This window comes from Gilliamella sp. B3127 (genome assembly GCF_026536935.1).
Lineage (GTDB): Bacteria > Pseudomonadota > Gammaproteobacteria > Enterobacterales > Orbaceae > Gilliamella > Gilliamella apicola_E.
On the sequence record NZ_JAFNNI010000001.1, the window covers coordinates 115,343 to 230,685 of the forward strand.

102 protein-coding genes, 1 tRNA gene, 1 other RNA gene and 1 riboswitch (2 of these 105 running past the window's edge) are annotated in these 115,343 nt (G+C 35.3%); of the genes, 62 read left to right on the forward strand and 42 right to left on the reverse strand.

From position 1 onward, the window contains the following. The 9 genes from J3U00_RS00505 to J3U00_RS00545 all read left to right on the forward strand — a co-directional run. Window positions 1–1,428, forward strand: the 3' portion of a protein-coding gene (locus J3U00_RS00505) for a mannitol dehydrogenase family protein (protein ID WP_267330073.1). Its footprint begins 54 nt before the window's first position; the window shows 1,428 of its 1,482 coding nt (coding positions 55–1,482); the start codon falls outside the window, past its left edge; it ends in the stop codon at window positions 1,426–1,428. A gap of 138 nt (window positions 1,429–1,566) precedes the next feature. Continuing rightward, entirely contained in the window at window positions 1,567–2,250 is a 684-nt protein-coding gene (locus J3U00_RS00510) for a GntR family transcriptional regulator (RefSeq protein ID WP_267330074.1), read from the forward strand. A 328-nt stretch (window positions 2,251–2,578) separates the two neighbouring features. Then, window positions 2,579–4,267, forward strand: a complete 1,689-nt coding sequence (locus tag J3U00_RS00515; RefSeq protein ID WP_267331193.1) for a ShlB/FhaC/HecB family hemolysin secretion/activation protein — start codon at window positions 2,579–2,581, stop codon at window positions 4,265–4,267. 737 nt (window positions 4,268–5,004) lie between these two features. Further along, window positions 5,005–8,172: a filamentous hemagglutinin N-terminal domain-containing protein gene (locus J3U00_RS00520; RefSeq protein WP_267331194.1), complete on the forward strand. Its 3,168-nt coding sequence runs from the start codon at window positions 5,005–5,007 to the stop codon at window positions 8,170–8,172. Between the two features lie 318 nt (window positions 8,173–8,490). Then, on the forward strand, window positions 8,491–8,769 hold the full coding sequence (gene yccX / locus J3U00_RS00525; RefSeq protein ID WP_267331195.1) for an acylphosphatase: 279 nt from the start codon (window positions 8,491–8,493) through the stop codon (window positions 8,767–8,769). Between the two features lie 101 nt (window positions 8,770–8,870). Continuing rightward, window positions 8,871–9,437, forward strand: a complete 567-nt coding sequence (gene lptC, locus J3U00_RS00530) for an LPS export ABC transporter periplasmic protein LptC (protein WP_065562282.1) — start codon at window positions 8,871–8,873, stop codon at window positions 9,435–9,437. Between the two features lie 3 nt (window positions 9,438–9,440). Further along, complete coding sequence (gene lptA, locus J3U00_RS00535; protein ID WP_065562281.1) at window positions 9,441–9,995, forward strand: lipopolysaccharide transport periplasmic protein LptA; 555 nt, start codon at window positions 9,441–9,443, stop codon at window positions 9,993–9,995. 1 nt (window position 9,996) lies between these two features. Further along, window positions 9,997–10,722: an LPS export ABC transporter ATP-binding protein gene (lptB, locus tag J3U00_RS00540; protein WP_065562280.1), complete on the forward strand. Its 726-nt coding sequence runs from the start codon at window positions 9,997–9,999 to the stop codon at window positions 10,720–10,722. 6 nt (window positions 10,723–10,728) lie between these two features. Further along, window positions 10,729–12,144, forward strand: coding sequence for an RNA polymerase factor sigma-54 (locus tag J3U00_RS00545; protein ID WP_416379872.1), 1,416 nt, complete (start codon window positions 10,729–10,731; stop codon window positions 12,142–12,144). A 215-nt stretch (window positions 12,145–12,359) separates the two neighbouring features. Here the strand turns inward: J3U00_RS00545 and leuD are convergent, their stop codons facing one another. The 4 genes from leuD to leuA form a co-directional block, all read right to left on the reverse strand. Continuing rightward, window positions 12,360–12,962, reverse strand: coding sequence for a 3-isopropylmalate dehydratase small subunit (gene leuD / locus J3U00_RS00550; protein ID WP_065562279.1), 603 nt, complete (start codon window positions 12,960–12,962; stop codon window positions 12,360–12,362). An 11-nt stretch (window positions 12,963–12,973) separates the two neighbouring features. Next, entirely contained in the window at window positions 12,974–14,383 is a 1,410-nt protein-coding gene (gene leuC, locus J3U00_RS00555) for a 3-isopropylmalate dehydratase large subunit (protein WP_267331197.1), read from the reverse strand. Between the two features lie 64 nt (window positions 14,384–14,447). Beyond that, complete coding sequence (leuB, locus tag J3U00_RS00560) at window positions 14,448–15,527, reverse strand: 3-isopropylmalate dehydrogenase (protein WP_267331198.1); 1,080 nt, start codon at window positions 15,525–15,527, stop codon at window positions 14,448–14,450. A 61-nt stretch (window positions 15,528–15,588) separates the two neighbouring features. After that, the gene (leuA, locus tag J3U00_RS00565; RefSeq protein ID WP_267331199.1) at window positions 15,589–17,136 is read right to left on the reverse strand and encodes a 2-isopropylmalate synthase; all 1,548 of its coding nucleotides are present in this window, start codon (window positions 17,134–17,136) and stop codon (window positions 15,589–15,591) included. 580 nt (window positions 17,137–17,716) lie between these two features. On the opposite strand from leuA, the gene nfsB reads away from it, so the two are divergent. Next, the gene (nfsB, locus tag J3U00_RS00570) at window positions 17,717–18,361 is read left to right on the forward strand and encodes an oxygen-insensitive NAD(P)H nitroreductase (RefSeq protein ID WP_065562275.1); all 645 of its coding nucleotides are present in this window, start codon (window positions 17,717–17,719) and stop codon (window positions 18,359–18,361) included. Between the two features lie 53 nt (window positions 18,362–18,414). Here nfsB and J3U00_RS00575 read toward each other — a convergent pair whose 3' ends face one another. Next, window positions 18,415–19,266, reverse strand: coding sequence for a hypothetical protein (locus tag J3U00_RS00575; protein WP_267331200.1), 852 nt, complete (start codon window positions 19,264–19,266; stop codon window positions 18,415–18,417). A gap of 225 nt (window positions 19,267–19,491) precedes the next feature. Between J3U00_RS00575 and ettA the strand changes: the two genes are divergently transcribed. Further along, window positions 19,492–21,159: an energy-dependent translational throttle protein EttA gene (ettA, locus tag J3U00_RS00580; RefSeq protein WP_065734240.1), complete on the forward strand. Its 1,668-nt coding sequence runs from the start codon at window positions 19,492–19,494 to the stop codon at window positions 21,157–21,159. Window positions 21,160–21,220: 61 nt separating this feature from the next. Here ettA and J3U00_RS00585 read toward each other — a convergent pair whose 3' ends face one another. Genes J3U00_RS00585 through J3U00_RS00595 form a run of 3 tightly spaced genes read right to left on the reverse strand, consistent with a single transcriptional unit; the run spans window position 21,221 to window position 24,785 of the window. Then, the gene (locus tag J3U00_RS00585; RefSeq protein WP_267331201.1) at window positions 21,221–22,852 is read right to left on the reverse strand and encodes a DUF2813 domain-containing protein; all 1,632 of its coding nucleotides are present in this window, start codon (window positions 22,850–22,852) and stop codon (window positions 21,221–21,223) included. Window positions 22,853–22,867: 15 nt separating this feature from the next. After that, window positions 22,868–23,671 carry a lipopolysaccharide core heptose(I) kinase RfaP gene (gene rfaP / locus J3U00_RS00590; protein WP_267331202.1) on the reverse strand — a complete coding sequence of 268 codons (804 nt, stop codon included), beginning with the start codon at window positions 23,669–23,671 and terminating at the stop codon, window positions 22,868–22,870. After that, window positions 23,664–24,785, reverse strand: coding sequence for a glycosyltransferase family 4 protein (locus J3U00_RS00595; protein ID WP_267331203.1), 1,122 nt, complete (start codon window positions 24,783–24,785; stop codon window positions 23,664–23,666). The genes rfaP and J3U00_RS00595 overlap by 8 nt, the downstream gene beginning before the upstream one ends. 388 nt (window positions 24,786–25,173) lie before the next feature. On the opposite strand from J3U00_RS00595, the gene J3U00_RS00600 reads away from it, so the two are divergent. Beyond that, the gene (locus tag J3U00_RS00600; protein WP_267330084.1) at window positions 25,174–26,112 is read left to right on the forward strand and encodes a DMT family transporter; all 939 of its coding nucleotides are present in this window, start codon (window positions 25,174–25,176) and stop codon (window positions 26,110–26,112) included. Window positions 26,113–26,303: 191 nt separating this feature from the next. Here J3U00_RS00600 and J3U00_RS00605 read toward each other — a convergent pair whose 3' ends face one another. Together J3U00_RS00605 and J3U00_RS00610 are read right to left on the reverse strand one after the other, a co-directional pair. After that, entirely contained in the window at window positions 26,304–27,230 is a 927-nt protein-coding gene (locus J3U00_RS00605) for a TIGR01212 family radical SAM protein (RefSeq protein ID WP_065562268.1), read from the reverse strand. A gap of 233 nt (window positions 27,231–27,463) precedes the next feature. Continuing rightward, a complete protein-coding gene (locus J3U00_RS00610; protein ID WP_267331204.1) occupies window positions 27,464–27,871 on the reverse strand; it encodes a hypothetical protein in 408 nt (135 codons plus the stop codon). Between the two features lie 291 nt (window positions 27,872–28,162). Between J3U00_RS00610 and glyA the strand changes: the two genes are divergently transcribed. Further along, window positions 28,163–29,419 (forward strand): serine hydroxymethyltransferase, encoded by a 1,257-nt coding sequence (gene glyA / locus J3U00_RS00615; RefSeq protein ID WP_267331205.1) that lies wholly within the window; start codon window positions 28,163–28,165, stop codon window positions 29,417–29,419. A 41-nt stretch (window positions 29,420–29,460) separates the two neighbouring features. Here the strand turns inward: glyA and J3U00_RS00620 are convergent, their stop codons facing one another. Next, window positions 29,461–31,617, reverse strand: a complete 2,157-nt coding sequence (locus tag J3U00_RS00620) for a phage holin family protein (RefSeq protein WP_267331206.1) — start codon at window positions 31,615–31,617, stop codon at window positions 29,461–29,463. Between the two features lie 183 nt (window positions 31,618–31,800). On the opposite strand from J3U00_RS00620, the gene J3U00_RS00625 reads away from it, so the two are divergent. Next, a complete protein-coding gene (locus tag J3U00_RS00625) occupies window positions 31,801–33,699 on the forward strand; it encodes an ABC transporter ATP-binding protein (RefSeq protein WP_267331207.1) in 1,899 nt (632 codons plus the stop codon). Between the two features lie 21 nt (window positions 33,700–33,720). Here the strand turns inward: J3U00_RS00625 and J3U00_RS00630 are convergent, their stop codons facing one another. Continuing rightward, entirely contained in the window at window positions 33,721–34,884 is a 1,164-nt protein-coding gene (locus tag J3U00_RS00630) for a sugar transporter (protein WP_220225079.1), read from the reverse strand. A 170-nt stretch (window positions 34,885–35,054) separates the two neighbouring features. On the opposite strand from J3U00_RS00630, the gene J3U00_RS00635 reads away from it, so the two are divergent. Then, on the forward strand, window positions 35,055–35,408 hold the full coding sequence (locus J3U00_RS00635; RefSeq protein WP_267331208.1) for a DMT family protein: 354 nt from the start codon (window positions 35,055–35,057) through the stop codon (window positions 35,406–35,408). 62 nt (window positions 35,409–35,470) lie between these two features. Here the strand turns inward: J3U00_RS00635 and apbC are convergent, their stop codons facing one another. Continuing rightward, window positions 35,471–36,538, reverse strand: coding sequence for an iron-sulfur cluster carrier protein ApbC (gene apbC, locus J3U00_RS00640; RefSeq protein WP_220225078.1), 1,068 nt, complete (start codon window positions 36,536–36,538; stop codon window positions 35,471–35,473). 244 nt (window positions 36,539–36,782) lie between these two features. Between apbC and metG the strand changes: the two genes are divergently transcribed. Both metG and J3U00_RS00650 read left to right on the forward strand, forming a co-directional pair. Next, a complete protein-coding gene (gene metG / locus J3U00_RS00645) occupies window positions 36,783–38,804 on the forward strand; it encodes a methionine--tRNA ligase (RefSeq protein WP_220225077.1) in 2,022 nt (673 codons plus the stop codon). Window positions 38,805–39,780: 976 nt separating this feature from the next. After that, entirely contained in the window at window positions 39,781–41,049 is a 1,269-nt protein-coding gene (locus tag J3U00_RS00650) for a hypothetical protein (protein ID WP_267331209.1), read from the forward strand. A gap of 145 nt (window positions 41,050–41,194) precedes the next feature. Here the strand turns inward: J3U00_RS00650 and J3U00_RS00655 are convergent, their stop codons facing one another. After that, on the reverse strand, window positions 41,195–42,010 hold the full coding sequence (locus tag J3U00_RS00655; protein ID WP_267331210.1) for an SDR family NAD(P)-dependent oxidoreductase: 816 nt from the start codon (window positions 42,008–42,010) through the stop codon (window positions 41,195–41,197). A 215-nt stretch (window positions 42,011–42,225) separates the two neighbouring features. Between J3U00_RS00655 and J3U00_RS00660 the strand changes: the two genes are divergently transcribed. Then, entirely contained in the window at window positions 42,226–43,116 is an 891-nt protein-coding gene (locus tag J3U00_RS00660) for a LysR family transcriptional regulator (protein WP_267331211.1), read from the forward strand. 62 nt (window positions 43,117–43,178) lie between these two features. Here J3U00_RS00660 and tolC read toward each other — a convergent pair whose 3' ends face one another. Continuing rightward, on the reverse strand, window positions 43,179–44,525 hold the full coding sequence (gene tolC / locus J3U00_RS00665; RefSeq protein WP_267331212.1) for an outer membrane channel protein TolC: 1,347 nt from the start codon (window positions 44,523–44,525) through the stop codon (window positions 43,179–43,181). Window positions 44,526–44,663: 138 nt separating this feature from the next. On the opposite strand from tolC, the gene nudF reads away from it, so the two are divergent. Together nudF and cpdA are read left to right on the forward strand one after the other, a co-directional pair. Then, window positions 44,664–45,287 (forward strand): ADP-ribose diphosphatase, encoded by a 624-nt coding sequence (gene nudF / locus J3U00_RS00670; protein ID WP_267331213.1) that lies wholly within the window; start codon window positions 44,664–44,666, stop codon window positions 45,285–45,287. 162 nt (window positions 45,288–45,449) lie between these two features. Further along, window positions 45,450–46,280, forward strand: coding sequence for a 3',5'-cyclic-AMP phosphodiesterase (gene cpdA, locus J3U00_RS00675; RefSeq protein ID WP_267331214.1), 831 nt, complete (start codon window positions 45,450–45,452; stop codon window positions 46,278–46,280). A gap of 49 nt (window positions 46,281–46,329) precedes the next feature. Here cpdA and cls read toward each other — a convergent pair whose 3' ends face one another. The 5 genes from cls to fldA all read right to left on the reverse strand — a co-directional run bounded on the left by cls (window position 46,330) and on the right by fldA (window position 49,934). Next, window positions 46,330–47,793, reverse strand: coding sequence for a cardiolipin synthase (gene cls / locus J3U00_RS00680; protein ID WP_267331215.1), 1,464 nt, complete (start codon window positions 47,791–47,793; stop codon window positions 46,330–46,332). Window positions 47,794–47,798: 5 nt separating this feature from the next. Further along, complete coding sequence (gene yciA / locus J3U00_RS00685) at window positions 47,799–48,251, reverse strand: acyl-CoA thioester hydrolase YciA (RefSeq protein WP_065562254.1); 453 nt, start codon at window positions 48,249–48,251, stop codon at window positions 47,799–47,801. A 27-nt stretch (window positions 48,252–48,278) separates the two neighbouring features. Further along, window positions 48,279–48,821: an inner membrane-spanning protein YciB gene (locus J3U00_RS00690; protein ID WP_065562253.1), complete on the reverse strand. Its 543-nt coding sequence runs from the start codon at window positions 48,819–48,821 to the stop codon at window positions 48,279–48,281. A 64-nt stretch (window positions 48,822–48,885) separates the two neighbouring features. Continuing rightward, window positions 48,886–49,344, reverse strand: a complete 459-nt coding sequence (gene fur, locus J3U00_RS00695) for a ferric iron uptake transcriptional regulator (protein ID WP_065562252.1) — start codon at window positions 49,342–49,344, stop codon at window positions 48,886–48,888. 77 nt (window positions 49,345–49,421) lie between these two features. After that, the gene (fldA, locus tag J3U00_RS00700) at window positions 49,422–49,934 is read right to left on the reverse strand and encodes a flavodoxin FldA (protein WP_065562251.1); all 513 of its coding nucleotides are present in this window, start codon (window positions 49,932–49,934) and stop codon (window positions 49,422–49,424) included. A gap of 173 nt (window positions 49,935–50,107) precedes the next feature. On the opposite strand from fldA, the gene sucC reads away from it, so the two are divergent. The 11 genes from sucC (at window position 50,108) to hslU (ending at window position 59,911) form a co-directional block, all read left to right on the forward strand. Beyond that, the gene (sucC, locus tag J3U00_RS00705; RefSeq protein WP_065562250.1) at window positions 50,108–51,274 is read left to right on the forward strand and encodes an ADP-forming succinate--CoA ligase subunit beta; all 1,167 of its coding nucleotides are present in this window, start codon (window positions 50,108–50,110) and stop codon (window positions 51,272–51,274) included. Window positions 51,275–51,298: 24 nt separating this feature from the next. Next, complete coding sequence (gene sucD, locus J3U00_RS00710; protein ID WP_267331216.1) at window positions 51,299–52,165, forward strand: succinate--CoA ligase subunit alpha; 867 nt, start codon at window positions 51,299–51,301, stop codon at window positions 52,163–52,165. Window positions 52,166–52,266: 101 nt separating this feature from the next. After that, window positions 52,267–53,838, forward strand: coding sequence for a cytochrome ubiquinol oxidase subunit I (locus tag J3U00_RS00715; protein WP_220225069.1), 1,572 nt, complete (start codon window positions 52,267–52,269; stop codon window positions 53,836–53,838). A 19-nt stretch (window positions 53,839–53,857) separates the two neighbouring features. Continuing rightward, complete coding sequence (gene cydB, locus J3U00_RS00720; RefSeq protein ID WP_065562247.1) at window positions 53,858–54,994, forward strand: cytochrome d ubiquinol oxidase subunit II; 1,137 nt, start codon at window positions 53,858–53,860, stop codon at window positions 54,992–54,994. Window positions 54,995–55,003: 9 nt separating this feature from the next. Further along, entirely contained in the window at window positions 55,004–55,108 is a 105-nt protein-coding gene (cydX, locus tag J3U00_RS00725; protein WP_065562246.1) for a cytochrome bd-I oxidase subunit CydX, read from the forward strand. Window positions 55,109–55,274: 166 nt separating this feature from the next. Further along, window positions 55,275–55,670 (forward strand): tol-pal system-associated acyl-CoA thioesterase, encoded by a 396-nt coding sequence (gene ybgC / locus J3U00_RS00730; protein ID WP_220225068.1) that lies wholly within the window; start codon window positions 55,275–55,277, stop codon window positions 55,668–55,670. Then, window positions 55,671–56,351 (forward strand): protein TolQ, encoded by a 681-nt coding sequence (gene tolQ / locus J3U00_RS00735; protein WP_065734266.1) that lies wholly within the window; start codon window positions 55,671–55,673, stop codon window positions 56,349–56,351. A gap of 2 nt (window positions 56,352–56,353) precedes the next feature. Further along, window positions 56,354–56,773, forward strand: a complete 420-nt coding sequence (gene tolR / locus J3U00_RS00740) for a colicin uptake protein TolR (RefSeq protein ID WP_086364301.1) — start codon at window positions 56,354–56,356, stop codon at window positions 56,771–56,773. A gap of 17 nt (window positions 56,774–56,790) precedes the next feature. Then, window positions 56,791–57,861: a cell envelope integrity protein TolA gene (gene tolA, locus J3U00_RS00745; RefSeq protein ID WP_416380182.1), complete on the forward strand. Its 1,071-nt coding sequence runs from the start codon at window positions 56,791–56,793 to the stop codon at window positions 57,859–57,861. A gap of 165 nt (window positions 57,862–58,026) precedes the next feature. Then, window positions 58,027–58,554, forward strand: a complete 528-nt coding sequence (gene hslV, locus J3U00_RS00750) for an ATP-dependent protease subunit HslV (RefSeq protein ID WP_065562241.1) — start codon at window positions 58,027–58,029, stop codon at window positions 58,552–58,554. A 28-nt stretch (window positions 58,555–58,582) separates the two neighbouring features. Next, the gene (gene hslU, locus J3U00_RS00755) at window positions 58,583–59,911 is read left to right on the forward strand and encodes an HslU--HslV peptidase ATPase subunit (RefSeq protein WP_065734269.1); all 1,329 of its coding nucleotides are present in this window, start codon (window positions 58,583–58,585) and stop codon (window positions 59,909–59,911) included. Between the two features lie 81 nt (window positions 59,912–59,992). Here the strand turns inward: hslU and asmA are convergent, their stop codons facing one another. From asmA to mltA, 3 genes are all read right to left on the reverse strand, one after another. Continuing rightward, complete coding sequence (gene asmA / locus J3U00_RS00760) at window positions 59,993–61,867, reverse strand: outer membrane assembly protein AsmA (RefSeq protein WP_220225066.1); 1,875 nt, start codon at window positions 61,865–61,867, stop codon at window positions 59,993–59,995. A gap of 32 nt (window positions 61,868–61,899) precedes the next feature. Beyond that, window positions 61,900–62,481 (reverse strand): dCTP deaminase, encoded by a 582-nt coding sequence (gene dcd / locus J3U00_RS00765; protein WP_065562238.1) that lies wholly within the window; start codon window positions 62,479–62,481, stop codon window positions 61,900–61,902. Between the two features lie 69 nt (window positions 62,482–62,550). Beyond that, complete coding sequence (mltA, locus tag J3U00_RS00770) at window positions 62,551–63,624, reverse strand: murein transglycosylase A (RefSeq protein ID WP_065734271.1); 1,074 nt, start codon at window positions 63,622–63,624, stop codon at window positions 62,551–62,553. A 198-nt stretch (window positions 63,625–63,822) separates the two neighbouring features. On the opposite strand from mltA, the gene cycA reads away from it, so the two are divergent. Then, a complete protein-coding gene (gene cycA, locus J3U00_RS00775; protein ID WP_267331218.1) occupies window positions 63,823–65,196 on the forward strand; it encodes a D-serine/D-alanine/glycine transporter in 1,374 nt (457 codons plus the stop codon). A gap of 54 nt (window positions 65,197–65,250) precedes the next feature. Here the strand turns inward: cycA and J3U00_RS00780 are convergent, their stop codons facing one another. After that, window positions 65,251–66,267 (reverse strand): TerC/Alx family metal homeostasis membrane protein, encoded by a 1,017-nt coding sequence (locus J3U00_RS00780; protein WP_267331219.1) that lies wholly within the window; start codon window positions 66,265–66,267, stop codon window positions 65,251–65,253. Window positions 66,268–66,439: 172 nt separating this feature from the next. On the opposite strand from J3U00_RS00780, the gene dacB reads away from it, so the two are divergent. Beyond that, complete coding sequence (dacB, locus tag J3U00_RS00785) at window positions 66,440–67,873, forward strand: serine-type D-Ala-D-Ala carboxypeptidase (protein ID WP_267331220.1); 1,434 nt, start codon at window positions 66,440–66,442, stop codon at window positions 67,871–67,873. Between the two features lie 65 nt (window positions 67,874–67,938). Here dacB and J3U00_RS00790 read toward each other — a convergent pair whose 3' ends face one another. Beyond that, window positions 67,939–69,774, reverse strand: a complete 1,836-nt coding sequence (locus J3U00_RS00790) for an ABC transporter ATP-binding protein (protein WP_267331221.1) — start codon at window positions 69,772–69,774, stop codon at window positions 67,939–67,941. 245 nt (window positions 69,775–70,019) lie between these two features. Beyond that, window positions 70,020–70,709, reverse strand: coding sequence for a LexA family transcriptional regulator (locus tag J3U00_RS00795; RefSeq protein WP_065562232.1), 690 nt, complete (start codon window positions 70,707–70,709; stop codon window positions 70,020–70,022). Between the two features lie 625 nt (window positions 70,710–71,334). On the opposite strand from J3U00_RS00795, the gene tatA reads away from it, so the two are divergent. Both tatA and J3U00_RS00805 read left to right on the forward strand, forming a co-directional pair. Continuing rightward, complete coding sequence (gene tatA / locus J3U00_RS00800; protein WP_141673909.1) at window positions 71,335–71,505, forward strand: Sec-independent protein translocase subunit TatA; 171 nt, start codon at window positions 71,335–71,337, stop codon at window positions 71,503–71,505. Between the two features lie 14 nt (window positions 71,506–71,519). Next, window positions 71,520–72,704 carry an FAD-dependent monooxygenase gene (locus tag J3U00_RS00805; RefSeq protein WP_267331222.1) on the forward strand — a complete coding sequence of 395 codons (1,185 nt, stop codon included), beginning with the start codon at window positions 71,520–71,522 and terminating at the stop codon, window positions 72,702–72,704. 45 nt (window positions 72,705–72,749) lie between these two features. Here the strand turns inward: J3U00_RS00805 and J3U00_RS00810 are convergent, their stop codons facing one another. From J3U00_RS00810 to raiA, 5 genes are all read right to left on the reverse strand, one after another. After that, entirely contained in the window at window positions 72,750–73,790 is a 1,041-nt protein-coding gene (locus J3U00_RS00810; RefSeq protein WP_267331223.1) for an NADH:flavin oxidoreductase/NADH oxidase, read from the reverse strand. Window positions 73,791–73,926: 136 nt separating this feature from the next. After that, complete coding sequence (locus J3U00_RS00815) at window positions 73,927–75,111, reverse strand: MFS transporter (RefSeq protein ID WP_267331224.1); 1,185 nt, start codon at window positions 75,109–75,111, stop codon at window positions 73,927–73,929. 74 nt (window positions 75,112–75,185) lie between these two features. Beyond that, entirely contained in the window at window positions 75,186–76,220 is a 1,035-nt protein-coding gene (gene mutY, locus J3U00_RS00820; RefSeq protein WP_065562228.1) for an A/G-specific adenine glycosylase, read from the reverse strand. Next, complete coding sequence (gene pheA, locus J3U00_RS00825; protein ID WP_267331225.1) at window positions 76,220–77,371, reverse strand: bifunctional chorismate mutase/prephenate dehydratase; 1,152 nt, start codon at window positions 77,369–77,371, stop codon at window positions 76,220–76,222. The genes mutY and pheA overlap by 1 nt, the downstream gene beginning before the upstream one ends. A 94-nt stretch (window positions 77,372–77,465) precedes the next feature. Continuing rightward, window positions 77,466–77,795 carry a ribosome-associated translation inhibitor RaiA gene (gene raiA, locus J3U00_RS00830; protein WP_065562226.1) on the reverse strand — a complete coding sequence of 110 codons (330 nt, stop codon included), beginning with the start codon at window positions 77,793–77,795 and terminating at the stop codon, window positions 77,466–77,468. 246 nt (window positions 77,796–78,041) lie between these two features. Here raiA and trmJ point away from each other — a divergent pair, with 246 nt between their 5' ends. Continuing rightward, entirely contained in the window at window positions 78,042–78,779 is a 738-nt protein-coding gene (gene trmJ, locus J3U00_RS00835; protein WP_081303351.1) for a tRNA (cytosine(32)/uridine(32)-2'-O)-methyltransferase TrmJ, read from the forward strand. Window positions 78,780–78,826: 47 nt separating this feature from the next. Here trmJ and cysS read toward each other — a convergent pair whose 3' ends face one another. Next, window positions 78,827–80,218, reverse strand: coding sequence for a cysteine--tRNA ligase (gene cysS / locus J3U00_RS00840; RefSeq protein WP_065734280.1), 1,392 nt, complete (start codon window positions 80,216–80,218; stop codon window positions 78,827–78,829). A gap of 111 nt (window positions 80,219–80,329) precedes the next feature. On the opposite strand from cysS, the gene J3U00_RS00845 reads away from it, so the two are divergent. After that, window positions 80,330–80,686 (forward strand): hypothetical protein, encoded by a 357-nt coding sequence (locus tag J3U00_RS00845; protein WP_267331226.1) that lies wholly within the window; start codon window positions 80,330–80,332, stop codon window positions 80,684–80,686. Between the two features lie 68 nt (window positions 80,687–80,754). Here J3U00_RS00845 and J3U00_RS00850 read toward each other — a convergent pair whose 3' ends face one another. The 4 genes from J3U00_RS00850 to mog all read right to left on the reverse strand — a co-directional run bounded on the left by J3U00_RS00850 (window position 80,755) and on the right by mog (window position 84,228). After that, window positions 80,755–80,997 carry a GlsB/YeaQ/YmgE family stress response membrane protein gene (locus tag J3U00_RS00850; RefSeq protein ID WP_065562224.1) on the reverse strand — a complete coding sequence of 81 codons (243 nt, stop codon included), beginning with the start codon at window positions 80,995–80,997 and terminating at the stop codon, window positions 80,755–80,757. A 301-nt stretch (window positions 80,998–81,298) separates the two neighbouring features. Beyond that, a complete protein-coding gene (gene lysC, locus J3U00_RS00855) occupies window positions 81,299–82,660 on the reverse strand; it encodes a lysine-sensitive aspartokinase 3 (RefSeq protein ID WP_220225055.1) in 1,362 nt (453 codons plus the stop codon). A gap of 74 nt (window positions 82,661–82,734) precedes the next feature. Then, window positions 82,735–82,909: riboswitch (Lysine riboswitch) on the reverse strand. Window positions 82,910–83,006: 97 nt separating this feature from the next. Continuing rightward, the gene (argR, locus tag J3U00_RS00860; protein ID WP_065734283.1) at window positions 83,007–83,465 is read right to left on the reverse strand and encodes a transcriptional regulator ArgR; all 459 of its coding nucleotides are present in this window, start codon (window positions 83,463–83,465) and stop codon (window positions 83,007–83,009) included. A 184-nt stretch (window positions 83,466–83,649) separates the two neighbouring features. Continuing rightward, window positions 83,650–84,228 carry a molybdopterin adenylyltransferase gene (gene mog, locus J3U00_RS00865; RefSeq protein WP_267331227.1) on the reverse strand — a complete coding sequence of 193 codons (579 nt, stop codon included), beginning with the start codon at window positions 84,226–84,228 and terminating at the stop codon, window positions 83,650–83,652. A gap of 111 nt (window positions 84,229–84,339) precedes the next feature. Here mog and J3U00_RS00870 point away from each other — a divergent pair, with 111 nt between their 5' ends. Both J3U00_RS00870 and J3U00_RS00875 read left to right on the forward strand, forming a co-directional pair. After that, window positions 84,340–85,278 carry an ABC transporter ATP-binding protein gene (locus tag J3U00_RS00870; protein WP_065734285.1) on the forward strand — a complete coding sequence of 313 codons (939 nt, stop codon included), beginning with the start codon at window positions 84,340–84,342 and terminating at the stop codon, window positions 85,276–85,278. Next, entirely contained in the window at window positions 85,271–86,041 is a 771-nt protein-coding gene (locus J3U00_RS00875) for an ABC transporter permease (protein ID WP_267331228.1), read from the forward strand. The genes J3U00_RS00870 and J3U00_RS00875 overlap by 8 nt, the downstream gene beginning before the upstream one ends. 46 nt (window positions 86,042–86,087) lie before the next feature. Here the strand turns inward: J3U00_RS00875 and J3U00_RS00880 are convergent, their stop codons facing one another. The 3 genes from J3U00_RS00880 to accB all read right to left on the reverse strand — a co-directional run bounded on the left by J3U00_RS00880 (window position 86,088) and on the right by accB (window position 88,634). Continuing rightward, window positions 86,088–86,726 (reverse strand): bifunctional 4-hydroxy-2-oxoglutarate aldolase/2-dehydro-3-deoxy-phosphogluconate aldolase, encoded by a 639-nt coding sequence (locus J3U00_RS00880; RefSeq protein ID WP_065562218.1) that lies wholly within the window; start codon window positions 86,724–86,726, stop codon window positions 86,088–86,090. Between the two features lie 65 nt (window positions 86,727–86,791). Then, a complete protein-coding gene (accC, locus tag J3U00_RS00885; RefSeq protein ID WP_065562217.1) occupies window positions 86,792–88,138 on the reverse strand; it encodes an acetyl-CoA carboxylase biotin carboxylase subunit in 1,347 nt (448 codons plus the stop codon). 40 nt (window positions 88,139–88,178) lie between these two features. After that, a complete protein-coding gene (gene accB / locus J3U00_RS00890) occupies window positions 88,179–88,634 on the reverse strand; it encodes an acetyl-CoA carboxylase biotin carboxyl carrier protein (RefSeq protein ID WP_065562216.1) in 456 nt (151 codons plus the stop codon). A gap of 368 nt (window positions 88,635–89,002) precedes the next feature. On the opposite strand from accB, the gene J3U00_RS00895 reads away from it, so the two are divergent. The 6 genes from J3U00_RS00895 (at window position 89,003) to J3U00_RS00920 (ending at window position 95,188) form a co-directional block, all read left to right on the forward strand. Further along, on the forward strand, window positions 89,003–90,046 hold the full coding sequence (locus J3U00_RS00895; RefSeq protein WP_065562215.1) for a rod shape-determining protein: 1,044 nt from the start codon (window positions 89,003–89,005) through the stop codon (window positions 90,044–90,046). Window positions 90,047–90,155: 109 nt separating this feature from the next. Then, a complete protein-coding gene (mreC, locus tag J3U00_RS00900; protein ID WP_065562214.1) occupies window positions 90,156–90,995 on the forward strand; it encodes a rod shape-determining protein MreC in 840 nt (279 codons plus the stop codon). Continuing rightward, entirely contained in the window at window positions 90,985–91,476 is a 492-nt protein-coding gene (gene mreD, locus J3U00_RS00905) for a rod shape-determining protein MreD (protein WP_220225053.1), read from the forward strand. Before mreC ends, mreD begins: the two co-directional genes overlap by 11 nt. Before the next feature lie 12 nt (window positions 91,477–91,488). After that, window positions 91,489–92,964: a ribonuclease G gene (gene rng, locus J3U00_RS00910; protein WP_065562212.1), complete on the forward strand. Its 1,476-nt coding sequence runs from the start codon at window positions 91,489–91,491 to the stop codon at window positions 92,962–92,964. Window positions 92,965–93,013: 49 nt separating this feature from the next. Next, window positions 93,014–94,471, forward strand: coding sequence for a metalloprotease TldD (gene tldD / locus J3U00_RS00915; RefSeq protein WP_267331229.1), 1,458 nt, complete (start codon window positions 93,014–93,016; stop codon window positions 94,469–94,471). A 30-nt stretch (window positions 94,472–94,501) separates the two neighbouring features. Then, window positions 94,502–95,188 (forward strand): DedA family protein, encoded by a 687-nt coding sequence (locus J3U00_RS00920; RefSeq protein ID WP_220225051.1) that lies wholly within the window; start codon window positions 94,502–94,504, stop codon window positions 95,186–95,188. 2 nt (window positions 95,189–95,190) lie between these two features. On the opposite strand, the gene rnpB is transcribed toward J3U00_RS00920, so the two are convergent. The 3 genes from rnpB to J3U00_RS00935 all read right to left on the reverse strand — a co-directional run bounded on the left by rnpB (window position 95,191) and on the right by J3U00_RS00935 (window position 96,611). Further along, an RNA gene (gene rnpB / locus J3U00_RS00925) (RNase P RNA component class A) lies at window positions 95,191–95,579 on the reverse strand. 178 nt (window positions 95,580–95,757) lie between these two features. Then, complete coding sequence (gene bamE / locus J3U00_RS00930; protein WP_065562209.1) at window positions 95,758–96,120, reverse strand: outer membrane protein assembly factor BamE domain-containing protein; 363 nt, start codon at window positions 96,118–96,120, stop codon at window positions 95,758–95,760. A gap of 209 nt (window positions 96,121–96,329) precedes the next feature. Then, window positions 96,330–96,611, reverse strand: a complete 282-nt coding sequence (locus J3U00_RS00935; protein ID WP_065562208.1) for a helix-turn-helix domain-containing protein — start codon at window positions 96,609–96,611, stop codon at window positions 96,330–96,332. Window positions 96,612–96,789: 178 nt separating this feature from the next. Here J3U00_RS00935 and J3U00_RS00940 point away from each other — a divergent pair, with 178 nt between their 5' ends. The 17 genes from J3U00_RS00940 to pnp form a co-directional block, all read left to right on the forward strand. Next, on the forward strand, window positions 96,790–97,146 hold the full coding sequence (locus J3U00_RS00940; protein WP_065562207.1) for a DNA-binding protein: 357 nt from the start codon (window positions 96,790–96,792) through the stop codon (window positions 97,144–97,146). A gap of 64 nt (window positions 97,147–97,210) precedes the next feature. Beyond that, entirely contained in the window at window positions 97,211–97,747 is a 537-nt protein-coding gene (proQ, locus tag J3U00_RS00945; RefSeq protein WP_220225050.1) for an RNA chaperone ProQ, read from the forward strand. Window positions 97,748–97,756: 9 nt separating this feature from the next. Then, the gene (gene prc / locus J3U00_RS00950) at window positions 97,757–99,829 is read left to right on the forward strand and encodes a carboxy terminal-processing peptidase (RefSeq protein WP_267331230.1); all 2,073 of its coding nucleotides are present in this window, start codon (window positions 97,757–97,759) and stop codon (window positions 99,827–99,829) included. A gap of 29 nt (window positions 99,830–99,858) precedes the next feature. Next, window positions 99,859–99,948, forward strand: a complete 90-nt coding sequence (locus J3U00_RS00955; protein WP_141673908.1) for a YnhF family membrane protein — start codon at window positions 99,859–99,861, stop codon at window positions 99,946–99,948. A gap of 68 nt (window positions 99,949–100,016) precedes the next feature. After that, window positions 100,017–100,104, forward strand: a tRNA-Ser gene (locus J3U00_RS00960). A gap of 125 nt (window positions 100,105–100,229) precedes the next feature. Next, on the forward strand, window positions 100,230–101,123 hold the full coding sequence (gene prmB, locus J3U00_RS00965) for a 50S ribosomal protein L3 N(5)-glutamine methyltransferase (RefSeq protein ID WP_267331231.1): 894 nt from the start codon (window positions 100,230–100,232) through the stop codon (window positions 101,121–101,123). A 31-nt stretch (window positions 101,124–101,154) separates the two neighbouring features. Continuing rightward, window positions 101,155–102,222 (forward strand): chorismate synthase, encoded by a 1,068-nt coding sequence (gene aroC, locus J3U00_RS00970; RefSeq protein ID WP_267331232.1) that lies wholly within the window; start codon window positions 101,155–101,157, stop codon window positions 102,220–102,222. 2 nt (window positions 102,223–102,224) lie between these two features. After that, entirely contained in the window at window positions 102,225–102,980 is a 756-nt protein-coding gene (locus tag J3U00_RS00975; protein ID WP_220217878.1) for a TSUP family transporter, read from the forward strand. Window positions 102,981–103,268: 288 nt separating this feature from the next. Beyond that, complete coding sequence (cas1f, locus tag J3U00_RS00980) at window positions 103,269–104,222, forward strand: type I-F CRISPR-associated endonuclease Cas1f (protein WP_267331233.1); 954 nt, start codon at window positions 103,269–103,271, stop codon at window positions 104,220–104,222. Beyond that, the gene (gene cas3f / locus J3U00_RS00985) at window positions 104,219–107,581 is read left to right on the forward strand and encodes a type I-F CRISPR-associated helicase Cas3f (protein WP_267331234.1); all 3,363 of its coding nucleotides are present in this window, start codon (window positions 104,219–104,221) and stop codon (window positions 107,579–107,581) included. Before cas1f ends, cas3f begins: the two co-directional genes overlap by 4 nt. Window positions 107,582–107,667: 86 nt before the next feature. Then, entirely contained in the window at window positions 107,668–109,047 is a 1,380-nt protein-coding gene (gene csy1 / locus J3U00_RS00990; RefSeq protein WP_267331235.1) for a type I-F CRISPR-associated protein Csy1, read from the forward strand. Further along, the gene (csy2, locus tag J3U00_RS00995) at window positions 109,047–109,970 is read left to right on the forward strand and encodes a type I-F CRISPR-associated protein Csy2 (protein WP_267331236.1); all 924 of its coding nucleotides are present in this window, start codon (window positions 109,047–109,049) and stop codon (window positions 109,968–109,970) included. The genes csy1 and csy2 overlap by 1 nt, the downstream gene beginning before the upstream one ends. A 30-nt stretch (window positions 109,971–110,000) precedes the next feature. Continuing rightward, window positions 110,001–111,005, forward strand: a complete 1,005-nt coding sequence (csy3, locus tag J3U00_RS01000; RefSeq protein ID WP_267331237.1) for a type I-F CRISPR-associated protein Csy3 — start codon at window positions 110,001–110,003, stop codon at window positions 111,003–111,005. Between the two features lie 5 nt (window positions 111,006–111,010). Further along, window positions 111,011–111,574 (forward strand): type I-F CRISPR-associated endoribonuclease Cas6/Csy4, encoded by a 564-nt coding sequence (gene cas6f, locus J3U00_RS01005; RefSeq protein ID WP_267331238.1) that lies wholly within the window; start codon window positions 111,011–111,013, stop codon window positions 111,572–111,574. 699 nt (window positions 111,575–112,273) lie between these two features. Then, window positions 112,274–113,197 (forward strand): LysR family transcriptional regulator, encoded by a 924-nt coding sequence (locus J3U00_RS01010; RefSeq protein ID WP_065562201.1) that lies wholly within the window; start codon window positions 112,274–112,276, stop codon window positions 113,195–113,197. A gap of 146 nt (window positions 113,198–113,343) precedes the next feature. Further along, window positions 113,344–113,613 carry a 30S ribosomal protein S15 gene (gene rpsO / locus J3U00_RS01015; protein WP_065562200.1) on the forward strand — a complete coding sequence of 90 codons (270 nt, stop codon included), beginning with the start codon at window positions 113,344–113,346 and terminating at the stop codon, window positions 113,611–113,613. A gap of 317 nt (window positions 113,614–113,930) precedes the next feature. After that, window positions 113,931–115,343, forward strand: partial view of a polyribonucleotide nucleotidyltransferase gene (gene pnp / locus J3U00_RS01020; RefSeq protein WP_267331239.1) — the 5' portion only. The gene runs 702 nt beyond the window's last position; only the first 1,413 of its 2,115 coding nucleotides appear in the window; its start codon is at window positions 113,931–113,933; its stop codon lies off the right edge, out of view.

Genomic DNA, 115,343 nt, shown 5'->3' on the forward strand with positions numbered 1-115,343 from the left:
ACTTATGATAGAAACAAAATTAAAACCAAAATTGTTCATCTTGGTTTTGGGGCATTTCATCGTGCTCATCAAGCTATCTATGCAGATATATTGGCTACGCAATATGATAGCGATTGGGGATACTGTGAAGTTAACTTGATTGGTGGTGAAGCACAAATTCAAGATTTAAAACAACAAGATTGCTTATTTAGTGTGTGTGAAATGTCTTATGATAATTGGAATACTCGTGTTGTAGGTATTGCAAAAGAAGCATTACATGCAGATGTTGATGGAATTGAGAAAGTCTTAGATGTGATGACTCGTCCAGAAATTGCAATTGTGTCAATCACTGTAACCGAAAAAGGTTATTGCTATCTACCATCAACATCATCAATTGATACTAATAATCCATTAATTATTCATGATGTAACTAATCCACATACACCTAAATCTGTTCCAGGTGTCATTGTGGAAGCTTTACGTTTACGTAAAGAGCAAGGATTAAAACCTTTTACAGTTATGTCTTGTGACAATATGCCTGAAAATGGACATGTTACTCGTAATGTTGTTTTAGCCTTGGCTAAGCAGCGCGATGAAAGTTTAGCGCAATGGATTGAGGATAATGTTACTTTCCCATCAACAATGGTTGATCGAATTGTACCTGCGGCAACGCCAGAAACGATGGCTAAAATAAAAAAACAACTTGGTGGTATTGATGATCCGGCAGGTATCGCTGGTGAACCATTTAGACAATGGGTGATTGAAGATAATTTCGTGGCTGGTCGTCCAGAGTGGCAAAAAGCAGGGGCAGAATTAGTTAATGATGTATTGCCTTATGAAGAGATGAAATTACGCATGTTAAATGGTAGTCATTCATTTTTCGCTTATTTAGGTTATTTAGCTGGTTATATGCATATTGATGAATGTATGCAAGATCCTAATTATGTTAAAGCAGCTAGGCATTTAATGTTAAATGAGCAAGCAACTACATTACGGGTAAAAAATGTTGATTTGTCAGCTTATGCTGATTCATTACTAGATCGATATCGCAACACCGGTTTAAAACATCGTACATGGCAAATCGCAATGGATGGAACATTAAAGCTTCCACAACGTATGCTTGATTCTGTTAGATATCATTTAGCTAATGGTACACCATTTGATTGTTTAGCTTTAGGTGTTGCAGCTTGGATGCGTTATGTTAGTGGTGTGGATGATAGTGGTAACGTTATTGAAGTTTGCGATCCAGCAGCCGAGAAATTAAAAGAGTTGGTTTTAAATAGTTCAGATAATCAAGATCGAGTTAATGCACTGTTATCTTTAAAACATGTTTTTGGAGAGGATCTACCCCAAAATCCATTGTTTATTGAACAGGTAACTAAAGCTTATCTTTCTTTAAGAGACATAGGAGCAAAAGAGACCGTTAAACAAATAACTCAAAATTTTTAATTCCACTAACAATAATTAATAAGCCAAGTGCAATCATCTTTAGATGATTGCACTTTTATTATTAAATAAAAAACTTTTCTTATATTCAAAAATCCCCTATATTCTCTTTTATTGTAATTTGTTTTTTGAAAGTGATATATGTTCAAATCGGAAGCGTTAACTACCTCAGAACCTGTTAATCAACAAATATATCGCCAATTAAGAAAGGCAATCATCACTTGCCGAGTATTACCAGGTGTTTTATTGTCTGAAAAAGATATTTCGGGTCAGTTTAATGTTTCACGCCAACCCGTTCGTGAAGCTTTTATTAAACTAGCAGAAGCTGGATTGGTCCAAATTCTTCCACAACGTGGAACTTTTGTAACGAAAATATCAGTTAAAAAAGTAATTGATGGTCAATTTATTCGTGATGCAGTTGAGTGTGCAATTATTAAACGTGCTGCACAAGAAATTAATGATTCAGATCTTTTATTACTTGAAAAAAATCTAAAAGAACAAATTGACGCCAACAAGTGTAAAGACATTAGTTATTTTCTTGAAAAAGATGATGAATTTCATCAGATTATAATGAATGTTATTGATTGCCCCATGGCATGGGAAACCGTCGAAAATATCAAAGCAATGATGGACAGGGTAAGATACCTTACTTTAGAAGATATATCCCCACCAGAAGACCTAGTTAAACAGCATGGAAAAATCGTTATTGCGCTAAAAAATCATGATCCTGAAATGGCTGCACTTGCACTTCATGAGCATTTATCAACTATATTAAAAACGATAAAAATAGTATCACAACAGCATAATGAATGGTTTGTTGATTAATTTTTTTAATTTCAAAGGCGGTAAACTTTATATATTTTCATTATCATTTTTTCTAAAAAAATAAATAAAATTTAATTTTTTTCATGGTGTGCTAATTTAAGAAACATTTATCAATGTTTTTATATATCTAAATATCGCCAATTGCCTCAAAAAAAGAAAAGTTATTAACCTTTTTTTATTTAACTTTTCTTATTGATTAATTGATGTTTTTAAACTTTATTTTTTATGAATCATAATTCTTGATTAATTCTTTTTATAGACTAAATCATGTAATCGTTTTAACATATGACAGCACAAAAGCATAAATATTATAATGTTGGTAAAGAAAATGATGAATGTCAGGAAGTTATCAGTTATTGTAGTAGGCTTTATTCTTTCTGGTTATGTTGGGGCGGATTCTCAAGTAACCAATCAAAAAGTTAGTGACAAACAGCTAATTTATCAACAGGAACGGCAAAAAGCAGCGGAAGAAGCGCTATCCCCCAAAACGCCTGATGTTAATTTATTATCCCCATTAAAGAAAATTAATAATATTGATTTTCCAGAAGAAAAATTATGTTTCCCTATTTCCCATGTTAAGTTATTAGAAAAAGAAACTTTACCATTTTATGTTCCATTAAGTCCTTTAACAAAACAAGCCGAAGGGCGTTGTTTAGGTAGTCAAGGTCTGAATTTATTGATGACCGAATTGCAAAACCAACTTATTAATTATGGTTTTATTACTACTCGTGTGGTTGCTCCACAACAAGATTTATCACAGGGGACTTTCACTCTATTAATCTTAAAGGGTTCCGTAAAAAGTATACACTATTCAGAAGGTAGTGATACCTATGCAAATTTGTATACCAGTATCCCTTTAAGAAGTGGTGAATTACTTAATTTACGGGCACTTGAACAAGGTTTAGAGAATTTACAAAGAATTCCTACTGTAGATGCTAAAATTGAGTTAATCCCTGGTGCTCAAGAAGGTGAAACCGAGATTGTTATAAAACGTAATCAATCAAAGTTTTGGCGCGTAGGGATGTCTGTAGATAACTCAGGCACTAAAGATACAGGGCGTTATTTAGGCGGATTAACTTTCTATTTAGATAATCCTCTTGGATTTAGCGACTCATTTTATGTTTCTGGCGACCATGATCTTGAAAATAAAGACAAATATGGCAACCGAGATTATTATTTTTCTTATTCCGTTCCTTATGGATATTGGATGTTTGATGCTTTAATTTATGGCAATACTTATCACCAAAATATTCCAGGTATTGTAGATTATCAATACAAAGGTCGAAGTAAAAATTATAATTTTAAAATCAGCAGGGTATTGCACCGTAGTTCAACACAAAAAACAACATTAAGTTATGGTATTAATTTAAGACAATCTCACAACTTTATGAATGACCTTGAACTTGAAAATCAGCGCCGCAAAACAACTAATTGGAAATTAGGGTTACAACATCGTCATTATATTAACGATATGACTTTAGATGTTGATGTATGGTATCAAAAAGGAGTACGTTGGTTCGGTGCAGAAAAAGCTCGAGAAGAAGAAATAAACATAGCTAGTGCGTTGACTAATATTTTCAAGTTTGATGTTTCATTTTATGCTCCATTCACTCTAGGTAATCAGAATTTTGCTTATAGTTTTGATTATAATGGTCAAATGACAAGAGGTAATAAATTAACTCCTCCAGATCGATTTTCGATCGGAAGTCGTTGGACTGTTAGAGGATTTGATGGTGAGCAAATGTTGACGGCTGATAATGGCTGGTATCTGCGTAATGATTTGATTTGGCAAATGCCTATAAGGCAACAATTATACTTTGGCTTAGATGCTGGGCAAGTTAGTGGGCGAAATTCAGAACGGTTGAGCGGTAAACGACTTGTTGGTTCGGCACTAGGTATAAGAGGTCAACAATTTAATGTCTATTATGATGTATTTGCTGGAGTACCTTTGCACAAACCGGATAATTTTAAAACAAATCATTTAACAGTTGCCTTTTATTTAAATTGGACTTACTAGTATTTTTTGTCTTTTTTGGTCATAAACTAAGAATTAGTTAGAAAACAAATAAAAACTATGTATATAAATAATGAAAAAATCTTTTATCTTATGTTATATTGAGTATTATTATAATGTATGCAATAGCTTTTTAGGCTTTTGTCAAAAGAAACAATACTATTTATCAAGAATTAATTGAATTTTTAATTATCAAATTGTAGTAAAAAGTTTTAGTAATTTTTAATATTTATTAATGTCAGTAACGTAATACAACTAAGTAATATGGTTTTATGGTATGAGTAATATTAAAAAGGAGACTTTTTATTGATCACATTTAATTTGTCTTCAATAAATGGCGACTAAGTTTTAATTTGCCTATTTGGATGCTAAATATCCTTTCCCCTTTTTAAATAAAGTAAATAACAATTGATGCTTTAGTTTTTCTTTGAATATCTTATAGATAATTTAAATAACTCTTTCATAACAATAAATTGGATTTAATGGTAATTAGGAAAAAGGATTATATTTTATAGTTAAAGTTAAGTTTGTAGTAAAAGTAGTTCTCTAAAAATATAGTTTTATTTATTGGTTATAAAAGATAAATAAATCATATTGTTATAAGTTGTAAGTAACTAATTAATTATTTGCAATTTATTTTGTGGTAAATATTAATCGTTGTAAATAAATCGTTTTTATTGGAAATAATAACTTTTTGTTTAGACATTTGAATAACAAAATAAGATGAAAGGCGAAATACTATGAATAAAAATTTTTATCGAATTGTTTTTAATCAAGCTCGTGGATTATTTATTGTGGTGTCTGAAATTGTTAAATCACATCAAGCTATTTCGGGTAAGAGTCAAAGAAAAAAAGATACGAATGCTCAAGCGGATATTATAGGTAAGAAAAAAGCAGTTTTAAAACCTATAGTTTTCTTATCTTATGTTGTTTTAGGTATGGTAAGTGTTGTTAGTAATAGTTATGCAGGTGGTGTCGTTGTAGATCCTAATGCAGGAAAAAATCAAAGGCCAAATGTTCAAGAATTAAATAATGGTACGACACAAGTTGATATCGTATCTCCAACTAAAGGTGGTATATCACATAACAAATTTACACAATTTGATGTATCAAAAGATGGTTTGATTCTTAATAACTCACTCACAGATACAAATACCGAGTTAGCAGGAAATATTAATGGGAATAAACGATTAAGAAATAATGCAAGAGTCATTTTAAATGAAGTAAATTCTAATAATCCAAGTCAACTACTTGGTTCTATTGAAGTAGCAGGGCAAAAAGCTCAAGTGGTTATTGCTAATGCTGCGGGTATTACTTGTAATGGTTGCGGTTTTATTAATGCTGATCGTACAACATTAACTACAGGTAAGCCGATCATGGAAGATGGAGAATTAAAAGGTTACGATGTTCGACAAGGTAAAATTGAAATCCAAGGTGATGGTTTACGTAGTGGCGGTCAAAATTATACTGATTTAATTTCGCGTTCAGTTTCAATTAATGCAAAGTTATGGGCAGATAATGAAGTCAATATTGTAACAGGCAAAAATAAAGTCAGTGCTGATTTAAGTAAGGTTGAAAGACAAGGTGCGGATTCTAATTCAGATAAACCTGAATTTGCGCTTGATGTTTCCGCATTAGGTGGAATGTATGCCGGTAAAATTACTATGGTAGGTACAGAAAATGGTGTAGGTGTACGTAATCAAGGTAAAATATATACCAACGCTGGTTCTATCAATATTACTACTGATGGTAAAGTTGTTAATGAAAATATAATAGATGCTGTTGGTGATGTAAGTTTGAGAAGTAAAGGCAATGCTATCGAAAATAATGGAAAAATAAAAAGTTTAAATAAGAATATATCATTAGCTAGTTATCACGAAATCAAAAATAATGGCACATTACAGGCAAGAGAAAATGTTAATTTTTCATCAGGGAGTTGGACTGGTAATAATGGCGTAATTACTGCAGGTAAAACGGTAACAGCTCAAGGTAATGAATTTAATAATGGTTTTGGGGCAACAATTGACGCTCAAGATGTCGATGTTACAAGTTATGTAACTAAAAATACTGGTGATATGAAAGTAAAAAATAGAATTGATATTAAGTCTGAACTTACCCAAAATCAAGGTAATATGTCAGCTGATAATGAAGTTCATATTGCTAGTAAAGAAATTATAAACGATTACGGTGGTTCTATTTCAGCCAAACACATACTTTTACAAGGTGATAAATTATTTAACAGAAGTAAAGCTCATGCTTCAGAAGACCTTACTGTTCACGTGTTAGATGTTACCAATTCAGGAGAACTTTCGAGCAACAAGCAAGTATCAGTAGTAAGTAATATTTTTGAAACCAATAATTCAGCTGGTCTTGTTAAGGGTGAGAATGTTCAATTTAAAGCTGATAAACTGGTTAATAAAGGCGTGATATACTCAAATAATAATTTGAATATTTTGACTCATGAATTTGGAAACCAAAAAGATATAATTGCTGGCAATCAATTAAACATAAAATCTGAATCATTAATAAATGATTGGTACGGAAATATAGTTGCAAACAATGCTGATATTAATGCAATTAAATTAATTAATTATGGAAAAATTGAGCCAATTGAAAATCTGGAATTAGAAGTCGATTACCTTGAAAATATTGGAAAATTACAAGCAAAACAAGACTTAAAAGGCTATGTATTAACACTACACAATAGAGATGGAGCTACTATAGAAGGTAGAAATATTAATTTAGAAGGTGATACTTTAGATAATAAAGGTCAAATGCGTGCAGAAAATGTATTGGATCTTGCGTTTAAAAAAATTGATAACTACGCTAAAATTTTTGCAAAAAATCAAGTTAACTTGAATACGGAATATTTAAATAATGATCATGGTTCATCAATTGAATCCTACCATATTGTTAAAATTCAAGCACATGATTTCCAAAATCGTTCACAAATAAAATCAGCTGATCTTATTGAAATTAAAGCCAAGAAAGAGTTTAACAATAGACGTTACACTACTGAAGATGGCACTAAAGTGATTGGTACACTCAATAGTGGTGATATCAAAATTAATACTGAAAGTGGTGTCAATACTGGTGAAATAATAGCGTCTAAAAAAGCTATCATTTTTGGAGATAGTTTCAAAAATGATTGGTATGGAGTAATTAAAGGTGGTGATATTACGATAAGTGGTAATAAATTCGATAATTATGGTAGTGCACGAGCAGAACATAATTTCTATATTAATTCAACTGATGTTATGAATGCTTCAAATTTATTATCTAGAGAATACCTTACAATTAACGCTACCTATTTCACAAACAACTCAACAGGTATTTTAAAATCCGATAAGCAAATTGATTTGAGAGGTGATAATATCCTGAATAATGGTTTGATAGATACTATCAAGGCTGTTATTAATGCAAAAAACTTCAAAAATGATTGGCTTGGCGTAATTAAGGGTGCTGATATTTCCATAGCAGGTGATAAATTTGAAAATTATGGTAATGCAAATGCTCTTCATAATTTCGATATTAGTTCAACCGATGTTGAGAATCATAACAAATTATATTCAGCTAACTATCTAAGATTTGATTCAAACAATGTCAAAAATTACAGATCAGGTGAATTAAACTCGAATTGGCAAATTGATATAAAGGGTAATCAAATACACAATGAAGGATCAATTTTAGCTAATCACGCTATTAATATTAATGGTAAAAACATCAAAAATGATGGCAAATTGAAATCAAACATACATATTAGATTATCAGGTGATAAATTTGAAAATTCAAGTCAGGGTAGTATGATTACAGAAACAATACATGGCAATATGGTTGACTTTATCAATAAAGGCTATATGCAAGGCGATTTTGTTGATAACAATCAAAATACAATAATTGAAAATTAATCATTTTAATTGAATTTCAAAAACATTACTTAAATAAAATAAGATCCTAGTTTATTTATCCTGTTTTAAGGCAAAATAATCTAGGATCTTTTTTATGTGTTTTATGCAACCTTACTTTTACTTAATTAGTATTGATGGTTGAAAATTAAATAAACTAGAAGCCATATTATCAATTTCATTCAAAAGAAAATCAGCCTGATAGATTACTAATGTTTTAAATAATTTAATAAATTTTAACCAAAATATTAATATTAGTGTTTAATTAAAACGATAACTGATTTAGGCTAATAGGTAAACTTGAATTATTTAGGTTATATGATGATAAAACAAATTAAAATACAGGTTAGTGGAAGAGTTCAAGGTGTTGGATTTCGATTTTTTACTTATCAGCAAGCAAAAAAACTTAATTTATTAGGTTACGTTAAAAATTTAGATAATGGTAATGTTGAAATTATCGCACTTGGCGAGAGTAAACAGATAGATTCACTAGTTAATTGGCTTAATTCTGGAGGACCAACTTTAGCAAAAATTTCAAATATTAAAATTATTCAAATGGTACCCCAAAATGATTTAACTTCTTTTAATGTTAGATATTAATTTACTAAAAAATAAAGTAAAATAAGGCAATTTTTGGGTGATTTGTAATAAAGGTCTACTTTTATTAGTGATTAACTTTATTTACATAATTAACGTAAACTATGAATAAAAAAAATTTAATCTGTATCCTACTCCTTATTCTGATAATTGGTATTTATTCTGTTTACCAAACAGAAGATAGTGTTTCGGTCGCACCATCAAACGCAAATTCGCCTGATACACCCATTTATCAAAGTGATGAGATGATAACCAATGTCTATGATTTATCAGGCACTATGGTATATAAAATTGCTTCAAGCAAAGTAAAACATTTTGATAGCAATGAAAATACAGATTTTGATTTACCTAATGTCACGCTTTACGATCAGGAACATGCCGCGACTTGGCATATTCAAGCAAAACGTGCAACATTGACTAATGATAAATTAATCTACCTTTATCAAGATGTACAATTAACAAATTTATCACCTGATTCACAATTACAGCAAGTATTGACAGATAACGCAGTGGTCGATTTAAAAACACAACTTGTCACATCAAATGATCCTGTAAAAATAAAAGGGATTGGCTTTTTATCGACGGGGACAGGGTTAGTCGGCGATTTAAGAGAAAAGACGGCAAATATACTTGAGAATATAAAAACCTATTATAATACTGAGGCACAATAAAAAATGAGATTGAGAAAACAAGCAATTTATCCATTATTTTTTATGTTATATGTATCATTTGCTTGTTTTGCAGATGAGCCTAATTTTGAAGCGTCTTCCCCCCAAAAAGATCAAAAGATGGTTGTTAATGATAAACCTATTACAATTGATGCAGATAACCAACAAATTGATATTGAAAAAAATATTATTACCTTTAGTGGTAATGTACAGATTGTTCAGGAAGGTCTCACCATTTGGGCTGATAAGGTTGTTATAACCGATATGCAAGACTCTACCAAACAAAAAATTACTGGATATGGTAACCCTGTAAGATATAAGCAAATTATGCCTAAAAATAATAAAGTTGTAACAGGTCATTCATCACAAGTTATTTATGATGTGAAAGAAAGTAATATTGTACTGCAAGGTGATGCGGAGCTTATTCAGCAAGATAACCGTATAAAAAGTCCGATCATTACTTATGATGTCAAAAAACAACGAATACTTGCGCAGCCGGGTAATTCAGGACGGGTGAAATCTACTATCATCCCAAGTCAAGTTAAAGAGATGAATAAATAAAATGTCAATTTTAAAAGCTGAAAACCTCGCAAAAGTTTATAAAAAACGACGTGTTGTTGAAGATGTAAGTCTCACCGTCAATTCTGGTGAAATTGTTGGTTTACTTGGTCCTAACGGTGCGGGTAAAACTACTACTTTTTATATGGTAGTTGGCATTGTGACTTTAAATGCAGGAAGAATCTATCTTGATGATCATGATATCAGTATTTTACCATTACATGAGCGTGCTCAAAAAGGTATTGGTTATCTACCTCAAGAAGCCTCAATATTTAGAAAATTATCTGTTATAGACAATATTATGGCTATCTTAGAAACACGCCAAGATATTGACAAAAATGAAAAATTAAATCGAGCAGAAGAGTTACTTGAAGAATTTCATATCACACATATTCGAGACAATATAGGCCAATCTTTATCAGGCGGTGAAAGACGAAGAGTTGAAATTGCTCGAGCTTTAGCTGCTAATCCAAAATTTATTTTACTTGATGAACCATTCGCTGGGGTTGATCCGATTTCTGTTATTGATATCAAAAATATCATTAAACATCTACGAGATCGTGGGTTAGGAGTATTAATTACGGATCATAATGTCCGCGAAACGCTTGATGTTTGTGAACGTGCCTATATAGTAAATAAGGGACATTTAATTGCTGAAGGTACGCCAGATAGCATATTAAATAATGAATATGTAAAACGTGTTTACTTAGGACATGAATTCAGATTATAGATTATGATGAAACAAGGGTTACAACTGAAGGTATCGCAACAGTTGTCAATGACGCCACAATTGCAACTAGCGATTCGAATGTTGCAATTGTCTACATTAGAATTACGACAAGAAATTCAAACCGCACTTGAAAACAATCCACTATTAGAGGTTGCTGATCAATACGATGAGATCAATGTTGAAGAGCATGAGCCTAGCGAAAATATTGATACTCGTGAAGCACTCGATAGTCAAGAAATCCCAGAAGATATTCCTTTAGATGCAACTTTAGATGATATCTATACTGCAGGCACACCATCAGGAACCTATTCTGATTATCGTAATGATGAGTTACCTATCTATCAAGGTGAAACACACGAAACCTTGCATGATTATTTAAATTGGCAATTAGATTTAACACCTTTTAGTGAGGTAGATCGTGCAATTGCGCTATCCATTATTGAAGCAATAGACGAAAGAGGTTACCTGACTGTTTCAACTGAAGAAATTTTAGAGGAACAAGGTAATAATGAAATTGAGCTCGACGAGGTTGAAGCAGTATTAAAGCGAATTTGGCATTTTGATCCCATCGGGGTTGGAGCAAGAACATTACAAGAATGTTTATCTATTCAAATCCAACATGTAACACCACCGGCGTTAGTAAAAGAGATCATCAATGACTATTTAGATTTATTAGCAAGTCATGATTACCGGACACTGAAAAAACGATTAAATGCTTCTGATGAGCAACTAAAAGAAACTATTAACTTTATTCAACATTTACAGCCTTATCCGGGGGATTCTGTTAATACCACGCCACCTGATTATGTTATTCCGGACGTTGTAGTGAAAAAAATTGATGGTAAATGGATAGCAGAATTAAATAATGATACTGTTCCAACGCTACGTATTAATCAACACTATGCTGCGATGGAAAAAGTCAGCAATGAACATGACAGCCAATATATTCGCTCACATTTACAAGACGCTAATTGGTTTATAAAAAGTGTCGAGAATCGTAACGAGACGTTATTAAAAGTTAGTCAATTTATTGTTGAGCATCAACAAGACTTTTTTGAAAATGGCGCTGAATATATGAAGCCAATGATTTTATCTGATGTTGCTGAAGCTATAGATATGCATGAATCGACTATTTCACGAGTGACAACGCAAAAATATTTACAATGCCCAACCGGTATTTTTGAGTTAAAATTCTTTTTCTCAAGTCATGTTAACACTCAATCCGGTGGGGAAGCCTCTTCCACAGCAATTCGGGCATTAATTAAAAAATATATTTCAGATGAAGATTCTAAAAAACCTCTGAGTGATAGTAAATTAGTCTCACTCCTTGAAAATCAAGGTATCATAATTGCTCGCCGTACAGTGGCCAAATATCGTGAAGCGTTATCAATACCTCCATCAAGCCATAGAAAACAACTTTAACTTAATTCTTAATATTTAGTCATCACACCTTAAGTGATAACTTAACCGATAAGCAATAAACCATTTATCTAATTGAATTGATTAATATAAAACTCAGTGATTACAAGTATAGCTTTGGTTAGTTATTTATATGAAGTGTAGTTGAAAGTTTATTTAAGAAGTAGTGAGATATCATCGCTTAAACAACAATAAGCGATGATATTTTCATAAAGATTTTAAGCTAAAAATGTTGGAATCTTATGTTCAAAGGCACTGATTGCATCTTCATGTTGAAGTGTTAAACCGATATTATCTAGTCCATTTAACAAACAATGGCGTTTAAAAGCATCAATTTTAAAAGGATATTGTTTATCTCCAGCAATGACAACTTCGTTAACCAAATCAATAGTAAACTCAATTCCTTCGTTGGCTTCTACAATCTTGAAAAGCTCATCAACATCTTCTTCAGGTAGATTCACTAACAATAGTTGATTATTGAACGAGTTATTATAAAAAATATCGGCAAAACTCGATCCTATAATAGTTTTAAAACCATAATCTGTTAATGCCCATGGAGCGTGTTCACGAGAAGATCCACAGCCAAAGTTTTCACGAGCTAATAAAATACTCGCACCCTTGTAACGAGGTTTATTTAACACAAATTCAGGGTTTGGTTGTTTACCGGCATCATCTAAAAATCGCCATTCATGAAATGCATGTTGTCCAAATCCTGTACGAGTAACTTTCTGTAAGAATTGTTTAGGAATAATGGCATCAGTATCCACATTTGCAGCATCTAAAGGAACGACTAATCCAGTATGTTTTGTAAATTTCGCCATGACAAGTCTCCTTAAAATGGTTTGCGAATATCAGTAAAATGACCAGTAATGGCAGCAGCAGCAGCCATTGCAGGGCTAACTAAATGTGTTCTGGCATCACGTCCTTGTCGTCCTTCGAAATTACGATTACTGGTTGATGCACAGCGATCGCCAGGAGCTAACTTATCATCATTCATCGCTAAACACATTGAACATCCTGGTAAACGCCATTCAAAACCTGCATCGATGAAAATTTTGTCTAATCCTTCAGCTTCCGCTTGTTCACGTACAGGCCCAGAACCTGGAACAACCAAAGCTTGAACTCCATCAGCTACTTTACGTCCTTTGGCGACTTCTGCCGCAGCACGAAGATCTTCGATACGAGAATTCGTGCAAGAGCCAATAAACACTTTATTGATCTTAATATCAGACATCTTAGTACCGGCAGTTAAACCCATATAAGCTAACGCACGTTCAGCAGACTGTTTTTCAATCGGATCAGAAAAATCTTGTGGATTTGGAACTTGCTTATCAATAGCAGTGACTTGACCAGGGTTAGTTCCCCAAGTTACTTGTGGAGCAATATCTTTAGCTTCCAAAGTTACAATCGTATCGAAATGTGCACCTTCATCTGTTTTTAAGGTTTTCCAATAAGCGACTGCTTGCTCAAAATCTGTCCCTTTAGGCGAAAATTGTCGACCTTTCAAATATTCAAACGTGGTTTCATCCGGTGCAACTAGTCCAGCTTTGGCACCCATTTCAATCGCCATGTTACATAATGTCATTCGACCTTCCATTGACAAAGATGTAATTGCTTCCCCGCAAAATTCAACTACATGGCCAGTACCACCAGCGCTCGTTGTTTTGCCAATGATGGCTAAAATAATATCTTTAGCAGTTATGCCACTGGCTACTTTGCCTTTTACTTCAATTTTCATGGTTTTAGCCCGACCTTGTTTTAAGGTTTGGGTAGCTAAAACATGTTCAACTTCTGATGTCCCAATACCAAAAGCTAATGCACCAAAAGCACCATGCGTTGCAGTATGTGAGTCACCACACACAATGGTCATACCAGGCAATGTCATGCCTTGTTCAGGTCCAACAACATGAACGATACCTCGTAATGGACTTTGTAAACCATATAAAGATACGCCAAATTCTTCAGCATTCTTTGCTAATTCAGTTAATTGGATTCTAGCCATCTCGCTACAAGCACTTAACTCATTGCTTTTTGTTGAAGTATTGTGATCCATCGTAGCAAATGTTTTATGAGGTTGGCGGACTTTACGATTCATCGCTCGTAAGCCATCAAAGGCTTGAGGAGAGGTTACTTCATGAACCAAATGGCGATCGATATACAAAATAGGGGTCTCATTCGGTGCTTCATAGACAACATGTGCATCATATAATTTTTGATACAATGTTTTTGGTTTTGTAGACATTGCTTATATTCCTTTAATATTCTTTAAAAGGGTTAATATGATAGCTTAACCCTTAGTCTAAAAATTAAATTAAACGACAAATGGTATCACCCATTTCATCGGTTGAAACATAACTACCACCACGAGCAAGATCGATAGTGCGGGTCCCTTGTTCTAAAGCTTTATTAACTGCATTTTCAATAGCTTTGGCGATATCATCACGTTTTAAACTATAACGCACTAATAATGCTAAAGATAAAATTTGTGCAGCTGGATTAGCAATATTTTTACCAGCAATATCTGGTGCGCTACCGCCAGCTGGTTCATATAATCCAAATCCATCTTCATTCAAGCTAGCCGATGGTAACATTCCCATTGAACCGGTAATCATAGCGCACTCATCAGATAGAATATCACCAAATAAATTAGAACATAATACTACATCAAATTGAGAAGGATCTTTAACAAGTTGCATGGTTGCATTATCGATATACATATGTTCAAGTGCGACATCTGGATATTGTTTAGCGACTTCGTTTACAACTTCACGCCACAATATTGATGTTTGTAATACATTAGCTTTATCAACAGAAGTGACTTTTTTACGACGAATTTTTGCAGCTTCAAATGCCATTTTAGCTATACGCTCAATTTCAAAACGGTGATAAACTTCAGTATCAAAAGCACGTTCTTGAGGGCCAGAACCTTCACGACCTTTAGGTAAACCAAAATAGATACCACCAGTTAGCTCACGCATACATAAAATATCAAAACCACGCTTAGCAATATCTTCACGTAAAGGACATAATTCTTCTAAACCTTGATATAAACTAGCAGGACGCATATTCGCAAATAATTTAAAATGTTTTCGTAATGGTAATAAAGCTCCGCGTTCAGGTTGTTGATCTGGCGGTAAGTTTGTCCATTTTGGACCACCAACTGAGCCAAACAAAATAGCATCGGCTTTTTCACAACCTTCTAGTGTTTCTTTAGGTAATGGACAACCATGAATATCAATTGCTGCACCACCGACATCATATTCACTAGTCGTAATTGCAAGGTTATATTTTTGACGAATGACTTCAAGCACTTTATAAGCCTGTTTCATCACTTCTGGACCAATACCGTCGCCAGGTAATACTGCAATATGGTAATTTTGAGACATATCTATTCCTTATAATTAATTTAAGCATTTCGTCAATAAATAACGAAATCGCATCTAATTTTTAATCGTGGTGCAATTTTTGTTTTTGCTCAGCAACTTGATTAGCTCTATAAACATTATTTAAAACATTAATTAATGCTAATGCGGATGAATGAACAATATCAGTCGCAAGCCCAACGCCGTGGAATTTGCGTCCTTTATATTCGGCAACGATATCAACTTGACCTAAGGCATTTTCACCTTGACCTTTAGAAGCTAATTGATATTTTACAATGGTAATTGGTTCACCGGTAATACGATTTATTGCTTGATAAACTGCATCAACTGGACCATTACCCGTTGCCGCATCTGAATATTTTTGATCGCCAATAATCAAACTTACTGACGCAGTTGAAACGACAGTAGAGCCTGATTGAACATTAAAATAATCTAAAACATAATGCTCTTGATCATCTTTAAGTTGATTAATAAATATCAAAGCTTCTAAATCATAATCAAAAACTTGGCCTTTTTTATCAGCAAGCTCTAAAAAAGCTTCATAAACTTGATCTAAATTATAATCGTTATCGTGGTAACCCAATTCTTCTAGGCGATGTTTAACAGCTGCTCGACCAGAGCGTGAAGTTAAATTTAATTGGATTTGATTTAAACCGATCGACTCTGGTGTCATGATTTCATAAGTTTCACGGTTTTTTAATACACCATCTTGATGTATTCCTGAAGAGTGGGCAAAAGCATTGCTACCAATAACCGCCTTGTTAGACGGTATTGGTGTATTAGTAATTTGGCTTACAATTTGGCTGGTACGGTAGATTTCTTGATGATTGATATTAGTGTGAACGTTTAAGATATTTTGACGAACTTTGATCGCCATAATCACTTCTTCTAAAGCAGTATTACCGGCTCGTTCACCTAAACCATTCATCGCGCCTTCAATCTGCCGAGCACCTTCCTGAATCGCGCTAATCGAGTTAGCCACCGACATGCCCAAGTCATCATGACAATGAACAGAGATAATCGCTTTATCAATGTTCGGGACACATTCAAATAAGGTACGAATAATGCCACCAAATTGATAAGGGACAGTATAACCGACAGTATCCGGAATATTGATCGTTGTTGCCCCTGCTTGAATTGCTGCTTCAACAATCCGACATAAGTTATCAATTGGGGTACGGCCTGCATCTTCACAAGAAAACTCCACATCATCTGTATAATTACGTGCACGTTTAACACAGTGCACCGCTCGTTCAACGACATCTTCAAATGTCATTTTTAATTTATCTTTAACATGTAAGGTTGATGTTGCCATAAAGGTATGAATACGAAATTGATCGGCTACTTTTAGCGCTTCAGCGGCAACATCAATATCTTTGTCAATACAACGAGACAACGCACATACACGACTATTCTTAATGGTTTTAGCGATAGTTTGTACTGATTCAAAATCACCAGGCGATGAGATAGGAAAACCAACTTCCATCACATCAACCCGCATTCTTTCTAATGCTAAAGCTATTTGTAATTTTTCTTTAACACTTAAACTTGCTTGTAACGCTTGCTCACCATCACGTAATGTTGTGTCAAAAATAATAATCTGATCGCTCATTGTTATTTCCTTTATATTTTGGTGCTATCTCGGTATTTCAAGTTAAGAAAACAAAAAACCCGCACTTTAGCGCGGGTTCTTGTTAATTTGTCGAGTTAAGTATTAAATCACTTTTACTCCACACACAAGCTATCCGCGCAAACTGATGCGAGGAGGAGGCTGAGTAGGAGGCTAGTAAATTTAATCATTAACTTCTCAATTGTTATATTACTTATTAAATATTATTGCATTTTTTATCAAAAATCTTCACGCATGTCAAGAAAGATGTTTAAATTTTACCCTTTTACTTGATAAAACATTAGTTAAAATTTGTCTAACTATTAAGCTTTTATTTTGATTTATTGATGATGCATAATAAAGAACGTCAAGAATTGAATTGAAAAATAGTTTAATAGTATGCAAAATGGTAGGAGTTTAAGGGCATAAGCGATAAGGTGCCTGATAAGTACTTTTCAATAGATTCAAAATAATCATTTCAAAAATAAGAATGTTCATTATTTATGTATCATTTTTTGCTCTAAAAAATAGTTTTACACAAGTAACGCTATTTCAGAATTAATTATCAATTATTGGAGCCATTATGAATATTGTCGAAATTTCACAAAAACGTTATACCACCAAACATTATGACAAAACGAAAAAGATTCCCCAAGATAAGATTGAACAGTTATTAACTGTTTTAAGAAACAGTCCGTCATCGGTCAACTCTCAACCGTGGCATTTTTATGTTATTGATAATGAAGCGGCTAAAAATAAAATTTTGCCGGCAATAGCTGATTTTAATCAACCACGTGTCACCGGCTCATCACATACTATTGTTTTTTGTATTAAAACTCCGTTGGATGAAGCCCATTTAGTTAATCTCCTTAATCAAGAAGAGAAAGACGGTCGTTTGCCTTCGGCGGAATTAAAGGCGTCTCAAGATCAGGGACGACGTTATTTTGTAAATTTAAATAGCAAAACACCTGAATCACAACAGTGCTGGGAAGGTAAACAAGCCTATATTGCATTAGGGCAATTGCTTTTTGCTGCTGCGGCAATTGGTGTTGATTCTACCGCAATAGAGGGTTACGATTCTGCTAAAATGGATGAAATTTTAGATCTTAAAAGCAAAGGATTGAAAAGCATTGTGGTTGCAACGTTAGGTTATCGTGCTCAAGATGATGGTAATGCGCATCGTCCAAAATCACGTTTGCCGAAAGATCAAATCTTCACCTTTTTATAATCTGATTAACATCCCACCTCGTATTAGGTGGGATGAGTAAAAAAGGTATGTTTTTATTTCACTGAATAATTTTTATAGTGTTTCAGTTTCTCTTCCAGCGCTTGTTGTTGTTCTAAACTAAACTCGTTATAAAAAAAGTAATACCCCGAACTCTCTTGTATGAAAAACACATAACCTTCTGATGTTTTATCTATTTTATGAAATTCAGCATAGTTAATATTAAAAGATCCAACTGTTTTTTTGTAATTGAATGTTAGATGATCATCATAAAAAATACAGGTCATACTGCCAAAGCGTTCATTCAATGTTAAAACCTGCTTTTTTGATTGTTTTTTAAAATTAGCCAAAAATAAGGTAAGTAATAAAATAGGCAGTATGAAAATTAGTACTGATAAAGTAGGATTTTTTGGAAATAGCAACAAACTCAGAAATAAAAGGATAGTAGATAAAATAAACATCCTTTTTCTTGAATTTCGAAATTGATAACAAATAAAAGCATATACTTTTTGATAGTCAAATTGATAATTTACCGTTGCTATTTCGGGTTGTTGGTTTTTGTTTAAATAAGGAGCCAGATAATCTTTTAGCAGCAGTAACTCATCCGGTTGAAAAAGATCATAACGAACAAATTCAAAAATAATCTTATTACTAAAAAAAAATAATCCAGTTGTGGTTTCTTTTATTTGATACAAATCAGAGTAATAGAAAGTATTGACTTCGTTTTTATCTCTATTTAGCTGTACTATTTTTTCATTATCGAAGGTGAAGGTAAAATTACGCATATTATCAGCAATCGAATCATCTAATTGTTCTGCAAAATCATTATCTAAACAATCTAGCAGTGCGTAATAAGTATCGACTAAATATTGTCGATCAATGTGGCAATTAACGGTGATATTACTCATCCTTGCTCCTAAAATGGTCTTTATCACTAATACTGTCAATTTAATTGATTATATATAAAACTGAGTAAATTGTATGTAAAAAACAAAACCGACAGTGAATAAATCTAATCAATTCGACAAATAACCCTAGACCCCATTGACAGAATCGTTACAATATACGGCATGACTTTTATAGCAAGTAAAATTAACTTGGCTATGATTAATTTAACAAACGGATGATGTTTTATGGCGCAATATGTTTATACCATGAATCGTGTTGGGAAGATTGTTCCTCCTAAACGTTATATTTTAAAAGATATCTCATTAAGTTTTTTCCCCGGTGCCAAAATTGGTGTTCTTGGCTTAAATGGGGCAGGTAAATCGACATTACTACGAATTATGGCAGGAGTGGATACCGAAATTGAAGGTGAAGCTCGTCCACAGCCGGACATAAAAATAGGTTATTTACCGCAAGAACCTAAACTTGATCCTAAACAAACTGTACGTGAAGCAATTGAACAAGCCGTTGGTGATGCCAAAAAAGCATTGGCTCGTTTAGATGAAGTGTATGCGGCTTATGCTGATCCAGATGCTGATTTTGACAAATTAGCCAAAGAACAAGCTGAACTTGAAGCAATTATACAATCGCAAGATGCGCATAATTTAGATAACCAACTAGAGCGAGCAGCTGACGCCTTGCGTCTACCGGATTGGGATGCAAAAATCGAAAATTTATCCGGTGGTGAACGCCGTCGAGTAGCGATTTGTCAGTTATTGCTGGAAAAACCAGACATGTTATTAATTGACGAACCGACTAACCATTTAGATGCTGAATCTGTCGCATGGTTAGAACGCTTTTTACATGACTATGAAGGCACTGTGGTCGCCGTAACCCATGACCGTTATTTCTTAGACAATGTTGCTGGTTGGATTTTAGAGCTAGACCGTGGTGAAGGTATTCCATGGGAAGGTAATTATTCATCTTGGCTTGAACAGAAAGATCAGCGATTAGCGCAAGAAGCGGCAACCGAATCAGCTCGCCGTAAATCGATTGAAAAAGAGCTTGAATGGGTGCGTCAAAATCCAAAAGGTCGCCAAGCAAAAAGCAAGGCTCGTTTAGCGCGTTTTGAAGAATTAAATAACAATGATTACCAAAAACGTAATGAAACTAACGAACTCTTTATTCCGCCTGGGCAACGTTTAGGTGATAAAGTTATTGAAGTCGCTAATTTAACTAAATCATATGGCGATCGAGTATTAATCGATAATCTTTCTTTTAGTATTCCTAAAGGGGCGATTGTTGGGATCATTGGTCCAAATGGAGCGGGTAAATCGACGCTATTTAGAATGCTATCAGGTAAAGAACAACCAGATTCAGGAACTATCACATTAGGTGATACCGTACAACTTGCCTCTGTCGATCAATTCCGTGACAGTATGGATGATAATAAGACTGTTTGGGATGAAATTTCAAATGGGCAAGACATTATGCGTATTGGTAACTTCGAAATCCCAAGCCGTGCTTATGTTGGTCGCTTTAATTTTAAAGGCGTGGATCAACAAAAACGAGTTGGTGAATTGTCTGGTGGTGAACGTGGTCGGGTGCATTTAGCTAAATTACTTCAAGTTGGTGGTAATGTACTATTACTCGATGAGCCAACCAATGACCTTGATGTCGAAACTTTACGTGCGCTGGAAAATGCGTTATTAGAGTTTCCGGGCTGTGCATTAGTCATTTCGCATGACCGTTGGTTCTTAGACCGCATTGCAACCCATATTCTCGATTACCAAGACGAAGGGCATGTAGAGTTCTTTGAAGGTAACTTTACCGAATATGAAGAGTGGAAAAAACGCACTTTAGGCGCGGAGGCACTTGAACCTAAACGAGCCAAATATAAACGAATTACAAAATAACTTCATAAATTATTCCGCCGAAAGTTATCGGCGGATTTATCAATCTCTAATCAATAAAAATTTAAAGCAAGGATTTAGATGTCTTAACCAACTTAGCAAAAGTATCGGTTAACAATCTTGGAATTGCTGTAATGCCTCGAGCTTTAGCATCATCACAAACCGCAATAGCCAAATCCGGTTTTGAGCTTTTGTGGATCGCCTTTTGAATAATTTTGGGTACCGACATATCAATATGAGCAACGGTATTATAAGCAGCTAATTTATAGACATGACTAAAACCATGCTTGAATAAAAAGTTTTCAATATCACGCGCGGGTAATACAGTAATATAATCGTTTAGATTTTCACCTGGAGCACATTGTGATTGCACGGTTTCGGCATATTTTTTTCCAGCCATATCGCCATCAGTAATCACGTACCAACGAATGCCCATTTTATTTGCATAATGGATTAATGGTTTTAAACCACATTGCGCAAATTCTAACAATTGAATTCCTTCCGAACTTAAGTGATAACCACTTTGTTCTGCGAGCTCTCTTAATAACCACACTTCAGTTTCACCCTCAACCAGTAACCAACAACGGGCAAATAGGGCTGTAGGGCGTCGATAAAGGACATGGAACAAAATGCGTCGACTATCGGCAACACTCAATGAATGAGGTGAAATGTACTTAGTGACAATTTGATCTGGAAGTCGGATTAATCGATAAATACTCTCCAAAGGAAATAACGACACCAAATCACTTGAATTAGAGGTAATAATTTTTTGAGCGGGTAAATTTTTCAATAATCGAAAGCCAACCGATAAAATAATTGGGTGTAGCTGACTTTCTGGCTCTTCCAAAATTAAAATAGGCACAGAGCTGTGTGATAGTGGATTATCACCCTTAGCATTAACAATAGAACCAAATATACCTAAAAGGGCAGTACGTAAATAATCATTATCCAAATCATCCAAAATATTATTGATGCGCTCAAGAGAATTCCAATCTTCTACTTTTGGACTATTTTTCTGCGCCATTTTTTTATAATTAGAACGTTGTTGATAATCAACAAAATAGTATTCTAATAATGAACGAGCAGCTTGTAATCCTCGATTAAGTTCAGCTTGGCTCAATTGCTCTGAATGGGCTTTTAACTGTTCGGAAAGCTGGTCAATAAAGTGTTGTGATAAAGGTTGATTAGTAACAGGTAAATCTTTAGCATTAATCGAATTTTTAAGCGGCATCACTGGATTCAAATTAATTAAAATAGCAATTAATAACTTAGAATCATCTAATTTTAACAACTGTCCGTGCTCATTTAACAAATGATGCTCAGTGATAATACTATCACCACTTTTTTGAGCACTCATTTGGTAAGTAATTCGATATAAATTATCTAACTGCGAGCTATAGCTAATGGCTTGCAAAGGTTGATAAGCTTGTTCATTTAATTGATTTGGATAGGATTCACAATAGACAACATTTATTGAGATATGATTACCATCATTATCATTATCATTATCATAATAGAAATCTGAATCGACAAACTGATAAAACTTATTATCTAGAGTTAGCAACTTTAACGCACTAAGTAAACTTGATTTCCCCCATTGATTTTCACCAATTAAAACGCTGGATTTAGCGTTAAGTTTTAACGAAAGTTGCTTAATTCCTCTAAACCCTTTGATATCAATTTGTTCAATAAACATGACATATCCTTATGGTTAAAGTTGGTACTTTTCAGTTCGTTTCGCAATGCGCTCAGCTTTACGCTTAGCACTATCAATTAACTTATGCTCATCACGTACAATGGCTTTAATGGGTTTATTAAAATAGGTTCTTAAAAAACGCCAAATATCTCGCTGAGTTAGTCCAATATTAATTGATGAAAAGTAAAGCCCAATTAAATCTTTATCACGCCAACGCGTCGGGACTTTATCACGTGTTTGTGCTCGATGAAGATCAATTACAGAAAGTTTTATTTCTTCACTATTTTCATATAACGGTAAATCCAACAAAAAATGACACAAATAACAATCACGGTGATTGACACCCGCGCCGTGCATTTTAGCGGTCATATTAGCTAAATAAATAGTTAACGAACGTTTTAAATGATAGCAAGGTGGATTGTCTAACCATGGTCGAGTAAAATCCTCTAAACTAATGGTTGGATTGAGATCTTTAGTAATAATAAACGAATGCCGAGTAAGCGGATTTAATCCCTTGCGCCCAAAAGCTCGCCCATCCATCGTATTAACACCAACTTGCTCTAAACGATGAATTGCATCCCACTCTTGTTTAGCATCTAGAACTGGCAAACGTAAAGAAATAAGGTTTTTTACAATCTCTTTAACCGTGCTGCCACGATGAATTTTAATAAAATAAGATTCACCATCCAACTCAAAATTAAGGGTTTTTCTTTGTTTAACCGCACGATAAACTTTACCTGAAATTAATTCAACTTCAGTGAATGGATCTTTACCTAACCATAACTCTTTAAAGGGTGATTTTAGTTTGATTTCATTCATAACGACATCCTAAGATAATGTCTGCTGCGCGTTGTGCTAGATGATATAAATCTTCACTATCACCATAAGCAATCGCATGATTATGCCAATTACCCCATTGCTCCTTATCACTAATAGACCGTTCTAACGCTTGATTCAATGTGCTTTGATCATAAGGTTCTGGCAGCACAATGCCGGCATTAGCTTGGCTGATATGATAAGCATACCCAGAAATACCCGACACAATCACCGGTACCCCAGCCGCTAAAGCTTCAATCAATACCATGCCTGCGGCTTCTTGCCTTGCCGGATGCAACAAGAGATCGGCTGAAAATAGAAAATCAGGAATATCATTACGACCGGAGAAAAAACGCACTTGTTTACTAATGCCTAAGTCATCGGCTAACTTCTGATAAGGTTCAGGATTATCCTGTCCTACGACCAGATAGCTAACTTTCTGCCTAAGCGCATCGGGTAAAGCTGCAATAGCTCTCAAAGAACGGTCAACTCCCTTACGTTTAAAATCTGACCCAATTTGCACAATTACAAAATCATCTAAGCTAATTTGATTAGCTTGTCGAAATTGTTCACGTTTTTTGGGGCTATCAGCACAATATTTTCGATCTAAAGCAATCCCTGGCGGTAATAAAAAAAATCGCTCATCTTGGGTATGATAGTGATTCTTAAAATCTTGAATTTGTTGCTTAGTTAGCACCATGATTTTAGTTTGTGAGCTAGGTGAAAATACCGATTTTTCAAATGCTAAATAGTGCTTGCAACGTTTCGATAATCTATAAAAAAAGCCTTTATGAGCGACTTTTTCAGCAAAACAAGTATCTCCAGCAAAATAGACATCCAAATCAGGCATTTTATTAAAACCCACCACACAGTTTACTGGATTAGCTTGTATGTGAGCCTTCACCCAATGATAATAGGCTTGATTTCGGCTATGGTTAGAGAATCCTTTTTGGGGCACGATAATAATATCAATCCCAGCTGGTTTATCACCTTGCCAGTCCAATACATAAACACGGATCTGATGTCCACGAGCTTGGCAAGCGGTAGCAATTTGCAAGAAATCACGTTGTAACCCGCCAAAAGGGAAATATTTATAAATACAAAAAGCTAGTTGCATCTAGATTGCCTCAAGTCAGAAAGGAATATTATATACTCACTCTTGATTGATGCGCAAAGCTTGATTTTGCCTACAAGGATGGTTAAGACTATTTATAAATTCCAGTATTTAAGAGTGAAATAGTAAAAACTAAATAGAATCTGAAAGCGATTTTAACGGTTAGAATCGCAAATAATTATCTTTTCATTTCTTATTAACAATATTAAAAGAACTAAAAAATAAATGATTGTTTTAGACATGTTCAAAGCACTTTATATCAAAGTAAATTCATAGCTAAAACTATTTTTCTGAAGAGAATCTAACAATATTTTTTATAAGCTTACAAAAACCTATATTTTATATTATATTAGCAAACTTAGTTTTTATTAATGGATAAGAGAAGATTAGTATGAATAAGGACATTTTTTTTAATAACAAATATGTTATTTTATTTCTCTTTCTCGTTGTGTGCTTCACATGGGGAACGACATGGATTGGAATAAAAATTGCCGTTGAAACTGTTAACCCTTTGTTAGCCGCAGGTCTGCGCTTTGTTATCGCATTTCCTTTTTTAGTATTAATTACAATTATTGCTAAATCACCAATACTGTTTCCTCGAAAATCATTCCATTTTTTTCTACTATTAACGTTATTTTATTTTACCATTCCTTATTATTTAATTAGTTTTGGTGAACAATATGTATCGTCAGGTTTAACCTCATTGTTATTTAGCACTATGCCGATTTTTTCAATTATTTTCGCTAAGATAATCTTAAAAGATAAAATATATATAAATCAGGTAATAGGTATTACAGTGGGATTTTTATGTTTGATGTACATTTTAATCTCTGAAGGTTTTATTCTTTCCTATAGCGATTTTTGGGGCGTAATATCAATACTGTTAGCGGCATTGATGCATGGTTTTTTATATGTTTACTCCAAAAAAGCTGGCGAAGGTATAAATGTCTTTACCTTCAACACACTGCCGATAGGCGTTGCGGGTATCGCACTTTGTTTGTTGAGTTTTACTTTTGAAGAAAATAATTTTCAAACTATCTCGTTAAATAGCTGGTTAGCATTAATTTATCTCGGTATTTTTGCATCCGTATTTGGCTTTATTGCTTATTTCTTTTTATTAAAACGAATGAGCCCGGTAGTATTGTCATTTATTTTTATTATTTTCCCGGTCGTTGCTATTTTTATTTCATCGATTTATGAGCATAAAATCATTTCAACTAACTTCATCATTTGTACAATCATTATGTTGTGTGGGTTTGCTATAACTAAATTACCGGTCAATGTTTTTAAAAAGTGGATAAAGAGCGACAAAAAAAGAGACAATCAATAAATCGTTACTTCAACAAAAGGTTAACTTAATTTTTTGATTCAGACATCGATTGACTTTGAATGGTTTTAACACTTATCAAAGTCAATCCTTATCTACTATGATTGAATCCTGTTTTATCAACACTTTTTAGGTAACTAATCTATAGCAAGTTGCAACTAAATAATTGATAGCAAAGTTAAGCTATAGCAATATTATAACTCAAAGCGATAAGTGTCATTAATTGCACTACCTTGTGCACCAAATTGGCGTAAATTATTATCAACCGCATTCATCGATTGCCAATGGTTTTCGCACCAATCAGGGGCAAGTAGGGTGGGTTTGCGGGCATTTGCGGAGATACGGTGGTATAAAATATTGGCAGGGGTTTGCCGAATAATATCACCAGCAATATCGACATACTGCTCTAAGGACAATACATCAAGCCGACCCGCACGCCATGCTTTAGCCATAATACTACCTTCTACAATATGTAGTGGATGTAGTTTTAAACCATCAACACCGCTATTTAAAACACAATCTAGCGTAATTAAATTATCTTGCTTAGTTTCTTTAGGTAGACCAATAATTAAGTGAGTACAAACTTTTATACCAAGTCTACGCGCCTTTTGAACGGTTTGATGATAAACATCGAACGTATGTCCACGATTAATACTGTGTAAGGTTTTATCATGAGCGGTTTGTAAGCCAAGCTCCAGCCAAACTTCAAAACCTTTGGCATGATAACTGGCAAGTAAATCGAGCGCTTCATCCGGCACACAATCAGGGCGAGTACCAACACAAAGTCCAACAATATCGGCATTATTAAGTGCTTCTTCATACATATTTTTGAGTATTTCGACTTCGGCATAAGTACTGGTATAAGCCTGAAAATAAGCAAGATAGCGCTTAGATTTTTTCATCTGATGCGCCTGTTGGGCAAGTTGCTGTGAAATGGTTTTGACTTGAATCGACTCATCGATAATCGATGCGACATTACAAAAGGTGCAACCGCCTACACCGATAGTTCCGTCCCGATTAGGACAGCTAAAACCGCCATGTAAGGTGAGTTTATAGATTTTTTCGCCATAACGGCGTTGCAGGTCAGCACCAAACGTATTGACCACTAAATGAAGTTGCATAATCAGCCAAAAATAAAATTTTGCCTATTTTACGAAGCGAATGAGTTAAATTCAACCGATGATAAATTTTTATATACAATTGACGTAACTTTAGTCGGCTTTTCTTTAAGATGTTTTGAAACGAACACTATGGTGTAACATATTATGCCGTAATAAGTTTTATTGATGATTTTTAGAATCGCAATATTTTCAAAGCTTAATACTGAGAAAATTATACGAGTAATCTAATCTTTTTATTTTTCTGTACCTAGAAAATAAGATGTTTCAGTTTCTACCTTACTATCATCTTTCCAATCTTGGATATCTCTTTCATATTGTATTAATTCGACCTGATCACCTTTTTTATAATTGCGTAATTGAAAGGCTTTTTCTAATCCTACTTCTAACTCGTAAGGTTTATCATTGGGTAAAAAACAACCATGATCTGCGCGCCCCCTCTTTTCCGATTTGGTAATTAACACCTTGATATCAAATACACTTTTTTCATGTTCCTGTTCGCCTTCGCCAATAGAAAAAATACCGTGTTGTGGATCTTCTAATAATGTCCCGGTTAGCAAACAGAGATTTTGGAAAGAGGCAGTAGCTATCTGACTGAATAAAATACAAATAATAAAACTTATTATGCGGTAAATCGTTTTCATAGCGTTAATAGACTCGGTAAGACAAATTTCCAATATTATTCAAAAAATTTAATTAAAAAAAAAGCGTTTTTTTGTCTAGTCCTGATACTTTTACAAATCGTTTGATTTTTTATTAACTGGCTAAAAAACAATAATTGCGATCTTCTGCTTTACTATAAATATTTTTTATAATTCAAAAAAAGGATTGAAATCGTTGGCTGATTAAGTAAGGATATTCGTTATGCTGTTTTCCAAACTTGAAAACAATAATTAAGTCAAAAAGTCAATGTAATCCAAAAACAAGGAGTCAATATGTTTAGTAAAGAAATGACTATTGCCGATTATGATAAGGAATTATGGGACGCCATTAAGGGTGAAGAGCAACGTCAAGAAGATCATCTCGAATTAATTGCCTCCGAAAACTATACCAGTCCAAGAGTGATGCAGGCACAGGGTACTCAATTAACTAACAAATATGCTGAAGGCTATCCAGGTAAACGTTATTATGGCGGTTGTGAATATGTTGATATTGTTGAGCAATTAGCGATTGAACGAGCCAAAGCGTTATTTGGTGCAGATTATGCCAATGTACAACCACATTCAGGATCACAAGCGAATTTTGCTGTTTATATGGCATTGTTAAAACCGGGCGATACTGTGTTAGGTATGAATTTATCGCAAGGTGGTCATTTAACTCATGGTTCACCAGTTAGTTTTTCCGGTAAACTCTATAATGTGGTTGCTTATGGCGTTGACGAAACTGGACATATTGATTATGACCAATTAGCGAAAACGGTCTTAGAGTCAAAACCGAAAATGATCATCGGTGGTTTTTCAGCTTACTCAGGCGTGGTTGATTGGAAGCGTATGCGTGAGATTGCTGATAGTGTAGGCGCTTTCTTATTTGTAGACATGGCACACGTGGCCGGCTTAGTAGCAGCAGGGGTTTATCCAAATCCTGTCCCATTTGCACATGTAGTGACAACCACAACGCACAAAACGCTTGGCGGACCTCGTGGTGGACTTATTTTGGCCAAAGGTGGCAGTGAAGAACTTTATAAAAAATTAAATTCAGCTGTATTCCCTGGCGCACAGGGTGGTCCATTAATGCATGTCATTGCTGCCAAAGCAGTTGCATTAAAAGAAGCGATGGAACCAGCATATCAAGAATATCAAAAACAAGTTGTTAAAAATGCTCAGGCGATGGTTGATGTAATTATCAAACGTGGCTACAAAGTCGTGTCTGGCGAAACAAAAAATCATTTATTCTTAATTGATTTGGTTGATAAAAAGATAACCGGTAAAGAGGCTGATGCCGCTTTAGGTAGTGCTAATATCACCGTCAATAAAAATAGCGTACCTAATGATCCACAAAGTCCATTTGTGACATCTGGCGTTCGAATTGGTACACCAGCCATAACTCGTCGAGGTTTTAAAGAAGAAGAATCTCGTGAATTAGCCAACTGGATTTGTGATGTATTAGATAACATTGATGATGAACAAGCGATTCAAGCAGTTAAACAAAAAGTTTTGGCAATTTGTCATCGATTACCTGTTTATCAACATTAATATTCTCGCCGACGTTATGTCGGCGAAATTATTATAAAATATTAGTTTTGCGTTGTTTTTTGAGTCATCTGTTGTTGCTGCTTAACATAATTGGCAATATCATCTTTAAACCATACTGCACTGCCAACAAGTAGTACACCAACTAAGATAGCTGACCAAAATATTATCCGTGCTTTTTTATTACGTTTTCTTAAAGGGTCACTTAAGTTTCGTTTAGCATTGGCTGGTAATTCGGCCTTACTGGTCAGTAGTCCACCAAGGAGTAAATTGATTTTTACTTGCCCATTGATTGCCCAACCTGAAGCTTCGAGCAATGGACCTAATGTTCTTCTTCTTAATTTTAACCAAGCTAAAATGACTGATGGCCCAGATATAATTAAGAATAAACCTAAAATCACCAATGGAAATTGCCACCAGGAAAGAGAAAAAATAGCCTGAAAAATGGTAGCAAGTGCTGTACCAATCGCGCCTATTGCTAAGCCAATCGCAGCAAATATGCCAACACTCTTACCAATATCAAATTTATTTTCTGGATTTTGCACAGCTTGTGTACTGGTCTTTTCAATATCTGCGTCTTTATTGCTTGCCCATTTATTAATCTGTTCCGTGATTAATCGACCAATACGTTGATAAGGTGCCCAAATTGCTTGTTGAATACTAATTGGCTTACTAATCATTTTGACCACATTAGCATCCCAATCATTACCAGCATTATCAATAAACACCCCATTACGGCCTTCCATTAATAAATCACCTTGTCCGGCGGTTATGGCAGCGACAATCGTCTGTTTTTGACCTAGCCTTGTACATTCACAATACAGCAAACATAGCTCTGAATAATTTGCCATTGTTGAATGTTTAGCGATGTTTTCAACGGCAACACAAAGCGTAGCACAGCGGCCGTCAATATAAAGCTTGCCTAATTGAAAAGCGGCATAATGGTCAAGTGAGAAGAACTCGGCAAATGAAGCAAAGTTAATCAATAAACGATAAAGATGTTTTTGAAAAAGTACCAACTTTTCTAACACAAAAACATCCGAAGCTGAAATAGGCGTTTTATTATCTTGTTCGACCATTTTCTCAAATTCATCTAATAAATTATCATTGATAAAATGAGTGATCTGATCGGCGGGAATATCCTCAATACTCGCCGTTGGTTTAGTTGCAACACTTAACTGCTCTATATCGGGTTTAGAACTAATTAATGTCGCGTAGGCATCAAGATTAGTTTGAATATTTTGCCACTCTTGTTGTGTTAAATGATTTGGATCGGATAAGTGAGAAGCCACTAAAGCCCTAAATCGGGTGATTTTACTTTTCCAAAGTGGGTTAAGCCCATTAACGAGATCCAATGAATTATTAGTATCAATCTTAGATAAAGGCAGTTCAGAAAGCGCTTCATCTGAAAGTAATCCATTTTGAGAAGGGACAATATATTTCTCATCAACATTTAATGCCGTTTGTGCTTGAGGCGCATATTGAGCTAATTCAACACGAAGAAAATAATCATCAATTTTGGGTTTGAGCTCTTGAACTAATTTCCATATTTCTGAGCGATTTTCCCCAAAAGGTGTTTGGGTATTGCTGATATTAGTTTGCCACGCTTGCCAACTTTTTAGATTTTTAACAAAGGTTTGGGCTATTTCCAGATTTATCCCATCTTGCCCACTCATATCTTTTTGCCCGCCAGTAGTCTTAATGGCTGTTTGGATAAAGCTTTGCATTTCAGGCGATAACTCAGCAGAAGGTGGAAAAATCAAATCACCATTGTAGAGCTTGCTGGCATTAATTTTTAGTGATTGTTGGACATCATCTTGAGTCAAATAATCGGCTTGGCTTTTATTTAAATTGGCCAAAATACTATGCGCTGTAATTAATAATTTTTTACCTTGCTCGGTTGAATCATCAATTTGTGATAACGACAAAGTTTCTGATGATTGAATAATAGTATCGAAAGAGACGATTTTATCTTTTACCCAACTAATCGCATCTAAAATATCAGGAATACGGATGCGTCCATCTTTATCAGAATCTAATAACTCTAATGTTCTTTGATCAAAATCTAAACCGGTAGTCGGGCAACTTAGTGCAACCCATAATTTTGGATCTAAATTGGGCAAATTGATAATGTCATTGGCATTTTTTAAAACGACTTGATCTAAACCACCAACACGCTGAAATGTCCAAGTATGACTCATAATCACCTCCATACTAAAATATTATTAATTTATTCAATTTATTAATAAGTATAGTAGTATTTATTTTTAGAAGAGAAAAGGAATGCTCATATTTAAGAGCTGTAATATATCTTTGATAATTGATTGCTAATTGCAACTTTATGATAGAATAACGCCTTATTATTTAATATCCAAATAAAAAATATGTCATTAATAAATATTACCAATGCTTATCTGTCATTTAGTGATGCACCACTACTTGACCATATTGATATGTCGATTGAAATCAATGAACGAGTCTGTCTTGTTGGTCGTAACGGTGCAGGTAAATCAACACTGCTAAAAGTACTTAACAAAGAAATCCCATTGGATGAGGGGCAGATCGTTTATGAAAGTAACGTTGTTGTCTCTCGATTACAACAAGATCCGCCTCGAGATATTCAAGGTAATGTTTTTGACTTTGTAGCTGAAGGATTAAAAGAGCAAGCTCAATTATTGAAAGATTATTATGCATTATCACATTCGGTTGAAACGGATCCAAGTGAAAGTAATCTATCTAAATTAGCTAAAATGCAAGAACAGCTTGATCACCAAAACGGTTGGCAACTGGATAATCGTATTCGTAATGTTATTTCTTCACTATCGTTAGATGGCGATGCCTTATTATCATCATTATCAGGTGGTTGGCTACGTAAAGCGGCGTTGGCAAAAGCACTCGTTTGCCAACCTTCAGTTCTATTACTAGACGAGCCAACCAACCATTTAGATATCGAAACCATTAAATGGCTCGAAGAGTTCTTAAAAAGCTTTAATGGTAGCATTGTGTTTATATCGCATGACCGATCTTTTATTCGGCAGATGGCGACTCGGATTATCGATTTGGATCGCGGTAAAGTCGCCTCTTGGGGTGGCAATTATGATAGTTATTTGCTTGGTAAAGAAGAGGCATTACGCGTCGAAGAGCTACAAAATGCGGAATTTGATAAAAAATTAGCACAAGAAGAAGTCTGGATCCGCCAAGGAATCAAGGCCCGTCGAACACGTAATGAAGGACGCGTTCGAGCACTAAAAGCCATGAGGCAAGAATACTCACAGCGTCGCCAAGTTATGGGTAGCGCTAAAATGCAAATCGAAGAAGCATTACGTTCAGGAAAAATTGTATTCGAGCTGGAAAATGTCACTTATCAAATTGAAGATAAACGACTGGTTAATGACTTTTCCGTGCAAGTATTACGAGGCGATAAGATCGCTTTAATTGGACCGAACGGTATTGGTAAAACGACATTATTAAAACTAATGTTAGGCAGCCTAGCACCAACATCAGGAAGTGTGCACTGTGGAACCAAACTCGAAGTTGCTTACTTTGACCAGTATCGACTAGAACTCGATCCCGAAAAAACTGTGATGGATAACCTTGCAGAAGGTAAGCAAGAAGTGATGGTAAATGGTCGTTTAAGACATGTGCTTAGCTATTTACAAGATTTCCTCTTTCCGCCAAAACGCGCTAGAACACCAGTACGAGCGCTATCTGGTGGAGAGCGCAACCGTCTATTACTCGCAAAACTCTTTTTGAAACCAAGTAACTTATTAGTACTTGACGAACCAACCAATGATCTTGATATTGAAACGTTAGAGTTATTAGAAGAATTGGTTAATGATTATCAAGGAACGGTTTTACTCGTTAGCCACGACAGACAATTTGTTGATAACGTGGTGACTCAATGTTGGTTTTTTGAAGATCAAGGGCGAATTGGAATATATGCTGGTGGTTACACTGACGCATTACAACAGCAAGCACAATCAATGAGTGCACAAGTTACTAATAGCAAAAGTCATGAATCGGTTAAAAATGACCCAGCAAAAACGGAAAAAAAGAAGGTAAAATTAAGCTATAACGAACAACGAGAATTGGCACAGTTACCCAATAAAATTGAAGAACTTGAAACAGCGATTGCTGATTTACAAGCACAAATTGGCCATAGTGACTTCTTCAATCAACCACATGAAGTCACCAGCCCAATATTACAATCTTTAGCCGATAAAGAAGCGGAACTTGAAGCCGTGTTCGAACGTTGGGAACAATTAGAAGCATTAACACAATAAGCGCTCACTATGAGCGCTAATTTACCAAGTCTTTCTTGAAATAAAGCAGAAAAGTATAAGTGTCAAAATCACAAAAATAGCACCGACAAAGCCAATGTAATGGGTAGACAAATAGACTAATACTTGGCTACCCACAAAAGCGCCTCCACCAATACCGATATTATAAATACCGGAATAAACCGAAGTTGCAATATCGGCAGCATCAGGTGCAGCATCAATTACTTTACTTTGCATCACCATACTAATAACGGTAATCGAAAGCCCCCAGACCATCCCTTGTAATATTGCGGTAATAAGGCTGAACGAACAAACATAAAGCGATAATAGACAGATTATTAATAGTAGTGCAGGAACAACAAATATCGCAATAGGGTGAGCATCAGCATACCTAGCAAAAATAACGCTACCAATCATCCCTGAAAAACCAACGGCTAATAACAAGTTAACTATCACGTGCTCATCAAAACCGCCAACATTGATCATAAACGGCGTAATATAAGTATAAGCCGTAAAATGACCAGTAATCATAATTGCCGTTAACAAATAAATATTTAGCAATACAGGGCGTTTAAGAACTTTAGGAATATCTTTGACTAAAATCTTGTTCAAACTTGGTACAGAGGGTAACAAGTAGAGCAACGATAACATGACACAAAAAGCAATAAAACCGATACATAAAAAAGTTACTCGCCAGCCAACCAGTTGCCCAATCATTGTTCCAATTGGAATACCTAAAACAGTTGCCATTGAAGTACCAACCACAATAAAGCCCATGGCTTTAGCTTTTTTACCATTTGGCGCTAACCGAACCGCTAAAGGCGTAGTAATAGCCCAAAACACAGCATGAGCGCAGGCAATACCAATCCTCGCAAACATTAAACTGTAAAAACTCCAAGCAAAGCCAGCAAGGATATGGCTACCAATAAACAAACAAAACAGAAAAATCAAAAGTTTTCGGCGATCCATCCTTGACGTTAAAACCGTTAACGGCAAAGACAACAACGATACAGCCCAAGCATAAATCGTTAATAACAACCCAGCATGAGCAACATCCATCGAAAAACTTTCGGCAATATTGGGTAGCAACCCAACCGGTACAAATTCTGTTGTATTAAATATAAATGCAGCAAAAGCAAGGCAAAAGATCGATGACCAGATTCGAGACCGGTGGTTAACTTTTCTCATGATTAGTTTTAAGAAGGGATTGATATTTAATAGTGTAATTATAGCTGAATATGTTTTACGATTAAACAGAGAAAGCAAATAAATAATAAGATCAAATTAAATCATTTAACCACGGTACTGCTTAAATGGATTATAATATTACCACCTAAATCATTCTTCGATTAACTATCATGAATCAAATTCTTATCACAGTTTGTCTATTAACCTGTAGTAATATTTTTATGACTTTTGCTTGGTATGGGCATTTACGCTTTTTGCATAATCAAGCTTGGATTGTGGCTGTATTGGTTAGTTGGGGGATAGCATTATTTGAGTATTTGCTACAAGTACCTGCAAACCGTATCGGCTTTCAAGTCGCCAGTGCGGGGCAATTGAAAATTATTCAAGAAGTGATTAGCCTATCTGTATTTATTCCTTTTTCAATTTACATATTAAAAGAACCATTCAAAACTGATTACATCTGGGCGGGGCTATGTCTACTTGGTGCAGTTTTTTTTATGTTTAAAGATAAAATTTTAGGATAAAACCAATCTACGCACGCATGATGATATTGGTTGTTAACGCCTAACAACCAATATCATTTCGACTATAACGCCTTAAATGAAATATCCGGTAAAATGGTTTCACCTTGCCAATAAAGCTGACTAGCAACTTGTGCGGCAATATGACAATATAGCTGGGTAAACTCACTATCAGGATGACTAATAACCGTCGGCTTGCCGGAATCTAAATCTTGACGTAATAAACGGTGAAGAGGAATCTGACCCAGTAATTTAGTATGATATTTTTCAGCCAAATGCTTAGCCCCCTCCTCACCAAAAATCGCTTCGTGATGCCCACAATTTTCACAGATGTGATAACTCATATTTTCGATAATACCAAGGGTAGGGATGTTAACCTTATTAAACATCACAATCCCTTTTTGGGCATCAATTAAAGCAATATCTTGTGGCGTCGTCACAATCACAGCAGCAGTAACCGGAATATTTTGGGCTAGAGTTAATTGAATATCTCCTGTCCCAGGTGGCATATCCATAATCAAATAATCAAGTTCAGGCCAAAGCGTATCTTCCAAAATCTGACACAATGCTTTACTTGCCATTGGTCCACGCCACACCATAGCATTATCAGGCTCAACCAAATAACCAATAGAATTACTCGCAAGACCATAGGCCATAATTGGTGACATATGTTTATTATCCGGTGTTACTGGTTGCTCTTTTTCGGTGCCGAGCATGGTAGGAATAGAAGGACCATAAATATCCGCATCTAAAATCCCCACTTTAGCCCCTTGCTTTTGTAATGCTAAAGCTAAATTAACCGCGGTTGATGATTTACCAACTCCACCTTTGCCCGAACTTACCGCAATAATATTTTTAACATTATTGATAGGATGATTATTATTCGCCCGCTTTAACGTCGCAATATTATAGTTAATCTTCCAATTAACCTTTTCAACCCCATCCAACTTAAGTAACTGAGGTGTAACTGTTGTTTTCAGGTCTTCAAAGCCAGTTTGCCAAGCAAAAGGCATCACTAAGCTAATTAGCAGTTCTTGGTTAGCCTGTTCACATTGAGTAATTGCGCCAAGCTCAATCAAATTTTTGGATAAAGTGGGATGAGTAAAATTCTCTAGAATTTTTTTTGCTTCCATGGTTATTAGCCTTAACTGTTATCAACAAGTTTTATACTCATATTGCTTCAAATAGATATGATTATCGATATTGTTTTAACTTGATAAGAGTGATCACTCTTTCTGATAGAATGATAACCATTCCCTGCACAATATCGCTCAAAGTATATAAAGAATTTTTATCAAATTATGGCATAAATCTGGCGATAATCCCACGATTGATGTACTATTTCCGCCATTATGTAATAAAAGGTATTAATTCGATATGACAACTCAACGCAAAATATTAGTAACTTGTGCGCTTCCTTATGCAAATGGTGCAATTCACTTAGGTCATATGCTCGAACATATTCAAGCAGATGTATGGGTACGCTATCAACGTATGCGTGGCAATGAGATCTATTTTATTTGCGCTGATGATGCTCATGGTACGCCAATTATGCTTAAAGCACAGCAATTAGGCATCACCCCGGAACAGATGATAGATGAAGTTAAAATTGAGCATCAACGTGATTTTGCCGGTTTCAATATTAGTTACGATAATTACCACTCAACCCATAGCCCTGAAAATCGGGAAATATCTGAAAAGATCTATAAACGATTAAAGGCTAATGGCTATATTAAAACCAAAGTAATATCACAACTATTCGATCCCGAAAAAAAGATGTTTTTACCGGATCGTTTTGTTAAAGGGACTTGCCCTCGCTGTAAATCACCAGACCAATATGGCGATAACTGTGAAGTTTGTGGTGCAACTTATAATCCGATTGATTTAATTAATCCGCAATCAGTGGTATCGGGTGCAACGCCGATCATGAAAGATTCAGAGCACTTCTTTTTTGACTTGCCTGCGTTTTCCGATATGTTACAAGCGTGGATCCGATCAGGAACATTGCAAGATCAAGTGGCTAACAAAATGCAAGAGTGGTTTGAAGCAGGCCTACAACCATGGGATATCAGTCGCGATGCGCCATATTTTGGTTTTGAAATTCCCGATGCACCGGGCAAATATTTTTATGTTTGGTTAGATGCGCCAATCGGTTATATGGGATCATTCCTCAATTACTGTAATAAACACAACAAACCGATTTTTGATCAGTTTTGGAATAAAGATTCAACCACTGAACTTTACCATTTTATCGGTAAAGATATTGTCTACTTCCATAGCCTGTTTTGGCCGGCAATGTTAGACGGTAGCGAACATCGTAAACCTTCTAATATTTTTGTGCATGGCTATGTCACTGTCGACGGGGCGAAGATGTCAAAATCACGTGGTACCTTTATTCAAGCAAGTACCTATTTGAAACATTTAGATCCTGACTGTTTGCGTTACTATTATGCAGCCAAACTCTCGCCACATATCGATGATATCGATTTAAATTTAGAAGATTTTGTGCAACGGGTGAATAGTGATTTAGTTAACAAAGTGGTGAATATTGCATCCCGTTCGGCTGGTTTTATCAGTAAACGTTTTGGTGGTAAATTATCCGCCAATCTTGCAGAGCCGGAACTTTATGCTTTATTCGTTGAAAAATCAAAAGTCATCGCTGATTATTTTGAACAACGTGAATCCGGTAAAGCAATTCGTGAAATTATGGCATTGGCTGATGAAGCAAATCGTTATATCGATGAAAAAGCGCCATGGGTGGTGGCTAAACAAGAGGGACAAGATCAAGCATTACAAGATATTTGTTCTATGGGTATTCATCTATTCCGCATTTTAATGACCTATTTAAAACCAGTCGTGCCGTCATTAGCGGAGCGCAGTGAGGCGTTTTTAAACAGCCAATTAATCTGGGACACGATTGATAAACCATTAACTGGGCACACGATCAACCAATTCAAAGCCCTGTTTAACCGTATAGATATGGATAAAATTACTGCTATGATTGAAGAAACCAAAAGCGTTTTAGCAACACCTGCCAAAGAAAAAGTGGCAGAACCTATTGCTGATACTATCAATTTTGATGACTTTGCCAAAGTTGATATGCGTGTTGCGTTAATTAAAAACGCCACGGTGGTTGAAGGGTCGGATAAATTATTGCAGTTAACACTGGATATTGGCGATGAAACTCGCAACGTATTTTCCGGCATCAAACAGTTCTATCCTGATCCTGCGGTTTTAGTCGGTAAACTAACCATAATGATCGCTAACTTAGCGCCGCGTAAAATGCGCTTTGGTATCTCAGAAGGCATGGTACTTTGTGCAAGCGGTAAAGATGATAGTGAAGGTGTTTACCTATTATCACCAGATAGCGGGGCAAAACCGGGTATGCGAATTTCGTAATCCTCTAAATTATTGACATCTTAACAAGTTAAATGCTTGTTAAGATGTATTTAGGATAATATTGGCATTGTAAAATTGGCTCCCAGCATAAACAACCCAACTCTCAACTTAAAAGGCTTTTGTGGTGTTTTATATCAAAAAAAGTTGAGGAGTGGGGTTTTTGGGGTTCTAAATTCTGTTTTGAAATATTGTCCCAAATAAATAATTCCGCTTTAACTGTGGCGCTTTTTAGTAGCTGTGTTTTTCCATCAAAAAAAGTTGAGGAGCGGGGTTTTTGGGGTCTAAATTCTGCTTTGAAATATTATCTCAAATAAATAATTCCGCTCTAACTGTGGCACTTTTTAGTAGTTCTATTTTTCCATCAAAAAAGTTGAGGAGTGGGGTTTTTGAGGTTTTAAATTTCACTTAAAAACTTTTAAATGGTCAAAATCACTAAATTTCTAATCCGAAGCCCTAAAATAAAATTTCCGAGGATCAATTGCTCTAATTTTAAAGATTCGTAATTGCAATATATTCAATTAAAACAATAGATAACCAATTATAATTTAGATCCTTTTTAGATCCTATTTACAAAAGTTAACGTAAATGAGTGAAAAAAAGTGTTGCATCGTGTTTTTCCAATCACTATACTTTTTACACGGTTTTAGCTACAAGGCTAAAATTTGATATAAAAGTATAAAATTACAAATAAATCAAAAAATTACTTGAAAAGGTAGTCCAAAATGCATTATAATTTTCAACAGGCAACAGGCAACAGGCAACCTGGCCAACCTATCTTTTAAATTCTTCTAACTTCAACTCCCAACTTAAATTTTTCACTGAAACTTATTTTTCCACGCAATCAAGTGAAATTCTGCGAATTTTCGCGCGTTCGCTTCCGCGGTCCTTTTTCGGATCCTGCTTTCGATCCTTTTCCAAATTATCCCAGCAGATTGTTTTTTTCGTGGCCTTTTTCCTTCCTTTTTCGAGTCTTGCATTGACATCACAGACAACTAGGAATGCGATACAGGGTAGTGCGCCGTATTTGACTTTCGATGGTGGTCGTAATCGTGCTGTTAACATCAACGCTTTGCTTTGGATTAAGTTATCTGACGGAACTAAATATACACCATCAACTAATTCTTCATCATATAACTATCCAATTGAGTTGCCAGTTACTGGTCAGAGTTTCACCGATATTAGTATGTTGGTTCCTACTGATACTAATTCAGTCGCATTGAATACTCTTATCGGTCCTCCTTATAATTATTGGAGAGATGATGATGGGGATGGTGACATTCTTGTTGATGGTACTTTAAGCTTATCTATCCTTGATAAAAATAACCAAGCCGTATCACGTAATGCTGTACTAGAAATTGCTAGGGCACCTTATAAAGTTATATTAACTAGTACCAATGGTAAATTAATGACTCGTTATGGGGTTCCTAAAAACGGTTATTTCAGTGCTAGTAATGTGACATATTATATTAATCCTAAGGAACGACCAGTAATTCTTTTTGCTAAGCCGAATCTAAGCTACGGTTCAGGTTCATATGCTGGTCCATCTTCGATGTGGAACCCTAAGAGAGGTTTTCTTACTCAATCAACCGAGCAGTCATCTTATGATTTAAATTTTCCGACAACTGGGGCTGATGGTTTATACTTTGATTTAGCCATTAGTGGAAATAGTAAGGCTTTGTATTGGCAACCTGTTTCTCGTGAAGGTATAACTGCTACTATGAGCAATTCTACAAATACAGGAGTACGTGTTACATTAAAGGGGCCCGTTGTAACCGATTCCTCCCAGCATTGGTCTGAAAATCCACGCCGTATTTATCGACCTAGTCTCCCTCAGACATTTGAGTTAATTGGTCGTGACAGAAAAGGTAATTCGGTCGTTAAATATGGATTTAAGTTAAAACAGTGGTTCGTCAACCGAGGCCAAGCACAATTCGATTATTCGCATACTGTATCTTGGTGTAATCGTATAGGTTATAGTATGCCAAGAGTAGTCGATTTAACTAATTCAACGTATGAGCGAGGAGCCAACTTCCCATCATCAGGTAATTATTATCAACGTCGCATAGGTGCAGGTTTTTTTACCGAGTGGGGTGCTCTTGAGGACGGCTATTACAAAGCTGAATTTCTTTCCAATAGGTATTGGAGTCGAGGCTCAGAGATTGTAAGAGTTGTGAAACCTAGAGACGGAGTTGTCTTTTACCATTACACCGACAACAGATTCTATGGGCTTTGCGTCTATCCTTAGTATTTATTTGTTCATCCTCAATCTTTAGTTACGTTTGAATCACCCGCCTAGGCGGGTTTATTTTTATGTGTTTTATTGAAAAAAGTTGAGGAACGGGGTTTTTGAACCCCAAAATCCTTTTATTGTTCCTTCCATATTCAACTTTTTATTTTTGATTTTCTGCTGGGTTGCCTGAATATGGAAAATGGCTGTCTTTTAGTTGGAATGAGAAATCTTTAGTATCAACTTCCCCAACGGTTTTATCACTGTCATAGAGCGCTAGTAAGAATTCAGCCATTTGGTCGGCAGAATGATATTTGGCAAAACTTTTGTCATAATTATATTCACTGACATTGTTGGCTTTTTTGCCAAATTCAGTTTGCGTTGCCGCTGGGGCGAGTACTTTGGCTCTTAGTTTTGCGTTAGTCTGTATTAGTTCTTGAGCAAGCCCTTCTGTAAAGGCACTGACGTAAAATTTGGTGGCGCAATAGGTTACCGCGTTAGGTACAATGGTATAACCACCTCGTGATGAGATGTTAATCAGCTGTGTGTTACTGTGATTATGGTATTTACGTACATAAAGGGTTGATAGGATGGTTAATGCTTCTATGTTTAGGTGGAGCATTGACTCAATTTTAGTTAACTCTTGTGTACTTACACTACCATAATGTCCAAAACCAGCATTGTTGATCCACGTTTCGATAAAGTAATTTCTTAGTTCATTAAATAATGTGTAGATGGATTGTATATCGGTGAGATCACAAACTTTAATAATGACTTCTATGTCGGGGTTGATTGTTTCTATTTGGTTTTTTAATGATTCTAAATTTTCTATTCTTCTTGCTATTATAATAAGGTCTTTGTTTCTTTTTGCAAAAGCGATCGCTGTTGCGTAACCTATGCCTGAGCTGGCTCCGGTGATGACTGTATATCTTTTTTCAGTGTTAATAATTTCCATTTCTGTTTCGATATCCATTTCCATTTTGTATCCTTTTTATATCCGTATCTATGTTCTAATTAATCAATTTTAGTCGCTCGCATTAAAATTGTTTAGCGAACATTAAAGTTCGCACATATGATAACAATTTTTTGTTTAGAGTATTTTCTTTTTTTAATTAAGGATGTGTATTATATTTATATATAAAATGACTATAAATAGTGTCAAAATTTATTTATTAACAACTGGTGGTTGATAATATGGATTTAGTTAAGTGTATGGAAGCTTTTGTGATAACGGTTAAGACCGGATCGTTTGCTGCAACTTCAATCTCTTTAAATACCTCTCCACAAATGGTCGCAAAGTATATTTTGTTTTTAGAAAATTATTTGGGCTTAAAGTTGTTAAATAGAACGACGCGATCGCAAAATTTGACCGAGTTTGGCAAGCAGTATTATGAGCGATGTCTATTTATTTTAAGTGAGATTAAGAATACTAAGACATTAGCACAAACATATAGTAAGGAGCCGAAAGGTCGTTTAAGAATTAGTGCACCGGTGAGTTATGGTCAATTTAATTTGGTTCCGGTTATCAGCCATTTTATGAAATGTTATCCGAAGGTGAATATTGATATTCAGTTAAACGATCGTTATGTTGATTTAGTTAAAGATGATTTTGATGTGGTGTTTCGAATCGGTTCTTTAAGTGATTCGGGATTAATTGCGAGAAAGCTTAGTGATTTGCAACTTATTTTTGCTGCATCGCCAAGTTATTTGGCTCGTTATGGTGTGCCAGCGGTACCCGATGATTTGAAAAAGCATCAATGTTTGATCTATCAATATGTTAATTCAAATAAAAAAGATAATTTGTGGCCGTTTAAGATAAATGGTGAATTGATTAATGTTCCAATTACAGGATCATTTCAAAGTAATGATACGGCAGCACTGGCTGCGGCAGCTATTGAAGGATTAGGTATTACGATGTTACCTGAGTCGACGTTGAGAGAGTCAATTAAACAAAATAAATTAATCCCCGTTTTACAAAATTTTTTACCGCCGGCGAGGGAAGTTCATTTGTTGTATACCGCCGATAAGCAACGGTTGCCTAAACTCAATATTTTTATCGATTTTATTATTAATGCGATGGCTTAATCAGTATTTAGATAAATAAAAAAAGCGATCTGATGATCGCTTTTTTATTAATTTTTATTGAATTATTTTATTGTTGCAAGTGTGCTTACTTCTTTACCTAACATATTGTTTAGGTAATCTAGATCACTTGCCGTTAAGGTTCCAACTGCATATTTTAACTGTAATAAACTTGTTAAATAGTTGTATTTAGCATCAGAAAGATTTCGTTTTGAGCTATACAGTTGTGTTGTTGCGTTAAGTACGTCAACGATAGTACGTGTTCCCACTTGGTATCCAGAAGAGGTTGCTTCTAATGAGCTTTGTGCTGAAACAACCGCTTGTTGATAAGCTTTAATCGCACTGATCGATGATGAGATGTTGTTGTAAGATGAGCGGATTTGGTTAATCACACTACGATTAGTACTTTCAAGTTTTTCACTTGAGCTTACGAAGCTGTGTTGTGCTTGTTGTACTTGTGATACTGTTGCGCCACCAGAGAATAGTGGTAAGCTAACGCTAACCCCAATTCTGTTATCACCTGCATATTTTTTACCGGCAGTATGACGCTTGTAATTGGTATCACCATAACTCTCGCTTTTATTTAGGTTGGTTGATGCTTCTAAGCTAGCAGTAGGCATAAAACCGGATTGAGCCATTTTGATTTGGTCGCGAGCAATCTCTTGGTTTAACTTCATTGTTAATAAATTGAGATTAGTGGTTTCAGATTGTTTTAACAATGTGTTGATTTGAGTTGGTTGCTCAGTTCTAAAGGTTTTAGTGTCAACGCTGGCAAGTTGAGAATAGAAGCGTCCACTTACTTGGCGTAATGCTTCAAGCGCATTATTTAAATCATTTAATGCATTAACTTGTTGTGCAACAGTTAAGTCGTAATTTGCTTGAGCATTTTGTACGTCGGTAATAGCAACTAGCCCAACTTGATGTTGTTGGCGAGTTTGTTCTAATTGACGACCAATTGCTTTTTTCTGTGCATCGATAAAGCTTAATGCATCAAGGGCTTTTAATACGTTAAAATAGGCTACCGAGGTGTTTAAAATTAATGTTTGGCCTTGGTATTGATAAGAGATATCCGCAATAGTGGCTTGTTTTTTGGTGATATCTAACGCTTTCCAATTAGAAAAATTAAAGATACTTTGTGATACACCAACTTGGTATAAGCTACCGCTTTTAGACTTAACACCGCTATCGTCTCGACGTCCATGTGCTACACCATAAGAAGCACTAAGGCCAACTTGCGGAAGTAAGCTTGCACGAGAACCTGAAATTGCTGAGTAAGCTTTATCTTTTTCAGCTAATGAACTGCGTAGATCTGGGTTGGTTTGTTTCGCTTGTTCATAAACCTGTACTAAGTTTTCAGCAAACACAGATTGGCTTAATACTAAGCCAATTAAAAAGGTTAAAGTTTTTTTCATTAATCTTCTCTTTAAAAGCAATAAAATAGAATAATATTTTCAATTGCATAATTTTAACAGATAATTAGCATATAGAAAGTATACTTATTCGTGATTCGCACTTTTTATTAAAATTTAGCTTAAAATTGAGAATTTGATATGAAATTTAAACCTGTGCTTTATAACAAGAAAGATGTTTTTAATTTAACTAAACGCATTTTATATAAGGGCTTTTTTTCGTTATTGGAATACCGTTTTCAATACCGTAAATTTGATGGTTCAGTCAGTGAGGTGGTGAGTCGCGAAATTCTGGAGCGAGGCCATGCTGTGGTGCTTTTAGCATATGATGATAAGCGTGATGAAGTTGTGCTTATTGAGCAAATTCGGATAGCTGCAATTGAGGCAGAAGATTCGCCTTGGATGTTAGAGTTGATTGCCGGGATGATGGATCATGAGAATGAGTCGATTGAAGAAGTAGCAAAACGAGAGGCCTTGGAAGAGGCGGGTATTGTTGTTGGGCAATGTAAGCCAATTATTAGTTATCTTGCATCACCAGGTGGTTTAACTGAGAAGTTACATGTTTTGGTTGGTCAGGTTGATGCTTCAACCGCAAAAGGTGTGCACGGTTTAGCTGAAGAAAACGAGGATATCAAGGTTCATGTAGTCAGCCGTGAGCAAGCTTATAAGTGGGTTGAAGAAGGCGTAATTAATAATGCGGCATCAATTATTGCATTACAATGGTTACAACTTAATCATTTGACACTAAGAAATGAGTGGAAATAAGCTATTTTTGTTAAATTCAGGAAATTATTGCTTCCCTAAAAATAAATTTTATTTTACAATTTAGTATAACATCATGATTTAAAAATAAAAAATTGTGATGTTGATCACAATATCAATTCTATTGCTGGCATGATTTCATATATATAATTATTGAGGTAGATTTTGGCGTCACTTTTAACGCTTCAAATACAGAATAAGCATTGTGCAAATATTTTGCATATTACTGATACACATCTGTTTGCTGATGAGGATGGTGCTTTATTAGGCATTAAGTCAAATGCGAGTTTTTTATCGGTTATTAATGAAATTAAGCGCGGTAATAGAAAGTATGATTTGATCGTTGCAACAGGTGACTTTGTGCAAGATGGTTCGAAGAAATCCTATGCCCGCTTTGCCGAGCAGATTAAGCAGTTTAATACACCATGTGTTTGGTTGGCTGGTAATCATGATAATTTTAGTTATATGCAGGAAGTTTTTTCGAATTACCAACTGGCTGAAAATAAAGTGGTATCGCTTGGTGATAATTGGTTGATTGTGCTTTTAAATAGCCAAGTTGTTGGCCAGGCATGTGGTTTGTTACCTCAATCTGAGTTGCAATTTCTTGAAAAGACGTTATTAGCTCATACTGATAAAAATGTGATGGTCTTTTTGCATCACCATCCTATTAATTCGGGTTGTCATTGGTTAGATGAGCATATTTTAAAAAATAGTAATGAACTTGAGGAAATCGTTAAAAAATTTCCTTCAATAAAAGGTCTTGGTTGGGGGCATATTCATCAACAACAAGATCATGTTTGGCATAATTGCCACGCGTTTTCTACACCATCTACTTGTTTTCAATTCAAGCCAAATTGTTATGAGTTTCAATTATCTAATGATGAAGCTCCAGGCTGGCGTGAAATTACGCTTAATGAAGATGGAACAATCGAATCTAGCGTTTTCCGTATTGCAGATAATCTGTTTTTGCCTGATGTTTCGCAAAAAGGGTATTAATATTTATCTTTTCAAAGTTTGCTCAAACGTTAATTTTTACAACGATTGTTTAGAGCAATGGAGCAAAAAAGTAAAATAGTCGTTCAACAATCCGTTGCCAGATTGGTCGTTTTTTCCATTTTTCAATATCCACTTTATCTGATTGTGATAAATATTGTTCCAACAGTGTAGATAGTGATTTTGCAAACTGTGCATCATCAATTACCGTTGTGATTTCAAAATTGAGCCATAAACTTCGCATATCTAAGTTAACGGTTCCAACTAAACTAAGTTGGTTGTCGATTAATACACTTTTGGTATGGAGTAAATTATCGTTAAATTGATAAAGCTTAACCCCACCGTTTAATAATTCAGAAAAGAATGCTCGACTTGCCCATTTAACCATTAGCGAATCATTCTTTTTAGGGACGATAATGATTACTTCAACACCTCGTTGAGCGGCTGTACATACTGCGTGTAAAATATCATCACTTGGTACTAAATATGGCGTTGTGAATATAATTTGTTCTTGAGCTGAGTAGATTGCGGTTAAGAGTACCTGGTGGATCATGTTTTCAGTATAACCAGGACCTGAAGCAATCAGTTGCATAATATGTTTTTTATCTTCTGGCGGCTCTGCGAAATCAGTAATTTGAGGTAGGGCTAAATATTTTCCTGTTTCTAGCTCCCAGTCACTGGCGTATATTGCACCCATTAGTGTGGTTACTGGACCACACATTCTGATCATGATATCAACCCACACCCCAACATGTTTATTTTGTTTGAAGAATCGTGGATCTACGATGTTCATGCTACCTGTATATGAGATGTAGTTGTCAATAATGGCGACTTTTCGATGTTGTCGTAAATCAAGTCGTCTAAACATAAATCTTAATAGATTTACTTGTAATGCTTCGATGATGGTTATGCCAGCGTCTCGCATTCTTTGGCTGGCTTTGGAGCGAATAAAATGTCGACTACCGGCTGAGTCAATCATTAGGCGACAGGTGACGCCTCGTTGTGTGGCTTGTATAAGCGCTTGTTCAACATCGTCAGCTCTACCACCTTCGTTCCAGATATAAAAGACCATTTCGATATTTGACTTGGCTTGATTTATGTCTTGAATTAGTTGGTCAAAAATGGCATCGGTATTGCTCAGTAATTCAATGTGGTTGCCTCTGATCCCATCAAGACCTGTTTGATGTTTACAGAGTTGAAAAATAGGTTTGCTAACCTGACTGACTTTGGTGGTAAAGATGTCAGGAAAAGCACTTAATCGGTTAATAAATTTTGTAATAGTCGGGCGCATTTTTTGTGCACGTTTGGCCCTTTGTTGCCCAAGATGAGCTTCACCTAGTGCAAAATAGAGGATGACACCAATTATAGGTAATATATATATTACTAACATCCATGCGATTACGTAAGTGGTTGGTCGTCTTTTGAAGACAATACGTAAGGTGGTTGACACAATAAGCAACCAGTAAACAAGAAATATTAATGTACTTACTAAGGCATGAAATGATGTAAATTGCATAATTATCAGCTATAACTTAAGTTTAGTTTACTAATTGGGTCTTTAGTACAATCGAAATTTTGAAATATTTCAGGCAAAGGTTTTGGATTATTATGTTTATCTACAGAAACATAAGTAAATGTCGCGTCAGTAATGCAGAAGCGTTGTGTTGCATTGTCAGCATCTGTTATTTTTTTTATCCAAACTTCAATACCAATTGTAATGGATGTTGTACCGGTTTTTATACAATGTGCATAACAACAAACAACATCGCCAACCATTGCTGGTTTGTAGAAGGTGATACTACTTGCATTTACTGTTACTACTCTTCTTTTAGCAATTTCTTTAGCTAAAATGCCACCGGCTAAATCCATTTGTGACATTATCCACCCGCCAAATATATGGCCATGAGGGTTGGTGTCTGCTGGCATGGCTAAAGTGCGTAAAACGAGTTGTCCATTTGGGTTGTCTTGCGTCATGTTGAAAGTACTCCTACTTATATTACTTTATCCGTTATCAGCCATTTTATTCATATGCCGATAGATGTATATGCCCGATATCAATGACATGACTAATGATGCAATCGGTAAAATAAATACTTTGAAGATCCAGAAGAAATCACTTGATGCATAATAGGTTGCAACTAGGCTAAATGAACCGCAAGCCGTAAAAAAAGCGATCCATATCAAGTTGAGTTTATTCCAAATAGCGATATCGAGATGTATCTCTTTACCTAACATTTTTTGTAGTAGATTTTTTTTGAAACCAAACTGGCTAATAGATAATGCAGCCGCAAATAAGAAGTTTATGATGGTCACTTTCCACTTAATTATGTCTTGATTTTGTGTATAAAGTGTTATACCACCAAAAACCATTATCATCAGATAGGAGATGAGCTCGACTTTATCAATTTTTTTATACATAACAAGAATAATTAAAAATGAGATGGTTGCTGAAACCATCAAGGCTTGTACGCCAACAAAAATATCGTAAATTGTTAAAAATATAAAAAAGACGATAAGTGGTATAAAATTTAATAGCTGCTTCATTTAATTATTAACCTGAAAGATAAAAGTAAGTGTTCTCAATAAGTGAAAAGCCTATTAAATAGGCTTATTTTTTTGTATGAAGTTCTGGATGAGTTTTACAGTTACCTGATTTGCAATGACCATAAAGATATAAGCTATGAAAGGTGAGTTCCACGCCATATTGCTCTGCAATTTCTTTTTGACGTTTGTTGATAATTTCGTCTCGAAATTCAAAAACTTCTCCACAATCTAAACAAATTAAGTGGTCATGATGTTTTTGTGAGGCAAGCTCAAAAACGGCTCTTCCTCCTTCAAAATTGTGGCGTGTTACAATACCCGCATCATCAAATTGATTTAATACACGATATACAGTAGCAAGACCAATCTCTTCGCCCATATCAAGTAGTTTTTTATAAAGATCTTCCACAGTAATGTGTTGGCATGAAGGATCGCGTAGTAATTCTAAAATTTTTAATCGCGGTAACGTAACCTTTAAACCCGCACTTTTGAGTGCTGCATTGTTATCTTTATCATGATTTGTCATATTACATTCCAATTTAGTTAATTAATTAGGCATATTATAAAATATGAACGGAAAATAAAATAAATCACTTTGATAGATCAAATATTCATTTCGGTTTTTACTTGGTTTACCCAATTATTAATTCTTTCTTCTGTTAATTCTGGTTGGCGATCTTCATCAATGGCTAAACCTACAAAGTGGTTGTCATCAACTAAGCTTTTAGATGCTTCAAAACTGTAACCTTCAGTAGACCAATGACCAACAATTTTTGCGCCTTTAGGTTCGATAATATCGCGAATTGTTCCCATTGCATCACAAAAATATTCAGCATAATCTTCTTGGTCACCACAGCCAAATATTGCGACTGTTTTGCCATTAAAGTCAACGTTTTCTAAGTTAGGAAAAAAATCATCCCAATCCGCTTGAGATTCGCCGTAATACCAAGTTGGGATACCAAAAAATAAGAAGTCATATTTTTCGATATGTTCTTTTGTTGTTTTTGCAATATCAAAAAGATCTGCTTTGTCTGTACCTAAAATTTGTTGGATTTGTTTAGCTACATTTTCTGTGTTGCCTGTGTCACTACCAAAAAAAATTCCAACTTGTGCCATATTTTTACCTTTACTGTTTTTACAATATACATATTTTGAGTATAACACTGTCGGTAGTTATCAGCAATAATTCTCAATAACTCCAAACATAAGTAATTATTTACTACACAATTTTTTCAACTTGAATTAAAATTAGCCACTATTTTATGGCAATCGACGTTTCGGAATTATTTATGAATCTGCATGAGTATCAATCAAAACACCTATTTAAACAATATAATTTGCCAGTGCCAGAAGGTTATGTGTGTAATTCAATCGATGAAATACAAGATACATTGGCTGAGCTCTCTTCTCAATCTAATGCTTGGGTAGCAAAGTGCCAAGTTCATGCAGGTGGACGTGGTAAGTCAGGTGGGGTAATTTGTACTAAAGATTTTAATGAAATTAGATTGTTTGCTGAAAAATGGTTAGGTCAATATTTAGTGACTTATCAAACAACGTCTAAAGGGCAACCAGTTAATAAAATTTTAATTGAAAAAGCGTCTAATATAGAGAAAGAGCTTTATTTAGGGGCGGTTGTTGATCGTAGTACAAAACGCATTGTGATTATGGCATCTACCGAAGGTGGTGTTGAGATCGAAAAAGTCGCTGAGCAATCGCCACATTTAATTCATAAAATATCACTCGACCCTTTAACAGGACCATGCGGATATCAAGGACGAGAGTTAGCTTTTAAACTTGGCTTAACCGGTAAATTAGTCAATCAATTCGCTAAATTATTTGTTAATTTTGCTAATCTTTTCATTGAAAAAGATGTTTCTTTAGCAGAAGTCAATCCTTTAGTTATTACCGATACACAAGAGTTAATCTGTCTAGATGCTAAAGTTGTGCTAGATGATAATGCTATGTTTAGACATCCTGATTTAGTCGTATTAAGAGATACTACACAGGAAGACGAACGGGAGTCGATAGCCGCTAAACAAGGCATTAGCTATGTATCTTTAGATGGCAATATTGGTTGCATGGTTAATGGCGCAGGTCTTGCTATGGCAACTATGGATATGATTAAACTTTATGGTGGTGAGCCAGCAAACTTTTTAGATGTTGGTGGTGGCACGACAAAAGAACGGGTTGCCGAAGCCTTTAAATTGATACTTTCTGATAAAAATGTGAAAGCAATATTAGTCAATATTTTTGGTGGTATTGTTCGCTGCGATCTTATTGCTAATGGCATTATTGATGCAATTAAGGAAATAGGTTTGACTGTCCCTGTTGTCGTTCGTCTTGAAGGTAATAATGCAGAACTAGCAAGAGATATTTTAGCTAAAAGTAAATTAAATGTTATTACCGCAAAAAGTTTAGTCGATGCAGCCCAACAGATCGTCAGTGTTGCACAATAAGAGAATGGGTGGAGAATAATTACTATGTCAATTTTGATTAATAAAGATACAAAAGTTATTTGTCAGGGATTTACTGGCAGCCAAGGTACATTCCATTCTGAACAAGCACTGGCTTATGGTACTAAATTAGTTGGTGGCGTAACACCAGGCAAAGGTGGTACGACACATTTAGGTTTACCTGTTTTTAATACCGTTAAAGAAGCAGTTGAAGCAACCGGTGCAACTGCAACCGTTATTTATGTTCCCGCTGCTTTTGGTAAAGATTCAATTTTAGAAGCCATTGATGCAGGTATAAAATTAATCGTCTGTATTACAGAAGGCATTCCAACCTTGGATATGCTTATTGTTAAAGAAAAATTAACCCAAAATGATGTTGTTATGATTGGTCCAAATTGCCCAGGAATTATTGTTCCTGATGAGTGTAAAATTGGTATCATGCCTGGACATATTCATTTAGCTGGTAAAGTTGGGATTGTTTCGCGTTCAGGTACGCTAACTTATGAAGCAGTTAAACAAACAACTGATATTGGATTAGGCCAATCCGTTTGCGTCGGAATCGGTGGTGATCCCATTCCCGGCAGTGATTATATTTCAATATTAAAATTACTCCAACAAGATCCTAAAACAGAAGCAATAGTTATGATTGGTGAAATTGGTGGTAGCGCAGAAGAAGAAGCCGCCAACTATATTAAACATAATGTTACTAAACCTGTGGTTGCTTATATAGCTGGTGTTTCAGCCCCAGCCGGCAAACGTATGGGACATGCAGGTGCAATCATTTCTGGCAATAAAGGTACCGTAGCAGAAAAAACTAAAGCACTGCAATCAGCAGGTGTTACTGTTGTAAGTAGCTTAGCTCAAATTGGTGAAGCAATAAAAACACATTTTTAAGTTTTATTTTTTTGACATTAATCAATTTTTATTCATTAAATTTTGTTGTACAATAATAACGTTACAAAATTTGTGGGCATTTAAGGATAAGGGAGCGCTTTATGTTAGATATAGTAGAACTGTCACGCCTTCAGTTTGCACTCACTGCGATGTATCATTTTATTTTTGTACCATTAACGCTTGGTATGGCGTTTATGCTTGCAATTATGGAAACGGTATACGTTGTTAGTGGTAAGCAAGTCTGGAAAGATATGACTAAATTCTGGGGTAAACTATTTGGTATCAACTTCGCTGTTGGTGTTGCTACTGGTTTAACTATGGAATTTCAGTTTGGTACAAATTGGTCTTATTATTCGCATTATGTAGGTGATATTTTCGGTGCACCGCTTGCAATAGAAGGATTAATGGCATTTTTCTTAGAATCAACCATGGTTGGTTTATTCTTTTTTGGATGGGATAGATTAAGCCGTGGCAAGCATTTAATGGTCACTTGGTGCGTGGCTTTTGGTTCTAACCTTTCTGCGCTCTGGATTTTAGTTGCCAATGGTTGGATGCAGTTCCCTGTCGGTTCAGACTTTAATCCGATTAACTCAAGAATGGAAATGCAAAGTTTTTTTGAGTTAATTACCAATTCTGTTGCTCAATATAAATTCGTTCACACCGTAGCAGCGGGTTATTTAACTGGTGCTATTTTTGTCTTAAGTATTAGTTCATATTATTTACTCAAAAAACGTGATTTACCATTTGCTAAGCGCTCTTTTGCTGTAGCTGCAGTATTTGGTTTTATTATGTCAATTGTGGTCGCTATTATGGGTGATGAAGCTGGTCATGAAATGACTACTGTACAGCCGGTTAAATTAGCTGCAATTGAAGCTGAATGGGAAACTCAACCAGCACCTGCATCGTTCAACGTTATAGCGTTCCCTTCACAAGAGAAAAAAGAGAACTTGTTTGCGGTTGAAATTCCTTATGTGATGGGAATTATGACAACTCGCTCATTAGATACCAAAGTAACTGGTTTAAAAGATATTTTAGCGGATAATGAGACTCGAATTCGTAATGGTATTGTCGCTTATTCTAGTTTAGAAAAAATTCAAAAAGGCGATAAAGACCCTGCGGTTTTAAAAGCCTTTGAAGATAATAAAGTTGATTTAGGCTATGGTTACCTAGTTAAACGTTTTACCGATAAAGATAACCTAACAATTCCAGAAGCTACTGAAGAACATATTAAAGCAGCGACTGAAGATTCAATCCCAGCTGTATGGCCTTTATTCTGGGCATTTAGAGGAATGGTTGGCTTTGGTTTATTAATGATTTTAGGTACTGGCCTTGCTTTATGGTCAACTTACAAAAATAAAATTGGTGAAAAACGTTGGTTATGCCGTTTACTTCTTTTATCACTCCCATTCCCTTGGTTAGCATGTGAATGTGGTTGGTTTGTTGCAGAATATGGTCGTCAACCTTGGGCAATTCAAGACATATTGCCAACTGGAGTAGCTAATTCATCATTAACTCCAGGTGAAGTACTATTCACTATGGTTCTTATTTGTGGACTTTATACAATGTTCTTAGTTGCTGAGATGTTCTTAATGTTTAAGTTTGCTCGATTAGGACCAAGCTCTTTAGGTACTGGCAGCTATCATTATGAAAAAACACAATCGATATCAGAGTAAGGCATAGGGAGTATATACAATGATTGATTATGAAATTGTAAGAGTCACCTGGTGGGTGCTGATTAGCGTTGTGTTAATCGCCTTTGTTGTCACCGATGGATTTGATATGGGTGTTGGTATCTTACTACCATTTATTGGCAAAACTGATACTGAACGCCGTATTATGATAAATGCAATAGCACCGCACTGGGATGGTAACCAAGTTTGGTTAATTACTGGTGGTGCAGGTATTTTTGCTGCTTGGCCGATGGCTTATGCGGTATCTTTTTCCGGATTTTATATTGCGATGATTTTGGTGTTATGTGCACTGTTTTTTAGACCAATTGGGTTTGATTATCGTAGTAAATTAGAAAATTCTAAATGGCGTAATATGTGGGATATTGCAATCTTTTTAGGTAGCTTTGTTCCTGCTCTTGTTTTCGGTGTTGCATTCGGAAACTTGTTAGAAGGCGTTCCATTTAGATTTGATAATAGTTATCGCTCTTTTTATGATGGTTCATTTTTTGGTTTACTTAACCCATTTGCAATATTAGCAGGTGTTGTGAGTTTAATGTTAATCGTTGCTCATGGTGGTGCTTGGTTGCAAATGAAAACTTCTGGTGAACTTTATTTAAGAGCAAGAAAAGCAACTCAAATAGCTAGTTTAATTATGTTAATTGCATTTGTATTAGCTGGAGTTTGGGTTGCCTTCGGTATTCATGGTTATGAGGTAACTAGCGCTATAGATCCTAATGGTGTTTCAAACCCATTGAGCAAAACTGTTTCGACAGATGTTTCATGGTTAAAAAATTACATGAACTATCCAATATTATGGGTTGTACCAGCTTTAGGTGTTTTATTACCTTTATTTACTATTTTATTTTCTAGTTTAAATAAAAATGGATTAGTGTTTTTATCTTCTGCACTAACCATTGCTTGTGTATTACTGACATATGGTATTGCGACATTCCCATTCATCATTCCTTCAAGCATTATGCCAAATGCGAGTTTGACAATTTGGGACGCATCTTCTAGCCAATTAACACTTAATATCATGTTTGGTGTAGCACTAATCTTTGTACCACTCATTCTGTTCTATACCACATGGTGTTACATTAAGATGTTTGGCCGTTTAGATAAAAATCATATTGAAAATAATAAACATTCACTTTATTAAGGATTTATTATGTATTACTTTCTATGGTTAGCAGGATTAATTGCAGCTTGTATGCTTGCAGTTGTTACAGGACTTTGGCTTGAAAATAACGATAAAGAAACTAAAGAGTCATAAAATAGATAAAAAGGTGGCAAATTGCCACCTTTTTAGTTATAGGGCTGTATATTAGACAAATAATTAACAAATGATAATTGTTTTCATTTAACTATTTTTATATCATAGTGCAGCGAATTTTATAATCATATATAATGACGCAAATTTTTTGTTCAAATTATAAAATATGAAACAATTCAATTGGAATGCAAGAGTCTATTATGAAGACACAGATGCTGGCGGAGTAGTTTATCATGCTAGGTATCTAGCCTTCTTTGAACGAGCTAGAACGGAAATGCTAAGACATCTTGATATTAGTCAGCAAAAGTTATTACAGGAAAGTATTGCATTTGTTGTCAAAAAGATGGATATTAGCTACGATTTTCCAGCCCGTTTAGATGACATGCTAACTATCAGCACTAAGGTTGAGCAAATTCGTAAGGCGTCTATTATTTTTAAACAGACAATTTTAAACCAGAATAAGCAAATTATCAGCAGCGCTGATGTCGTTATTGCTTGTGTCAATATGACTAAAATGAAGCCGTGTGCGCTTCCCAAGTTATTAGTTTTGGAGTTAATTTAAGTGGATAATCTCAATATTATTGATCTATTTTTACAAGCTGGACTTTTAGTACAAGGTGTTATGTTATTGTTATTAGCATTTTCGGTAATGTCTTGGGCTATCATTTTCCAACGTAGCAAAATTTTAAGCAAAGCAAAAAAACAAGTCGAACAGTTTGACGATAGTTTTTGGTCTGCCGAAGACTTAAATGTGCTCTTTGATAAAGCAAAATTCAATAAAGAAGAGATCTGTGGCACAGAACATATTTTCTATTCGGGATTTAAAGAATTTTCTCGTTTATATCAAATTAATCCAAATATGCCTGAAGCTGCATTAGATGGCGCATCTCGTTCAATGCGTTTAGCAATGAATCGTGAATTAGATAACTTAGAATTGCATATCCCATTCTTAGGAACAGTCGGTTCAATCAGTCCATATATTGGTCTTTTTGGTACTGTTTGGGGTATTATGCATGCCTTTATTTCACTTGGCGCAGTTAAGCAAGCTACATTACAAATGGTTGCACCAGGTATTGCGGAAGCGTTAATTGCAACAGCTATTGGTTTGTTTGCGGCGATTCCAGCGGTATTAGCATATAATCGATTATCATTAAGTGTAAGTCGAATGGAACAAAACTATTTGAACTTCATTGATGAGTTTTCTACAATTTTACAACGTCAAGCAGTAGCTGTTAGGAAATAATTATGAGTAGACGTTCACGCTATTCAACCAAATCAGAAATCAATATTGTACCGTTACTTGACGTATTGCTTGTATTAGTATTGATTTTTATGGCGACAGCCCCAATTATTAGTCAAAGTGTTGAAGTTGATCTGCCTGAAGCGACAGAGTCAAAAACTGTTTCACCTTCCGATAATAAACCAATTATTATTGAGGTTTCCGGAGTTGGTGTTTATGCAATAATTATTGATCAAAATCGACAATCGAATATACCTCAAGAGCAAATTGTTGCAGAAGTTAAACAGCAAATGTCATTAAATGATAAAGCAGTATTTTTAGTCGGTGGAGCTAAACAAGTTCCTTATGAAGAAATTATAAAAGCTTTGAATTTGCTTCAATCTGCGGGTGTTAAATCTGTCGGTTTGATGACTCAACCAATTTAAATTAATAATTATAAAAAATGTCAGCAATGTCTAACAAGTTAAGATCAAAACTAAGTCTACCAGTTATCATATCCATTATTTTACATGGTATATTGATTATTGTTTTAGGATATCAATTTATTCCTGATGATAATGGAGAAAATTACGGTAGCATTAATGGTAATTCTATTGACGCAATCATGATTGATCCGTCAGTTATGACCGAACAATATCAAAGACAATTGCAGGCGCAAGTTAATCAGGAAAAAGCAAATCAACAGCGTCAAGAGCAATTAGACAAACAAGTTAAAGAATTAGCCGAAAAAGCCGAAGCCGAAAAAGCTGCTGCTGAAAAGGCTGCTGCTGAGAAAGCCGCTGCCGAAAAAGCTGCCGCTGAAAAAGCCGCTGCCGAAAAAGCTGCTGCTGAAAAAGCTGCTGCTGAAAAAGCTGCTGCTGAAAAAGCTGCTGCAGAAAAAGCCGCTGCAGAGAAAGCTGCTGCAGAAAAGGCTGCTGCAGAGAAAGCTGCTGCAGAAAAGGCTGCCGCAGAAAAAGCCGCTGCAGAAAAGGCTGCTGCTGAGAAAGCCGCTGCAGAAAAGGCTGCCGCAGAAAAAGCCGCTGCAGAAAAGGCTGCTGCTGAGAAAGCCGCTGCAGAAAAGGCTGCTGCAGAGAAAGCCGCTGCAGAAAAAGCTGCTGCCGAGAAAGCTGCCGCCGAAAAGGCCGCAGCTGCAAAAAGGGCTGAGCAAGCAAAAAAGGATAAAGCGCTTAATGATCTCTTAGGCGGTCTTACATCAGGCTCTCCTGATGTTTCCGGTGGTGCAGCTAGTCGTAGAGGTGTCTCAGATGGCGAATTAAATAAATATCGATCGTTAGTACAAAATGCAATTAGCAATAAGTTTATTAATCCGCAAAATCTTTATCGAGGAAAAACTTGTACATTACAAATCCAGATAGCGCCTGATGGTTTATTGCTGAATGTAACCTCAAAAGGCGGTGATGCTGAATTATGTCGAGAGGCTTTAGCAGCTACTAAATTAGCGGTTATACCAAAACCTTCTAGTAAGTTATACAATGAAGTTAAAACAATGACTATTGATTTCCAACCCAAATAAGTAAGATCTGAACTGCTTAAATCTCAATACCATATTTAACTATTCCATCTATTAATAAATAAATATTTCGCATTTTAATAATCAGATGTTGAAAATTTACTAATCATCCCAATATATTCTCTATTCATTCCGAAATAAGTGTTTTAGTAAGAGAAGGAGCAGAATATGACAACAATTGTCAGTGTCCGTCGTGAAGGTCAAGTCGTTATTGGAGGCGATGGGCAAGTTACATTAGGTGAACGAATTATTATGAAGGGTAATGCTCGAAAAGTTCGCCGTTTATACAATAATAAAGTGATAGCAGGATTTGCTGGAGGTACAGCAGATGCTTTTACATTATTTGAATTATTTGAACGTAAATTAGAAATGCACCAAGGTCATTTAACTAAAGCAGCAGTTGAACTAGCCAAAGATTGGCGAACCGATAGGATGTTGCGTAAGCTAGAAGCATTACTTGCTGTAGCTGATGAAACCGCATCATTAATTATTACTGGTACAGGGGATGTTATTCAACCAGAAGATGATCTGATTGCGATAGGTTCTGGTGGGCCTTATGCACAAGCTGCTGCAAGAGCTTTATTAGATAATACTTCATTATCTGCGCATGATATTGTACAAAAATCGCTATCAATAGCTGGTGACATTTGTGTTTACACCAATAACTTCCAAACTATTGAAGAGCTTAATTACTAATTAAAACTGATTTAAGAGAAATATTATTATGTCTGAAATGACTCCTCGCGAAATTGTAAGCGAATTAAACCAACATATTATTGGACAAGATAAAGCAAAACGTTCTGTTGCTATTGCTTTACGTAATCGCTGGCGTCGTATGCAACTTGATGAAGCATTACGTCATGAAGTTACACCAAAAAATATTCTTATGATAGGCCCAACAGGGGTAGGTAAAACAGAAATCGCAAGACGATTAGCTAAACTTGCACATGCTCCATTTATCAAAGTAGAGGCCACAAAATTTACGGAAGTTGGCTATGTAGGTAAAGAAGTTGACTCAATCATTCGTGATCTTACCGATTCTGCTGTTAAGATGATTCGTCAAGAAGCAATTGAACGAAATCGTAATAGAGCAGAAGAATTAGCTGAAGAACGTATTTTAGATGTGCTAGTACCGCCAGCAAAAGATGGTTGGGGGCAAGTTGAAAACAATAATGATTCAACTGCTAGACAAGCATTTAGAAAAAAATTACGTGAAGGCGCTCTTGATGATAAGGAAATTGAGATTGAAATAGCTGGCGTTAATATTGGTGTTGAAATTATGGCACCGCCAGGTATGGAAGAGATGACCAATCAACTGCAGTCAATGTTTCAAAATTTAGGTGGTCAAAAAACCAAAGCTCGTAAAATGAAGATCAAAGATGCCTTGAAACAGCTAATTGAAGAAGAAGCTGCTAAATTGGTTAATCCCGATGATCTTAAACACGAAGCCATTGAAGCTGTCGAGCAAAATGGTATTGTGTTTATCGATGAGATCGATAAGGTGTGTAAGCGTGGTAATTCATCTGGTCCTGATGTTTCACGTGAAGGTGTTCAACGTGATTTACTACCACTTGTTGAAGGTTGTACTGTTTCAACTAAACATGGTTCAGTAAAAACTGATCATATTTTGTTTATCGCATCAGGTGCGTTCCAAACTGCGAGTCCTTCAGATTTGATTCCTGAGCTGCAAGGACGTTTACCAATTCGCGTTGAATTACAAGCATTAACTAGTGAAGATTTTGAGCGTATTTTAACGGAACCTAATGCGTCGTTAACAGTGCAATATAAAGCATTAATGGCAACAGAAGGTGTTAATATTGATTTTACACCAGATGGGATTCGTAAAATTGCTGAATCTGCTTGGCAAGTTAATGAGCAAAATGAGAATATCGGTGCTCGCCGTTTGCATACTGTGCTTGAACGTTTGATGGAAGAGGTTTCTTTCGAAGCCAGTGAATTGGGTGGTCAAACCATTACAATTGATGCTAAATATGTCAGCGATCATCTTGATAAACTTGTTGCTGATGAAGATTTAAGCAAATTCATTTTATAATCAAATAGATTAATTGAATAAAAAAAGGTGAGTTATTTAGCTCACCTTTTTTATATCTATTATCATTATTTCATCAAATATTTATTTCTTGATAAATTCACCTAAAATATCAACTGCTTTTTGTCTAGATTTATCTTTATCTCTGGAACCATTGTTTTCTAATTTATCACGTAGCTTATCTAAACGTTGTTGTAATTTATCACTAAGCACATCAGATACTATTTTGGCAATATCTAGTTGATAGTGTAAATTAGAAAATTGACCATATATACGTAGTGGTATAGTCACTTTTTGTAGTTTTGCAATAGTTTCACTTTTACTATTCCAACCACCTAATATTTTTATATTTAGATTAACATCTAAATCACGATTAACCATTCCCACTCTTCCTGAACTATCTATCACATTTAATGTTTCAGAGTTTGCATTGAGTGGATTAAGATCAATGTTACCTTGATTTATATAAGCATTGGTTGTGATTTTATGAAACTCAGTATATTTTTTATGATTTTCAGAACTTATATTACCATTGCTATATTTCGCGGCGGCATTTTCGATGATGCTTTGGATGTTAATATTATTTAGTTTAGCATTAGTAATGACGATATTAGCATTACCTTTAATGTTCTCTAATAATTTAGTTGTTGATAATGTATTGGCTTCTAATACTCCAGAAGCATTGAATATACCATCAAGATCATAAGCCATATTCATTTGCGTAAAAAATGAGCTTAAATTGATATTGCTAACTTTAGTATTCAATTTAACTTGTGGGTTTTTTTGTTTACCATTAGCGGTGCCGTTGGCAGCAATTTGCCCATTTGCAAAATTGAAAGTTAGATTTTTTAAGTTTGCTATACCATCTTGATTGTCAACTTCAACATTCAAATTACCTAATGCAATTTTATCCGCTTTGACTTCTTTGATATTTATTTTTGCTTTTCCATCAAATGAATTAAGCATACTTAATTCATTATCATTTTTGGAAACATTCGATACAACTGGTGAAGTTTGTTGAACGTTAGTACTTTTCGTTGAATTTTCATTTTTTTGGATAAAAGGTGTTAAATCAAATTTATTTGAATTTAATTGGAAATCGATCACCGGTTTGTTATCAAAACGGACATTGATCTTACTTGTAAAATCATTATCGTTAATTGAGAAAACCAAATTTTGGCTATCCAATTGCATTGGTGCTTTTTGATAATTAAATACGCCAGTTACATTACCTTTTATCTCTTTTTCTGAATTGACTATGCCGTTAAACGTGTAATCCAATTTTTTTAAATCAATAACTGCTTTTTCAGGGAATTGGGCTAAATCAATATTGGCGTTTAATGAATAATATAAGTCTTGCTGGTTTTTATCGATATTCCCATTGAGTTCAAGAGAAAGGTTTTTATCGTTATTTTTTTCTAATAACAGATTAATATTTCTGAAATTTATCAAATCACGATTATGCTGAAATGCAATTGTACTATCCGCTATTTCAAACTTATTTAAACTGAACTTCCAATCAGATGGATTTTTTTTATCTTCAGATGGTTGTTTTTCAGAAGAATTAGTTATAGCTTGAGTGCTATTTTTAGCATTTTCACCTTTGCTTTCATCCGTAATATTGATTGTTGCTGATTTAATAAATACATTTTTAATTGCTAAATTTTTTGAAAACAAAGGAAGAAGCTCAACATCAAGCCTCATGTTGTCAGCGGTTAAAAGAGGTTTTGTTGCACCGCTATCGGATAATTTAACCGAATCAGTTAAAATACTAACTTGAGGCCAGATATGCCAACGTAGATTGCCCTCTATAGTCAGTTCATACCCTGTTTTGTCTTTCACTGTTTGTGAGATGTAACCACGAAAATTATTAGGATCAACAAATATAATAAGGGAAGCGATACTGATAACAATGACCAAAATTAAGATAAATAGCGTAACCAATATTTTTTTTATCATATTAATGTCCTTTATTAAGGTTATGAACTGTATTAGTCTTTATCAATACGACTGGCGACAGCGCCATGTTGGTCTTTATACTTTGCATCTTGTCTGCGATTATATGGTCTAGAAGCTGGTCCACTAAGTGTTTCAAAACTTAATGCACCAATAGTCATACCAGGTCTAAGTGCTACTGGTATCTTTCCTGAGTTGTAAAATTCTAAAACAATTTGTCCATGCCAGCCTGGATCGATACGATGAGCAGTAACATGTACCATAAGTCCTAAGCGAGCTAATGATGAACGGCCATCTAACCAGCCAACCAAATCATCAGGAATAGTAACTGATTCGAGTGTCACTGCTAAAGCAAGTTCGCCAGGATGTAAATAAAATGCTTCACCTTCAGCTAATATCATCTCTTCGCTCATAACGCGATCTAGAACGGCTGCAACTTCTTCTTTAGGTCCACTTAAATCAATATAAGGTGTTGTATGCTCTCTGAAAGTACGAAATTGATTACCTAATCGAACATCTACTGTTGCTCCATTAATACAACTTGATGCAGGTTGTGGCGTGATTTTTAATTTACCACTATCTAAATATGCTTCAATATCACGGTCACATAATCTCATAAGTTATCCTTAAAGTCTGCTTTTTATCTTATTCTAGCAGGTTCTTTTGATGGCGTCGATGTTGGTTGGTTAAGGTTGTATCACCCAAGCTCGACCAAAATGATTGTAATAACCTGCTTGTTTACCTGCTTTGTTTCCAATACCTAGATAAAGATCAAAGTGATGGCCTTTAATTGCCCCGCCAACATCAAGCGCAACCATTAAACGAACTTCCCGCCTTCCACGATATTGACCATCATTATCAAGCAGTGGTACATCAACTAATACAACTGAACCGGTTGGGACTAATGTTTTATCTGATGCCACTGCTGCATTGGCAACTAAAGGTACTGCTGCTGCACCTTTTACTTCGGCGTTATATTGCGGTTTAAAAAACACAAATGATCGGTTTTGGATTAATAGCTCTTTGACTTTCTTTTCACTCTTACTTTTTGCCCAATCTCTTATGGATTGAATAGACATATCTTCTTTAGCGATCTCTCCTGATTCAACCAATAAGCGTCCTATACTTGAATAGCCATGGCCATTTTTTCCACCATAACAGAAGAAAACAAGCGGATTACCATCTTCAAAATCGATATAGGCACTTCCTTGGACTTCCATTATGAAATTGTCCATTAATGAATTACTATAAGCGATCTCCAGTCCTTTTCCAGCTAATGCGCCATTGTAGATCTGTTCTCGACTTGGTAACTGCCCTTTAGATTGGGTTGGCATTCTATAAATTGGATATTTAAATTCACCAGTTGGTTGGTATCTAGCCTTAATAACCGGAGTGTAATAACCGGTTAGATGTACATTACCATATCCATCTTTACCAGCCATTTCATAACTTTTTAGACCCACTTTATGGAATTCTGCTGAGCCCAATGAGCGATTAATCCAAGCATCAACGGCTTTATAAATATGTTCATTTTTACGATACAAAGAAGGCGATGTTGTTTTTATTTTTTCAATTTGAATCGTATAGTCAGAAATATTTACAGGCACAGCTAAATGCGGACGACTGGCATTTAAATCATGTGGTAGTTTACCGTCTTTAAATTGTTTACTTGATGAATTAGGATCACTCTGGCAGCCAGCAAGTAGTGACATGATAAATGCTAAACATAATAGATAAATGTGAAATTTGTTTTCTTTCATCTTGATAATTTATTGTAATAAGTTAAATGATATGGTTGGTTATGCTACACAATTCTATTATAAGAAACTACCAATAATTATGATATTGCTATAAAAATTTTTCATGTGATTGAGCTTGCGATTTAGCGCTGTAGACTTTATAGTCCTTTACTTCTTATAAAAAAACGAAAATTGTAAAAACGACAGGTAATCGATACGATGAACAGTACGTCTTCAAATAATGATCTTAAACGAAATCTCTCCAGTAGACATATTCAACTAATAGCAATAAGTGGTGCAATTGGTACGGGATTATTTATGGGTTCTGGGAAGACAATCAGCCTTGCCGGACCATCTATTGTTTTTGTGTACATGATTATTGGGTTTGTTTTATTTTTTGTTATGCGGGCAATGGGAGAAATTTTATTATCCAACCTAAATTATAAATCATTCAGTGATTTTGCTAACGATTTATTGGGTCCTTGGGCTGGTTTTTTTACTGGTTGGACTTATTGGTTTTGTTGGGTAATTACCGGAATTGCAGATGTTGTTGCTATCGCAGGATACGCTCAACACTGGTTTCCAGAACTACAAGCATGGATCCCAATGCTACTTACAGTTATTGTGCTTTTAACTTTGAATTTGTTAACTGTTAGGATGTTTGGTGAAACTGAGTTTTGGTTTTCCATGATCAAAATAGTGGCCATTTTAGCCTTGATAGCTATTGGACTTGTTTTAGTCTTCACGGCTTATCATTCAGAACAAACCAATACTACGGCTGCGTTTTCTAATCTTTGGGAGTATGGTGGTTTCTTTCCCCATGGTACGATGGGATTTTTTGCTGGTTTCCAAATTGCAATTTTTGCCTTTGTTGGTATTGAGCTTGTTGGAACTACAGCGGCTGAAACACTAGATCCAAATAAAAATTTACCACGGGCAATTAATTCAGTGCCAGCACGAATTATCTTTTTCTATGTTTTTGCCTTGATTATTATCATGAGTGTAACACCTTGGCAGTTTATTTCACCCAATAAAAGCCCATTTGTTGAACTATTTACCTTGATTGGCTTACCTGCTGCGGCAAGTATTATCAATTTTGTGGTATTAACTTCGGCGGCTTCTTCAGCCAATAGTGGTATTTACTCAACCAGTCGAATGTTGTTTGGTCTTGCTAAAAAACAAGATGCACCAGAACCATTTGGTAAATTATCAAGACGTTCAGTCCCCGCTAATGGTTTGTTATTTTCATGTACCTGCTTGTTCGGTGGGGTAGTATTGATTTATTTAGTACCAAATGTGATGGAAGCATTCACTATTGTAACGACTATTTCTGCCATTTTATTTATGTTTATTTGGTCGTTGATATTGATTTCCTATATTGCTTATCGCCGTAAAAAAGCTAATTTGCATCAAGAATCACAATTTAAAATGCCTGGTGGAATTTTTATGTGTTATGTTTGTTTAGCGTTTTTTGCTTTTGTGATTGTGTTATTGACATTTGAAGCTGATACTCGCCAAGCACTGATCGCAACCCCACTATGGTTTATTATTTTAGGTGTGAGTTACTTTATTCGTTCATCAACACGCCAATAGCTCTCATCTTTAATCGGCAGGTTTACTGCCGATTATCCATTCCCTTATTATTTTTTAGGATTTATTTGGCCAAATAAAACTTGCAATAATACCTAAAGATAAAATGCCTAATACTATATAAAGGCTGAGAGTAGGGCTTATGTTAATACCATAATTAAATAGATGGTCGCTAGCATTTAAAGCCAGTTTTGCTGCGATAAAAAATAGTAGGCAGACTACAGCTTTGCCTAAATGAACAAGATATTGTTGCATTGCTTCTAAAACAAAATACATAGTCCGTAACCCTAAAATAGCGAAAATCATTGCACTATAAACAACCAGTGGTTCTTGGCTGACTGCGATTACTGCGGGAACAGAATCAAATGCAAACATAACATCACTCAACTCAATCACTACAACACATAAAAATAGTGGTGTTGCATATAAGGCACTTTTTGGCATTTTATGAATTAGGTCGCTATTTTCTGGCTTCGTTAACTCCGCGTTTAGTTGTTTTCGGGTTAATAAAAAGTGATGACCAACTATCTTAGGGTAAGAGGGGAAAATACGTTTAGCAATACGATAAGCAAAATGTTCTGAATAATCTTTAATTTTTTCATCTTGACCTTGGTTTTTCAGCATCATAAATCCAGTTAAAGCAACCACTACTGAAAAGAACAATTCCATCCAAGGACCTAACGATAATAAACCCGTACCTATTACAACAAAAATAGCTCGGAAAATAATCGCACCAATTACGCCCCAATAAAGTAATCGATGTCGATAATTGTTAGGGATAGCAAACCATGAAAACAGCGCCATAATAACGAATAAGTTATCTACCGAAAGCGCTTTTTCAAGCACATAACCTGTGATAAATAAACTTGCTATCTCACTTCCATGGTGAAGATAAAGATAAAGTGCAAAACCTAATGCAACAGCAACCCAGAATAAAGACCATAATATTGCGCTGGTTAGGCTAATGGGTTTATCGTTATGGTGAGCATATAAATCAATTATAATCGCAGTTAAAGCCAAAATGACGAACATCAGTACAGTTTCGATTGGAAAACCTAATGAATGATGAATCATAGCCTTGTTACCTATATTAAATTATCTCTTGGATTAAATTCAAAAATGTAAAATATAATGGTATTTAGAACATTATTTTTAAAGAGACTGAGTATATATTGATAGGCTTATCAAAAAAAGATATATTTGTTTTCACACTAATATATTTAATAAATTTTTTGAGCATACATTCATGACAAATATAAGGGTATCTTTTCTATTTATCGTTGTTTTTTATTCAAGCTTATTGCAAGCACAATCGGTTGAACCATATATATCATCATTACCCAAAGGGAGTGATTTATCAATTTTAGTGCAAACTGTTGATGGCAATCCTAAAACATTAGCCAAATACAAAAGCGATCAATTTAAACAGCCTGCTAGTACACAAAAAGTAATAACTGCACTAGCTGCACAGCTTGAACTTGGTAATGATTTTCGGTTTGTTACTGGAATGTACGCGAATGGTTCAGTTAGTAATAAACAACTCAATGGTGATCTGATTATCAAATTGAGTGGTGATCCCACTTTTAGTCGAGAAAGATTAAAAAATATGATTAGCGCCCTTCGTCAAAAGGGTGTAGAAAAAATTTCAGGTAATGTTATTTTAGACACTTCAATTTTTGCTAGTCATGATAAAGCAGAAGGGTGGTCATGGAATAATTTAACTGCTTGTTACAATGCCCCTGCATCAGCTGCAACAATTGATGATAACTGCTTTTATGCAACAATTACCCCAGGTAAAGTAGGTGGTAAAGCATCAGTTTCTGTTTCATCTAATATTCCAGTTATGGTTTCAGGTGATGTCAGAACGATTTCCGCTAGTAGTAAAGATGCACATGATAAATATTGTGAGCTTGATGTTAATGCCGATAAAAATCGCTACTATTTATCTGGATGCATCGCTTCTAATGCGGATAAAACACCATTAAAATTTGCAGTAATGGATCCAACCGAATATTTTTCGACTGTTTTAAAAAATGAATTAAAACAACAAAAAATAACTTATGGTGGACGTGTTTTTGAAAGAAAACAAAAATCTACTGGTTCCTTAACGTTATTAACATCAAGTCAATCAGCACCGCTTTCTGAGTTAATAACGGTTATGCTCAAAAAATCAAATAATTTGTATGCTGACACCATTTTTAGAACACTTGGCGCACGCTATTATAATACTGCAGGAACATGGCGTAATGGTGGTGATGCGGTTAAACAAATCCTTCGCAAAAAAGCAGGTATTGACTTAGAAAACTTAGTGATTGCCGATGGCTCGGGTTTATCTCGTCTTAATCTAGTTAGCGCCAACAAACTAATGGAAGTGTTGCAGTATATTTCAGCACATAACAATCAACTCGCTTTTATTGAAAAATTACCAATTGCGGGTGTTGATGGAACGTTGCAAAACCGTAAAAGCTTCAGTCAAGCACCATTTAAAGATGTAGTTATGGCTAAAACAGGCTATATTCAAGGTAGTTATAATTTAGCCGGATTTATTCAAAAATCAGACGGACGTTATGTCGCTTTTGTTCAATTATTATCAGGGTATCGGGCTGATAGTAAAGGGGAACCTAAAAACGGGGCAGTTATGAAGTTCGAATCTGAGTTTTATAAAAATTTCATTAATTAGATTTGACTAATTTGAGAATTAAGATTTTGGGGCGATGTTATTTACTCATCGCCCTAAATTTTAAGTTAAAAATTTTCAGCTAAAAAACCACCACTTTGATGCTTCCAAAGTTGAGCATAAAGTCCATCTTTACTAAGCAACTCTTGATGTGTTCCTTGTTCGATGATTTTTCCTTGATCTAAAACGATTAATCGATCCATCGCCGCAATTGTAGATAATCGATGGGCAATAGCAATAACCGTTTTACCTTCCATTAACGTATATAAGCTTTCTTGAATAGCTTGTTCAATTTCAGAATCAAGCGCACTAGTTGCCTCATCTAACAATAGAATTGGTGCATTTTTTAAAATAACTCGAGCAATAGCGATACGTTGGCGTTGTCCTCCGGACAATTTAACCCCACGTTCACCAACAAAAGCATCATATCCAGTTCTTCCATTAGCATCTACTAAGGTTTCAATAAAACTATCGGCATGAGCTTTTTTAGCTGCGATTATCATCTCTTGTTCAGTGGCATGGTTATTACCGTATAATAAATTATCTCTCACTGAGCGGTGTAATAGTGAAGTATCTTGGGTAACCATACCAATTTGAGCGCGTAAGCTTTCTTGATTGACTTTGATGATGTCTTGATTATCAATAAAAATATGACCATTTTGTAAATCATAAAATCGCAACAATAAATTGATTAAAGTGGATTTACCCGCCCCTGATCTGCCAACTAAACCGATCTTTTCACCTGGTTTAATGGTTAAATTTAAGTTGTCGATAATGGCATTGTTTAATTTTGCATCGTAACTAAAATTAATATTTTTAAATTCGATTTTACCATCAGTCACCTTAAGAGTTGGTGCATCAGGTTCATCGACAACGGTTTTCGCAACAGAAAACGTATTCATACCATCTTTAACCACGCCGATATTTTCAAATAATGCTGCCATTTCCCACATAATCCAATGTGAAAAGCCGTTCAATCTAAGTGCGACAGCAGTTGTAGTGGCGATAGCTCCAACACCAATTAAATCATTAGTCCATAGCCATAATGATAAGCCAGTAGTACCAAGAACGAGGAAAATAGACAATAAATGATTAACAATTTCAAAACTACTAACTAAACGCATTTGTTTATTAACGGTAACTAAAAATTCGTCCATCGACTCTTGTGCATATTTTGCTTCATTGCCTGCATGAGAAAACAGTTTAACTGTCATAATATTCGTGTAAGCATCAGTCACTCGGCCTGTCATGGTAGAACGTGCATCTGCTTGCATACTTGCCACTTTACTTAGTCGTGGAATAAAGTAATACATTGCAATGCCATAAACAAAACACCAAACCATAAACGGTACTAATAACCAAAGATCTAACTGACCTATGATTGTTGCCATAGTAATAAACGAAATCAAAACATAGATAAAGATATCAGCAACCAAAAAGCAGGTATCCCTAACCGCAAGTGCGGTTTGCATCACTTTTGCTGATATACGGCCGGCAAATTCATCTTGGAAAAAGCGCATACTTTGATTTAGCACTAATCGATGTAGATTCCAACGCAGTCGCATTGGAAAGTTTCCCGCCAAACATTGATGTTTAATGATGGTTTGTAAGGCAATAATGATCGTGCTAGCTAATATAATAATCGTAAATACAATTAAGGTTGATTTTTCCTGCTGCCAAAATTGACTTGGTGAAACAGCTGCCAGCCAGTCAACAACTTTACCGAGTGCAGCATATAAAAAGGCTTCAAAAGCGCCAGCTAATGAACTCAGTATGATTAATAATATAAGGAAAGAACGTGTGCCTTTCGTCGATTGCCAAATAAAACTAAAAAAACTTTTAGCCATCGGCTGTGGTTCATCTTGTGGATAAGGTGATACCAATTTTTCAAAAAATCGATACATATTAGACCTATTAGTTAGAAGGTTATTCATTGATAGGTTTACCAATGATCTATAAAAGTGAGGGTTTTATTACCAAATGCTGAGTGCTATAAGCTAAATATGATATTTTTAAATTAAAAGAGACATCACTCCAATACCTATTAAACTAACATTAATAAAAATTAAAAAAAGTTGAGGAAAGGGGTTTTTGAGCTTTCCTCATGGCAAATTATATAGTGAAAAGTACTAGATTACTAATAATTGTCTTAAAAAACATCTTTAATAATTTGTACAACGCGCCCGACAATATTATATTTTTCGAAATGAGCTTTAGGAACCTCAATCGTTGGGTATTGATGATTATTACAAATCAAAATCCAATTTCCGAGTGATAGGCGAATTTTTCTTAGTAGAGTAAAATTCTCATATTCAATTAAATAAATTGCGCCATCGATTATTTCGTTTATTTCTGTATTAATAATTAATCCATTATTATTTTCGATTTCAGGTGCCATTAAATCACCTTTCGCCCAATAGATTATAAGTTTTTTGATATCTAAACCACGATGAGAAGCCCAACCTTCAACAATAGGATAATTCATTACTGGTGGCGTTTCACGTACGTAACGTTGATTTTGCGCCTCTTCTTTAGTTGGTAATTGTTTTTTATAAACCGGGATACGATAGATATTTTCATTATAAACTTCGTTATTATCATCGTCTTTAGGATCCAACACTTCCAATTTATAACCGGTAGCTAACCAGTTGAATGAAACATTACATTTTTCAGCAATTACTTCTAAACGAGTTAGTGAAGGGTAGGTTTTTCCAGACAAATAATCTCGTATTACCGTTTCTGACATATCACATTTTTTTGCAAAGGATGAAACAGATAATCCTTGCATTGACGAATGTAGCCTATCTTTAAAAGTTTTTACATTTTTATTTTTAATCATACTTATTTCGTTTTTATTTTTTCATCCGTTTGATAATTATATTGTATTTTTTATGAGTTTTACATATGAATTTGAATCAATCTTCTTAATTTTATTAAGTTTTAATGCGATTTTTTGTTTAAACGCGTTTTATATTATGGAAAAATATTCTTTTCTCGCATAAAAATAAAAAAAACAGCGAGTGTTATAATAAGAAGTATGGCTTTTTTTTCCGTTGAAATTTCAAGTAGTTTTATAGATATTAAGTTTTTTTTAATGCGTAATTGATATTTATCAAATATATATTATTCTTGTTTATATGTCGAGTGTTATTTTAACTTATTGATTTATAATGGTTAAAGTTATTTTTTAGCTAAAATTGCTACATTTGCTGAAAGGCAAATAAAAACGTTGACTAAAAAGAAAAAAAGTGGATAATAAGCAGCGTAAGGATTTTTCATTGTTTTCTTTCCTTATATTCCTTATATTTCATGTTGGCCCGTATATTTTATGCGGGTCTTTTTTTATCTAAATTAACTTGTCATGAAATCCCATCATAAAAAGAGTATAATCAATTCCAATATTTAATAATCTATTTGTTCGTTTAACTTGTTCAAATAGCGATACATTTTTAAATGAGGTTTTAATTATGTCATTTAGCATTCCACATCTATTAGTTTTTCTTGCCGTGGTGGTTCTCATTTTCGGAACAAAGAAGTTACGTAATTTAGGTTCTGATCTTGGTTCAGCATTGAAAGGTTTTAAAAAAGCGATGAATGATGATGTTGAAGATGATAATAAGCTTGATAAGAAATAACCCTATTTATTGATATGAAAACGCAATTTGATGTGGCCATCGTTGGTGGTGGATTGGTTGGTTTAGCAACTGCATGTGCTCTTAGTCAATCTAATTTAACTGTAGCTATTGTTGATGTTAACGTTAATGATAATCAAAATTTTGCTTTTGACGAAATAGGAATTAGAGCTTCTGCAATTAATGGCGCAAGTCAGCAATATTTTTCTCAAATTGGTATTTGGAACGATTTATGTGCGAGCGAACGTGTTCATGCTTTTAGCGAGATCGGAGTTTGGGAAAAAAACGGTTTAGCGCATCTTACTGCACATGCTAAAGATTATGGTTATCCAAATCTTGGGTATATCATCGAAAATAATTTAATTTCTTACTACCTGTATCAACATGCTCAAGCAAATTCAAATATCACTATTTTCAATTTGGCCGCTATAGACAATAGCTATAATGAAGATTATGCTTTTTTAACGCTTTCGGATAATACTCGGTTACAAGCAAAACTGATTATAGGTGCTGATGGCGCACACTCTTGGCTGCGCAGACAGGAAAAAATTTCTGTGTTTGAGCGTGATTACCTTCATCATGCAGTGATTACAACTATTGAAACACAATATCCTCACCAAGCATGTGCTAGGCAGATTTTTTATCCCAATGGTATTGTGGCATTTTTACCACTTTGGCAACCCAATTACAGTTGTTTAGTATGGTCAACTAAACCAGAGCAAGCAGCTATTTTAACTTCGTTAACTGAATCTGAGTTTTGCCAAGAGCTGTTTAAATTAAGCGGTGATAAAGTAGGACAATGTCAGTTGGTCAATCCGAGAATGGTGTTTCCATTAAAAGCCCGGTTTGCAAAACAATTTATTAAACATCGATTAGTGCTAATTGGTGATGCAGCCCATACTATTCATCCATTGGCTGGTCAAGGAGTTAATTTAGGATTTGAAGATTCTGCATTATTGGTGGCAACCATTAATAAACTTATTGATGAACATAAAGATATTGGTTTAGTAGAAAACTTAAAATCATTCCAATTCACTCGCCGTAAAGATGCTTTAGTCATGTTAACCTCAATGCGAACTATTCAAGATATGTTTAATGGCGATAATGCTTTTAAAAAAATGGTGAGAACAGTTGGGATGAACGCAATTGATAACTTTTCGCCAATAAAGAAACGTCTCATCAAATATGCCATGAAAATTTAGCTTGTAAATTAATCCTGTAGCTAACACTACAGGATTATAATTAGTTTATTTAAAAGCTACTTGATAAGATGTTGGGATAAATGGAGATGCTGGAATTCTTAGCGGCCAGTAAGGATCTTTCAATAAACCTCGACCAATTGCAACTAAATCAGCATCGCCAGTACTTAATACATAATCAGCAAGATAAGGGTCTTCAAGCATACCAACAGTAATAATTGGCAAATTAGTGACCTTTCTAATAGCACGCGCTAAATAAACCTGGTATCCAGCATGAAATAGAGGCGTATGCTTTGGATCTAACTGACCATCACCACCGCCACTCACATCTAAAACATCTGCGCCTGCTTGTGCAAAACGTTTAGCAATTTGGCAACCATAATTAATATCGTAACCATTAGTACCGTATTCTTGAGCCGAAAACCGAACAATTAGTGGCATATCTTTTGGCATCACTGATTTTGCTGCTTTAATTACTTGTTCACCAAATAATAATTTATCCTTACCATATTCGTCCGTTCTAATATTCGTTTTTGATGAGCTGAATTGATGGATTAAATAACCATGTGCACCGTGTATTTCAATTGCGTCAAAACCTGCTTCAACCGCACGTTTGGTTGATTGTTTAAATTTTTCGATAATATCAGCGATTTCACTTTTGGTTAATTCTCTTGGCATTTGATATTGCCATTTTGGATTCGCTTCGACGTTCCCATCATAGCGGATAGGAGAACAGGATACGACATCAGACTCACCCAAAGCTTTACGTCCTGCATGGGCAATTTGAATAGCGATTTTTCCTTCTTGAGCATGAACCGCATCAACGATACGTTTAAGCTGATCGCGTTGCTCGTCATTCCATAGACCTAAGCAATTTGGCGATATTCGACCATTTGGAGCAATATTGGTCATTTCTAAAATTATTAAACCCACGCCACCAACCGCTCGTGAAACATAATGAACAAAGTGCCAATCATTAGCCAATCCGTCTTTTGCTTGATATTGACACATCGGTGGCATAACAATACGATTTTTGAGTGATAAATTTTTTACTTTAAATGGCGTATTAATATAGGCTATTTTAGCCATGGATGGCTCCTGTTTTTATTAATGGTGCAAATGTTTAAATTAACTGACGAATAGTATATAGTGTTTAAAAACGGAATATTAGAGCAAATAAACGTTAAAAAAACCGTTCCTCAACTTTTTTTTGCAATTAAATCGTTTATGGTTTGCGAACTGATTTAAGATAGTAGAGCCAACATAATAAACCCAATAATCCTAAAACTGTTCCAGCAATAATTATCGCGATCCAACCATAGTTGCTATACAGATAAGTGGAAGTGATAGAACCCAACATGCCTCCGATAAAATAACTTACCATATAACCAGTGTTCATACGGCTACGTGCTTCTGGTCGAATTTGATAAATGGCGTTCATGTTTGATACATGAGTAACTTGAACAGCAAAATCCAGTAATACTACCCCAATAATTAAGGCTAAAAGTGAATATTCAGCAAGAGAAAGTGGTACCCATGAAGCGAGTAGTAATATTAGGCCAATGGTCGTGGCTAAAAAGCCTTTTCCTTTGTCTGATAATTTGCCAACGATAGGCGAACCTAGTGCACCAGCGGCACCGGCTAGGCCGAATAAACCGATTATAAAATCAGAATAATAGTAAGGTTTATTACTTAATAAAAAGGCAAGTGGCGTCCATAACAGTGAAAATAACGCAAAGGAAATAACTGCCAACAATGAGCGAATTCGTAAAACAGGTTCTTGTTTATATAGTGAGCCAATTGATAATAACAGTTGAAAATAGTTAATACTGATGGTGTTATTATAAGTTGGTAATGATAACCAAAGTAGCAAAGTAACAATGATCATTACTGACGCGGCAATCCAATAAACATAATGCCAATCTGTCATCGAAGAAACAAAACCAGCGAATGCACGACCTAATAATATACCTAGCAACATACCACTCATCAATGTACCGATAATCTTACCTCGATGCTCTGGTCGTGATAGTGTTGCGGCAAATGGAATTAGTACTTGGGCTACGGTTGAAAATAGACCTGTCATAGCCGTACCAAGCATAAGTAACCATAAGTTTTGTGAAGTTGCACTAATAATTAGCCCACAGGTTGATAATATCATCAAGGTCAATATTAATCGTTTACGTTCTATTTTGTCACCCAGTGGGGTAATGAACAGCAAGCCAACAGCATAACTAAATTGTGCAGCCATAATGATAAAACCTGCATGTTTAATTGCAATATGTAAATCATTAGTTATCGAGTGTAATAGTGGTTGCGCATAATAATTACTCGCTACCGCGACGCCAATGGCAAATGCCATTAGGAATACTAACCATGCAGATAGCCCTTGAGCTTGTTTGCTATTCATAATAAACAATTTGGAAAATAAATAATGTGTAATTATATATCAAAAGGTTGTTAGATACTGATAGATTGTGTTGATTATTGATTTAATAGATTATAAATAGGTGTTGCTAAGCCAATTTTTGCATTTTCCGATTTTAGTTTATACCAATAACCATTCGATTCATCTAGACATTTAGTATTGCCTTTTATCTCACAGTAAATAGGCACAATATCTAAATGAAAATGGCTAAAAGTATGTCGAAATGCAATTAACTGTTTGGGTTTGCTAGTTTTAATACCATGGCTGTCTAGCCAGTCAGTTAATGCTTGCTCGCTTGCAAATTGTGGTAAACAATATAATCCGCCCCAAATACCAGCAGGCGGTCTTTTTTCAAGCCAAATCATGTTGTCATGTTCAAGCATTAAAAAGTAGGCGGTTTTTTCAGGAATAGTCTTTTTAGGTTTTTTAGTTGGATATTGTTGCCAACTGTCGGTCTTATAAGCAATACATAATTGATGTAAAGGGCATAAAGTGCATTTGGGTTTAGAACGAGTACAAACCATTGCACCAATATCCATCATGGCTTGATTAAATTTAGCAACTTCATTTTTAGGCGTGACTTGCTCACTTAATTGCCAAAGTTGATTTTCGACATTTTTATTACCAGGCCATCCGTCTATAGCAAAAGTTCGGGTTAAAACCCGTTTTACGTTACCATCTAATATTGGATAATGTTGATTTTGTGATAGAGATAGGATAGCCCCAGCGGTTGAGCGCCCAACGCCTGGTAAGGCGATAACATCCTCAAATTTGGTTGGAAATTTTCCCCCAAACTTGTCAGCAATAACTTGTGCTGCTTTATGTAAATTACGAGCACGTGCATAATAACCAAGGCCAGTCCAAAGATGTAAGATATCGTCAATTGGAGCCTTAGCTAAATCGGTAATTTTAGGAAACTGTTTAATAAAGCGCTTAAAGTATGGAATAACAGTTGCAACTTGTGTTTGCTGCAGCATAACCTCTGACAACCAAACATGATAAGGGCTTTTTTCAATTTGCCATGGTAATGATTTTCTGCCGTACTGTTCATACCAGTTGAGTACGGCATTTGAAAAACTTAAATTAGTCATTACATGACAGCGGTAATAGAATCACTAGGATAACAACCAAGCACTTTAGTATATAAAGTGATGGAAGCTAATTCTTTAAGTGCGATCTGCATTTCGTAATCGTTAATATTACCTTGTAAATCAATATAAAACATCTCTTCCCAAGATGTGCCATGGATAGGGCGTGATTCAAGTTTTGTCATAATAATATTATGATTACGTAATACGGATAAAGCATCTACCAATGCCCCAGCTTGTTGGCCCGTTTTCATCAAGATTGTAGTTTTGGCCGGAATTTGATCGGAAACTTCAATCGATTCACGCGATAACACAATAAAGCGGGTGATATTTTCTTTTTGATTAGCAAAATTGTGCTCCAGAACTTGTAAGCCATATAATTCACCACCGTCTTTATTTCCCATAGCTACAATGTTTGGTTGATTTAATTTAGCTACGGTTTCCATTGCTGACGAAGTGCTATCACAATAAACAATTTTCCAATGCGGATACTTTTCTAAGAAATTACTACATTGTTGGAATGGTTGCGGGTGGCTATAAATAGTATCTATTTGCTCAAGTTTGGTGTTAGGAAGAGCTAAAATGCAGTGATCTATCATTAAGGATAGTTCACCAATAATATGTAAATTGGTTTTTTGTAACAAATCATACACTTCATTAATAGATCCCGAACTCGAGTTTTCTATTGGTACAATTCCATAATCAACAACTTTTGATTCAATCTTTTCAAAAACATCTTTAAATGTATTACAACTTGATTCAGTCAATTGATCAAAATGGGCACTAGCATAACGGCGAGTTGCTGAATGTGAATATGAACCTTTTGGTCCTAAGAAAGCAATTTTAGCTGATGAGATAACGCCTTGGTTGAGTTTTTCTTGTAAAAACTTCTGTTGTAGTAGAACCGAATCTTCAATAATAATTTGGTATAAACGCTTAATTAATAGGTCATCAAGATGATATTGTTTACCTTGTTCGATTAATGCCTTAATCAATGAACGTTCACGATCTAAATCACGCACAGGGATATTTGCTTTTATTTTAGTCTGGATAACTTCGGCTGAAATTTGGCGTCTTTCAGCAATGATTTCAATTAATTTTTGATCAAGTTGGTTAATTTTGTTTCGTAAAGGCAATAAAGGACTGGTTGTCATATTCATTAATAGATTAAAAATTCGATGGGTAATATTATAACAATCAAAAAAATAAAGGCACTATTAAAGTGCCTTTTTGTTAAATTATAAATTATTATTCTTCTTCAATTACTGTATTTTTAATACTGTCAAATGCACGGCGCGACTCACCTTTATGTTGGAGTTTATTTAGTTGTCTTTCAAGTTTACCAACTAAATCATTAATTGCAGCATACATGTCAGTGTGTTTAGCGGAAGCAACTAGTGGCGAGCCTTTGGTTGCAATGGTTGCATCAATAATAAATCCATCGGGCTCTTTAGATAAGATAAAGTGAGGGTTGATTAGTAGAGCTCTCCATTTATCTAATTTCGAAAACTTATCTTCAAGATAACTACGAATTGCAGGAGTAATGTCCATTTGTTTACTTGTGATACTTAAAGTCATAATTGACCTCCACTATGTTTACTTACTAATTGAGCTATTATTATATTGATTACATTGACAAATTTTTCACATTTCGTCAATAGGTTATTAGGTTTATATTAAGATTTTTGTGACTTTTGTCTAAAATAATTTATTGGTATTTGATATTAGATAGCACAGAACTGCTTTTAATCTGTTTTTTATTATATACTGTGGTTTATTTAGATTGATTTAAAGTATTAAGTTTAGTTATTTAATGAGGAATATGTGAGCTATTTAGATAATGTTAAGATTGTTTTAGTTGAAACTTCGCATACTGGTAATATGGGGTCTGCTGCTCGTGCAATGAAAACGATGGGATTAACTCGTTTATGTTTAGTGAACCCTGTAATAAAACCCGATTCCCAATCGATTTCACTGGCAGCCGGGGCGAGTGATATTATCAAACAGGCACAGATTTTTTCATCCCTTGAGGAGGCGGTAGCAGATTGTTCATTGGTTATAGGTACCAGTGCGCGTCCTAGAAGTTTGCAATGGCCAAACTTAACTCCGAAAGAGTGTGGCGACAAAATTATTGCTGAAACCGCGCATCATGCTCAAGTAGCTTTAGTTTTTGGTCGAGAAAGAGTTGGATTAACTAATGATGAATTACAAAAGTGCCATTTTCATGTTGGTATTCCAGCTAATCCAGATTATAGCTCTTTAAATTTAGCTATGTCAGTTCAGGTTCTAACTTACGAAATTCGAATGTCAATGTTGTCAACTTTAGAGGCATCATTAAAACATGATGATGACAATCTGAATGAGGTTCAGTATCCTAAAAGTGAAGATATTGAACGGTTTTATCAGCATTTAGAGCAGACGTTATTAAAAACCGGATTTATTAATCCTAATCATCCTGGGCAGATTATGGGGCGTTTACGTAGATTATTTACGCGAGCTGGTATTGAACAGCAAGAACTCAATATTTTACGGGGAATTTTAACGTCAATAGATAAAAAATAGTGAGATTAGTCCCCTAGTTTTGTGTAAATCTAGGGGATTTTTTATTATTAAGTTTTTTTACGCCAAGTTGTGCCGTTAGCACCATCTTCTAAAATAATATTCATTTGATTGAGTTTATCTCGAGCTTCATCAGCTAAAGCCCAATTCTTACTTGCTCGAGCATCGTTGCGTTGTTTAATTAACGCTTCAATTAGCTGTGTATCTTCATCATCTTGACTATTACCTTGTAAGAATTTAACCGGATCTTGTTCAAGTAAACCAAGTACAGAAGATAAATAACGTAACTCAGCAGCTAGTTCATTAGCTAATGGCATGTTATTTTCTGCTTTAGCTTTGTTGATCTCTCGAGCCAAATCAAATAGAGTTGAATAAGCTTCTGGAGTATTAAAATCATCATCCATTGCCTGACAAAATTGTCGATGATAATCGCTATCTGGCGTGTTGTGCGGATAGTTAGCATCGGTGTCTCTCAAAGCCGTATAAAGTCTTTCTAAAGCGGTACGAGCTTGTTTTAGATTTTCTTCACTATAGTTAAGTTGACTACGATAATGGCCTGATAATAAGAAATATCGAACAGTTTCAGCATCATAATGTTTTAAAACATCACGGATAGTGAAAAAGTTATTCAGTGATTTGGACATTTTCTCTTGGTCTATCATTACCATGCCTGAGTGCATCCAATAATTTACATATTGACCATTATGGGCACAGGTTGATTGGGCAATTTCGTTTTCATGATGTGGGAACATTAAGTCAGAACCACCGCCATGAATATCAAAATGGTTGCCTAATTGATGGCTGTTCATTGCAGAGCATTCAATGTGCCAACCAGGTCGACCTTTCCCCCATGGTGAATCCCAGCTTGGTTCGTTGGGTTTTGACATCTTCCAGAGAACGAAGTCCATTGGATTATGTTTTACGTCCACTACATCAACTCGAGCACCTGCTTGTAACTGTTCTAAATTTTGGCGTGATAAAATACCGTAGTTAGGATCACTATCTACCGAAAACATCACATCTCCATTGTCAGCAATATAAGCGTGATTTTTTCTTATTAACTCTTCAACAAGTTCAATGATTTGTGACATATGACGAGTTGCTCGAGGTTCGACATCGGGTCGTTTGATATTAAGTGCATCGAAATCGGCATACATCTCATTTAACATACGTTCAGTTAATTCGTCACAAGTTTCACCATTTTCTAATGCACGCTTGATGATCTTGTCATCGACATCGGTAATATTACGAACATAAGTGAGATCGTAACCTAAAAAACGTAAATAACGAGTAACGACATCAAATGCGACAAAAGTACGGCCATGGCCAATGTGGCATAGATCATAGATAGTAACACCACAAACATATAGCCCAACTTTATTTGGTGTAATTGGTTTAAATATTTCTTTCTCACGTGATAATGTATTAAATATTTTGAGCATTTTATCCTGCAGAATAAATTTGATAAATTTTAGTGTTTAATATAACAAAAAACTGGAAGTGGCGAAATTACTTCTTATAATCTCGTTAAATAAATTAAATGGAATTAATTGATGATATCACAAATTTTGGGAATAACTTTTTTGTATAGTTTCATTGTAATATTAATGGCCATTGAAGTTATTAGTTTTGTAATGGAAATTGAATTTAATAATCGCTTTAAAAAATTACTATTTTGGCTTGCGTGGATTTTTTTAGCAATATTATTATTTGTGGAGGCTGTTAACAGGAGGTTAGGTGGCTTTGGCGATATAGGATTTTATAAGTTTATTGCACTTTTTGTTATTTTTTTAGTATGCCTTTTAGGGGCTTTGGTTGCTTTACTAAGCATTATCATAATTGTATATATATTAATTTGGATACTTAAAAAGCTATTTAAGTTAATAGGTTTTAAACATCGATATAAATGAGAGAACTTTGGTTGGATAGATCAGTGAAAATTGGCGAGTAAACTCGCCAATTTAAATTACTATTGAATTTATTTAAAAAGGCGGTAAAGATAAATAAGTAAAATAGAACCAAGCACAGAGATAAACAAGCTTGGGAAGTTAAAACCAGTCACACTACCCCAACCAAAGAAGGTACTGATATAACCGCCGACTAATGCACCAGCTACACCAAGCAGGATAGTTTTTATCACACCAACACGGCCTAATGGCATAAAAAACTTAGCGATCCATCCAGCAATTAATCCTAGAATAATCCAGCTTAAAATACCCATAATAATTTCCTTCGTCTAATTAAGTTGAAAGTTACTAGTATAGCTAAAAAATAACGATGATAGTTGTTGAACAGATATTAATAAAACGTAAATTTACAGCTTTAAAAATTGTTATCTAAATATGAAGAAAAATGATTATTATGTAGAACAGTATGAAGCTATAGATGTATGAAACACAAATTCATACAAATATTAGGCGTAGTTTACAATTATTTTTTCAAATATTCTAGGTATTTTGTTTAATTGTTGATTTATATGATTAATGATTAGGAGCGATAATGTAATCGCCCCTGATATTAAACTATTCGAAAATCGTTTTGTGTAGAACCTTTATTACATCTTCAGCATCATTGCTTCTTGCTAGAAGGCAAAGATTATGGGTGCTAGCACCGTAACAACAAAGTCGAATAATAAAGTCATCTAAAGCGCCAAAGACTTCTTTAGCGATACCTTTTGTTGTGGTTAGATTGTTACCAATGATGGCAATTAGTGCTAAATCTTCTTCAACTTCAACATGGCAAACTGTTGATAATTCATCGAATAATGCTTTTGTTAATAGGCTATTTCCATTGGTATTAGTGCCTGTAGTATCAATGGTTAATGCGACACTAACTTCAGAGGTGGTGACTAAATCAACCGAAATATTATGTTTAGCCAATATGGTAAAGACATTAGCTAAAAAGCCTTGTGCGTGTAGCATATTTAAGCTAGTTAAAGTCAATAATGTTTGTTTGCGACGAAGCGCTAACGCTCTAAATGAAGGTAGTGCAGATTTTATGCTATGTGTGTTATAAACGATAGTTCCACCAGCTTCTGGCGCTTTACTTGAACCAACAAATACTGGAATATTGCTACGTACAGCAGGAACGAGTGTTGCAGGGTGTAGAACTTTAGCACCAAAGGTCGCCATTTCAGCTGCTTCAGCAAATGATATTTCGTCAATTCGTTTCGCACCTGATGTGATACGAGGATCAGTAGTATAAATACCAGCAACATCGGTCCAAATGTCTATTTGCGTGGCGTTTAAAGCCTCACCAAGAAGAGCTGCGGTATAATCACTACCACCACGACCTAAAGTTGTGGTTTTGCCCGTACTTTCACTACCAATGAATCCTTGAGTAACTACGATAGCTTCTGGATTCAAAGATTTCAAATGTGCACAGCAAAGTTGTTTAATTTCGTCAATTTTTGGTACGGCTTTACCAAACTTGTCATCGGTACGCATGACTTTACGTACATCAAACCATAGGGCATTTTTTTGTTTTTGTTTTAATATTTCGACAAATAGTTTTGATGACATTATTTCGCCATGACTGACTAATTCATCCGTCAAAGCAGGGGAAGTTGCCAAGCTTGCTGCTTCTGATAATGAGGCAATATTTGCAATTATTTGGTCAATTTCAGCGCGTAGGGTTGGATTTTCAGGAAGATTTTCTAATATGTTGTATTGAATCGATTGAATTTTAGCGATATGTTTTGCTCTTACATTGGCATCACGACCTTCAGCTAATGCTACCAGTAAATTTGTTATACCTGCAGAGGCAGACAACACAACAACTTTGACACTAGGATTAGCTATAACAATATTGGCACTATTAACCATTGCGGGATAATCTGCAACACTAGTACCGCCAAACTTAGCAATTATAAATGATCTTTCCATGTATTCCTCATATTAAAAATTTTTATTTTTAACAGAGATAGAGCGGGCATGTCCTAATACAATTAAAAAAATACATACCATGAAGCGCTCCACCTGTTAGGGTGACAACCCAAGGGATTCAGCCCTTGCAGTCGATTTAATTGCTTTCTGGAATAACAATTAAACCTCGGCATTACATCCCCTCAATCATTTATTTGCGGCTCCAGTCCCTAAAATGATCTGCCTGAGTAATGCGCCTCTTCTTAATTCTGATTTCAGTGTCGTATAGGATTAACGATTTTACCAAATGTGTCAATAGGTTAAATATTAAAAAAAATTATAGAGCTTTGTTAAAATAAACTGTTAATTATAAACTCCGTTCAAATAATTCAATAATCGTTTGATATAGTTTTTTCACAGAACAATCTTTAGTTGGTGTGCTAAAAATCGTATCATCACCGGCAATTGAGCCTAAAATCCCTTCTGATTTACCGATTGAATCTAACAATCTCGCAATAAGTTGAGCTGCGCCTGGGCTTGTTCGAATAACAACCATTGAACTATTGTAATCAATATCTAACACTAAATTTTTTAATGGACTGCTTGTTGTTGGGACACTCATTTCAGCAGGTAAACAATAAACCATCTCAGATTTTGCGTTGCGAGTTCTTACAGCGCCAAATTTAGTTAACATTCGCGATACTTTAGATTGATTTATATTATCAAATCCTTGTTCTTGTAAGGCTTGTACGATACCTATCTGAGAACTAAACTTTTCTTGTAAAAGCATTTCTTTGAAAGTTTTAGTGAGATCTTTTTGTTTCATACTGTTCCTTTAAATTTAATTTATGACTAACTGATTAAAACAATAAGTCATATTAACGGGTTAACTAAAATGCTTGATTACGGTCAGTTATTTTTAATGATTGCTAATTAAGCAAGTGTTCTTATAAAGCTTCATTCAAATATTGAATATAATCTACATAATTATGCATGACATTTGCATAAAATTAAAGATTAGATTTTATAGCATTTTTGGGACGAAATGATTTAATGATGTGATCATGTGTTTCGATGTAAGGACCTTCTAGCAGATCAATACAATATGGAACACTTGCAAATATGCCAGTAACAATAGTGTTACCTTCATCATCCTTTACACCTTCAAGTGTTTCCTTGATTGATTTTGGTCGGCCTGGTAAATTCAAAATTAAACATTGCTTACGAATAACACCAACTTGTCTGGATAAAATCGCAGTTGGAACAAAATGTAAACTAATCTGCCGCATCTGTTCGCCAAATCCGGGCATTATTCTATCTGCTATAGCTAAAGTTGCGTCAGGTGTTACATCTCTTATTGCTGGTCCTGTGCCGCCTGTGGTTAAAATCAGATTACATTGCAAATCATCAACCAATTCGCATAATGATTTTTCAATGATGATTTGTTCATCGGGAATAATGCGTTGTTCGGTAATAAAAGCTGTTTTCAATGCAGATTTTAACCATGATAACAATGCTGGAATACCTTCATCTTGATAAACGCCTTGTGATGCTCTATCTGATATTGAAACTAATCCAATTTTAACCATAACATTTATTCCTTAATCCATATATTTATCTAAATATTAAACAATATTGTCAATTGATTAAACATGATATCATATTATTCAAATAGCAATTTACTCAATTAGGATACATTTATGTCGTCAACACCTGCACTAGAACTTATAGCGCTTAAGAAAAAATATAAAAATGGTGTAGAAGCATTAAAAGGAATTAATTTAACTGTAGCGGCAGGAGATTTTTATGCTTTACTTGGACCAAATGGTGCAGGTAAGTCAACCACCATTGGTATTATTAGCTCTTTAGTTACTAAAACCTCAGGCCAAGTTAAAATCTTTGGATATGACTTAGATACGGATCTTGTTAATGCAAAAAGACAATTAGGACTTGTTCCTCAGGAATTTAACTTTAACCAATTTGAAGAAGTAATCCAAATTGTTACCAATCAAGGTGGTTACTATGGGTTGCCACGAAAATTGGCTTTACAACGAGCTGAAAAGTATCTGCGTATTTTAGATTTATGGGATAAACGACATAGTAGAGCTAATATGTTATCAGGTGGGATGAAAAGACGACTAATGATAGCTCGCGCACTTGTCCACGAACCTAAATTATTAATTCTGGATGAACCTACTGCTGGGGTTGATATAGAGTTACGTCGTTCCATGTGGGATTTTCTACGTGAGATTAATAAACAAGGTATCACCATTATATTAACCACGCATTATTTGGAAGAAGCAGAAATGCTTTGCCGTCACATTGGTATAATTCAGCACGGAGAATTAATTGCTAACTCTTCAATGCGTGATTTACTAGCAAAAAGTCAATCTGAAACAATTATTATTGATTATGTACCAACATCAACACCAATCTCCCTTAAAGGGTATAATTATACTGATATTGAATCTGGCATGTTAGAAGTAAACGTAGATAAACAACAAGGATTAAATCAGTTATTTGAACAACTCAATCAACAAAACATAAAAGTGATTAGTGTTCGTAATAAAGCTAATCGATTAGAAGAATTATTTGTAGATTTGTTGCGAAATGATACCAAAGGAGCTATTGATGAATAATTTATATTGGATTGCCTTAAAAAGTATTTGGCGTAAAGAAGTTACCCGATTTTTAAGAATTTGGATACAAACACTGATTCCTCCTGTTATTACAATGTCACTATATTTTATTATTTTCGGTAATTTAATCGGTTCGCGAGTTGGTGATATGGGTGGCTTTAGTTATATGGCATTCATTGTGCCTGGTTTAATTATGATGTCGGTCATAACCAATTCATATACAAACGTCTGTTCTTCATTTTTTAGTGCTAAATTTCAACGTAATATTGAAGAAATACTTGTTGCTCCTGTTCCGACTCATATTATTATTTGGGGATATGTTGGTGGTGGTGTAATGCGTGGTTTATTAACTGGTGTGTTGGTCACTGTTGTATCGTTATTTTTTGTTAGATATGAAGTTCATTCGTGGACTTTTGTAGTTTTCACCTTATTATTAACCTCAATTTTGTTTTCATTAGCTGGATTGTTAAATGCAGTATTTGCAAAATCATTTGATGATATAAGTATTATTCCAACCTTTGTATTAACACCGTTAACTTACTTGGGCGGAGTTTTTTATTCAATCACTATGTTACCGACTTTTTGGCAATGGGTTTCTAAACTTAATCCTATTGTTTATATGATCAATGGTTTTCGCTATGGTTTTTTAGGTATTAGTGATGTTTCATTAGTTATTACTTTTTCGATGCTTATATTATTTGTTAGCATTTTATATTTTATAGCATGGCAAATAATTGAAAGTGGAAGAGGGCTTAGAAGTTAGACAAATCAGACTAAACCGCCGACTTATATCGGCGGTAAGATAAAACTTATTTTGCTCCTGCAACGGCTTCTTTTGCCATTTCAGTAATTTTAGCAAAATCACCTTTAGCAATTGCATCAGTTGGAATAAACCAAGTTCCACCAACGCAAAGAACATTATCAAGCGCTAAATAATCGCGATAGTTTTTAGGATTCACACCACCTGTCGGGCAGAATTTCATATAACCACAAGGACCAGCAAATGCTTTTAACGCAGCAACACCGCCATTAATTTCAGCTGGGAAGAATTTTAATGCAGTTAAACCATATTCTTGAGCTGTTAATAATTCTGAAATGGTTGCAATCCCAGGAATAACTGGCACAGGGCCTTCAACTGCTGCTTTTAAAATAGAGTCAGTAATACCCGGAGTGATGATAAATTCTACACCCGCCTCAGTTACTTGTTTAAGTTGCTCTACTGTGGTTACAGTACCGGCACCGACTACAGCTTCTGGAACTTCGTTAATAATTTTCTTAATTGCGTCAAGTGCACAAGCTGTTCTTAATGTGACTTCTAAAACCTTCACTCCACCAGCAATCAATGCTTTTGCTAAAGGAACGGCATCTTCTAAACGCTCAATAACAATAACAGGAACTACTGGACCTAATGTTAAAATTTCTTCAGCGCTTTTTTTCCAATTTTTCATATGTATTACCTATACTTTATTTACTTCTATACAGCAATAAGCCCTCAAATTATTGAGGGCTTATTTTACTCATAAATACCTAATTTCTTTTCTAAATAGTGAATGTTCGTGCCACCTTTTATGAAGCCTTCATCATTTAAAATCTCTAGATGAAGTTCGATATTGGTTTTTATACCATCAATAACCAGTTCTGCTAATGCATTCTTCATGCGGGCAATAGCGACTTCACGAGTTTCACCATAGGCGATTAATTTACCGATCATTGAATCATAATATGGTGGTACAGTATAGCCAGCATATATATGTGATTCCCAACGGATACCAAATCCCCCCGGAGCATGGAAACGTGTTATTTTGCCCGGAGATGGCATAAATGTTTTAGGATCTTCGGCATTGATTCGGCATTCAATTGCATGGCCTTTAATTTCAATGTCACTTTGCTTAATTGACAAAGGTTGTCCAGCTGCAATCAGAATTTGTTCACGAATAAGATCAACTCCAGTAACCATTTCAGTAACTGGGTGTTCTACTTGAATACGAGTATTCATTTCGATGAAGTAGAATTCACCATTTTCAAATAAGAACTCAAAAGTACCTGCACCACGATATCCAATCTCGATACATGCATTAACACAACGTTCACCGATGAATTTACGCATTTTCGGTGTAATACCAACCGCTGGTGCTTCTTCAAGTACTTTTTGGTGACGCCTTTGCATTGAACAATCGCGTTCACCTAAATAAACTGCATGACCTTGTCCATCAGATAAAACCTGTATTTCGATATGGCGTGGGTTTTCTAGGAATTTTTCCATGTAAACCATATCATTATTAAATGCGGTTTTTGCTTCAAGTTTAGTCATTTTGATTGATTGTTCGAGATCTTTTTCTTCACGAACAATACGCATTCCACGACCACCGCCGCCACCAGACGCTTTAATAATAACTGGATAACCAATTTTTTTAGCAATTTGCTTATTAAGGTCCATATTACTGCCAAGAGGACCATCAGAACCAGGAACACAAGGTACGCCTGCTTTTTTCATTGCTTCAATGGCTGAAACTTTATCACCCATTAAACGAATAGTATCAGGTTTTGGACCAATAAATATAAAGCCTGAACGTTCAACTTGTTCAGCAAAATCCGCATTTTCTGATAAAAATCCATATCCAGGATGAATAGCTGCTGCGCCGGTTACTTCGGCAGCAGAGATTAATGCAGGGATATTAAGATAACTTTTGGCTGAAGCTGCTGGACCTATACAAACGGTTTCGTCTGCAAGTAGCACATGTTTTAAGTCTTTATCTGCCGAAGAGTGAACAGCGACAGTTTTAATTCCAAGTTCTTTACATGCTCTTAAAATACGAAGAGCGATTTCTCCGCGGTTAGCAATAAGAATTTTATCAAGCATATTCAATCTCTTAATCGTCTAAGTTAACAAATAATTCTGATTATTCAATAATGAATAGTGGTTGATCGAATTCAACTGGTTGACCATTTTCAACTAAGATAGCTTTAATAGTCCCTGCTTTTTCTGATTCAATTTGGTTCATCATTTTCATTGCTTCAACAATGCAAAGCACATCACCAACATTTACAGACTGACCGACTTCAACAAATGCTTTAGATTCTGGGCTTGGAGTTCGATAGAACGTACCAACCATTGGTGATTTTATGGTTGTGCCACTATTAGTTTCTGTGATGACTTCTGCTTCAACTGTAGCCGCAGTGACTGTTGGAGCAGGAACAGCAACCGGTTGGGGAATTTGAATGTTTTGCACTGGAGCTGTATAGGTAGGTGTCGACCGACTAATTCGAACCGATTCTTCACCCTCAGAAATTTCAAGCTCAGAAATACCTGATTCTTCTACTAATTCAATTAACTTTTTAATTTTACGTATATCCATGAATTACACCGTGTTTATTTGATATAAATAACAATTATTTTAATGTACCTTTAATATCTTAAAAGTAATCTTTTAATTCGATACTAAAAATAGTAACTCAACATTAACGCGGAAGGATACACTGTAAATCATAATTTGTCATTATATATCTCCTTTACAAACACTTGTTATACTATTTTCTAGGTATTATTTTTAAATTGCGATACAATATAACCCTTAATTATTATTGAGGCTGGCTGTGGTTTTTATCTGCTAAATGAACTATTATTTATCGGATAAAATTAAAATATATATTTTGTAGACGCCTAAGTTTGCTTCTAATACTCAAATATATTTAAACAAGATTAATTCTAGGAAGAGTTTTTATTATGTTCAAAAAAGTTCGCGGCTTGTTTTCAAATGATTTATCGATTGATTTAGGTACAGCCAACACGCTTATTTATGTAAAAGGGCAAGGCATTGTGCTTAACGAACCTTCAGTTGTTGCCATTCGTCAAGATCGCTCAGGAACACCTAAAAGTGTTGCTGCCGTTGGCCATGCTGCGAAACAGATGCTAGGGCGGACACCTGGTAATATTGCAGCTATCAGACCAATGAAAGACGGTGTGATTGCAGACTTTTCCGTCACTGAAAAAATGTTACAGTATTTTATTCGACAAGTTCACAGCCATAGCTTCTTAAGACCAAGCCCTCGTGTATTGGTTTGTGTGCCAGTTGGCGCAACCCAAGTGGAACGTCGTGCTATTCGTGAATCAGCATTAGGTGCTGGTGCTCGTGAAGTTTATTTAATTGAAGAACCAATGGCTGCGGCAATTGGTGCTGATTTACCAGTTTCTGCACCAACTGGCTCAATGGTTGTTGATATCGGTGGCGGTACAACAGAAGTTGCTGTTATTTCATTAAATGGTGTAGTTTATTCCGCTTCTGCGCGCATTGGTGGAGACCGTTTTGATGAAGCAATAATCAATTATGTTCGTCGTAATTATGGTGCATTAATTGGTGAAGCGACCGCAGAAAAAATTAAACACTTCATTGGAAGTGCTTATCCAGGTGATGAAGTCCTTGAAATCGAAGTACGTGGTCGTAACTTAGCTGAAGGTGTGCCACGTAGTTTTACACTAAACTCGAATGAAATCTTAGAAGCATTACAAGAGCCATTAAGTGGTATTGTTAGTGCTGTTAAAGTTGCTCTAGAACAGTGTCCTCCAGAACTAGCTTCTGATATTTCAGAACATGGTATGGTATTGACTGGTGGTGGTGCATTATTACGTAATATTGATAAATTATTATCTGCTGAAACAGGGATTCACGTTGTTGTAGCTGAAGACCCACTTACTTGCGTAGCTCGTGGTGGTGGTAAAGCTCTTGATATGGTAGATATGCATGGTGGTGATCTCTTCAGTGAAGAGTAATAATATTACTAGCAAGTAACGAATATTTCATTTTTTCCGCCGACATTGTCGGCGGAGTCATATCTTAAAATAGTTAAATTCTAGATATATAACAGGTAAATACTGGACAATGAAATTACTTTTTTCTAAACGTTCGCCTCTGAGTGTTCAATTATTTATATCACTGGCACTCGCTTTGACGTTAATAGTGTTAGATATCAATTATCGTCCTTTTAAAGAGGTTCGTTATTATTTAGATACCTTAATTTCGCCACTTTATCATGTTTCAAATGCACCAAAATCATCATTTGATTCGCTGTATGAAATGTCGAAAACACAAGAGACACTAATTAAAGAAAATGCAGAACTGCAAGAAACCTTAATGCAACAAAAAAGTAATCTATTATTGCTTGAACATTTAAAGCATGAAAATGACCGCCTAAGAGGGCTATTAGGTTCACCTTTAAGACATGATGAACATAAAATGGCTGCTCAAGTATTATTAGCTGATACTGATCCTTACGTTTATCAAGTGGTAATTAATAAAGGTAAAAATGACGGTGTATATATAGGTCAGCCGGTAGTAGATGAAAAAGGTATCGTTGGACAAATTTATCAAACCGCTCAATCAACAAGCCGAGCAATCTTAGTTTGTGATTATCAACATGCAATTCCAGTACAAGTATTAAGAAATGATATTTCAATGGTAGCTGTTGGTAATGGATGCAGTAACGATTTAACGCTTGATTTTTTACCTAACAATGTTGATGTCAAAGTTGGTGATGTTTTAGTCACTTCTGGACTTGATGGTCGCTTCCCAGAAGGGTACCCAGTGGCTGTGGTTAGTTCAGTAAAGCTTGATATAAGTGATTCCACCCCCATTATTTCTGCTACGCCAACCGCAGATTTAAAACGTTTACGTTATCTACTGTTATTGTGGGGCGATCAAGGAGTAAAACATGAGGGGTAATAATCGAATTAGTATACTGGTTATTTGGTTAACGTTGCTAATTGGCTTATGTGTACAAATTATACCGTGGTCACCTGAATATAATATGTTTAAGCCACATTTATTAATGTTAATTATGGCCTATTGGTTAATAGCATTACCGCACCGAATTGGTATGGGCATGGCGTTTTTATTAGGTATCATTTTAGATCTATTCTCAGGATCGCTTTTAGGTATTCACGCATTTATTTTTTCATGCGTGGCTTATTTGTTAATGTTTAAATTCCAGTTAATCCGTAATTTAGCTTTATGGCAACAATCAATTATTATTTTTGCCGTTTCGCTTTGTTATAATATATTAGTATTTCTGTTTCAAGTTAGTATTTATCATACCATAACGATTTCACCTTTAATTTTAGTATCTAGTTTTGTTGATGGGGTATTATGGATAGTGATTTATCTATTCTTACGACTAATAAGACGGAACTTTGCTATTAATTAATAAGGGATCATTATGTCTGTCGAATTATTAATGAACGTAACGCCATCAGAAACTCGGGTGGCATATATTGAAGATGGGATATTACAAGAAATCCACGTAGATCGTGAATCACGTCGAGGTATTGTCGGTAATATCTATAAAGGCAAAATCATTCGTATTTTACCGGGTATGCAAGCTGCGTTTGTTGATATCGGTCTTGAAAAAGCAGCTTTTTTGCACGCCTCGGATATCATGCCGCATACCGAATGTGTATCGGACAGTGAACAAGAACAGTTTCAAGTTAAAGATATTTCTGAATTGGTACGTCAAGGCCAAGATTTAATGGTACAAGTTGTTAAAGATCCTTTGGGGACTAAAGGTGCCAGACTTACTACAGATATAACTTTACCTTCGCGTTATTTAGTTTTAATGCCTGGTCCAAACTCTGCTCATGTAGCGACATCGCAACGAATTGAATCGGAAGAAGAGCGTGAAAGGCTAAAAAAAATTGTTGAACAATATGTTACCGATGAAAGTGGTTTTATTGTTAGAACTGCTGCCGAAGGAGCAAATGCTCACGAACTTGAACAAGATGCCAATTTTTTAAAACGTTTATGGGCAAAAATTCAAGAACGAATGGCGCGTCCAATCAGCAAATATTTAGTCTATGGTGAGCTTGCTTTATCTCAGCGAGTATTACGGGATTTTGTTGGCGACCCAATTGAACGAATTTTGGTTGACTCAAAACTTACTTATGATTTGTTGGTTGAGTTTACACAGGAATTTATGCCAGAAGTTACCAACAAATTAACCCATTATCGCGGTAATATCCCTATTTTCGATCTGTATGATATTGAAAACGAAATTCAACGAGCGTTAGACCGTAAAGTCAAATTAAAATCGGGTGGTTATTTAATTATTGATCAAACCGAAGCTATGACGACCATTGATATTAATACTGGTGCATTTGTAGGTCATCGTAATTTAGAAGAAACTATTTTCAACACCAATATCGAAGCAACTATTGCGATTGCGCGTCAATTACGATTACGCAATTTAGGCGGTATTATCATTATCGATTTTATTGATATGCAAGAAGATATTCACCGTGAACGAGTGTTATTATCTTTACAAGACTTTTTAGCTAAAGATCGAGCACGAACATCTGTGAACACTTTCTCTGGTTTGGGGTTAGTTGAAATGACACGTAAGCGGACTCGAGAAAGTATTGGTCATATACTTTGTGAAGAGTGTCCTGCATGTAAAGGTCGAGGGATTGTTAAATCAGTAGAAACGGTTTGTAATGAAATACTCCGTGAAATTGTTCGTATATACAAAGCTCACCGCTCTGAATACTTTTTGGTTTATGCCTCAGCTGCAGTGGCTAATGCATTAACGACGGATGAATCACATGCGCTAGCAGAAGTTGAAGTGTTTGTTGGTAAACGTGTTGAAGTAAAAGTTGAACCACTTTATATTCAAGAACAATATGATGTAGTACTTATGTAATAATAAATTTTACAGTTTTTATATTGATAATCATTAGATTAAGGAATTTATGAACGTAGCCCAAGTGAGTGAACGGTTACTCAATCCAAATAACTTAAATCAGCAAGATATAGTAAATTTGCTTGATATGCTTAGTTCAAGGCAAATTGATTTTGGTGATTTATATTTTTTATCTGGTTATTACGAAAGTTGGTCTCTTGAAGATAGCATTATTAAAAATGCCTCTTTTCATCGCGATCAAGGTGTTGGTGTTAGAGCGATTATTGGTGAAAAAACAGGATTTGCCTATACTGATCAGCTTTCTTTAGCTCGATTAGAGCAAAGTGTATTAGCCGCAAACTCTATTACTAAAAATCAAACACCAATTATGGTTACTCCATTTAAAACGGCTAACAATATCATCAAGTATCCATCGCTTAATCCGATAAATAGCTTTTCGCAAGAGCAAAAAATTGCCTTATTACACCAAGTTGATAAGTTAGCACGTTCAATTGATCCAAGAGTCATTGAAGTTTCAGCAAGCTTAATTGGTAGTTATGAAGACATTTTAATCGCTGGCACTGATGGTACCTTATGTGCAGATGTTAGGCCTTTAGTTCGCTTATCAGTATCCGTCCTTGTCGAACAAGATGGTAAACGTGAACGAGGGAGTAGTGGCGGTGGTGGTCGATTAAGTTATGACTATTTTTTAACGACTAACGCCGAAATAGGTGAAAGTTATGTAGATAGTTATACCCGAAAAGCTGTGCGTCAAGCTTTAGTTTTGCTCTCAGCCAAACCGGCTCCAGCAGGGACTATGCCAGTTGTTTTAGGTGCAGGTTGGCCAGGTGTGTTACTTCACGAAGCAGTAGGACACGGGCTAGAGGGAGACTTTAACCGTAAAAATAGTTCTGTGTTTTCAGGAAAAATTGGCGAACAAGTTACCTCAGAGCTTTGTACTATCGTTGATGATGGAACCATTGAAAATCGTCGAGGTTCACTCTCTATTGATGATGAAGGTACGCCAAGTCAAAAAACGGTATTAATCGAAAACGGTGTTTTAAAAGGCTACATGTTTGATAAGCTTAACGCAAAATTAATGAATTGCCATTCGACTGGCAATGGTCGCCGTGAAGGGTACGCCTGTTTACCAATGCCTAGAATGACCAATACCTATATGCTAGCGGGAACATCGAGTTTTGATGAAATCATCCAAAGTGTAGATTATGGACTATATGCACCTAATTTTGCAGGTGGGCAAGTCGATATAACTTCAGGAAAATTTGTCTTTTCAACTTCAGAAGCCTATTTAATTGAAAAAGGTAAAATTACTACGGCGGTCACAGGTGCAACGCTTATTGGATCAGGTATTGAAACGATGCAACAGATTTCAATGGTAGGCAATGATCTCGAACTTGATCCAGGTGTTGGTGTTTGTGGTAAAGCAGGGCAAAGCGTTCCTGTTGGAGTTGGTCAACCGACTTTAAAAGTGAATAATTTAACCGTAGGTGGTACTATTAACCACTAATAATAATACATTAATGAGAAAATAAGCTAAATGGATACAATCATTACACTATACCAAGCATTTGTTCATATGGATATAAAAACACTCTCAAACCCAGATGTGTTATGGATATTATATGGAATGCTATTTGTCATCATTCTATTAGAAAACGGTGTGTTACCCGCAGCTTTTTTACCGGGTGATAGTTTACTGTTTCTAACTGGCGTATTGATAAGTCTTGATGTTTTTCATTTTGGTCTTATAAACTTAATTCTAATTGCTGGTGCTGCCTTCGGCACATGGCTCGGTTATGCACAAGGCCGGTGGCTGGGTAATACCAAAACTGTACAGAATTGGATGGCACATTTGCCAGAAAAATATCACCATAAATCAGAGGTACTATTCCACAAATATGGCTTACAAGCACTATTTATTGGACGATTTATTGCATTTGTTCGCACATTATTACCAATGATGGCGGGGTTATCAGGTTTGCATAGCCGTAAATTTCATATCTACAATTGGGTAAGTGCAACATTATGGATATTTTTGATTGTTACATTAGGCTATTTATTTGGTTTATCACCAATTTTTAAAACATACGAAAAACAGATTATGTCTTTATTAATGTTAATACCAGTATTTTTATTGGTATTAGGATTAGTATTTTCGATTTGGTTAGCAATAAAGCGTTGGTTAGGTAATAAAAAACAAGCAAAGCAAAACCGTAAAGAATAAAAAGGTGAAATTAACCGATAAGCCGGGTTCTGTCGTGGACAATCATTCCTCTAGGCTAATACTCACGCATTAGCTCAAGCAGTCTACCCGGATTCAACGCGGGCCGCGCCAATGAATCCCTATTTGACCTTGCTCCGAGTGGAGTTTACCGTGCCACAACTGTTACCAGCTGCGCGGTGCGCTCTTACCGCACCCTTTCACCCTTACCTGATCTTATTGCTAAGCCATCGGCGGTATACTCTCTGTTGCACTAGTCGTGAATGCTCGCTCTCGCCAACACCCCCCAGGCGTTACCTGGCACTCTGCCCTATGGAGCCCGGACTTTCCTCCCCTCTGTTTGTCTCCCTTTTGCAAGGGACTACAACAAAGCAGCGATTGTCTGGTTAATTTCGCAAACGAGTATAACGTAATAAAGACTTTTGTCCAGAGCGGAATAAAGTATATGAATGGAATCTAAACAAAATATGAAATGAAAATCTGAGAATAAGGTGATTTAACGGTAAAAACAATCATTAAGCAAATAGATGAAAAAGCACATCTAATTGATGTGCTTAATAATCAAATGATAATTACCACTTCTTCTGTTTATTGTTTTGCGAATAGTTAAACCAAGTTACAACACCTTGGTTTACCACTACTTCTAACGTACCCTCAAGAATGTCGTATTGAGTTTCCCCAAAAATTGCATTTTTGGTTGAACTTTTTTTAAGATATGTATAAGTCCATTTTGATTCGTTAGCATTAATACTAACCTTACTTGCTGGTTGACCAAAAATATGCAGCAGTTGTGCCTCAGTGGTTGAGCCTTCAACAATTTTATCCACCTTCTCATGACTTAGTGGGGTACCTTGTTCTAAATAATTTTTTTGTGAACATGCGGATAATGCTAATACTGAAAATAAAAGCACCAAAATTTTACTAAGATTTTTCATAATAATTGCCTATTAAACTATGATTTATATCAAAAGATGGCTAATCATAGCATAGGATTAATATTGATGAAAATAATCAAGTTAGTTTAAATAAGGAAAATAGATGAATTGAATTGATAAAAGAATAAAGCAAAAACGAACACATGAAAACAAGTGTTTCTATATGTTTCCATATGTTTGTAAAAAAGTGTTAATTAGATTGTTGTCAGTTAATGATTTGAAGATGTATTATCTGAACTTTTTCTCAAAACTCGCTTAATTGGCTGTCTTGTCATTGAATTTATATAACGACTAGGCCAAATTTGCGAGGGTTTTAAATTGAGTGCTTTAGCGATAATTGACTCTCCTTTTGTCCAAGGTCTAACAAGCGCATTGCTAAGTGTTGAAGAACTTAGTCCGGATTGACGAGATAGTTCAGCGAGAGTTGTCCCTTTCTTTTTTAATGCGGCAATAATGTCTGCTTTATGCCAATCATTAGATTTAATCTCCATTTTTTTCTTCCTTCTTAGTTTATAACCTTAAATATCTATGTTATGCTTTCTAGTTATCAAAACCAGTAAGTTTATAATTTAACTTTAAATAACAATGGTAGGTAGTTTCTTAGTATTGTAACAAAGTTTCTTTAATTTCTATAACTTTTTCTTGTTTCTTAAAAATAGGATTATTAGAATGAAAGAGTGGTTCTCACCAAAAGAACTATTAAGTATTGCAGGGATGCCATCAACAACACAAGGTATAAATCGTAAAGCAAGATCTGAAAACTGGACTTCTCGTAAACGTTCAGGTGTTCGTGGTAAAGCTATTGAGTATCACATTAGCAGCTTGTCAATAGAAGTTAAAAAAGCTTTGTATCTTGAGGAAGAGAGTGCAACTTATGTTGTTTCGCCAATTAATCCACTACAACTGTGGATGACAGCATTTGAACAATTATCTGCAGAAGAACAAACGATTGTCAGTTCATGGATAATGCGAAATGGTATCAAAGATTTTGTTTCTTTTATTAACAAACACAAAAAAGATAATTAGTGTTATTGTACAAGCTGAGATATACTTTATCGTCAGAAAATTTTTAGTAGCAATGGAATAATCAATGGAAAATCAGTTTCAATTAACAAATACTAAAGAGATTATTAATTATTTAAACCAGCAGTTTCCTAATTGTTTTACTATTGAAGGGGAAGCAAAGCCTTTAAAAATTGGCATCTTTCAAGATATTATCTCTCGCCTAGAAAATAGTGAATTATTGAGCAAAACCAAACTTCGCATTGCACTTAGAACCTACACCATGGGTTGGCGCTATCTATATTGCATAAAGGAAGGTGCAAATCGCGTTGACTTAGATGGTAACCCAACTGAAGTTATTACCAAAGAACAAATGGAACATGCTCAGCAACAATTAAAAGAAAGCAAGGAGCAAGCTAAGGAAAGGGCAAAACAAAAACGTAAAGCAGCCCCTAAACCTTCTCGAAAACCTAGAGCTTTGAAAATTGGTGATTTTGTTCGAGTCAATGTTGGTCAAAAACCAGTCAAAGGACAGATCATTACTATTGAAAAAGAGCACATCAAAGTCAAAGTAGGAACAGGAATGGAACTAACAGTCAAACCTGAGCATATTATTAATCGATAGAGAATTTATATGAATAAGTTACTGAAAGGTTTTGTTAAATTCGGTCTCATTTTATGTATTATTAGTACAACGGCTCAGGCCAAAACTCCTGCAACGGAACAAATTCCAGTTTTAAAACAAGATGAAGTACATCAAGTTGTCGCCAAACGAGTAACTAATTTCTTTACTCAATCACATTATCGTGATTTTTCCTTAGATGGTGCATTTTCAGCTAAAATTTTCGATCGCTATTTCAAATTATTAGATGGTAATAAAACTATCTTTCTTCAAGATGATGTAAACAAATTCCGTATTTACCAAGAACAATTAGGTCAAGAATTAAGAGATGGCGACCTAAAAACAGCTTACGATATTTACAACCTTTTTTTACAAAAACGCTACAATCGATATCAATATGCGCTTGAAGTATTGCAACGTCCAATGGACTTTAGCGCTAAAGACGAAATTAATTTTAAGCGTGAAGACCTAGCATGGGCAACAAATGAAAAAGAACTTGATGACTATTGGGAAAAACGCGTTAAATATGACGAGCTAAATTTAGCATTAACGGGTAAAAACGAGACTCAGATTCGTGAAGTATTAACTAAACGATATAAACGCGTATTAAAAACTATTGAACAATCTAATAATGAAGATTGTTTCCAAGTCTTTATGAATGCATTTGCACGTGAAATTGACCCTCATACTAGCTATTTAGCGCCGCGCAAAAAACGGGATTTTGATTCTGAAATGAGTTTATCTTTCGAAGGAATAGGTGCCACACTTAGTCAACAAGATGATTATACTGTAATCATGTCATTTGTAACTGGCGGCCCAGCCGAAAAAAGTAAATTATTAACAGTTGGCGATAAAATTATCGGGGTAGGGCAAAGCAATTCTCCTATAGAAGATGTAATCGGTTGGCGTTTAGAGGATATTGTTGACAAAATACGTGGTCCTAAAAACACCATAGTAAAATTAGAAATTTTACCAGCGGGCAACAACAGCAAACCTAAAATCATTGAACTTAAACGTGACAAAATTCATTTTGAAGATCGAGAAGCAAAATTAAAAGTTATCAATAATAGCCGAGGCAAAGTCGGTATTATTGAAATACCAAGCTTCTATATTGGGTTAAGCAAAAAGGTTCAATCATTATTAATGGAAGCTAACAGCGAAAAATTACAAGGCCTAGTTATTGATTTGCGCAATAATGGCGGTGGTTCATTAGCTGAAGTTATTGAGTTAACAGGCTTATTTATTGACAATGGTCCAGTCGTACAAGTGCGTGATAATCTTCAAAAAATCACGACTTATGATGACAAAAATAAAGGTATTGAATACAGTGGTCCAATTGTTGTGATGATTAACCGTTATAGTGCCTCAGCATCAGAAATTTTCTCAGCAGCGATGCAAGATTATGGTCGGGCAGTAATTGTTGGTGAAACCACCTATGGCAAGGGAACAGTACAAACTTCACGAGGTATCTCATACCCAGTTGATGCCCGTTTACACCCAAGCTGGCCTGAACTTGGTGGTGCTCAATATACTGTCCAAAAATTCTATCGTATTAATGGTGGCAGTACCCAATTAAAGGGTGTTGATCCTGATATTGAAATGACCAAAAGCCAATATGTTGATGAAACTGGTGAACGGTTCTTAGATAATGCTATGCCATGGGATAAAATTCCTTCTGCAGACTATTTAACTGTAGCGAATATCAAACCACTATTGGCAAACTTAAAATCGCAACATGAAGCTCGAATTGCGAAAAATCCAGAATTCAACTATATCGAAGAAGATATCAAAGAATTTAATAGCAAAAAAAATGACAATCTCACTGTCTCATTAAATAAAAATGAGCGTGAAACAGAGCAAAAAACTAAAGAAGAGCAAGACCTTAAGCGCATGAATGAACGATTAAGTCGTGCTGGTCTAGCACCAATTACAAATTTAAAAGAACTACCTAAAGATTATAAACAGCCAGATCCATTCTTAGATGAATCGGTAGAGATCTTGTTTGACTTAATACCTAATTATCCAAGTATTGAAGAAAGTAAAAACTTAGGTGGATTTTTATCTTTAGATACACCAATTGAATAGTGTTAAAACAAAAGTAAGGAGAAAAGACTATGTGTACTGACTTAAAATATGCTTTAGTTGCAACCGTATTAATTTTATCCATTATTGCAGCTTTTGGCGTTGTTGTTTGCATGAATTAAGACTTGATTAATTTGGTCCAGATAATTATAGTATGCACCCTGCTTTTTTAAAGCGGGTGCTAAATTAAGGTGAGGTGTCCGAGTGGTTGAAGGAGCACGCCTGGAAAGTGTGTATACGGCAACGTATCAAGGGTTCGAATCCCTTCCTCACCGCCATTAAAATTTATTTAGTCATTGCAGCAAAGAACCCAGAGGTTCTATCTCATTACTGGTGACATATTCGCACAAGGTTAATGACCTGACGAGTAACCTCATCTTCTCCTTGATCTTCCGGAGTTAATATGGAAAATTTACGCACCGTTCAGGATTATATACGCTGGACCACGTCACAACTTAGTCAATCAGATATCTTTCTAGGGCATGGAACAGATAATCCTATAGATGAAGCTAAACAACTTATCTTAGCAACGTTAGGCTTATCATTATTTATTCCCCCTGAGTTTTATGCATCAAATCTAACTAGCGATGAAAAACAACAATTAAATGCGATCATCAATAAGCGAATTACTGATCGCTTACCAACACCTTACTTAACCAATCAAGCATGGTTTTGTGGTCACTGCTTTTATGTTGATGAAAGAGTATTAATACCTCGCTCTCCGATAGGCGAATTGATTAACAATCAATTTAAAGACTTAATTATTAGTCAACCAAAGAAAATCTTAGATCTTTGTACCGGTAGTGGCTGTATTGGGATTGCCTGTGCTTATGCCTTCCCTGAGGCGCAAGTTGATATTACCGATATCTCACTTGAAGCTCTTGATGTTGCTCAAACCAATATTGAAATGCACGATATGCAATATCAAGTCATCCCAATTCTATCTGATCTATTTAATGGATTACCTGATAACAAATATGACTTAATCGTCACTAATCCGCCTTATGTCGATGATGAAGACATGAATGATCTTCCAGATGAATTTTTATATGAACCAAAATTGGCGCTTGAAGCTGGGTTTGATGGGTTAGATTTAGTGAAAAGAATTTTACATGATGCAAGTAACTATTTAACACCAGAAGGCTTATTAATTTGTGAAGTCGGCAACAGCTGGGTATCTTTACAAGAACAGTATCCAGACGTACCATTTAACTGGATAACTTTTGAACATGGTGGACTTGGTGTATTTTCACTGAACTATAATGACCTAAAAGCTTATCAACACTATTTTAAATAAATTAAATATAAAAAAATCGGAATAGAGAACTATGGCAGGAAATTCAATTGGTAAATTATTTAAAGTCACTACCTTTGGTGAATCACATGGCATTGCATTAGGATGCATTGTCGATGGTGTACCACCAGGACTGAGTTTAAACGAATCCGATATGCAACATGACCTTGATCGTCGTCGCCCAGGATCATCTCGCTACACAACTCAGCGACGCGAAGCGGATCAAGTAAAAATTCTTTCAGGTGTATTTGAAGGGGTAACTACAGGAACCAGCATTGGATTACTTATTGAAAATACTGACCAACGTTCGCAAGATTATAGCAAAATAAAAGATATCTTCAGACCTAGTCATGCTGACTACACCTACCAAAAAAAATACGGAATTCGTGATTATCGTGGTGGCGGTCGATCATCAGCTCGTGAAACCGCCATGCGAGTTGCTGCAGGTGCTATTGCTAAAAAATATTTACATGAAAAACTGGGTATCACTATTCGCGGCTATCTAGCTCAAATGGGTGATATCGAGTGCCAACTAAAAGATTGGCAACAAGTAGACCAAAATCCTTTCTTTTGCGCTGATGAAAGCAAATTGGAAGCTCTTGATGAATTACTAAGAAAACTAAAAAAAGAGGGTGATTCTATCGGTGCTAAAGTTTGTATAGTGGCTGAGCATGTGCCAGTAGGGTTAGGAGAACCAGTCTTTGACAAACTCGACGCCGATCTTGCCCATGCCCTAATGAGCATCAATGCCGTCAAAGGCGTTGAAATAGGCGACGGATTTGCTACTGTCAACAAACGCGGAAGTGAAAATCGTGATGAAATTACCCCTGAAGGCTTTTTATCTAATCACGCTGGCGGTATTTTAGGCGGTATTAGCTCCGGGCAAACCATTTTGGCAAGTATTGCTTTAAAACCTACGCCAAGTATTGAAATTGCCGGGCAGTCGATTAATGTTTATGGTGATAGCGTTGAAGTATCGACGCATGGCCGACATGATCCTTGTGTGGGTATCCGAGCAGTACCAATTGCTGAAGCAATGGTTGCAATTGTTTTAATGGATCATTATCTTCGACACCTTGCACAATGTAGTGATGTAAAATAATCATGAGTTACGAATTACTGGCTTTACTTTTTTTTATAGCTATGTTGGCTGGTTTTATTGATTCTATCGCTGGTGGCGGTGGGCTATTAACGGTACCGGCTCTTTTGGCGGTAGGCTTACCGCCAGCCAGCGCTTTAGCCACCAATAAATTACAAAGTACTGGGGGATCTTTCTCTGCCAGCCTTTACTTTATTCGTGAACGCATGGTTGATTTAAAACAGCAAAAATTCGCAATTACCTGTGCCTTTATTGGCTCGGCGCTTGGCACATTATCCGTCATGCATATACAAGCTGACTTCTTAAAATTACTCTTACCGATCTTAACTATTAGTGTCGGGCTCTATTTTTTACTCTCCCCGACCATTGGTGAAAATGACCGTAAAAGTCGCCTAACCATAATCCAATTCGCCTTATTACCAGCATTAGCTATCGGATTTTATGACGGTTTTTTTGGGCCCGGAGCTGGCTCATTTTACGCACTCGCCTATATCACCCTTGCCGGTTTTAATTTAACCAAAGCCACTGCACATACCAAAGTACTCAATTTTACCTCTAACTTAGCGGGCTTAATCTTTTTTATTGTTGGTGGAGAAGTGGTATGGTCAATTGGTCTTGTTATGCTTGTTGGTCAATTTATTGGCGCAAGATTAGGGGCAAAAATGGTTATCGCTAAAGGGCGAAAATTGATAAGGCCAATGCTTATTACCGTTTCCACTATTATGAGTATCAAACTCATCTATGAAAACTTCTTCTCTTAGAGAATAAAAAGATACTTACGATTAATCACAAAACCCCGCTCCTGAAAATTTTTTGAGGAGCGGGGTTTTTGCGCTTTAAAATGCTCTGATTTTAATGGCTGGAATTGTCATTCTATTTTATTTAAACAACGATCATCTTAAACTGGTTAATAATTTATCATCTTATAATTAATCAAACGATTTATTGAATTAACTTTTATAAAAATTGTTATTTAAAAAAGCTCGTTTTTTACATAAAACAGTGTTAATTTGTCATTATGTAAAAATTGAATTTATTTTCTTATAATCATGGATTTGATTCACTGTTCTGATCTTAAAACCATTTTACATTCCAAGCGTGCTAATATTTATTATTTAGAACACTGCCGGGTTTTAGTCAATGGTGGTCGAGTTGAGTATGTCACCGATCAAGGGCAGCAATCATTGTATTGGAACATTCCGATAGCTAACACCACCTGCATTTTGCTTGGTACAGGTACTTCATTAACGCAAGCTGCTGTCCGTGAACTTTCAAGAGCCGGGGTAATGATTGGATTTTGTGGTGGCGGCGGAACACCACTATTTGCTTCGACCGAGTCAGAGTTTGCTTGTCAATTTTTTTCACCTCAAAGTGAGTATCGTGCAACTGAATACTTACAAAGTTGGTGCCAATTTTGGTTTGATGATCAGCGCCGATTACAAGCAGCTAAAATGTTACAACAGCATCGACTTAACATCATTCAATCGAGTTGGTTAGAATTTGATTGGACAGTAGATCAAAATCAATTAACTAACATTATCAACGATGCCAGAGAACAGTTTGATACGGCTAAAAATAGTCAATCTCTGTTAACAGCAGAAGGACGATTTAGCAAAAGATTGTATGCAATGGCAAATCAATTAACGTTGCAAGATGACAAATTTAAAAGAGAGCATGCCACTCGAAATAAAAGCCATGATCCTGCTAATCAATTTTTAGATCATGGTAATTATTTAGCTTATGGTTTAGGTGCTACGGCTTGTTGGGTATTGGGTTTACCACATGGTTTAGCTATTTTACATGGCAAAACTCGACGTGGCGGCTTAGTTTTTGATGCTGCTGATATTATTAAAGATGGCATGGTTTTACCTCAAGCTTTTATATCTGCTATGCAAGGTGATGATGAGAAAACATTTCGTCAATCTTGTATTTCACAATTCGCGCAATTAGGCGCGCTCGATATGATTATTGATACGTTAAAACAAATAGCGGATAAAACATGAATATTTTACTTGTGAGCCAATGCAAAAAAAGAGCATTAACAGAAACCCGCCGAATCATCGATCAATTTGCTGAGCGTTGTGGTGAACGAACTTGGCAAACACCGATGACTTCAGCCGGTTTACAAACGCTTTATAAATTATTACGAAAAACCGCTCGAAAAAATACTGCTGTTGCTTGCTATTGGACACATGGAAAAAATCTGACTGATCTCCTTTGGATTGTCGGCGATAAAAGCCAATTTAACCAGCAAGGACGAGTGCCGACTAATCGTACAAAACGAGATATTTTACGTAATAACAGCGAAGAGACTTGGCAATATACAACATCAATTCAACTTATTACCACCATTGCTGCTTTATTACATGATCTAGGTAAAGCGACTATCGGATTTCAAAATAAATTACGAGCGGAAACAGCAATAGCAGGTGATCCTTATCGGCATGAGTGGATTTCATTACAAATATTTTTATTAATGATTAAAAATTGTACTAGCAATCAAGCCGTATTGGAACGGCTAGCCAATTTTTCAGAATATCAAGAGCAAAATCCAAACTGGCATCAAGATTTAACATGCACCGAAAAAGGTGATTTAACTCAAACACCCTTATTAGCTCAATGGATTGCTTGGTTAATTGTTTCACATCATCGAATGCCTTTTTTATCGGATTCGATGGGTGGTGATAAGAAAAAAAAGCAGAAGAATGAACTATTACTTGCTAACTTCAAACAAGACAATTTTTATAAAACACTAAAAGCCGTTGAAGGTTGGGTTAAAAATAAAAATAGTCAACATGCTAATCCAAACTCTTTTTGGCAGCTTAAAGATGATATAACGTTAAGTAATGCATGGTTAAAAAAACTCTGTCGTTATGCAAGTAAAGCACTTAATCACCCGCCTTTAATGCAGCTAACTGCAATTGATGAATTTTTATTACATATATCTCGTTTGAGTTTAATGGTTGCTGATCACAATTTTTCAAGTTTATCTTTGGTAAATGATGAAGCAGGTAAAAACAAAGAAATCTTGATTGCCAATACCAATTATCAAAAAAAACCGAAACAGCGCTTAGATGATCATTTAATTGGTGTTGCTAACTTATCAGCTCGATTTGTTCGATTGCTACCCAAAATGGCAATGGAATTACCAGCAATTAACCACCATAAAGCATTTACACAACGTACGACAATCAAACGTTTTCAATGGCAAAATCATGCATTTGATTTGGCTAAAAGTTATCAGAAAGCTAGTGATGAAAATGGTTTTTTGGGGATAAATATGGCATCAACAGGTTGCGGTAAAACGTTAGCGAACGGCCGAATTATTTATGCATTAGCTAATCCTAAACGTGGTGTGCGTTTTACCATTGCGTTAGGTTTACGGGTATTAACATTGCAGACAGGTAAAGCGCTTAGAGACAGACTACAACTGACAGATGAGCATGTGGCAACCTTAGTTGGTGGAAGTGCGTCAAAAACCTTATTTGAGTTAGAAAATGATACAAAATCAGAACAAAAGAGACGAGAAAATAACACCTATAACGAGCAAAATTCACAGAATCATAATCCTGAAAGTTACGGTAGCGAATCTATCGAATCTTTAATGGATGAATACGTTGATGTCGTTGAAACAGGCATTGCTGATACCGAATTGGGAACTATTATTGAAAACAGTAAAGCTCGTCAATTACTTTATACCCCAATTGTCACCTGTACTATTGATCATATTATTCAAGCTAGTGAAGGCACTCAAGGTGGTAAATATATTGCACCAACATTAAGATTGCTTACTTCTGATCTCATATTAGATGAACCCGATGATTTTGATCAACACGATCTTCCTGCTTTAGCTAGATTAGTTCATTTAGCAGGGCTTTATGGTAGTAAAGTATTGCTTTCTTCTGCTACTTTAACCCCCGATCTGATAGCTGGTTTATTTGACGCCTACCAAGCCGGAAGGAAAATATGGAATCAAAATAATAGTAGTCAAAGCAGTAATCGTATTATCTGCGGTTGGTTTGACGAATATCATCAGTCAGTCATGCCAATTGATGATCTTAATCATTTCAAAAATGAGCATCAACATTTTGTTCACTCACGCATAATGCAGCTAGAAAAAGAAGCGATTCGTCGTCAAGGACATATTCTAAAATTACTGGATTATCAGAAAAATAAAAAAGCGAATGAAAAACTCAATTACCATATTTTAGCAAAGCAAATTCTGGAACAAGCAAGCCTATTTCACGAGCAATATCATCAGACTGACGAGATATCAAAAAAACAGGTCAGTATTGGTTTAATCCGATTTGCCCATACTGAAGATGTCATCGCAATTACTAAACAGATATTTCAGCAACAAACATTACCTGACGATACTGTATTTCATATTGTAGTTTACCATGCCAGACAACTTTTATTGCTACGTAGCCAATTGGAAGAAAAACTAGATAGAATTTTAAACCGTAGCGATCCGAAAGCATTATTCAACCAACCGGAAATTATTGAAGCAATAAAACACAGCAAAATACAGAATCACATTTTTATCGTCATTGGCACCCCTGTTACTGAAGTAGGGCGTGATCATGATTATGATTGGGCAATTGTCGAGCCCTCATCTATGCGTTCCATTATTCAATTAGTCGGACGCGTTTGGCGACACCGTCCTGATAAATCCACGCATAGCCCAAATGTAGCAATCTTAGGCAGTAACATCGAATCGATAAAAAAAGGAAACAATTATTGTTCAGTGGAAGCTTGTTTTGCCAGACCGGGTTTTGAACAAGAGCCTAATTTTTTACTAAAATCACATAAAAGCGAAGAAATTATACCAAGCAAACAACTCGAAAATATTAATGCTATTCCACGCATAGTTTCATCACCAGAAGATGGTTTAACGCTTGCTGAATTAGAGCATAATGTCATGGCGGACTTATTTGCCATTAATGCTCATACAAGCAACTATGTTACTTGTTATTGGCAACCTAATTTGGCACATCATCATTGTGTGCATTTGCAAAAGATCTCGCCATTTAGAATGAAAAGCCCAAAAGAAGATGATTACGTCTGTCAGTTAGATGAAGATGGTAATCACAATTTTAGTTATGCCGAAAATGCATGGCAAAAACCAGATGAACAATGCCCTGAAACAGAAAATTACGCTATCCAATATCAAAATTGGCAGTTAGATAACCCAAAAGTACAAATATGGCTATCAAATACCGTACAACAAGCCATGGAAAAACTAGCCGAACATTTGCCAAATAAAAACCAATATCGGCTGGCAAACGAATTTTGCACAGTTAGTTTAGCAAGTGGAACACGCTGGTGCTTTAATCCTTGTTTTGGGTTTTATAAGGAATAAAAAAAGGAATTTGACGATTTTTTATATAGGCAGTATTTAAAAAGTTAATGTTTTAATTATATTTATTATTGAAAATAGGAGGGCCAATGAATAGTATTTCTTGGCAAGATATTAGAAAGGTAATCATAAACTTTCTAACGCAACGGCTTGCTAATAATAGTAGCTACAAAAGTGAGCTTGTAAAATTAGCTAAAGCTAGAGAAAACAATGATTCATTAGCAATTACTGAATCACAACAAAAAATTAATGATTTATTAAAGCGTTATGATTTTGAAACTTGGATGGAAGATGCAGCAACCAGAAGGATATTCTGGATATCTATAGCTTCACATATTAGTAAAGGGATTCATTCTTCAAATCTAGGTGATAATAATAATTATCTAACGCAGACTAAGCCAATCAATCAGACAGTTATATCTTCCGCTACACTAACTACGTTACCACTTGATTGTTCAGGCAATGCTGCAGCTTTAGATATATTTTCATTATTAAATCAAGTTGTAACCGGTGAAACAACACTATTGCAATTGATTATAGAAGACCATCCTGCCGTTTTGGATGCTTTATCTGACGATAAACAAAAAGCATCGCTTTATTTAGCCAATTTAAAAAAAGCTATATTTAATGAATTTGAACATCCTAAAGCTTCAGAACTCAATAAACAATTTTATTGGCCAAATAACCAAGAAAGCTATTTAGCTCATCTAGAAAATAATTATCGGTTATTAGTTCCATTGCATCCTAGTTCGTTATGTCATGTAGTTTATCAGAAAGTGCAAGAAAGGTTTTCCGAACAGAACAAAAAAGCCCGTGAACAAAGAAGGATAAAAGATGCAGTACATGAACCCTATTTTTCTTTTCAAAATTTAGCTGTGGTTAAGTTGGGTGGCAGTAATCCTCAAGGTGTAAGTCAATTAACCAGCAATCAAGGTGGTCGAAATTTCTTATTACCTTCAATACCACCCGAATTCAAATCTTCCAAATTTCCGTCGATTACCGATCACAAACAAAATATTTTTGATAATTCAATGCAATATTTTTGTCGGTTTGGTTTTAGATTACTCTTTGATATGGTTCAGGCGCCTAAAAATGTCGTTGAAGAAAGAGATAATCGTAAAGATGCTTTAGATATTATCTTATCTTATATCCTTAAGTTTGCTAAACATATCCAGCAAACCATGCCTGCTGGTTGGAGTAGGGAATACTCTCTAAAATTTAGCCAAAAGCTTTGGCTAGATCCTAATCGAGCAGAGTTAGAAGATGAAGAAGATTTCAAACAACACTATGATAAAGGTGATTGGCTAGGTGATATTAAACAAGATTTTGCTTTTTGGATTCAATGCGTGTTGAAAAATAAATTTAATAATATCAGTGAGCAATTTTCAGATCCTGAATTTAATGAATGGCATAGCGAATTTAGCGCAGCGGTAAAAGCGAGTCAACGTAAAAAAGAGGGGGTTTTCTAATGGCTTCGTTAAATTATTATCTACTTTTTGACCATGTTAAAATTCACAATGCTAATGCTATATCAAGCCCATTGACTTATGGTTTTCCGGCTATTTCTGGATTTTTAGGTGCTATTCACGCTTTAAATCGAAAAATCGAATCCAAAGAACCAATTTATCTTGACGGGGTATTAATTGCTTGTCATGAGTGTGATGTACAAGTTTATCGCCCTAATGATTATTCAGATTATATTTTTCGGTTAACTCGCAATCCATTAGCAAAAAATGGTGATACTCGCTCAATCATCGAGGAAGGTAAAGTTCATCTTGATGTTAGTTTATTAGTAGAAGTGAAAATCGAAAATATTGATACGCTCTATGACGAAGAACAACAACAAGCATTTGTTACGCAGATGAAGCAAAAACTTTATCAACAACGTATAGCGGGTGGGCACATAGTCTCAATTGAAAATGTAAAATTAATTTCTTCTGATGAATCAGATAAAACCTTAGCTAATATGTTGCTGCCTGCATTTGTTTTAGTTGAAGCACAACAAGAGTTAAAAGATATCACTGCTGAATTACAACTAAAGAATCCTAATGCCACGCAACTCGATGCTTTAGTTGAAACTGCAATGCTTCATCATCAACCGCAAGAAAAAGATCATTGGCAAACTACTTCAATAAAGGAAGGGCGAGGTTGGCTAGTACCTATTCCACTCGGATATCAAGCTATTTCACCACTATTTCAAGCCGGAATGGTTGAAAATGCACGTAGCAATGAATATGCAACACAATTTGTTGAATGTATCTATGGATTAGGTAAATGGGTATTTCCTTTGCGATTAAAGGGACATTTATCCCAAGCTTTTTGGCGTTATCAGTGTAGTAAATTGCAATCGAATAACGCAGACATTTATATGATTAATCAAAAAACTAATTAAAAATTTAGCATTACTAAAAAGGATGAAATTATGAGTAAAGATAAATTCGCAACCGCTTCAGTTTTAGCATTCGAACGCAGTTTTGATATTTCGGATGCCGTTTTTTTACAACAAGTTGATACAGACGATAACAATTTATATCCTGTTTTTATATCAGAAAAATCCGTTCGAGGGACAATTTCTAATCGCCTTAAAAATGCTGTTACTAATGATCCCGCAAAATTAGATGCCGAAATTCAAAAGGCTAATTTACAAACGGTTGATACCGCTGCGTTAGATACCGATAAAGATACATTAGTGGTTAAATGGAGTTGTAAAGTTCTGCCATTTTTAGGCAAACCATCAGTATGTAATAATATCGAGTATCAAGAAGAATTAACAAAAGTGACCAACGATTATATAAAATCTAACGGTATGAAAACGCTTGCTAAACGTTATGCCATTAATATACTTAATGGTCGTTGGTTATGGCGTAATCGCATGGCTGCTGAACAAATCACTATTTCGATCATTCACAATAATAAACCTGTTATTCATGTAAATGATGTTAAACAATATCAACTTAACTCATTTGAATACGAAGATAAAGCAATAGAAGATCTTGCTAAACTTATCGAAGCTGGACTATCTAACAAAGAATTTATTATCTTCGACATAGTAGCCAAATTAAAAATGGGCTTAGGTCAAGAAGTGTATCCTTCACAAGAGTTAATCTTAGATACTGGAAAAACAAAAAGTAAAGTACTTTATGAGAAAAACGAATGTGCAGCTATGCACTCGCAAAAAATCAGCAATGCTATTCGAACAATTGATACCTGGTATGATGAAAAAGCAGAGTTTCCAATTGCTATCGAACCTTATGGTGCCGTCACAACTATGGGGCATGCTTTCCGTCAACCTAAACAAAAACATGACTTTTACACGCTATTTGATAACTGGGTACTAAAAGGGGATAAGCCATCACTTGAACAACAACATTATGTCATAGCGGTATTGATTCGCGGTGGTGTATTTGGTGCAAGTGGTAAGGAGTAATTATTATGCTCACTCACTATTTTGAACTAAGAGCAATCCCACAACTTGAGATAACTGAAACAGAAGTGATTAACCAAGTGATGCAATCACTTCATCAAGTTTTGGTTAATTATCAAGGTAATATTGCGGTTAGTTTCCCTTGTTATAATGTTCATCGAACATTAGGCGGAATTATTCGATTATTTGGTGATGAAGCTCAGTTACAACAATTTAAAACTGCCTTGCAGACGGTGGTTAGTGATTATACTATCGCCTTACCAATAACCTCGGTACCAACTAATATTAAAGGTTACCTACGTTTAATTCGCGTCAATCCTAAAGGGCAAAGCGCTTTAAGACGAGCTGAAAAACGTTTAACTGCACAAGGTAAATGGTCAGATGAAGTAAAAAATAAAATGATTGAAAAATGGAGTAGCGTTCAATTGAATTATCCACATCTTCATTTCACTAGCAAAAGCACTGGTCAGAACTTTATCATGTGGTTAAGACAAGAAAAGTGTACAACACCTGTGCAGGGTAAATTTAACAGTTATGGACTAAGCAAAATAGCAACCATCCCTGATTTTTAATTAAGTATTAAGGGCATTATCATAATGCCCTTAACGCTTTTTATCATGCTCAGTAAGATAAGCTTCAAAATTTTTTGAAGAAAGCTTTTTTTCAAATACAAAAAATACCTTGGTATGTTGCTGTAAATTTACTTTAAGCTAAAAAGTTTTTTGGGCTGTTTCACAGCAAAAAAGTTGAGGAATGGGATTTTGTGGGGTTCAAAATATAAACTTTAATAACCCTTTTTTTTAGCTAAAAATAAAATTATTAAAAAATCAATACATTGTAAAATCGTTAAAAAAAAGGGTTTTGAAAACTAAAATTACTCTTTGTCTTTTTATAAACGATGTTTATAGTATGTAATGTTCTACTTTACAGCTGCATAAGTTGTTTAGAAATTGCCATTTTTTTGCTGCTGAGATATTGAAGCCTTTACAGCTGCATAAGTTGTTTAGAAACGCCCTTTTTATAATCAGCAAAAGAGGGCGCTCTTTACAGCTGCATAAGCAGTTTATAAACCTTATCAATGGTGAATGAGGACACAATAAAATCTTATGAAAGCGAAGCCTAAAAAGTTGAGGAAAGGGTTTTTTAAAACTTAAAAATACACCGATTAATCCTACAAACAAGCTATTTTCCTTTTTCTGTACAATTATACTTACAATGTTTATAGTAGCTTATATTCTTAATTAAGATTAGTTTCGGTCGCTTGTTATATTATGAAACTTCAACAATTACGTTACATTTTAGAAATAGCTCGCTCAGGCTCGATTAATGAGGCTGCTAAGAATCTTTATATTACTCAGCCTAGTCTTTCTACTGCGGTTAAGGATTTGGAAGCCGAATTCGGTATCGAGATTTTTGTAAGAACATCAAAAGGGGTTTCACTTTCGGCTGATGGTGTGGAATTTTTGGGGTATGCTAAGCAGGTTTTAGATCAAGCTCAATTGTTGGAGCAACATTTTTCAAAAAAAGAACCCTCTAAGCAGTTATGCAGTATTTCAACGCAACATTATGCGTTTGCAGTTAATGCGTTTGTTAATTTAATCAAGAAGAATCATACAGATGAATATGAGTTTACCTTACGTGAAACGCGGACTTACGACATTATTACTGATGTTGCCAATTTGCGTAGTGAAGTGGGTATTTTGTATCTGACCGATTTTAATCAAAAGGTTATTTTGCGACTGCTTAAAGAGCATCGTCTTACTTTTAATCCTTTGTTTGAAGCCGATCCTCATGTGTTTATTAGCACCCATCATCCTTTAGCTGCTATGAAGTCGTTGACGCTTGAAGATTTGGAGGATTTTCCATATCTCTCTTTTGAACAGGGTGAATATAACTCTTTTTATTTTTCGGAAGAGATTTTAAGTACCGTCTATCATAAGAAAAGTATTCATGTAAGTGACAGAGCGACGTTGTTTAATTTATTGCATGGGTTAAATGGTTATACAATTAGTACTGGCGTACTCAGTACTGATTTGAATGGTTCGGATATTTTGTCTATTCCTTTAGCCGTTGATGAGAAGATTTTAATCGGTTGGATAACTTCGCAAAAAGCGCAATTAAGTTTGTCGGCGCAAAATTATATTGAAGCGTTGAAAAAGCTTATCCAAGAAGAATATGGTTTTAAACTTAAATAAGCGTTTTAAATTACTAAATCAAATTGCTATTTCAATAAATTCCAGTATAATTGCGCACAATTCATATATTGATTATATGAATACCGAGGAATGTCTGAATTAGAGATCGGTCATTCCATTTTTTTATTTATTTTAAGAGGTTTATTATGTCTCTAACTGTAGAAGCAAAAGCGAAAATCGTTGCTGAATATGGTCGTGGTACTAACGACACTGGTTCAACTGAAGTTCAAGTCGCTCTTTTAACTGCGCGTATTAATGATTTACAAGGTCATTTTTCTGAGCATAAGAAAGATCACCATAGCCGTCGTGGTTTATTACGTATGGTTTCTAGCCGTCGTAAATTATTAGATTATTTACGTCGTACAGACTTTGACCGTTATAACCAGTTGATTCAAAAACTAGGTTTACGTCGCTAATATTTATCTACTTGAAAAGAGGCTTAGGCCTCTTTTTCGTTGTATAAATTTAGGGCTTTGCTATAATGCTGAGCTCGAAAAGCATGTTTAATTGCTTTGTAGAGAAAAATTAATAAAAATAGAAGATTATGTCTCATGTTTCGCGCGACTAATGAGAGCTCTATAATTTATAGATTTGTCATTAGTCGTGACAGTGAAATAATCTTTTGTTGAGTATCCCCCACATGGTTGAAGTGTGTATCAATATGTTCCAGCATTGCGCTGCTTCCTGTCGAAATATCAAACTTCAACATGATTTATAACAAGAGGAATTTATTTTGTTTAATCCGACATATCAAAAATTTCAATATGGTCGTCATACAGTTACATTAGAAACGGGTATTATGGCGCGTCAAGCAACAGCTGCGGTTATGGTCAATATGGACGATACTGCGGTTTTTGTGACTGTAGTAGCTAATAAGAAAGTGAAAGAAGGGCAAGACTTCTTTCCTTTAACCGTTAACTATCAAGAACGTACTTATGCAGCAGGCCGTATTCCAGGTGGTTTCTTTAAACGAGAAGGTCGTCCGAGCGAAGGCGAAACGTTAATTGCTCGTTTAATTGACCGTCCACTTCGTCCTTTATTCCCAGAAGGTTTTGTTAATGAGATTCAAATCATTGCAACTGTGGTGTCTGTAAATCCAGATATTAGCCCTGATTTGGTGGCGATGATTGGTGCATCGGCTGCGCTTTGTTTATCTGGCGTACCGTTCCATGGTCCAATTGGCGCAGCACGTGTTGGTTTTATCAATGATGAGTTTGTGCTAAATCCATCAGTTAAAGAGCTAGCATCAAGCCGTTTAGATTTGGTTGTTGCAGGTACCAAAAGTGCCGTGTTAATGGTTGAATCAGAAGCTGATTTGTTAACAGAAGATCAGATGTTAGCTGCGGTGGTTTTTGGTCATGATCAACAACAAGTTGTTATTGATAATATTAATGAGTTTGTAGCGAAAGCGAACTGTGAAAAATGGGATTGGGTTGCACCAGCTAAAAATGAAGAGCTGTTTAATGCTGTTTCTGACTTAGCTAAAGCTCGTTTAGGTGAGGCTTATCGTATCACTGAAAAACAAGCTCGTTATGCACAAATCGATTTGATTAAAGAAGAAGTGTTAGCGGTACTTAAAGAGAAAGACGAAGAGCTTGATGAAAACGAAGTTATCAATATTATTGTTGATTTAGAAAGTCAAATCGTTCGTCAACGTGTTATTGCTGGTGAGCCACGTATTGATGGTCGCGAAAAAGATATGATTCGTGCGCTTGATATTCGTACCAATGTATTGCCAAGAACGCATGGTAGTGCTTTATTTACGCGTGGTGAAACTCAAGCACTAGTGACAGCAACATTAGGAACTGAACGTGATGCTCAGATTATTGATGAGTTAACTGGTGAGTATACTGAGCGATTCTTATTACACTACAACTTCCCTCCATACTCAGTAGGTGAAACTGGCATGGTTGGTTCGCCAAAACGTCGTGAAATTGGTCATGGTCGTTTAGCTAAGCGTGGTGTTGCTGCTGTAATGCCAAGTAAAGAAGAGTTCCCATATACTGTTCGTGTGGTTTCAGAGATTACTGAATCTAATGGTTCTTCTTCAATGGCATCAGTTTGTGGTGCTTCATTAGCGCTTATGGATGCAGGTGTGCCAATTAAGTCTTCTGTTGCAGGTATCGCAATGGGGCTTGTGAAAGAA

Excerpts from the sequence above, each read along its gene's own strand:
- J3U00_RS00510 (WP_267330074.1), top strand. The coding sequence starts at position 1,567 with ATGTTCAAATCGGAAGCGTTAACTACCTCAGAACCTGTTAATCAACAA.
- J3U00_RS00515 (WP_267331193.1), top strand. The coding sequence starts at position 2,579 with ATGATGAATGTCAGGAAGTTATCAGTTATTGTAGTAGGCTTTATTCTT.
- J3U00_RS00520 (WP_267331194.1), top strand. The coding sequence starts at position 5,005 with ATGAATAAAAATTTTTATCGAATTGTTTTTAATCAAGCTCGTGGATTA.
- yccX (WP_267331195.1), top strand. The coding sequence starts at position 8,491 with ATGATAAAACAAATTAAAATACAGGTTAGTGGAAGAGTTCAAGGTGTT.
- lptC (WP_065562282.1), top strand. The coding sequence starts at position 8,871 with ATGAATAAAAAAAATTTAATCTGTATCCTACTCCTTATTCTGATAATT.
- lptA (WP_065562281.1), top strand. The coding sequence starts at position 9,441 with ATGAGATTGAGAAAACAAGCAATTTATCCATTATTTTTTATGTTATAT.
- lptB (WP_065562280.1), top strand. The coding sequence starts at position 9,997 with ATGTCAATTTTAAAAGCTGAAAACCTCGCAAAAGTTTATAAAAAACGA.
- J3U00_RS00545 (WP_416379872.1), top strand. The coding sequence starts at position 10,729 with ATGAAACAAGGGTTACAACTGAAGGTATCGCAACAGTTGTCAATGACG.
- leuD (WP_065562279.1), bottom strand. The coding sequence starts at position 12,962 with ATGGCGAAATTTACAAAACATACTGGATTAGTCGTTCCTTTAGATGCT.
- leuC (WP_267331197.1), bottom strand. The coding sequence starts at position 14,383 with ATGTCTACAAAACCAAAAACATTGTATCAAAAATTATATGATGCACAT.
- leuB (WP_267331198.1), bottom strand. The coding sequence starts at position 15,527 with ATGTCTCAAAATTACCATATTGCAGTATTACCTGGCGACGGTATTGGT.
- leuA (WP_267331199.1), bottom strand. The coding sequence starts at position 17,136 with ATGAGCGATCAGATTATTATTTTTGACACAACATTACGTGATGGTGAG.
- nfsB (WP_065562275.1), top strand. The coding sequence starts at position 17,717 with ATGAATATTGTCGAAATTTCACAAAAACGTTATACCACCAAACATTAT.
- J3U00_RS00575 (WP_267331200.1), bottom strand. The coding sequence starts at position 19,266 with ATGAGTAATATCACCGTTAATTGCCACATTGATCGACAATATTTAGTC.
- ettA (WP_065734240.1), top strand. The coding sequence starts at position 19,492 with ATGGCGCAATATGTTTATACCATGAATCGTGTTGGGAAGATTGTTCCT.
- J3U00_RS00585 (WP_267331201.1), bottom strand. The coding sequence starts at position 22,852 with ATGTTTATTGAACAAATTGATATCAAAGGGTTTAGAGGAATTAAGCAA.
- rfaP (WP_267331202.1), bottom strand. The coding sequence starts at position 23,671 with ATGAATGAAATCAAACTAAAATCACCCTTTAAAGAGTTATGGTTAGGT.
- J3U00_RS00595 (WP_267331203.1), bottom strand. The coding sequence starts at position 24,785 with ATGCAACTAGCTTTTTGTATTTATAAATATTTCCCTTTTGGCGGGTTA.
- J3U00_RS00600 (WP_267330084.1), top strand. The coding sequence starts at position 25,174 with ATGAATAAGGACATTTTTTTTAATAACAAATATGTTATTTTATTTCTC.
- J3U00_RS00605 (WP_065562268.1), bottom strand. The coding sequence starts at position 27,230 with ATGCAACTTCATTTAGTGGTCAATACGTTTGGTGCTGACCTGCAACGC.
- J3U00_RS00610 (WP_267331204.1), bottom strand. The coding sequence starts at position 27,871 with ATGAAAACGATTTACCGCATAATAAGTTTTATTATTTGTATTTTATTC.
- glyA (WP_267331205.1), top strand. The coding sequence starts at position 28,163 with ATGTTTAGTAAAGAAATGACTATTGCCGATTATGATAAGGAATTATGG.
- J3U00_RS00620 (WP_267331206.1), bottom strand. The coding sequence starts at position 31,617 with ATGAGTCATACTTGGACATTTCAGCGTGTTGGTGGTTTAGATCAAGTC.
- J3U00_RS00625 (WP_267331207.1), top strand. The coding sequence starts at position 31,801 with ATGTCATTAATAAATATTACCAATGCTTATCTGTCATTTAGTGATGCA.
- J3U00_RS00630 (WP_220225079.1), bottom strand. The coding sequence starts at position 34,884 with ATGAGAAAAGTTAACCACCGGTCTCGAATCTGGTCATCGATCTTTTGC.
- J3U00_RS00635 (WP_267331208.1), top strand. The coding sequence starts at position 35,055 with ATGAATCAAATTCTTATCACAGTTTGTCTATTAACCTGTAGTAATATT.
- apbC (WP_220225078.1), bottom strand. The coding sequence starts at position 36,538 with ATGGAAGCAAAAAAAATTCTAGAGAATTTTACTCATCCCACTTTATCC.
- metG (WP_220225077.1), top strand. The coding sequence starts at position 36,783 with ATGACAACTCAACGCAAAATATTAGTAACTTGTGCGCTTCCTTATGCA.
- J3U00_RS00655 (WP_267331210.1), bottom strand. The coding sequence starts at position 42,010 with ATGGAAATGGATATCGAAACAGAAATGGAAATTATTAACACTGAAAAA.
- J3U00_RS00660 (WP_267331211.1), top strand. The coding sequence starts at position 42,226 with ATGGATTTAGTTAAGTGTATGGAAGCTTTTGTGATAACGGTTAAGACC.
- tolC (WP_267331212.1), bottom strand. The coding sequence starts at position 44,525 with ATGAAAAAAACTTTAACCTTTTTAATTGGCTTAGTATTAAGCCAATCT.
- nudF (WP_267331213.1), top strand. The coding sequence starts at position 44,664 with ATGAAATTTAAACCTGTGCTTTATAACAAGAAAGATGTTTTTAATTTA.
- cls (WP_267331215.1), bottom strand. The coding sequence starts at position 47,793 with ATGCAATTTACATCATTTCATGCCTTAGTAAGTACATTAATATTTCTT.
- yciA (WP_065562254.1), bottom strand. The coding sequence starts at position 48,251 with ATGACGCAAGACAACCCAAATGGACAACTCGTTTTACGCACTTTAGCC.
- J3U00_RS00690 (WP_065562253.1), bottom strand. The coding sequence starts at position 48,821 with ATGAAGCAGCTATTAAATTTTATACCACTTATCGTCTTTTTTATATTT.
- fur (WP_065562252.1), bottom strand. The coding sequence starts at position 49,344 with ATGACAAATCATGATAAAGATAACAATGCAGCACTCAAAAGTGCGGGT.
- fldA (WP_065562251.1), bottom strand. The coding sequence starts at position 49,934 with ATGGCACAAGTTGGAATTTTTTTTGGTAGTGACACAGGCAACACAGAA.
- sucC (WP_065562250.1), top strand. The coding sequence starts at position 50,108 with ATGAATCTGCATGAGTATCAATCAAAACACCTATTTAAACAATATAAT.
- sucD (WP_267331216.1), top strand. The coding sequence starts at position 51,299 with ATGTCAATTTTGATTAATAAAGATACAAAAGTTATTTGTCAGGGATTT.
- J3U00_RS00715 (WP_220225069.1), top strand. The coding sequence starts at position 52,267 with ATGTTAGATATAGTAGAACTGTCACGCCTTCAGTTTGCACTCACTGCG.
- cydB (WP_065562247.1), top strand. The coding sequence starts at position 53,858 with ATGATTGATTATGAAATTGTAAGAGTCACCTGGTGGGTGCTGATTAGC.
- cydX (WP_065562246.1), top strand. The coding sequence starts at position 55,004 with ATGTATTACTTTCTATGGTTAGCAGGATTAATTGCAGCTTGTATGCTT.
- ybgC (WP_220225068.1), top strand. The coding sequence starts at position 55,275 with ATGAAACAATTCAATTGGAATGCAAGAGTCTATTATGAAGACACAGAT.
- tolR (WP_086364301.1), top strand. The coding sequence starts at position 56,354 with ATGAGTAGACGTTCACGCTATTCAACCAAATCAGAAATCAATATTGTA.
- tolA (WP_416380182.1), top strand. The coding sequence starts at position 56,791 with ATGTCAGCAATGTCTAACAAGTTAAGATCAAAACTAAGTCTACCAGTT.
- hslV (WP_065562241.1), top strand. The coding sequence starts at position 58,027 with ATGACAACAATTGTCAGTGTCCGTCGTGAAGGTCAAGTCGTTATTGGA.
- hslU (WP_065734269.1), top strand. The coding sequence starts at position 58,583 with ATGTCTGAAATGACTCCTCGCGAAATTGTAAGCGAATTAAACCAACAT.
- asmA (WP_220225066.1), bottom strand. The coding sequence starts at position 61,867 with ATGATAAAAAAAATATTGGTTACGCTATTTATCTTAATTTTGGTCATT.
- dcd (WP_065562238.1), bottom strand. The coding sequence starts at position 62,481 with ATGAGATTATGTGACCGTGATATTGAAGCATATTTAGATAGTGGTAAA.
- mltA (WP_065734271.1), bottom strand. The coding sequence starts at position 63,624 with ATGAAAGAAAACAAATTTCACATTTATCTATTATGTTTAGCATTTATC.
- cycA (WP_267331218.1), top strand. The coding sequence starts at position 63,823 with ATGAACAGTACGTCTTCAAATAATGATCTTAAACGAAATCTCTCCAGT.
- J3U00_RS00780 (WP_267331219.1), bottom strand. The coding sequence starts at position 66,267 with ATGATTCATCATTCATTAGGTTTTCCAATCGAAACTGTACTGATGTTC.
- dacB (WP_267331220.1), top strand. The coding sequence starts at position 66,440 with ATGACAAATATAAGGGTATCTTTTCTATTTATCGTTGTTTTTTATTCA.
- J3U00_RS00790 (WP_267331221.1), bottom strand. The coding sequence starts at position 69,774 with ATGTATCGATTTTTTGAAAAATTGGTATCACCTTATCCACAAGATGAA.
- J3U00_RS00795 (WP_065562232.1), bottom strand. The coding sequence starts at position 70,709 with ATGATTAAAAATAAAAATGTAAAAACTTTTAAAGATAGGCTACATTCG.
- J3U00_RS00805 (WP_267331222.1), top strand. The coding sequence starts at position 71,520 with ATGAAAACGCAATTTGATGTGGCCATCGTTGGTGGTGGATTGGTTGGT.
- J3U00_RS00810 (WP_267331223.1), bottom strand. The coding sequence starts at position 73,790 with ATGGCTAAAATAGCCTATATTAATACGCCATTTAAAGTAAAAAATTTA.
- J3U00_RS00815 (WP_267331224.1), bottom strand. The coding sequence starts at position 75,111 with ATGAATAGCAAACAAGCTCAAGGGCTATCTGCATGGTTAGTATTCCTA.
- mutY (WP_065562228.1), bottom strand. The coding sequence starts at position 76,220 with ATGACTAATTTAAGTTTTTCAAATGCCGTACTCAACTGGTATGAACAG.
- pheA (WP_267331225.1), bottom strand. The coding sequence starts at position 77,371 with ATGACAACCAGTCCTTTATTGCCTTTACGAAACAAAATTAACCAACTT.
- raiA (WP_065562226.1), bottom strand. The coding sequence starts at position 77,795 with ATGACTTTAAGTATCACAAGTAAACAAATGGACATTACTCCTGCAATT.
- cysS (WP_065734280.1), bottom strand. The coding sequence starts at position 80,218 with ATGCTCAAAATATTTAATACATTATCACGTGAGAAAGAAATATTTAAA.
- J3U00_RS00845 (WP_267331226.1), top strand. The coding sequence starts at position 80,330 with ATGATATCACAAATTTTGGGAATAACTTTTTTGTATAGTTTCATTGTA.
- J3U00_RS00850 (WP_065562224.1), bottom strand. The coding sequence starts at position 80,997 with ATGGGTATTTTAAGCTGGATTATTCTAGGATTAATTGCTGGATGGATC.
- lysC (WP_220225055.1), bottom strand. The coding sequence starts at position 82,660 with ATGGAAAGATCATTTATAATTGCTAAGTTTGGCGGTACTAGTGTTGCA.
- argR (WP_065734283.1), bottom strand. The coding sequence starts at position 83,465 with ATGAAACAAAAAGATCTCACTAAAACTTTCAAAGAAATGCTTTTACAA.
- mog (WP_267331227.1), bottom strand. The coding sequence starts at position 84,228 with ATGGTTAAAATTGGATTAGTTTCAATATCAGATAGAGCATCACAAGGC.
- J3U00_RS00870 (WP_065734285.1), top strand. The coding sequence starts at position 84,340 with ATGTCGTCAACACCTGCACTAGAACTTATAGCGCTTAAGAAAAAATAT.
- J3U00_RS00875 (WP_267331228.1), top strand. The coding sequence starts at position 85,271 with ATGAATAATTTATATTGGATTGCCTTAAAAAGTATTTGGCGTAAAGAA.
- J3U00_RS00880 (WP_065562218.1), bottom strand. The coding sequence starts at position 86,726 with ATGAAAAATTGGAAAAAAAGCGCTGAAGAAATTTTAACATTAGGTCCA.
- accC (WP_065562217.1), bottom strand. The coding sequence starts at position 88,138 with ATGCTTGATAAAATTCTTATTGCTAACCGCGGAGAAATCGCTCTTCGT.
- accB (WP_065562216.1), bottom strand. The coding sequence starts at position 88,634 with ATGGATATACGTAAAATTAAAAAGTTAATTGAATTAGTAGAAGAATCA.
- J3U00_RS00895 (WP_065562215.1), top strand. The coding sequence starts at position 89,003 with ATGTTCAAAAAAGTTCGCGGCTTGTTTTCAAATGATTTATCGATTGAT.
- mreC (WP_065562214.1), top strand. The coding sequence starts at position 90,156 with ATGAAATTACTTTTTTCTAAACGTTCGCCTCTGAGTGTTCAATTATTT.
- mreD (WP_220225053.1), top strand. The coding sequence starts at position 90,985 with ATGAGGGGTAATAATCGAATTAGTATACTGGTTATTTGGTTAACGTTG.
- rng (WP_065562212.1), top strand. The coding sequence starts at position 91,489 with ATGTCTGTCGAATTATTAATGAACGTAACGCCATCAGAAACTCGGGTG.
- tldD (WP_267331229.1), top strand. The coding sequence starts at position 93,014 with ATGAACGTAGCCCAAGTGAGTGAACGGTTACTCAATCCAAATAACTTA.
- J3U00_RS00920 (WP_220225051.1), top strand. The coding sequence starts at position 94,502 with ATGGATACAATCATTACACTATACCAAGCATTTGTTCATATGGATATA.
- bamE (WP_065562209.1), bottom strand. The coding sequence starts at position 96,120 with ATGAAAAATCTTAGTAAAATTTTGGTGCTTTTATTTTCAGTATTAGCA.
- J3U00_RS00935 (WP_065562208.1), bottom strand. The coding sequence starts at position 96,611 with ATGGAGATTAAATCTAATGATTGGCATAAAGCAGACATTATTGCCGCA.
- J3U00_RS00940 (WP_065562207.1), top strand. The coding sequence starts at position 96,790 with ATGAAAGAGTGGTTCTCACCAAAAGAACTATTAAGTATTGCAGGGATG.
- proQ (WP_220225050.1), top strand. The coding sequence starts at position 97,211 with ATGGAAAATCAGTTTCAATTAACAAATACTAAAGAGATTATTAATTAT.
- prc (WP_267331230.1), top strand. The coding sequence starts at position 97,757 with ATGAATAAGTTACTGAAAGGTTTTGTTAAATTCGGTCTCATTTTATGT.
- J3U00_RS00955 (WP_141673908.1), top strand. The coding sequence starts at position 99,859 with ATGTGTACTGACTTAAAATATGCTTTAGTTGCAACCGTATTAATTTTA.
- prmB (WP_267331231.1), top strand. The coding sequence starts at position 100,230 with ATGGAAAATTTACGCACCGTTCAGGATTATATACGCTGGACCACGTCA.
- aroC (WP_267331232.1), top strand. The coding sequence starts at position 101,155 with ATGGCAGGAAATTCAATTGGTAAATTATTTAAAGTCACTACCTTTGGT.
- J3U00_RS00975 (WP_220217878.1), top strand. The coding sequence starts at position 102,225 with ATGAGTTACGAATTACTGGCTTTACTTTTTTTTATAGCTATGTTGGCT.
- cas1f (WP_267331233.1), top strand. The coding sequence starts at position 103,269 with ATGGATTTGATTCACTGTTCTGATCTTAAAACCATTTTACATTCCAAG.
- cas3f (WP_267331234.1), top strand. The coding sequence starts at position 104,219 with ATGAATATTTTACTTGTGAGCCAATGCAAAAAAAGAGCATTAACAGAA.
- csy1 (WP_267331235.1), top strand. The coding sequence starts at position 107,668 with ATGAATAGTATTTCTTGGCAAGATATTAGAAAGGTAATCATAAACTTT.
- csy2 (WP_267331236.1), top strand. The coding sequence starts at position 109,047 with ATGGCTTCGTTAAATTATTATCTACTTTTTGACCATGTTAAAATTCAC.
- csy3 (WP_267331237.1), top strand. The coding sequence starts at position 110,001 with ATGAGTAAAGATAAATTCGCAACCGCTTCAGTTTTAGCATTCGAACGC.
- cas6f (WP_267331238.1), top strand. The coding sequence starts at position 111,011 with ATGCTCACTCACTATTTTGAACTAAGAGCAATCCCACAACTTGAGATA.
- J3U00_RS01010 (WP_065562201.1), top strand. The coding sequence starts at position 112,274 with ATGAAACTTCAACAATTACGTTACATTTTAGAAATAGCTCGCTCAGGC.
- rpsO (WP_065562200.1), top strand. The coding sequence starts at position 113,344 with ATGTCTCTAACTGTAGAAGCAAAAGCGAAAATCGTTGCTGAATATGGT.